The sequence below is a fragment of the Mesorhizobium sp. AR07 genome (genome assembly GCF_024746815.1).
In the GTDB taxonomy this organism is placed as follows: domain Bacteria; phylum Pseudomonadota; class Alphaproteobacteria; order Rhizobiales; family Rhizobiaceae; genus Mesorhizobium.
In genome coordinates, this window is the sequence record NZ_CP080525.1 from 4,179,582 (window position 1) to 4,290,113 (window position 110,532).

At 63.7% G+C, this 110,532-nt stretch carries 111 protein-coding genes, 1 tRNA gene and 1 pseudogene (2 of these 113 running past the window's edge); 52 read left to right on the forward strand and 61 right to left on the reverse strand.

The genetic code is table 11. The annotated features are described in order from the left end of the window. The 14 genes from lpdA to BPNPMPFG_RS21345 all read right to left on the reverse strand — a co-directional run. Positions 1-467, reverse strand: the beginning of a protein-coding gene (gene lpdA, locus BPNPMPFG_RS21280) for a dihydrolipoyl dehydrogenase (protein WP_258590635.1). The gene continues 940 nt to the left of window position 1, outside the view; only the first 467 of its 1,407 coding nucleotides appear in the window; its start codon is at positions 465-467; its stop codon lies beyond the left edge, outside the window. A gap of 24 nt (positions 468-491) precedes the next feature. After that, entirely contained in the window at positions 492-1,247 is a 756-nt protein-coding gene (locus tag BPNPMPFG_RS21285) for an SDR family oxidoreductase (protein ID WP_258590636.1), read from the reverse strand. Beyond that, the gene (locus tag BPNPMPFG_RS21290) at positions 1,244-1,693 is read right to left on the reverse strand and encodes a hypothetical protein (RefSeq protein ID WP_413776794.1); all 450 of its coding nucleotides are present in this window, start codon (positions 1,691-1,693) and stop codon (positions 1,244-1,246) included. The genes BPNPMPFG_RS21285 and BPNPMPFG_RS21290 overlap by 4 nt, the downstream gene beginning before the upstream one ends. Positions 1,694-1,753: 60 nt before the next feature. After that, on the reverse strand, positions 1,754-2,476 hold the full coding sequence (locus BPNPMPFG_RS21295; RefSeq protein ID WP_258596847.1) for a DUF4241 domain-containing protein: 723 nt from the start codon (positions 2,474-2,476) through the stop codon (positions 1,754-1,756). A gap of 38 nt (positions 2,477-2,514) precedes the next feature. After that, entirely contained in the window at positions 2,515-3,795 is a 1,281-nt protein-coding gene (gene odhB / locus BPNPMPFG_RS21300) for a 2-oxoglutarate dehydrogenase complex dihydrolipoyllysine-residue succinyltransferase (RefSeq protein ID WP_258590638.1), read from the reverse strand. 67 nt (positions 3,796-3,862) lie between these two features. Continuing rightward, positions 3,863-6,850 carry a 2-oxoglutarate dehydrogenase E1 component gene (locus BPNPMPFG_RS21305; RefSeq protein WP_258590639.1) on the reverse strand — a complete coding sequence of 996 codons (2,988 nt, stop codon included), beginning with the start codon at positions 6,848-6,850 and terminating at the stop codon, positions 3,863-3,865. Positions 6,851-6,981: 131 nt separating this feature from the next. Continuing rightward, positions 6,982-7,884 carry a succinate--CoA ligase subunit alpha gene (gene sucD / locus BPNPMPFG_RS21310; protein WP_258590640.1) on the reverse strand — a complete coding sequence of 301 codons (903 nt, stop codon included), beginning with the start codon at positions 7,882-7,884 and terminating at the stop codon, positions 6,982-6,984. 17 nt (positions 7,885-7,901) lie between these two features. Next, the gene (locus tag BPNPMPFG_RS21315) at positions 7,902-8,321 is read right to left on the reverse strand and encodes a PIN domain-containing protein (protein WP_258590641.1); all 420 of its coding nucleotides are present in this window, start codon (positions 8,319-8,321) and stop codon (positions 7,902-7,904) included. Continuing rightward, a complete protein-coding gene (locus tag BPNPMPFG_RS21320) occupies positions 8,311-8,541 on the reverse strand; it encodes a hypothetical protein (RefSeq protein ID WP_258590642.1) in 231 nt (76 codons plus the stop codon). Before BPNPMPFG_RS21320 ends, BPNPMPFG_RS21315 begins: the two co-directional genes overlap by 11 nt. Before the next feature lie 60 nt (positions 8,542-8,601). After that, entirely contained in the window at positions 8,602-8,973 is a 372-nt protein-coding gene (locus BPNPMPFG_RS21325; RefSeq protein ID WP_258590643.1) for a cupin domain-containing protein, read from the reverse strand. An 18-nt stretch (positions 8,974-8,991) separates the two neighbouring features. Beyond that, positions 8,992-9,375: a hypothetical protein gene (locus tag BPNPMPFG_RS21330; protein ID WP_258590644.1), complete on the reverse strand. Its 384-nt coding sequence runs from the start codon at positions 9,373-9,375 to the stop codon at positions 8,992-8,994. Between the two features lie 12 nt (positions 9,376-9,387). Continuing rightward, complete coding sequence (gene sucC / locus BPNPMPFG_RS21335) at positions 9,388-10,581, reverse strand: ADP-forming succinate--CoA ligase subunit beta (RefSeq protein ID WP_258590645.1); 1,194 nt, start codon at positions 10,579-10,581, stop codon at positions 9,388-9,390. A 16-nt stretch (positions 10,582-10,597) separates the two neighbouring features. Beyond that, positions 10,598-11,566 (reverse strand): malate dehydrogenase, encoded by a 969-nt coding sequence (mdh, locus tag BPNPMPFG_RS21340; protein WP_258590646.1) that lies wholly within the window; start codon positions 11,564-11,566, stop codon positions 10,598-10,600. Positions 11,567-11,910: 344 nt separating this feature from the next. Further along, a complete protein-coding gene (locus BPNPMPFG_RS21345) occupies positions 11,911-12,552 on the reverse strand; it encodes a TetR/AcrR family transcriptional regulator (RefSeq protein ID WP_258590647.1) in 642 nt (213 codons plus the stop codon). Positions 12,553-12,744: 192 nt separating this feature from the next. On the opposite strand from BPNPMPFG_RS21345, the gene BPNPMPFG_RS21350 reads away from it, so the two are divergent. After that, positions 12,745-13,941, forward strand: a complete 1,197-nt coding sequence (locus BPNPMPFG_RS21350; RefSeq protein WP_258590648.1) for a TCR/Tet family MFS transporter — start codon at positions 12,745-12,747, stop codon at positions 13,939-13,941. Positions 13,942-14,059: 118 nt separating this feature from the next. Next, positions 14,060-14,398, forward strand: a complete 339-nt coding sequence (locus tag BPNPMPFG_RS21355; RefSeq protein WP_258590649.1) for a hypothetical protein — start codon at positions 14,060-14,062, stop codon at positions 14,396-14,398. 3 nt (positions 14,399-14,401) lie between these two features. Here the strand turns inward: BPNPMPFG_RS21355 and zapE are convergent, their stop codons facing one another. After that, positions 14,402-15,625: a cell division protein ZapE gene (gene zapE, locus BPNPMPFG_RS21360; protein WP_258590650.1), complete on the reverse strand. Its 1,224-nt coding sequence runs from the start codon at positions 15,623-15,625 to the stop codon at positions 14,402-14,404. A gap of 89 nt (positions 15,626-15,714) precedes the next feature. Then, a complete protein-coding gene (locus tag BPNPMPFG_RS21365; RefSeq protein ID WP_258590651.1) occupies positions 15,715-16,257 on the reverse strand; it encodes a protease inhibitor Inh/omp19 family protein in 543 nt (180 codons plus the stop codon). A 238-nt stretch (positions 16,258-16,495) separates the two neighbouring features. On the opposite strand from BPNPMPFG_RS21365, the gene BPNPMPFG_RS21370 reads away from it, so the two are divergent. The 8 genes from BPNPMPFG_RS21370 (at position 16,496) to BPNPMPFG_RS21405 (ending at position 24,460) form a co-directional block, all read left to right on the forward strand. Continuing rightward, entirely contained in the window at positions 16,496-17,536 is a 1,041-nt protein-coding gene (locus tag BPNPMPFG_RS21370; protein WP_258590652.1) for an MBL fold metallo-hydrolase, read from the forward strand. A 77-nt stretch (positions 17,537-17,613) separates the two neighbouring features. Then, complete coding sequence (locus BPNPMPFG_RS21375; RefSeq protein ID WP_258590653.1) at positions 17,614-18,180, forward strand: hypothetical protein; 567 nt, start codon at positions 17,614-17,616, stop codon at positions 18,178-18,180. 93 nt (positions 18,181-18,273) lie between these two features. Next, on the forward strand, positions 18,274-19,158 hold the full coding sequence (gene dapF / locus BPNPMPFG_RS21380) for a diaminopimelate epimerase (protein WP_258590654.1): 885 nt from the start codon (positions 18,274-18,276) through the stop codon (positions 19,156-19,158). Beyond that, complete coding sequence (mtaB, locus tag BPNPMPFG_RS21385; protein ID WP_258590655.1) at positions 19,158-20,450, forward strand: tRNA (N(6)-L-threonylcarbamoyladenosine(37)-C(2))-methylthiotransferase MtaB; 1,293 nt, start codon at positions 19,158-19,160, stop codon at positions 20,448-20,450. The genes dapF and mtaB overlap by 1 nt, the downstream gene beginning before the upstream one ends. Before the next feature lie 537 nt (positions 20,451-20,987). Beyond that, positions 20,988-22,523: a signal recognition particle-docking protein FtsY gene (gene ftsY, locus BPNPMPFG_RS21390; RefSeq protein ID WP_413776881.1), complete on the forward strand. Its 1,536-nt coding sequence runs from the start codon at positions 20,988-20,990 to the stop codon at positions 22,521-22,523. Between the two features lie 61 nt (positions 22,524-22,584). Beyond that, positions 22,585-23,259 (forward strand): septation protein A, encoded by a 675-nt coding sequence (locus BPNPMPFG_RS21395; RefSeq protein WP_258590657.1) that lies wholly within the window; start codon positions 22,585-22,587, stop codon positions 23,257-23,259. Between the two features lie 10 nt (positions 23,260-23,269). After that, positions 23,270-23,890 carry a pyridoxamine 5'-phosphate oxidase family protein gene (locus BPNPMPFG_RS21400; RefSeq protein WP_258590658.1) on the forward strand — a complete coding sequence of 207 codons (621 nt, stop codon included), beginning with the start codon at positions 23,270-23,272 and terminating at the stop codon, positions 23,888-23,890. 39 nt (positions 23,891-23,929) lie between these two features. Then, the gene (locus tag BPNPMPFG_RS21405) at positions 23,930-24,460 is read left to right on the forward strand and encodes an NADPH-dependent FMN reductase (RefSeq protein ID WP_258590659.1); all 531 of its coding nucleotides are present in this window, start codon (positions 23,930-23,932) and stop codon (positions 24,458-24,460) included. A 237-nt stretch (positions 24,461-24,697) separates the two neighbouring features. On the opposite strand, the gene BPNPMPFG_RS21410 is transcribed toward BPNPMPFG_RS21405, so the two are convergent. Together BPNPMPFG_RS21410 and BPNPMPFG_RS21415 are read right to left on the reverse strand one after the other, a co-directional pair. Continuing rightward, positions 24,698-24,907 carry a tautomerase family protein gene (locus tag BPNPMPFG_RS21410; RefSeq protein ID WP_258590660.1) on the reverse strand — a complete coding sequence of 70 codons (210 nt, stop codon included), beginning with the start codon at positions 24,905-24,907 and terminating at the stop codon, positions 24,698-24,700. 84 nt (positions 24,908-24,991) lie between these two features. Next, entirely contained in the window at positions 24,992-25,909 is a 918-nt protein-coding gene (locus BPNPMPFG_RS21415) for an SMP-30/gluconolactonase/LRE family protein (RefSeq protein ID WP_258590661.1), read from the reverse strand. Positions 25,910-26,184: 275 nt separating this feature from the next. On the opposite strand from BPNPMPFG_RS21415, the gene BPNPMPFG_RS21420 reads away from it, so the two are divergent. Continuing rightward, positions 26,185-26,352 (forward strand): hypothetical protein, encoded by a 168-nt coding sequence (locus tag BPNPMPFG_RS21420; RefSeq protein ID WP_095083997.1) that lies wholly within the window; start codon positions 26,185-26,187, stop codon positions 26,350-26,352. A 205-nt stretch (positions 26,353-26,557) separates the two neighbouring features. On the opposite strand, the gene BPNPMPFG_RS21425 is transcribed toward BPNPMPFG_RS21420, so the two are convergent. The 4 genes from BPNPMPFG_RS21425 to ccmA all read right to left on the reverse strand — a co-directional run bounded on the left by BPNPMPFG_RS21425 (position 26,558) and on the right by ccmA (position 28,988). After that, positions 26,558-27,157 carry a DsbE family thiol:disulfide interchange protein gene (locus BPNPMPFG_RS21425; RefSeq protein ID WP_258590662.1) on the reverse strand — a complete coding sequence of 200 codons (600 nt, stop codon included), beginning with the start codon at positions 27,155-27,157 and terminating at the stop codon, positions 26,558-26,560. After that, entirely contained in the window at positions 27,154-27,321 is a 168-nt protein-coding gene (ccmD, locus tag BPNPMPFG_RS21430; protein WP_258590663.1) for a heme exporter protein CcmD, read from the reverse strand. The genes BPNPMPFG_RS21425 and ccmD overlap by 4 nt, the downstream gene beginning before the upstream one ends. Before the next feature lie 145 nt (positions 27,322-27,466). Continuing rightward, a complete protein-coding gene (gene ccmB / locus BPNPMPFG_RS21435) occupies positions 27,467-28,132 on the reverse strand; it encodes a heme exporter protein CcmB (protein ID WP_258590664.1) in 666 nt (221 codons plus the stop codon). A 229-nt stretch (positions 28,133-28,361) separates the two neighbouring features. Continuing rightward, complete coding sequence (ccmA, locus tag BPNPMPFG_RS21440; protein ID WP_258590665.1) at positions 28,362-28,988, reverse strand: heme ABC exporter ATP-binding protein CcmA; 627 nt, start codon at positions 28,986-28,988, stop codon at positions 28,362-28,364. Between the two features lie 281 nt (positions 28,989-29,269). Between ccmA and acnA the strand changes: the two genes are divergently transcribed. Continuing rightward, a complete protein-coding gene (acnA, locus tag BPNPMPFG_RS21445) occupies positions 29,270-31,960 on the forward strand; it encodes an aconitate hydratase AcnA (protein ID WP_258590666.1) in 2,691 nt (896 codons plus the stop codon). A 108-nt stretch (positions 31,961-32,068) separates the two neighbouring features. Here the strand turns inward: acnA and BPNPMPFG_RS21450 are convergent, their stop codons facing one another. Further along, entirely contained in the window at positions 32,069-32,749 is a 681-nt protein-coding gene (locus BPNPMPFG_RS21450) for a ceramidase (protein WP_258590667.1), read from the reverse strand. A 300-nt stretch (positions 32,750-33,049) separates the two neighbouring features. On the opposite strand from BPNPMPFG_RS21450, the gene BPNPMPFG_RS21455 reads away from it, so the two are divergent. Together BPNPMPFG_RS21455 and BPNPMPFG_RS21460 are read left to right on the forward strand one after the other, a co-directional pair. Beyond that, positions 33,050-33,820, forward strand: a complete 771-nt coding sequence (locus BPNPMPFG_RS21455; RefSeq protein WP_258590668.1) for a DUF1223 domain-containing protein — start codon at positions 33,050-33,052, stop codon at positions 33,818-33,820. Between the two features lie 693 nt (positions 33,821-34,513). After that, a complete protein-coding gene (locus BPNPMPFG_RS21460) occupies positions 34,514-34,900 on the forward strand; it encodes a DUF2794 domain-containing protein (protein WP_258590669.1) in 387 nt (128 codons plus the stop codon). A 4-nt stretch (positions 34,901-34,904) separates the two neighbouring features. Here BPNPMPFG_RS21460 and BPNPMPFG_RS21465 read toward each other — a convergent pair whose 3' ends face one another. The 4 genes from BPNPMPFG_RS21465 to BPNPMPFG_RS21480 all read right to left on the reverse strand — a co-directional run bounded on the left by BPNPMPFG_RS21465 (position 34,905) and on the right by BPNPMPFG_RS21480 (position 39,824). Then, a complete protein-coding gene (locus tag BPNPMPFG_RS21465) occupies positions 34,905-35,474 on the reverse strand; it encodes a GNAT family N-acetyltransferase (RefSeq protein ID WP_258590670.1) in 570 nt (189 codons plus the stop codon). A gap of 108 nt (positions 35,475-35,582) precedes the next feature. Beyond that, on the reverse strand, positions 35,583-36,362 hold the full coding sequence (locus BPNPMPFG_RS21470; RefSeq protein ID WP_258590671.1) for a Bax inhibitor-1/YccA family protein: 780 nt from the start codon (positions 36,360-36,362) through the stop codon (positions 35,583-35,585). A 217-nt stretch (positions 36,363-36,579) separates the two neighbouring features. Further along, positions 36,580-39,129: an ABC transporter permease gene (locus BPNPMPFG_RS21475; RefSeq protein WP_258590672.1), complete on the reverse strand. Its 2,550-nt coding sequence runs from the start codon at positions 39,127-39,129 to the stop codon at positions 36,580-36,582. Continuing rightward, complete coding sequence (locus BPNPMPFG_RS21480) at positions 39,129-39,824, reverse strand: ABC transporter ATP-binding protein (protein ID WP_258590673.1); 696 nt, start codon at positions 39,822-39,824, stop codon at positions 39,129-39,131. The genes BPNPMPFG_RS21475 and BPNPMPFG_RS21480 overlap by 1 nt, the downstream gene beginning before the upstream one ends. A gap of 80 nt (positions 39,825-39,904) precedes the next feature. Here BPNPMPFG_RS21480 and BPNPMPFG_RS21485 point away from each other — a divergent pair, with 80 nt between their 5' ends. Both BPNPMPFG_RS21485 and thpR read left to right on the forward strand, forming a co-directional pair. Next, the gene (locus tag BPNPMPFG_RS21485; protein ID WP_258590674.1) at positions 39,905-40,549 is read left to right on the forward strand and encodes an arylesterase; all 645 of its coding nucleotides are present in this window, start codon (positions 39,905-39,907) and stop codon (positions 40,547-40,549) included. A 127-nt stretch (positions 40,550-40,676) separates the two neighbouring features. After that, a complete protein-coding gene (gene thpR / locus BPNPMPFG_RS21490) occupies positions 40,677-41,273 on the forward strand; it encodes an RNA 2',3'-cyclic phosphodiesterase (RefSeq protein ID WP_258590675.1) in 597 nt (198 codons plus the stop codon). On the opposite strand, the gene BPNPMPFG_RS21495 is transcribed toward thpR, so the two are convergent. Beyond that, positions 41,177-41,695 carry a low molecular weight protein-tyrosine-phosphatase gene (locus tag BPNPMPFG_RS21495; protein WP_258596848.1) on the reverse strand — a complete coding sequence of 173 codons (519 nt, stop codon included), beginning with the start codon at positions 41,693-41,695 and terminating at the stop codon, positions 41,177-41,179. The genes thpR and BPNPMPFG_RS21495 overlap by 97 nt on opposite strands. A gap of 107 nt (positions 41,696-41,802) precedes the next feature. Here BPNPMPFG_RS21495 and BPNPMPFG_RS21500 point away from each other — a divergent pair, with 107 nt between their 5' ends. Continuing rightward, positions 41,803-42,096: a 4a-hydroxytetrahydrobiopterin dehydratase gene (locus BPNPMPFG_RS21500; RefSeq protein WP_258590676.1), complete on the forward strand. Its 294-nt coding sequence runs from the start codon at positions 41,803-41,805 to the stop codon at positions 42,094-42,096. A gap of 164 nt (positions 42,097-42,260) precedes the next feature. On the opposite strand, the gene BPNPMPFG_RS43200 is transcribed toward BPNPMPFG_RS21500, so the two are convergent. After that, complete coding sequence (locus BPNPMPFG_RS43200; RefSeq protein ID WP_413776795.1) at positions 42,261-42,614, reverse strand: transposase; 354 nt, start codon at positions 42,612-42,614, stop codon at positions 42,261-42,263. A gap of 178 nt (positions 42,615-42,792) precedes the next feature. Then, a pseudogene (locus BPNPMPFG_RS43205) lies at positions 42,793-43,344 on the reverse strand (IS110 family transposase); the annotation flags it as partial. A 229-nt stretch (positions 43,345-43,573) separates the two neighbouring features. Between BPNPMPFG_RS43205 and BPNPMPFG_RS21510 the strand changes: the two are divergent. From BPNPMPFG_RS21510 to BPNPMPFG_RS21520, 3 genes are all read left to right on the forward strand, one after another. Then, on the forward strand, positions 43,574-43,936 hold the full coding sequence (locus tag BPNPMPFG_RS21510; protein WP_258590677.1) for a YkvA family protein: 363 nt from the start codon (positions 43,574-43,576) through the stop codon (positions 43,934-43,936). Between the two features lie 277 nt (positions 43,937-44,213). Further along, positions 44,214-44,717: an invasion associated locus B family protein gene (locus tag BPNPMPFG_RS21515; protein WP_258590678.1), complete on the forward strand. Its 504-nt coding sequence runs from the start codon at positions 44,214-44,216 to the stop codon at positions 44,715-44,717. A gap of 180 nt (positions 44,718-44,897) precedes the next feature. Continuing rightward, entirely contained in the window at positions 44,898-45,197 is a 300-nt protein-coding gene (locus BPNPMPFG_RS21520; protein ID WP_258590679.1) for a hypothetical protein, read from the forward strand. A 46-nt stretch (positions 45,198-45,243) separates the two neighbouring features. Here BPNPMPFG_RS21520 and BPNPMPFG_RS21525 read toward each other — a convergent pair whose 3' ends face one another. Then, entirely contained in the window at positions 45,244-46,584 is a 1,341-nt protein-coding gene (locus BPNPMPFG_RS21525) for a chloride channel protein (protein ID WP_258590680.1), read from the reverse strand. Positions 46,585-47,062: 478 nt separating this feature from the next. Between BPNPMPFG_RS21525 and rlmN the strand changes: the two genes are divergently transcribed. The 3 genes from rlmN to BPNPMPFG_RS21540 are packed head-to-tail and all read left to right on the forward strand — an operon-like array spanning position 47,063 to position 49,184. Then, entirely contained in the window at positions 47,063-48,298 is a 1,236-nt protein-coding gene (gene rlmN, locus BPNPMPFG_RS21530) for a dual-specificity RNA methyltransferase RlmN (protein ID WP_258590681.1), read from the forward strand. Positions 48,299-48,330: 32 nt separating this feature from the next. Beyond that, on the forward strand, positions 48,331-48,738 hold the full coding sequence (locus BPNPMPFG_RS21535) for a hypothetical protein (protein WP_258590682.1): 408 nt from the start codon (positions 48,331-48,333) through the stop codon (positions 48,736-48,738). After that, complete coding sequence (locus BPNPMPFG_RS21540) at positions 48,735-49,184, forward strand: hypothetical protein (RefSeq protein ID WP_258590683.1); 450 nt, start codon at positions 48,735-48,737, stop codon at positions 49,182-49,184. Before BPNPMPFG_RS21535 ends, BPNPMPFG_RS21540 begins: the two co-directional genes overlap by 4 nt. A 122-nt stretch (positions 49,185-49,306) precedes the next feature. On the opposite strand, the gene BPNPMPFG_RS21545 is transcribed toward BPNPMPFG_RS21540, so the two are convergent. From BPNPMPFG_RS21545 to BPNPMPFG_RS21555, 3 genes are all read right to left on the reverse strand, one after another. Then, on the reverse strand, positions 49,307-50,320 hold the full coding sequence (locus BPNPMPFG_RS21545) for an NADP-dependent oxidoreductase (protein WP_258590684.1): 1,014 nt from the start codon (positions 50,318-50,320) through the stop codon (positions 49,307-49,309). Positions 50,321-50,322: 2 nt separating this feature from the next. Continuing rightward, positions 50,323-50,964, reverse strand: coding sequence for a LysE family translocator (locus tag BPNPMPFG_RS21550; protein WP_258590685.1), 642 nt, complete (start codon positions 50,962-50,964; stop codon positions 50,323-50,325). 108 nt (positions 50,965-51,072) lie between these two features. Continuing rightward, positions 51,073-53,154 carry a putative bifunctional diguanylate cyclase/phosphodiesterase gene (locus BPNPMPFG_RS21555; RefSeq protein WP_413776882.1) on the reverse strand — a complete coding sequence of 694 codons (2,082 nt, stop codon included), beginning with the start codon at positions 53,152-53,154 and terminating at the stop codon, positions 51,073-51,075. A gap of 444 nt (positions 53,155-53,598) precedes the next feature. Between BPNPMPFG_RS21555 and BPNPMPFG_RS21560 the strand changes: the two genes are divergently transcribed. From BPNPMPFG_RS21560 to BPNPMPFG_RS21570, 3 genes are all read left to right on the forward strand, one after another. Beyond that, positions 53,599-54,804, forward strand: coding sequence for an integrase core domain-containing protein (locus tag BPNPMPFG_RS21560; protein ID WP_258590687.1), 1,206 nt, complete (start codon positions 53,599-53,601; stop codon positions 54,802-54,804). Between the two features lie 238 nt (positions 54,805-55,042). Further along, entirely contained in the window at positions 55,043-56,266 is a 1,224-nt protein-coding gene (locus BPNPMPFG_RS21565) for an argininosuccinate synthase (RefSeq protein WP_258590688.1), read from the forward strand. A gap of 46 nt (positions 56,267-56,312) precedes the next feature. Continuing rightward, positions 56,313-56,855, forward strand: coding sequence for a hypothetical protein (locus BPNPMPFG_RS21570; protein WP_258590689.1), 543 nt, complete (start codon positions 56,313-56,315; stop codon positions 56,853-56,855). Between the two features lie 48 nt (positions 56,856-56,903). On the opposite strand, the gene BPNPMPFG_RS21575 is transcribed toward BPNPMPFG_RS21570, so the two are convergent. Continuing rightward, positions 56,904-57,701, reverse strand: coding sequence for a lytic murein transglycosylase (locus tag BPNPMPFG_RS21575; protein WP_258590690.1), 798 nt, complete (start codon positions 57,699-57,701; stop codon positions 56,904-56,906). A gap of 424 nt (positions 57,702-58,125) precedes the next feature. On the opposite strand from BPNPMPFG_RS21575, the gene BPNPMPFG_RS21580 reads away from it, so the two are divergent. The 4 genes from BPNPMPFG_RS21580 to rpsP all read left to right on the forward strand — a co-directional run bounded on the left by BPNPMPFG_RS21580 (position 58,126) and on the right by rpsP (position 62,141). Beyond that, positions 58,126-59,184, forward strand: coding sequence for a zinc-binding metallopeptidase family protein (locus tag BPNPMPFG_RS21580; RefSeq protein ID WP_258590691.1), 1,059 nt, complete (start codon positions 58,126-58,128; stop codon positions 59,182-59,184). Positions 59,185-59,750: 566 nt separating this feature from the next. Further along, complete coding sequence (ffh, locus tag BPNPMPFG_RS21585; protein ID WP_258590692.1) at positions 59,751-61,358, forward strand: signal recognition particle protein; 1,608 nt, start codon at positions 59,751-59,753, stop codon at positions 61,356-61,358. Positions 61,359-61,365: 7 nt separating this feature from the next. Further along, positions 61,366-61,692, forward strand: coding sequence for a chorismate mutase (locus BPNPMPFG_RS21590; RefSeq protein WP_111544094.1), 327 nt, complete (start codon positions 61,366-61,368; stop codon positions 61,690-61,692). Between the two features lie 47 nt (positions 61,693-61,739). Further along, positions 61,740-62,141: a 30S ribosomal protein S16 gene (gene rpsP, locus BPNPMPFG_RS21595; RefSeq protein ID WP_258590693.1), complete on the forward strand. Its 402-nt coding sequence runs from the start codon at positions 61,740-61,742 to the stop codon at positions 62,139-62,141. Positions 62,142-62,221: 80 nt separating this feature from the next. On the opposite strand, the gene BPNPMPFG_RS21600 is transcribed toward rpsP, so the two are convergent. After that, positions 62,222-62,485 (reverse strand): YMGG-like glycine zipper-containing protein, encoded by a 264-nt coding sequence (locus tag BPNPMPFG_RS21600; RefSeq protein WP_258590694.1) that lies wholly within the window; start codon positions 62,483-62,485, stop codon positions 62,222-62,224. Between the two features lie 245 nt (positions 62,486-62,730). On the opposite strand from BPNPMPFG_RS21600, the gene BPNPMPFG_RS21605 reads away from it, so the two are divergent. Then, complete coding sequence (locus BPNPMPFG_RS21605) at positions 62,731-63,927, forward strand: NAD(P)/FAD-dependent oxidoreductase (protein WP_258590695.1); 1,197 nt, start codon at positions 62,731-62,733, stop codon at positions 63,925-63,927. A gap of 50 nt (positions 63,928-63,977) precedes the next feature. Here the strand turns inward: BPNPMPFG_RS21605 and BPNPMPFG_RS21610 are convergent, their stop codons facing one another. From BPNPMPFG_RS21610 to BPNPMPFG_RS21630, 5 genes are all read right to left on the reverse strand, one after another. Further along, the gene (locus BPNPMPFG_RS21610; protein ID WP_258590696.1) at positions 63,978-64,505 is read right to left on the reverse strand and encodes an SRPBCC family protein; all 528 of its coding nucleotides are present in this window, start codon (positions 64,503-64,505) and stop codon (positions 63,978-63,980) included. A gap of 17 nt (positions 64,506-64,522) precedes the next feature. Then, positions 64,523-64,933 (reverse strand): DoxX family protein, encoded by a 411-nt coding sequence (locus tag BPNPMPFG_RS21615; RefSeq protein ID WP_258590697.1) that lies wholly within the window; start codon positions 64,931-64,933, stop codon positions 64,523-64,525. Between the two features lie 151 nt (positions 64,934-65,084). Beyond that, positions 65,085-65,576, reverse strand: a complete 492-nt coding sequence (locus BPNPMPFG_RS21620) for an SRPBCC domain-containing protein (RefSeq protein WP_258590698.1) — start codon at positions 65,574-65,576, stop codon at positions 65,085-65,087. A 33-nt stretch (positions 65,577-65,609) separates the two neighbouring features. Further along, the gene (locus BPNPMPFG_RS21625; protein ID WP_258590699.1) at positions 65,610-65,957 is read right to left on the reverse strand and encodes an ArsR/SmtB family transcription factor; all 348 of its coding nucleotides are present in this window, start codon (positions 65,955-65,957) and stop codon (positions 65,610-65,612) included. A 237-nt stretch (positions 65,958-66,194) separates the two neighbouring features. Then, complete coding sequence (locus tag BPNPMPFG_RS21630; protein ID WP_258590700.1) at positions 66,195-67,100, reverse strand: bestrophin family protein; 906 nt, start codon at positions 67,098-67,100, stop codon at positions 66,195-66,197. A gap of 180 nt (positions 67,101-67,280) precedes the next feature. On the opposite strand from BPNPMPFG_RS21630, the gene BPNPMPFG_RS21635 reads away from it, so the two are divergent. Then, on the forward strand, positions 67,281-67,688 hold the full coding sequence (locus BPNPMPFG_RS21635) for an ACT domain-containing protein (RefSeq protein WP_258590701.1): 408 nt from the start codon (positions 67,281-67,283) through the stop codon (positions 67,686-67,688). 1 nt (position 67,689) lies between these two features. Here BPNPMPFG_RS21635 and BPNPMPFG_RS21640 read toward each other — a convergent pair whose 3' ends face one another. Further along, positions 67,690-68,142 (reverse strand): GNAT family N-acetyltransferase, encoded by a 453-nt coding sequence (locus BPNPMPFG_RS21640; RefSeq protein WP_258590702.1) that lies wholly within the window; start codon positions 68,140-68,142, stop codon positions 67,690-67,692. Positions 68,143-68,357: 215 nt separating this feature from the next. Continuing rightward, a complete protein-coding gene (locus BPNPMPFG_RS21645) occupies positions 68,358-69,392 on the reverse strand; it encodes an aspartate-semialdehyde dehydrogenase (RefSeq protein WP_258590703.1) in 1,035 nt (344 codons plus the stop codon). Between the two features lie 700 nt (positions 69,393-70,092). Here BPNPMPFG_RS21645 and BPNPMPFG_RS21650 point away from each other — a divergent pair. From BPNPMPFG_RS21650 to BPNPMPFG_RS21660, 3 genes are all read left to right on the forward strand, one after another. Next, positions 70,093-71,967 carry a DEAD/DEAH box helicase gene (locus tag BPNPMPFG_RS21650; RefSeq protein ID WP_258590704.1) on the forward strand — a complete coding sequence of 625 codons (1,875 nt, stop codon included), beginning with the start codon at positions 70,093-70,095 and terminating at the stop codon, positions 71,965-71,967. A gap of 437 nt (positions 71,968-72,404) precedes the next feature. Then, the gene (locus tag BPNPMPFG_RS21655) at positions 72,405-73,109 is read left to right on the forward strand and encodes a DUF805 domain-containing protein (RefSeq protein WP_258590705.1); all 705 of its coding nucleotides are present in this window, start codon (positions 72,405-72,407) and stop codon (positions 73,107-73,109) included. Between the two features lie 72 nt (positions 73,110-73,181). Next, positions 73,182-73,841 (forward strand): DUF805 domain-containing protein, encoded by a 660-nt coding sequence (locus tag BPNPMPFG_RS21660; protein ID WP_258590706.1) that lies wholly within the window; start codon positions 73,182-73,184, stop codon positions 73,839-73,841. Position 73,842: 1 nt separating this feature from the next. Here BPNPMPFG_RS21660 and leuB read toward each other — a convergent pair whose 3' ends face one another. From leuB to leuD, 5 genes are all read right to left on the reverse strand, one after another. After that, positions 73,843-74,946: a 3-isopropylmalate dehydrogenase gene (gene leuB / locus BPNPMPFG_RS21665; protein WP_258590707.1), complete on the reverse strand. Its 1,104-nt coding sequence runs from the start codon at positions 74,944-74,946 to the stop codon at positions 73,843-73,845. Between the two features lie 350 nt (positions 74,947-75,296). Then, a complete protein-coding gene (locus BPNPMPFG_RS21670) occupies positions 75,297-75,647 on the reverse strand; it encodes a VOC family protein (protein WP_258590708.1) in 351 nt (116 codons plus the stop codon). A gap of 13 nt (positions 75,648-75,660) precedes the next feature. Beyond that, positions 75,661-76,044 carry a RidA family protein gene (locus tag BPNPMPFG_RS21675; RefSeq protein ID WP_258590709.1) on the reverse strand — a complete coding sequence of 128 codons (384 nt, stop codon included), beginning with the start codon at positions 76,042-76,044 and terminating at the stop codon, positions 75,661-75,663. Positions 76,045-76,307: 263 nt separating this feature from the next. Further along, positions 76,308-77,237 (reverse strand): Ivy family c-type lysozyme inhibitor, encoded by a 930-nt coding sequence (locus BPNPMPFG_RS21680; protein ID WP_258590710.1) that lies wholly within the window; start codon positions 77,235-77,237, stop codon positions 76,308-76,310. A 386-nt stretch (positions 77,238-77,623) separates the two neighbouring features. Next, the gene (leuD, locus tag BPNPMPFG_RS21685) at positions 77,624-78,229 is read right to left on the reverse strand and encodes a 3-isopropylmalate dehydratase small subunit (RefSeq protein WP_258590711.1); all 606 of its coding nucleotides are present in this window, start codon (positions 78,227-78,229) and stop codon (positions 77,624-77,626) included. A gap of 151 nt (positions 78,230-78,380) precedes the next feature. Between leuD and BPNPMPFG_RS21690 the strand changes: the two genes are divergently transcribed. From BPNPMPFG_RS21690 to BPNPMPFG_RS21715, 6 genes are all read left to right on the forward strand, one after another. Then, positions 78,381-78,806, forward strand: a complete 426-nt coding sequence (locus BPNPMPFG_RS21690) for a GNAT family N-acetyltransferase (RefSeq protein WP_258590712.1) — start codon at positions 78,381-78,383, stop codon at positions 78,804-78,806. A 93-nt stretch (positions 78,807-78,899) separates the two neighbouring features. Further along, the gene (locus tag BPNPMPFG_RS21695; protein WP_258596851.1) at positions 78,900-79,214 is read left to right on the forward strand and encodes an ArsR/SmtB family transcription factor; all 315 of its coding nucleotides are present in this window, start codon (positions 78,900-78,902) and stop codon (positions 79,212-79,214) included. Next, positions 79,211-79,657: an SRPBCC family protein gene (locus BPNPMPFG_RS21700; protein WP_258590713.1), complete on the forward strand. Its 447-nt coding sequence runs from the start codon at positions 79,211-79,213 to the stop codon at positions 79,655-79,657. Before BPNPMPFG_RS21695 ends, BPNPMPFG_RS21700 begins: the two co-directional genes overlap by 4 nt. Positions 79,658-79,699: 42 nt before the next feature. Then, positions 79,700-80,191, forward strand: coding sequence for an SRPBCC family protein (locus BPNPMPFG_RS21705; protein WP_258590714.1), 492 nt, complete (start codon positions 79,700-79,702; stop codon positions 80,189-80,191). Positions 80,192-80,490: 299 nt separating this feature from the next. Beyond that, on the forward strand, positions 80,491-81,222 hold the full coding sequence (locus tag BPNPMPFG_RS21710; protein WP_258590715.1) for a DUF72 domain-containing protein: 732 nt from the start codon (positions 80,491-80,493) through the stop codon (positions 81,220-81,222). Positions 81,223-81,407: 185 nt separating this feature from the next. Beyond that, complete coding sequence (locus BPNPMPFG_RS21715) at positions 81,408-82,199, forward strand: SapC family protein (RefSeq protein WP_258590716.1); 792 nt, start codon at positions 81,408-81,410, stop codon at positions 82,197-82,199. A 173-nt stretch (positions 82,200-82,372) separates the two neighbouring features. On the opposite strand, the gene BPNPMPFG_RS21720 is transcribed toward BPNPMPFG_RS21715, so the two are convergent. Further along, positions 82,373-82,447 (reverse strand) — tRNA-Gly (locus BPNPMPFG_RS21720). 219 nt (positions 82,448-82,666) lie between these two features. Between BPNPMPFG_RS21720 and BPNPMPFG_RS21725 the strand changes: the two genes are divergently transcribed. From BPNPMPFG_RS21725 to BPNPMPFG_RS21740, 4 genes are all read left to right on the forward strand, one after another. Next, complete coding sequence (locus BPNPMPFG_RS21725) at positions 82,667-83,164, forward strand: prolyl-tRNA synthetase associated domain-containing protein (protein ID WP_258590717.1); 498 nt, start codon at positions 82,667-82,669, stop codon at positions 83,162-83,164. Positions 83,165-83,248: 84 nt separating this feature from the next. Continuing rightward, a complete protein-coding gene (trxA, locus tag BPNPMPFG_RS21730) occupies positions 83,249-84,265 on the forward strand; it encodes a thioredoxin (RefSeq protein ID WP_258590718.1) in 1,017 nt (338 codons plus the stop codon). 214 nt (positions 84,266-84,479) lie between these two features. Further along, complete coding sequence (locus BPNPMPFG_RS21735) at positions 84,480-85,151, forward strand: LON peptidase substrate-binding domain-containing protein (protein ID WP_258590719.1); 672 nt, start codon at positions 84,480-84,482, stop codon at positions 85,149-85,151. A gap of 22 nt (positions 85,152-85,173) precedes the next feature. Next, a complete protein-coding gene (locus tag BPNPMPFG_RS21740; protein ID WP_258590720.1) occupies positions 85,174-85,416 on the forward strand; it encodes a Trm112 family protein in 243 nt (80 codons plus the stop codon). Between the two features lie 267 nt (positions 85,417-85,683). Here the strand turns inward: BPNPMPFG_RS21740 and BPNPMPFG_RS21745 are convergent, their stop codons facing one another. Genes BPNPMPFG_RS21745 through BPNPMPFG_RS21755 form a run of 3 tightly spaced genes read right to left on the reverse strand, consistent with a single transcriptional unit; the run spans position 85,684 to position 91,485 of the window. Next, positions 85,684-89,016: an error-prone DNA polymerase gene (locus tag BPNPMPFG_RS21745; RefSeq protein WP_258590721.1), complete on the reverse strand. Its 3,333-nt coding sequence runs from the start codon at positions 89,014-89,016 to the stop codon at positions 85,684-85,686. Further along, complete coding sequence (locus BPNPMPFG_RS21750; protein WP_258596852.1) at positions 89,013-90,512, reverse strand: DNA polymerase Y family protein; 1,500 nt, start codon at positions 90,510-90,512, stop codon at positions 89,013-89,015. The genes BPNPMPFG_RS21745 and BPNPMPFG_RS21750 overlap by 4 nt, the downstream gene beginning before the upstream one ends. Continuing rightward, positions 90,445-91,485, reverse strand: coding sequence for an ImuA family protein (locus BPNPMPFG_RS21755; protein WP_258590722.1), 1,041 nt, complete (start codon positions 91,483-91,485; stop codon positions 90,445-90,447). The genes BPNPMPFG_RS21750 and BPNPMPFG_RS21755 overlap by 68 nt, the downstream gene beginning before the upstream one ends. 184 nt (positions 91,486-91,669) lie before the next feature. Between BPNPMPFG_RS21755 and BPNPMPFG_RS21760 the strand changes: the two genes are divergently transcribed. Next, positions 91,670-92,092, forward strand: a complete 423-nt coding sequence (locus BPNPMPFG_RS21760) for a metallopeptidase family protein (protein ID WP_227344381.1) — start codon at positions 91,670-91,672, stop codon at positions 92,090-92,092. A 99-nt stretch (positions 92,093-92,191) separates the two neighbouring features. On the opposite strand, the gene BPNPMPFG_RS21765 is transcribed toward BPNPMPFG_RS21760, so the two are convergent. The 3 genes from BPNPMPFG_RS21765 to BPNPMPFG_RS21775 form a co-directional block, all read right to left on the reverse strand. Further along, positions 92,192-92,398, reverse strand: a complete 207-nt coding sequence (locus tag BPNPMPFG_RS21765; RefSeq protein WP_027046018.1) for a DUF1737 domain-containing protein — start codon at positions 92,396-92,398, stop codon at positions 92,192-92,194. A 48-nt stretch (positions 92,399-92,446) separates the two neighbouring features. Next, complete coding sequence (locus tag BPNPMPFG_RS21770) at positions 92,447-93,337, reverse strand: HpcH/HpaI aldolase/citrate lyase family protein (RefSeq protein ID WP_258590723.1); 891 nt, start codon at positions 93,335-93,337, stop codon at positions 92,447-92,449. A gap of 254 nt (positions 93,338-93,591) precedes the next feature. Then, positions 93,592-94,536 carry an IS110 family RNA-guided transposase gene (locus BPNPMPFG_RS21775; protein WP_258590634.1) on the reverse strand — a complete coding sequence of 315 codons (945 nt, stop codon included), beginning with the start codon at positions 94,534-94,536 and terminating at the stop codon, positions 93,592-93,594. A gap of 452 nt (positions 94,537-94,988) precedes the next feature. On the opposite strand from BPNPMPFG_RS21775, the gene BPNPMPFG_RS21780 reads away from it, so the two are divergent. From BPNPMPFG_RS21780 to BPNPMPFG_RS21795, 4 genes are read left to right on the forward strand one after another with little or no spacing between them, the layout of a single operon-like run. After that, positions 94,989-96,467 (forward strand): DUF4153 domain-containing protein, encoded by a 1,479-nt coding sequence (locus BPNPMPFG_RS21780; protein ID WP_319945947.1) that lies wholly within the window; start codon positions 94,989-94,991, stop codon positions 96,465-96,467. Continuing rightward, positions 96,436-97,128 carry a response regulator transcription factor gene (locus BPNPMPFG_RS21785; RefSeq protein ID WP_258590724.1) on the forward strand — a complete coding sequence of 231 codons (693 nt, stop codon included), beginning with the start codon at positions 96,436-96,438 and terminating at the stop codon, positions 97,126-97,128. The genes BPNPMPFG_RS21780 and BPNPMPFG_RS21785 overlap by 32 nt, the downstream gene beginning before the upstream one ends. Then, on the forward strand, positions 97,119-98,714 hold the full coding sequence (locus BPNPMPFG_RS21790) for an ATP-binding protein (protein WP_258590725.1): 1,596 nt from the start codon (positions 97,119-97,121) through the stop codon (positions 98,712-98,714). The genes BPNPMPFG_RS21785 and BPNPMPFG_RS21790 overlap by 10 nt, the downstream gene beginning before the upstream one ends. Positions 98,715-98,751: 37 nt before the next feature. Then, positions 98,752-99,918, forward strand: coding sequence for an NAD(P)/FAD-dependent oxidoreductase (locus tag BPNPMPFG_RS21795; protein WP_258590726.1), 1,167 nt, complete (start codon positions 98,752-98,754; stop codon positions 99,916-99,918). 266 nt (positions 99,919-100,184) lie between these two features. Here the strand turns inward: BPNPMPFG_RS21795 and BPNPMPFG_RS21800 are convergent, their stop codons facing one another. Then, on the reverse strand, positions 100,185-101,291 hold the full coding sequence (locus tag BPNPMPFG_RS21800; protein WP_258590727.1) for an ISAs1 family transposase: 1,107 nt from the start codon (positions 101,289-101,291) through the stop codon (positions 100,185-100,187). A 416-nt stretch (positions 101,292-101,707) separates the two neighbouring features. Here BPNPMPFG_RS21800 and BPNPMPFG_RS21805 point away from each other — a divergent pair, with 416 nt between their 5' ends. Further along, positions 101,708-101,983, forward strand: coding sequence for a DUF6916 family protein (locus BPNPMPFG_RS21805; protein WP_258590728.1), 276 nt, complete (start codon positions 101,708-101,710; stop codon positions 101,981-101,983). A gap of 66 nt (positions 101,984-102,049) precedes the next feature. Continuing rightward, positions 102,050-102,628: a 2OG-Fe(II) oxygenase gene (locus tag BPNPMPFG_RS21810; protein ID WP_258590729.1), complete on the forward strand. Its 579-nt coding sequence runs from the start codon at positions 102,050-102,052 to the stop codon at positions 102,626-102,628. 341 nt (positions 102,629-102,969) lie between these two features. Here BPNPMPFG_RS21810 and BPNPMPFG_RS21815 read toward each other — a convergent pair whose 3' ends face one another. The 5 genes from BPNPMPFG_RS21815 to BPNPMPFG_RS21835 all read right to left on the reverse strand — a co-directional run. Further along, the gene (locus tag BPNPMPFG_RS21815; protein WP_258590730.1) at positions 102,970-103,467 is read right to left on the reverse strand and encodes a GNAT family N-acetyltransferase; all 498 of its coding nucleotides are present in this window, start codon (positions 103,465-103,467) and stop codon (positions 102,970-102,972) included. A 36-nt stretch (positions 103,468-103,503) separates the two neighbouring features. Continuing rightward, positions 103,504-104,028, reverse strand: coding sequence for a phage tail protein (locus tag BPNPMPFG_RS21820; protein WP_258590731.1), 525 nt, complete (start codon positions 104,026-104,028; stop codon positions 103,504-103,506). A 9-nt stretch (positions 104,029-104,037) separates the two neighbouring features. Beyond that, entirely contained in the window at positions 104,038-104,538 is a 501-nt protein-coding gene (locus BPNPMPFG_RS21825) for a phage tail protein (protein WP_258590732.1), read from the reverse strand. 13 nt (positions 104,539-104,551) lie between these two features. Continuing rightward, positions 104,552-105,052, reverse strand: a complete 501-nt coding sequence (locus tag BPNPMPFG_RS21830) for a phage tail protein (protein WP_413776796.1) — start codon at positions 105,050-105,052, stop codon at positions 104,552-104,554. Between the two features lie 107 nt (positions 105,053-105,159). After that, positions 105,160-110,532, reverse strand: the end of a protein-coding gene (locus BPNPMPFG_RS21835; RefSeq protein ID WP_258590734.1) for an inverse autotransporter beta domain-containing protein. The gene runs 9,525 nt beyond the window's last position; the window shows 5,373 of its 14,898 coding nt (coding positions 9,526-14,898); its start codon lies off the right edge, out of view; it ends in the stop codon at positions 105,160-105,162.

Here is a 110,532-nt window from a genome sequence, read left to right on the forward strand (position 1 = left end):
TCCACCTTGACGCCGGGAATGCCGGCAACGTCCGAACCGGTGGCGATGACGATGTTTTTGGTCTCGATCTCCTCGACCTTGCCGTCCTCGCCGGTCACCGACACCTTGCCGGCTGCGACCACCTTGCCGGTGCCACGGAAGCTGTCGATCTTGTTCTTCTTGAACAGGAAGGCGACGCCGTTGACGTTCGACGAAACCGTCGCGTCCTTGTGCGCCATCATCTTCTTCAAATTCAGCTTCGGCGCTGATATCTCGACGCCGAGCGTGTCGAAGGAATGGCCCGCCTCGGCGAACATCTCGGAGGCATGGAGCAGCGCCTTGGACGGGATGCAGCCGATGTTGAGGCAGGTGCCGCCGAAGGTCGCGTTCTTCTCGACCACCGCCGTCTTCAGCCCGAGCTGTGCTGCCTTGATGGCGCAGACATAGCCGCCCGGTCCCGATCCGATGATAACGACGTCATAAGCCATGATACTGTCCTTCTTCACTGGGGCTCAGCGGCCGCCGCTTACATTCAGGATGGCGCCCGTCGTATAGGACGCCGCGTCGGATAGAAGATAGAGAACCGCGCCAGCGACTTCATCAGCTGTGCCGGCTCTTTTCATCGGAAGCGTGTCCTGCAGCAGCGCCACCCGGTCCGGCTGTCCGCCGGACGCATGGATGTCCGTGTCGATAATGCCCGGCCGCACTGCGTTGACGCGGATGCCTTCCGTTGCCACCTCGCGAGCGAGCCCGATGGTGAGCGTGTCGATGGCGCCCTTTGATGCAGCGTAATCGACATAATTGTCCGGCGCGCCCAGCACCGCCGCCGCCGATGAGATGTTGACGATCGATCCGCCCGCCCCGCCGTGACGGGTCGACATGCGCTTCACCGCCTCGCGTGCGCAGAGAATGGAACCGACGACATTGATGCGCATCATGCGCTCCAGCCGCGCGACATCCATCTCGTCGACCCGCGCCTTGGCGTCGACGATGCCGGCATTGTTGACGAAGGCATCGAGCCGGCCATAGGTGCGGTCGACGGCGCCGAACATGGCAACGATATCCGCCTCGCTGCCGACATCGCCCCTGACGGCAAAAGCGTCGCCGCCGGCAGCCTTGATCTCAGTGACCAGGGCGTCGGCGGCGTCCTGATTCGCAGTGTAGTTGACCACGACGCGGTAGCCGGCCTTCGCGCCGAGCCGGCAGATCGCGGCGCCGATGCCGCGGCTGCCGCCGGTGACCAGCAGTACCTTTTGCATCCCGCTCATTCCTGGCATCCCTTCAAGGCAAACACATCCCACGGCACTTTCGAAAACCCGCTGCCGCCATAGGCTGAGGATTGACGCAATGACGGGCCAAGGTCCGGCAGGATCAGCGTCTTCGGCGCATCGACGCCTTCGGCCGGCAACAGCCCGATGCTGCCCTTGTCATCCGACGTGTAGATGACACCGTGCCAGGGCGTACAGGCGGCAAGCTCCTCGCCGGTGACGTCGCCCTCGGGGCACTTGTACATCAGCGCACCGTTCGGCCGCGACACGCCGTCGTTCCACATGACGATGCCGTTCAGCACCACATTGTTGTCGAGGATCATCCGGAGCGTGTTGGTGACGGTCGCCGAGGTGCCGGTCGGGGTAAAGTCGATCTCGCTGCCGCTCTGGGCCTCGCCATAGACGGCAAGCTCGATCGGGCAGGCGGCAAACGCCGCCGAGCCCATGGCCAACAATCCGGCTACAGATGTGATGATGGGCGACAGGGCGCTTAGCATCACCGCGGCCTACTTGCTCTCGCGGCCATCGGCGTTTTCCAGCACGCCAAAATCGGTCATCAGCAGCAGCGGTTCGCCAGCCGCGTCCAATCCCCAGAACGATGGATAAAATCCGTCACCCCAGCCGCTCCAGAACATGGCGATGTTGAGAGGGTTGCCGGCCACCGGGTGATGCAGCACGAACCTGTCCTGGTTGGGCGCGAATTCGGCGGCTAGGACGTCGTCATAGTAATTCTGCTCGGCTTTGAGCTTGTCCTGCTGCTCCGACATCAGCGCCATGGCCGTCTTGTCCATGAACGAGCCAAGGCCGGCATCGACGGGATAGCCGAACATCTCATCGTCCTTCAGGGTCGACACGTCCTGGCCGGGCACGGTTGCCAATTCCCAGCGAACCGGCTTGCCAGGCCGGAAGCGCAGGATCGCGGCAGCTACACGGCCTTGCGCCTCAAGCAGCGAAACCGGGTAGTGCCCGGGTTTGATGGTGCGGCTCAACGCCGGCCAGTCAGTTCCGGTGGTCAGCGGGTCACAAGCGATGATCTGGCCCGTTGGCAACTCGAGCTCGCCGATCGGAGTGACGGTGATCTTCCGCTCAGCCAGTTCGGCATCGCTCAGAGCGAAGACGCCGAGGTTGCTGCTTACCTTGTTTGCATCCCAGTCGGCGGCCAGCGCTACCTGCGGCAAAGCGGAGAGAATGCCAAGCCCGACGAGGCCAGGTCGAAACCATCGCCGCATAGCAGTCAACCAGCCGGCCATGGCGGGATTGGCTTGGCTCACAGATCGAGCACCAGCCGTTCCGGATCCTCCAGGCTTTCCTTGACGCGCACGAGGAAGGTCACCGCTTCCTTGCCGTCGACGATGCGGTGATCGTAGCTGAGTGCCAGATACATCATCGGCCGGATCACGATCTGGCCGCCGACCACGACAGGCCGGTCCTGGATCTTGTGCATGCCCAGGATGCCCGACTGCGGCGCGTTGAGGATCGGCGTCGACATCAGCGACCCGTAAACGCCACCGTTGGAAATCGTAAACGTGCCGCCTTGCATATCCGCGACCGACAGCTTGCCGTCGCGCGCGGCGATACCCAGGCGACCGATATCCTTTTCGATCTCGGCGATCGACATCTGGTCGGCATTGCGCACCACCGGCACGACGAGGCCCTTCTCGGTGCCGACGGCGACGCCGATATGGGCGTAGTTCTTGAAGATGATGTCGGTGCCGTCGATCTCGGCATTGACCGAGGGGATTTCCTTCAAGGCATGGGTGACGGCTTTGGTGAAGAAGCCCATGAAGCCGAGCTTCACGCCGTGCTTCTTCTCGAACACGTCCTTGTATTTGGTCCTCAGCGCCATCACAGCGCTCATGTCGACCTCGTTGAAGGTGGTCAGCATGGCGGCGGTCGACTGCGCTTCCTTGAGCCGGCGCGCGATGGTCTGGCGCAGCTTGGTCATGCGCACGCGCTCCTCGCGCGACGCGTCGTCGCCCGAGGACGGCGCACGCACCGCAACAGGTGCTGGTGCTGGTGCTGCCTTCGGCGTCTCGGCCGGCTGCGACGGCGCACCCTTGGAGATCGCGTCGAGCACGTCGCCCTTCAGCACCTGGCCGCGCTTGCCGGAACCCGAGAGCTGGTCGACCGCCAGATTGTTCTCGGCGATCAGCTTTGCGGCTGCAGGGGCCGGCGGCATGCTGCGCGGCTCGACCGCGCCGGCGTCGCCAGCGATCTTGGCGGTCTCGGCCGCGGCCTGCTTGCCCGTCGATGCCGCATCTGGCGACGAGGCCTGCGACACCGCCTGCGGCTTGGTCGCCGGGGCCGCGCCGCCCGCCGAAATCGAGCCCAGCAAGGCGCCGACGCCGACCGTTTCACCTTCCTTGACCGCGATCTCCGAAAGGATGCCGGCCGCCGCTGCTGGCACCTCCACTGTCACCTTGTCGGTTTCGAGTTCGACCAGCGGCTCGTCGGCGGCAATGGCGTCGCCGACCTTCTTGAACCATTTGCCTATGGTCGCTTCGGTGACGGATTCGCCAAGAGTGGGAACGCGGATTTCGGTAGCCATTGTGCCTGTCCGTTTCTTTCGGTTCTGTTTTGTCAGCCCAGATCTGTACTATTCGCCCAAATCTTTTCTATTCACCGAGCGCGTCTTCGAGCAGGGCGGCGAGCTGGGCAAGGTGCTTCGACATCAGTCCGGTCGCCGGCGAGGCGGCCGCCGGGCGGCCGGTGTAGCGCACCCGCTGATGCTTGGCGTCGATATGCGCCAGCACCCATTCCAGATACGGGTCGATGAACGACCAGGCGCCCATGTTCTTGGGCTCCTCCTGGCACCACACCATCTCCGCATTGCGGAAGCGCGACAGTTCGGTGATCAGCGCCTTGGCGGGGAACGGGTAGAGCTGCTCGACGCGCAGCAAATAGATGTCGTTGATGCCACGCTTCTCGCGCTCCTCGTAGAGGTCGTAATAGACCTTGCCCGAGCACAGCACGACGCGGCGGATCTTCGAATCCTTGGTGAGCTTGATCGCCTGGTTGGGCAGCAGCTGGGCATCGTCCCACAAAAGCCGGTGGAACGAGCTTTCGCCGGAGATTTCCGGCAGCGTCGACACCGCCCGCTTGTGGCGCAGCAGCGACTTCGGCGTCATCAGGATCAGCGGCTTGCGGAAGTCGCGCTTCAGCTGCCGGCGCAATATGTGGAAGTAGTTGGCCGGTGTCGTGCAGTTGGCCACTTGCATGTTGTCTTCGGCGCAAAGCTGCAGGAAGCGTTCGAGCCGGGCCGAGGAATGTTCCGGACCCTGGCCTTCATAGCCATGCGGCAAGAGACACACGAGGCCCGACATTCTGAGCCATTTGCGCTCGCCCGACGAGATGAACTGGTCGAACACCACCTGGGCGCCGTTGGCGAAGTCGCCGAACTGCGCTTCCCACAGCGTCAGCGCCTTCGGTTCGGCAAGGCTGTAGCCATATTCGAAGCCCAGCACCGCCTCTTCCGACAGCATCGAGTTGATGACTTCGTAGCCGGCCTGTGCCGCCGACAGATTGTTGAGCGGGATGTAGCGGGTCTCGTCGCGCTGGTCGTAGAGCACGGAATGGCGCTGCGAGAAGGTGCCGCGTTCGGAATCCTGCCCCGACAGGCGGATCGGATTGCCGTCGAGCAGGATGGCGCCGAAGGCCAGCGCCTCGGCGGTCGACCAGTCGATGCCTTCGCCGGACTCGATCGCCTGACGGCGGTTCTCGAGGAAACGGATGATCGTCTTGTGCGCCTCGAAATCCTTCGGCACCTCGGTCAGCTTCTTGCCGATTTCCTTCAGCGTCTTGACCGGCACGGCGGTCTTGCCGCGCCGCTGTTCGTCCTGGTTGTCGGCGGTACGCAGGCCCGACCAGGCGCCGTCCAGCCAGTCGGCCTTGTTGGGCTTGTAGTGCTGGCCGACTTCCCACTCGGATTCCAGATGCGCCCGCCAGTCGGCCTTCAGCTTGTCGAGCTCGGCCTGGGTGATGTGGCCCTCGGCGATCAGCCGCTCGCCGTAGATCTGCACCGTCGTCTTGTGGGTGCGGATGTTGCGGTACATGATCGGCTGGGTGAAGGCCGGTTCGTCGCCTTCATTGTGGCCGAAGCGGCGGTAGCAGAACATGTCGACCACAACAGGCTTGTGGAACTTCATGCGGAATTCGATCGCCACCTTGGTGGCATGGACCACGGCTTCCGGGTCGTCGCCATTGACGTGGAAGATCGGCGCCTCGATCATCTTGGCGACGTCGGACGGATAGGGCGACGAGCGCGAGAAGCGCGGATTGGTGGTGAAGCCGATCTGGTTGTTGATGATGAAATGCAGCGTGCCGGCGACGCGGTGGCCGCGCAGTCCCGACAGGCCGAGGATTTCGGCGATCACGCCCTGGCCGGCGAAGGCGGCGTCGCCGTGCAGCAGCAGCGGCAGCACCTTGGCGCGCTCTTCCAGCGGCACGATCTCCTCGCGGCTGCGGCCGAACAGATAGTCCTGCTTGGCGCGCGCCTTGCCCATCACCACCGGATCGACGATTTCCAGATGCGAGGGATTGGCGGTCAGCGACAGATGCACCTTGTTGCCGTCGAACTCGCGGTCCGACGAGGCGCCGAGATGGTACTTGACGTCGCCCGAGCCCTCGACCTCGTCGGGTGCGGCCGAACCGCCCTTGAACTCGTGGAAGATGGCGCGGTGCGGCTTGGCCATCACCTGGGAGAGCACGTTCAGCCGGCCGCGATGCGCCATGCCGAGCACGATCTCCTTCATGCCGAGCTGGCCGCCGCGCTTGACGATCTGCTCCAGCGCCGGGATCAGCGCTTCGCTGCCATCGAGGCCGAAGCGCTTGGTGCCCTTGTACTTGACGTCGATGAACTGCTCGAAGCCTTCCGCCTCGACCAGCTTCTGCAGGATCGCCTTCTTGCCGGTGGCGGTGAAGGTGATCTCCTTGTCGGCGCCCTCGATGCGCGCCTGGATCCAGGCCTTTTCCTCAGGATCGGAAATATGCATGAACTCGACGCCGAGCGTCGAGCAATAGGTGCGCGTCAGGATCTCCAGCATCTGCCGGATGCTGCCGAATTCGAGCCCCAGCACATTGTCGAGGAAGATCGGCCGGTCGTAATCGGCTGATGTGAAGCCGTAATTCTCCGGCGACAACTCGTTGTAGTCCTCGAGCGGCTTGGCGATGCCGAGCGGGTCGAGATTGGCGTGCAGATGGCCGCGCATGCGGTAGGCGCGGATCATCATGATGGCGCGCACGGAATCGCGCGTCGCCTGGTGCACATCGGCATCGGAAAGAACGATGCCGTTGGTGACCGCTCTGTCCTTGACCTTCTTCTCGATGGTCTTCTCGACGATGCCCCAGTTGCCGTCGAGCGCCGACACCAGTTCGCCATTGGCTTGCAGCGGCCAGGAGGGCTTCGCCCATGAGGCGCCCTTGGCGTTCTTGCGCACATCGCCGGCGTCGTCCTTCAGCCCGGCGAAGAACTCCTGCCATTCGGGATTGACCGAGGCTGGATCGTCCTCATAGGCGGCATAGAGCGCGTCGATATAATCTGCGTTGCCGCCATAGAGGAAAGAGGTGAGCGAAAATTGGTCGTTGGCCTGATCTTGTCTTGCCATTTTTGTCCGCGGAGCCTGGCTCCGTCTCCTTGTCAGAGCGAATAGTGAGTAGCGAATAGCGAGTAGGGATTTGCCCAAGTCGCACCGTTACTCTGTTCATCCCTATTCGCTATTCACTACTCGCTACTCACTTAACCCTTGATCGCCTCGACCAGCGTCGTGCCGAGTCGGGCCGGCGACGGCGAAACTTTTATCCCGGCCGATTCCATCGCCGCGATCTTGTCCTCGGCGCCGCCCTTGCCGCCGGAGATGACCGCGCCCGCGTGGCCCATGGTGCGGCCGGCCGGCGCCGTGCGCCCGGCGATGAAGCCGGCCATCGGCTTGCTTCGGCCACGCTTGGCTTCGTCCTTGAGGAACTGCGCGGCGTCTTCCTCGGCCGAACCGCCGATCTCGCCGATCATGATGATCGACTTGGTCTCGTCATCGGCGAGGAACATCTCGAGCACGTCGATGAATTCGGTGCCCTTGACGGGGTCGCCGCCAATCCCGACGGCGGTGGTCTGGCCGAGGCCGACATTGGTGGTCTGGAACACCGCCTCATAGGTAAGCGTTCCCGAGCGCGAAACAACGCCGACCGAGCCCTTGCGGAAGATGTTTCCGGGCATGATGCCGATCTTGCATTCGTTGGGGGTGAGCACGCCCGGGCAGTTCGGCCCGATCAGCCGAGAGGTCGAGCGATCGAGCCTGGCCTTGACCTTGATCATGTCCATCACCGGTATGCCTTCGGTGATACAGATGATCAGCGGGATCTCGGCCTCGATCGCTTCGAGGATCGCTTCGGCGGCGCCCGCCGGCGGCACATAAACGACGGAGGCGTTGGCGCCGGTCTTTTCCTTGCCCTCGGCGACGGTGGCGAAGATCGGCAGGCTCTCGCCCTTCGAGCCGGTCCAGGTCTCGCCGCCCTTCTTGGGGTGGATGCCGCCCACCATCTTGGTGCCGTGATAGGCCAGCGCCTGTTCGGTGTGGAACGTGCCGGTCTTGCCGGTCAGGCCCTGCACCAGCACCTTGGTGTTCTTGTCGACGAGAATGGACATTTTTTTTACCGACCTGATCAATGAGTGCGGAAAGGGTTGATGGCGACCACGGAGCCATAAGCCTGCCCGTGATTGAGGTCTTCGGTGTAAAGGGTCTTGACGCCAAGTCTCTCGGCGGCGGCGATGATTGCGCCATCCCAGTAGGAAATCTGGTAGCGCTGCGCGTTCTCGATGCCGCGCATGACAACCGCGCTGTCCAAATCCTGGCAGGGCTTCATGGAGATCGTGGCGACCCATTCAGCCGCCTTCACCGGTGCCAGTGTGACATCGGCTCGTTTGGTTACGTTCACATAGAACTCCTGCAGCACCTGTGCGGAGGTCGAATAGTCTTCCTTGGCGATCAACTCCACGGCACGCTCGTACTTCGCGCGCTCGGATTTGTGTCCGATCGCGGCATAGACGAGAATGTTCGTGTCGAGGAAGCATTCAGCGATCATAGAGAGCTTCCCGGTTCCACTTCTTGCTGCCCATGTCTCCAGCCGCCTCGCGGGCAAGCCGCAGAAGCGCTTCTCGTGCTTCGTCCTTGGCATGCCGCTTCGCTGCGACTGCTGCGAAAAACTCCCGCACCATCCCGTTGACGGTGGTTCGCTGTTCAGCGGCTGTCAGCTTGACCTGCTCAAGGATCTCATCCTCGACCGCCAGCGTGATGTTCTTCATGTCTCTTTCTCCTGCAAATTCCACACAGTATATGTGTAACTGTGTGGAATTTACAAAGTCCTACAGCCGCTTCAGGTCAGCGACCGTGAGGTCGCTCTTGGCGTTGCCGGTGTTGAGCGTCGTTGCCGGCTCGAACATCAGCACCACCGGTTCTTTGCTGAGCGAGCGCGGCCGGTGCTCGACGCCGTGCGGCACGACGATGAAGTCGCCCTCGCCAAGCTCGACCGGACCGTCGCGAAAATCGATGGCAATGCGGCCGCGCAGCACAAGGAAGGCTTCATCCTCATTGTCATGCGCGTGCCAGTCGAAGACCTCGCCGAATTTGGCGACCTTCGCCTGGCTGTCGTTCACGTCTCCGGCGATATGCGGATCGAAGACTTTCTTGATCTTCTGATCCGCCGCTTCGACCAGGTTTATCTTGTGCGGAGGCACAGCTTCATTCCTTCTCCGTCAACGGGCATCTGCAGCATGCTGTTCATCGATCTCGTCACGCAAGAAACGATCGGGGGTATGTCCGAGAACATTCTCTTTGCCATACATCCAACGCCTCATTTTCATCGCAGGTTCGAGCGGGCTCTTTCCTGCTCCGACGACAACGTACCATTCACGTCCAGTCTCATCTGACACCTGATAGAGCCAGAAACGCCGCTCATTCTCGGTTCGCTCCGCGACTACGCCCTGCACTTTGTAATGCATCGGCTTTTCGTCCAGCATCCAATGATAGTGGCACCGCCAAAGGTACTGTTCGATTTCTTCGACCGAAAAGGGGCAGTGGTCAGGCAACTGATCAAGACTCTGAACCTCTTCTTCCCAGTGGAGGGGGAAGCTAGACAACCTCCTGATCCCTCAGCCCTTCACCGCCGCCACGATCTTCTTGGCCGCATCGTCGAGATCGTCTGCCGACACCACGTTCAGGCCGCTGTCGTTGATGATCTTCTTGCCAAGCTCGGCATTGGTGCCTTCCAGGCGCACCACCAGCGGCACCTTCAGTCCGACTTCCTTGACCGCGGCGATCACGCCCTCGGCGATGATGTCGCACTTCATGATGCCGCCGAAGATGTTGATCAGGATGCCCTTGACCGCCGGATCCTTGGTGATGATCTTGAACGCCGCCGTCACTTTCTCCTTCGACGCGCCACCGCCGACATCGAGAAAGTTGGCGGGTTCGGCGCCATAGAGCTTGATGATGTCCATCGTCGCCATGGCGAGGCCGGCGCCGTTGACCATGCAGCCGATATTGCCATCGAGCGCGACATAGGCGAGGTCGTATTTCGACGCCTCGATCTCCTTCTCGTCTTCTTCGGTGGTGTCGCGCAATTCCAGCACGTCGGGATGACGAAACAGCGCGTTGTTGTCGAACGACACCTTTGCGTCGAGCACGCGCAGCCGGCCGTTCTTCATGACGATCAGCGGATTGACCTCAAGCAGGCTCATGTCCTTCTCGACGAAGGCCTTGTAGAGGATCGGGAACAGCGTATCGCCGTCCTTGGCGGCGTCGCCGTCGAGCTTCAGCGCGCCGTTGAGCGCCTTCAGATCGGCTGGTGTGACGCCCTTTTCCGGGTCGATGGCAACGGTGATAATCTTTTCCGGCGTGTCATGCGCGACCGCTTCGATGTCCATGCCGCCTTCGGTCGAGACGACGAAGGCAACGCGGCCGACCGAGCGGTCGACCAGGATCGACAGATAGAGCTCGCGCTCGATGTCGGCGCCGTCCTCGATATAGAGGCGGTTGACCTGCTTGCCGGCCGGGCCGGTCTGCTTGGTGACCAGCGTGTGGCCGAGCATCTCGTTGGCGTTGGCGACGACCTCGGCAACCGACTTCGACAGCCTGACGCCACCCTTGGCGTCGGGGCCTAACTCCTTGAACTTGCCCTTGCCGCGGCCGCCGGCATGGATCTGGCTCTTCACCACATAGAGCGGGCCGGGCAGCGCCTTGGCGGCGGCTTCCGCCTCGCTCGCCTTGAACACCGGCACGCCTTCGGCCACCGGCGCGCCGAACGTCTTCAGCAGCGCCTTGCCTTGATATTCATGGATGTTCATCTGGATCGTCTCCGGTTCACTTGCTCGCGAGCGGCGGCGCGATCTTGACGCAGGCCTCGGTCAGGCCCTGCACCGTCGCCACCGAAGCGTCGAACATCTTCTGCTCGCTCTTGTTGAGGTCGATCTCGATGATGCGCTCGACGCCGCCGGCGCCGATCACCACGGGAACGCCGACATAGGTGTTCTTGACGCCGTACTGGCCGGAAAGGTGCGCCGCACATGGCAGCACACGCTTCTTGTCCTTGAGATAGGCTTCCGCCATCGAGATCGCCGAGGCGGCCGGCGCATAATAGGCCGAGCCGGTCTTGAGCAGGCCGACGATCTCGGCACCGCCGTCGCGGGTGCGCTGCACGATCTGGTCAAGCTTTTCCTTCGAGGTCCAGCCCATCTTAATCAGGTCGGGCAGCGGGATGCCGGCGACCGTCGAATAGCGGATCATCGGCACCATGGAATCGCCGTGGCCGCCGAGCACGAAGGCGGTGACGTCCTCGACCGAGACCTTGAACTCCTCGGCCAGGAAATAGCGGAAGCGCGAACTGTCGAGCACGCCGGCCATGCCGACGACATGGCTCTTGGGCAGGCCGGAAAACTTCTGCAGCGCCCAGACCATGGCGTCGAGCGGGTTGGTGATGCAGATGACGAATGCCTTCGGCGCGTATTTCTTCAGGCCGGCACCGACCTGTTCCATGACCTTCAGATTGATGCCGAGCAGGTCGTCGCGGCTCATGCCCGGCTTGCGCGGCACGCCGGCGGTGACGATGCAGACGTCGGCGCCCTCGATGCCGGCATAGTCGTTGACGCCGGTGAGACGGCTGTCGAACCCATCGACCGGCGACGACTGCGCGATATCGAGCCCCTTGCCTTGCGGAATGCCCTCGGCGATATCGAACAGCACGACGTCGCCGAGATCCTTGAGGCCGATCATGTGGGCGAGCGTGCCGCCGATCATGCCAGAGCCGATAAGCGCTATCTTGTTGCGTGCCATGTCAGGATGTTTTCCCTTTGTCAGTGACGGCGCCCAAATCTTTGGTGACTTGGTTGACGGCGTCGAGGAAGAGGCCGGAATGCTGCGGGGAACCGCGAATTTTCGCCGCACCCAATAGCCCCGGCGCAAGATAAATTCAAACGATTATTTTGAGCCTAGCATTTTCAATCGGTTAGAGTGATTGGGACTTACGTAAACGTCAAAGTTTATAAGCCGACTTGGGTGAATTTACACAATGAACGTGGAAATCAGAAGGCTGTTCCCGGGTGATGACGCCCTTGTGATGCGGGCCGCCGAGGATGTGTTCGAGGCCGTAGTAACCTTGTCGGGCCGGCGTTGATTGCTCAGGCGTAAGGCGTGCCTGCCATTGCAGCTTTCAGGCCGATGCTTCCCTTGTCGACAACAGCGAGGAAGGCGGCTTTCGCCTGTTCTGTATCCCGGCTCTGTCGGAAGGTCCGGTGCGCCTGAAGGAAGGCCACGGTCCACATCGCCAACAGCAGGCCGGCCGCCAGCTCGGCGTCGCGATCGGTCGGTTCGCGCCCGGCGCTTTCGCAAAGGGCCACCGTCAGCACTTGCGCGAGCTCGTCACGTATCGCCCTCGCCCGAGCCTTCAGGGTCTCGCTGCCCTCGATCGTCCTTATCAGGCCTTGCTGGCTCCGAGCCGAGAATTCGACGACGGGGCTCCGTTCCGCAACCAGCCGATGAGCGAGCCGGCGTAGCGCCTCGATCGGAGCAACGCCGGGGTCGCGTCGCCGAAGGGCTTCGCGCAGCAGCTCGCGGCCCTCTTCGTCGCGATCGAAGAACATGTCCTCCTTGCGGGGAAAGTGGTTGAACACCGTCATCCGTCCGACGTCGGCGGCTTCGGCGATCTCGTCCACCGTCACATGATCGAAGCCCCGCTCGGAGAAAAGGCGCGTGGCGGCATCGGAAATGCCCTGCCGCGTGGCGAGGCGCTTACGGGATCTGCGGTCGGATGGCATCGGCATGTGCTCCCGATACCACGCTTTGTGTACTGAGTACATATTTGTATTGACACATCGCGGCTGATCGCTCACATAGTGTACTAAGTACATATTGGAATGCAGTACATTAAACACTGAAGCGTGAAGGCTCGGTCGGACCGGACCTTCATCCAGCTGACATCTGGTGGCGTGCGCGTTCCCCTGGAGCCGACAATCATGAACAGACCCCTTATCGTTATCTTCGCCGCGATCTGCCTCGATGCCGTCGGCATAGGCCTCATCTTTCCTATCCTCCCGCGACTCCTCGAGGAGGTGACGCACAGCCAGAACATCACGCCCTACATCGGCATAATGACCGCGCTCTATGCGGTCACGCAGTTCGTCTTCGCACCCGCGCTCGGCGCTTTGAGCGACACTCTCGGCAGGCGTCCCGTGCTGCTCATTTCGCTCGGCGGAGCGGCGATCAACTATGTCGTCATGGCGTTCGCGCCGCAGCTTTGGATGCTGTTTCTCGGCCGCGCCATCGCTGGGCTGACCAGCGCCAATGTTTCCGTGGCAATGGCCTACATCACCGACATTTCGCCGCCGGACAAGCGAGCCCGTCGCTTCGGCCTGTTCAACGCCATGTTTGGCGCCGGCTTCATTATCGGGCCTGTTCTCGGTGGGCTGCTGGGCGACCACTGGCTGCGGCTGCCTTTCATCGCCGCCGCCGTGCTGAACGCCTGCAATCTCCTGCTGGCTTTGTTCATCCTGCCGGAGTCTCGTACACCGACCCGCCGGAAGATCGATCTGGCCGCGCTCAACCCGCTTCGACCCCTGCGTTGGGCGTTCTCGATGCAGGGGCTCGCGCCCATCATCCTCGTGTTTTTCATCCTCGGCGCCACCGGAGAGGCCTATGGCACCTGCTGGGCGTTGTGGGGCATCGACACGTTCCGGTGGAATGGCCTCTGGATCGGCCTGTCGCTGGGCGCTTTCGGTGTCTGCCAGACGCTGGTGCAGGCCCTCTTGCCCGGCCCCGCCACCAAGCTGCTCGGTGAACGCTGGGCCGTTGTCGCAGGCATCGCCTGTGCCTGCATCGCTCTTGTCGCCATGGCGTTCGCCAACCAGGGCTGGATGGTGTTCGCCATCATGCCGATCTTCGCCCTCGCCGGCATCGGCGCACCTGCATTCCAGGCCTTCGTCACCCGGCAGGTCGATCCGGCCAGCCAGGGCCAGCTCCAAGGCGTGCTGGCATCGGCTGTCAGCCTGGCCTCCATCGTCGCGCCGCTGGCTTTCTCGACAGTCTATTTTGTCGTCCAGAAACGGTGGCCCGGAGCCATCTGGCTCTCGGTGATCGTCATCTATGCAATCGCGGTTCCGCTGGTTTTTCTCAGCACCCGGACCGCCCGCTCCACGCAGCCCGCGAGCCCATAGTGCAAAGCCTCGAGGGATACGAGATTCGGTGGCCAAGCCGTTCGTGGTGTATGTTTACAAGCTCTCGACCACGGCCGGTGGGTACCCGCTTTGCGGCCAGGAGAACAAGGAGTTAGCCATGACCGAAACAGAACCGCTCATCCTGCGTCGCTGGTCGTCCGTCATCCGCACACAGGATCGCGCTGCCTATGCCGCCTATGTCGCGAGGACAGGGGGCCTTGACTACGCGGCCACTGCCGGCAACCGCGGCTTCCAGATGCTTATGCGCGATCGTGGCGACGGATCGACGGAGATCGTCACGCTGAGCTGGTGGACATCGATGGACGCCGTGCGAGGCTTTGCCGGCGATGCACCGGAACTGGCCCGCTACTATCCGGAAGACGATCGCTACCTGCTGGAGAAATCCGAATTCGTCGATCACTACACGGTTGTTGCCGGAACTTTGCCATCCGCTTGAGACTCAGGCCGTAGCGACAGGAGGCTCGCCGTGCCGGCCTTCCGGCTTCTTTGTCTGATCCTTGACCTTCTGCCGTTCCGCCCAGTCCTCCAGCCAGTCGCGGCTTTGCATCTCGATCAGCCGTGATGCCGTGCGCTCGAATTCGAAGACCTCGACGCCGCGCTTGGCCACATAAAGCTGCGGCGGCGCGGCTTCGGCGCTGACCACCAGCCGCACATGATGATCGTAGAGCGTGTCGATCAGCAGAATGAAGCGCTTGGCCTCGTTGCGCTTGCCTTCGCCGAGCACCGGGATGTGATCGATGAAGACGGTCGAGAAGTGGCGGGCTATCGCCAGGAAATCGCGGGCCCCGAGCGGCTTTTCGCAGAGATCGGCAAAGGAAAACCGCGCCGCGTCGCCGGCAGCGGCCGGCACGAGCACTTGCCGGCCCTTCAGCGTCAGCGAGGTCTCCACCGTCGGCGCACCGCGCGTCATGGCCTGCCACGCCCCGTCGAGCATCTGGTCGGCCGCCGCATCGGCCGGCGTAACATAGACGGGCGTGCGGGCGAGCTTTTCCAGCCGGTAGTCCTTGTCGGCGTCGAGCGCCAGCACCCGCGTCTGCCGCTCGAGGATGCCGATGAACGGCAGGAAAAGCTGGCGGTTCAGGCCCTCGCCATAGAGATTTTCCGGCGCCACGTTCGAGGTGGCGACCAGCGCCACACCGCTGGCGAACAGCGCCGAAAACAGCCGCGACAGGATCATCGCATCGGCGATATCGGTGACCGAGAATTCGTCGAAGCACAGCACCCAGGCCTGTTCGGCCAAGGCCTTGGCCACCGGCGGGATCGGGTCGTCCTCCTTGACCGTACCGTCCTTGCGCGCCTGCCGGTGCTTCTGGATACGGTCCTGCACGTCGGCCATGAAATCGTTGAAATGGACGCGACGCTTGCGCCGCACCGGCAGCAATTCGAAGAACATGTCCATCAGCATGGTCTTGCCGCGGCCGACTCCGCCATGGATGTAAAGGCCCTTGACCGCCTCATGCGTCTCGCGCTTGCGGGCAAACAGCCAGCCCAGCGCGCTGGACTTGTGTGCCAGCCGCTTGGCCGAGATCTCGTCGGTCAGCCGGTCGAGCGCGGCGGCGGTCCGTTCCTGCGCCGGATCGCGTTCGATCGCGCCGGTTTCCACCAGATGGTCGTAGCGCTGCCTGACGGTCGCATGGGTCTGGAGGCCGTCACGCAGATGCATCGGTCACGTCGTTCTGGAGCAATTCCAGGAAAAGTGTGTAGCGGTTTTCCCTAGGAATTGCGTAAAAAACAAATAAGGGGCGGGTCAGCCTATCTTGTAAGCGAAATCGGCTGGCCGTTGGAAGTCTGGCCGTCGAATTTCGAGCCGCTCGATGAATAGAGCCGCGCCAGCGTGCCGCCATTCTCGTCATAGAGCGTCAGTTGCTTGCCGGCGACGTTCCACGACTTGATGCCGTCGATCGGCGCCGGGCAGTGCAGCGGTCCGGCACGGAAGCCGGCGCCGAATTTGGTTTGCGGCGTCGCCACCTTGCAGCTCTGGCCCGAAACACTGGCGTTCCAGACACCGGCGACGCTGGCCGCGGTCAGATCGGCAGCACCTGCCGGCGCCGAGCCGTCTGACGGTGGTGCCGAAGCGACCTGCGTATTCGCGGGCGCGGTCGGGAATTGCGACGGGTCGGCGGCGCCCGGTGCTGCCGGCGGCGGCAGCTGGTTGGCGGTCACCTTGCCGGCCGGGGCCGGCTGCAGCGGCGCCGGCTGCTGGTCATCCATCGACGAGAACCGTGAGGTCGAACAGCCGCTCGCAACGAGCACCGCCAGCGATACGGCCACCAGGCCGCTTTTCGAAAAAGTCATTCCAACCTCCGTCGGATTCGGCTGGGGGGAAGCCGTCCGCGCAATCTCACCTCCACCAAGATGGAGAAGGTGGCGAAATTTCAACCCGATATGGTTAAAATACGGTTTGCGGCAACATTTGTTGCAAATTTATCGCAATCACGACGCACGGCCACCTGCCGTTTGATCCTCGGCAATCCGATCGGCCGCTTCCTTGACATTTGGCCGGCAAACGCTTGCGCCGGCCGGCACAGAGCCTATGTCTGGGAAACGTGACCTGCTGGAGCGCAAGAATTTGGCCGCGAGAAGGAAAGCCGCCAATCGATACTACAGTGGCCCGCCCAGCGATCATTTCGACGGCACATTGTTCTTCAACCCCGACGGCCAGCCACCTGGCCGCTTCGCCGACCTGCTGAAATGGCGGTTGAGCGGCAAGCGCTCGAAATGGCCGGCAACCAATCCGAGCCCTTTCCCGCCGGCAAAACCGGCGACAGGGGTCGAAGGCGCCGCGCTGACGGTGACCATGGTCGGCCATTCCACCTTGCTGATCCAGACGGCCGGCCTCAACATCCTCACCGATCCGGTCTGGTCGCAGCGCGCCTCGCCGCTCCCCTTTGTCGGGCCAAAACGCGTCAACCCGCCGGGCATTGCCTTCGCCGACCTGCCACCGATCGACCTCGTGCTGGTCAGCCACAATCATTACGACCATCTCGACCTCGCCACGCTGAAGCGGCTGAAGGCCAGCCACGACCCGCTGGTGATCACCCCGCTGGGCAATGATGTGCTCATTGGCGATGCCGTTCCCGGCCTGCTTCTGTCGGCGCATGACTGGGGCGACAGGGTCGACATCGGCAACGGCGTCGCCGTCCATGTCGAGCCGGTGCATCATTGGTCGGCGCGCGGCGCCGGCGACCGGCGCATGGCGCTGTGGGCCGGCTTCGTCATCGAGACGCCGGGCGGCAAACTCTACTTCGCCGGTGACACCGGCTTCCACGGCGGCACCAACTACCGGCTGATGGCTGAAAAGCATGGCGGCTTCCGCTTCGCCATCCTGCCGATCGGCGCCTACGAGCCGCGCTGGTTCATGGCGCCGCAGCACCAGAACCCGGAGGAAGCCGTGCAAGGCATGAAACTGTGCAACGCCGCCTATGCGGCCGGCTGCCACTGGGGCACCTTTCAGCTCACCGACGAGCCGATTGACGAGCCGGTCCGCAAATTGTCCGAGGCGCTTGACGATCAAGGCATCCCAAGAGAGCGCTTTCGCGCCTTGCGGCCCGGCGAGGTCTGGGACATACGCTGAGGCGAGCCGTGGACCGTCGATTGCCCCGCAGCGGTTTTCGCCCAATATGGCGTTTCAAGGAAACGGAGTCGCGTCTTATGAAATCAATCCTGGCAGTCCTGCTCGCTATGGGTATCTCCACGTCGGCCGCCTTTGCCGGAGACGTCGCCGATCGCGCGGCGGAGGCGGAAAAGCTGCTGCAGTCGGGCGACGGCGCCGGCGCGCTGGACAAGTTCCGCAGCGCCGAGGAAGCCTTTTGGCAAGCGATGCCGCTTGCCGTCCAGAACGTCAAGCAGGTCGACACGGCCACCGGCTTCGGCATTTACAAAGAGCGTGCCAATCACATCTACAAGCCCGGCGAGAAGGTCGCGCTCTACATGGAGCCGGTCGGCTATGGCTATGGCTCGGACGGCCTCGGCAATAGCCAGATCGCGCTTTCCGTCGACCTCACCGTGCTTTCCGACTCGGGCGACGCCCTGGGCACATTCGAGAAGATTGGCAGCGTTCAAGTCGCCTCCCGCTCGCACAACCGCGAACTGTTCTTCAAGCTCGACTTGTCGCTCGATGGCCTGCCGCCCGGCAAATACCGCTGCAACTTCCTCATGCATGACCAGAATTCGACCAAGACGGCACCCTTCACCACCGATATCGAGATCGCCGGCTAGATCCAGTTATCAGCCTCGTAAGGGGGCTGCGCACTGGTAATTCCTGCCCGTTTCCGCCATATAGCGGCAAACGGACACGGAATTTCCGGAGCAATGGCCAGCACTGCCCCTTTCGCCAAGATGAACGGCATCGGCAACGAGATCATCGTTGCCGACATGCGCAGCCGTGCCGATCGGGTGACGCCGGCGGCGGCAATCGCCCTCAACGCCGATGCCGCGACCAGCTTCGACCAGATCATGGCGATCCACGACGCCAGGACGCCGGGCACCGCCTTTTTCATCGACATCTTGAATTCCGACGGCTCCAAGGCGCAGGCCTGCGGCAACGGCATGCGCTGCGTCGTTCAGGCGCTGGCCGCCGAGACCGGCCAGAAGACCTTCACCTTCGAGACCGTCGCCGGCATTCTCAACGCGCGCGAACATGCCGACGGGTCGATTTCCGTCGACATGGGCATGCCGCGTTTCGGCTGGCAGGACATTCCGCTGGCCGAGGAATTCCACGATACCCGGATGATTGAATTGCAGATCGGACCGATCGACGCGCCGGTGCTGCACTCGCCCTCGGTCGTCTCGATGGGCAACCCGCACGCCATCTTCTGGGTCGACCGCGACGTCTGGTCCTACGAGCTCGACCGCTTCGGCCCGCTGCTCGAAAACCACCCGATGTTTCCCGAACGTGCCAACATCACCCTTGCCCAGGTCACTTCGCCGCAGACCATGGTCATCCGCACCTGGGAGCGCGGCGCCGGCCTGACCAAGGCCTGCGGCTCGGCCGCATGCGCATCGGTGGTGGCAGCGGCCCGCACCAACCGGACCGGCCGCAGCGTCAGCCTGATGACACCCGGCGGCGGCACGCTGCATGTCGAATGGCTGGATAACGACCACGTCATCCTCACCGGTGCCGCCGAATGGGAATTTTCCGGCAGCTTCGATCCGTCGACCGGCATTTGGGCCCGCGACACCGAAAGCGCGGCCTGATGGCGTCCCAGGGTATCGATGTCGTCACCTTCGGCTGCCGGCTGAACACCTATGAGTCCGAAGTGATGCGGCGCGAGGCGGAAAACGCCGGCCTCGGCGCGCTGGAAGGCGGCGCCGTGATCTTCAACACCTGCGCCGTCACCGGCGAGGCGGTGCGTCAGGCGAAGCAGGCGATCCGCAAGGCGCGCCGCGACAACCCACTGGCCCGCATCATCGTCACCGGCTGCGCCGCGCAGACCGAGCCACAGAACTTCGCCGCGATGGACGAGGTCGATCTCGTGCTCGGCAATGAGGAGAAGCTGAAGGCGAACTCCTATCGCGCGCTGCCGGATTTCGGCGTCAACGACACCGAAAAGGCGCGCGTCAACGACATTTTTTCGGTGCGCGAGACCGCCGGCCACATGGTCGATACCATCGAGGGCCGGGCGCGCGCTTTCGTCCAGGTGCAGAACGGCTGCGACCACCGCTGCACCTTCTGCATCATCCCTTACGGTCGCGGCAATTCGCGCTCGGTGCCGATGGGCGCCGTCGTCGAGCAGGTCAGGCGGCTTGCCGGAAACGGCTATGCCGAGATCGTGCTGACCGGCGTCGACATGACCAGTTTCGGCGCCGACCTGCCGGCCGCCCCGAAGCTCGGCAAGCTTGTAAAGACCATCCTCAGGCAGGTGCCCGATGTGAAGCGCCTGCGGCTGTCGTCGATCGATTCGATCGAGGCCGATGACGATCTGCTCGACGCCATCGCCACCGAGCCGCGGCTGATGCCGCATCTGCATCTGTCGCTGCAATCGGGCGACGACATGATCCTGAAGCGGATGAAGCGCCGGCATCTGCGCGATCAGTCGATCCGCTTCTGCGAGGACGTGCGCAAATTGCGCCCCGGCATCGTCTTCGGCGCCGACATCATCGCCGGCTTCCCGACCGAGACCGACGAAATGTTCGAGAATTCCGAAAAGATCGTCGAGGAGTGCGGGCTGACCCATCTTCATGTCTTTCCGTTCAGCCCACGTGAAGGCACGCCCGCCGCGCGCATGCCGCAGGTCCGGCACGAGCTGGTCAAGCAGCGCGCCGCCAGGCTGCGCGCCGCCGGCGAGGCTGCGTACCGGCGCCATCTGTCGTCGCTCTCGGGCACACGTCAGTCGATCCTGATCGAGCGCGACGGTTTTGGCCGCACCGAAGGTTTCACGCTTGCCGCACTCGGCGCGGGCGTGCCGGGTGAGATCGTCGAAGCTGATATCACCGGCCACGATGGTATCAGGCTGATCGCGGCGCCCTTTGCCGCCTGCGCGGCCTGAGAAACCCAAAGCATGGCTGGTTTTTTCAAGAAGATATTTTCGTTCGGCAAGAAAGAGGTGGTCGAGGAGCGCATCGACGAGACCGCCCCGCTGCCGCCGATCAAATGGGAAGCGCTCGATGCGCTGAAACCGGCGGCCGAACAGGTCGTTCCGGAATTTCTGAAGCGCGATGAGCCGCGGCCCGAGGCGGAAATTGTACCTGCGCCGGCAGTAGCGCCGGAACTGGCGCCGACGCCCCACCCTCCCCTTGATGGGGAGGGTCGACGCGAAGCGGCGGGGTGGGGTGACAGCGCCAGCGCCAGTCACCCCCACCCCCGAGCTGCGCTCGGGACCTCCCCCATCGAGGGGGAGGTAAAGTCTGCGCCAGAGGCGCCGAGGCCACAGCCAACGCCTTCGATTCCGCCCGCACCGGAGCCGACCGTCCCTGCCGAGCCGGAAATTCAGCCTGAACCCGCCCCTGTCGAAGAGCCGCGGCCGGTTGAACCGGCAGCGCCTGTTGAGGAGCCGACGCCCGAGGAAGTCCCGGCTGCGCCTGTAGTGCCAGAGCCTGCGCCGCAGGAAATTCCTGAGCCGGGGCGGCCGGAGGTCGTCCCGGCTCAGCCGGAGAAGCAGCCTGAACCGGCCCCCGTTGAAGTTCCGGCGCCGCCGGTAGAGGCTCCGTCGACAATTCCGACTGCTACCAAGCTTCCCTCCTCGGAGGTTGGTGCCGCCCCTCATCCGCCTGCCGGCACCTTCTCCCCGTATAGGGACGGGGAGAAGGGAGCCGATCACGACGCCGCGCCTCCTCTTGCAGACATCGAAGAAGAAGCCGCAACGCTGACGCCCCCCTCTCCCCGTCCCCTACGGGGGTCCGAAGGACGGGCGAGACCCGTGGCTCGCCCCGGAACGGGTAAGGGTGAGGGGCAGCGCGAGCCTGCGCAAGATTCAGCACCATCGGCCGAAGTCACGCCAGCGCCCCACCCTCCTATCGAGGGGGAGGGTGGCCACGGAGTGGCGGGGCGGGGTGGCAGCGCCGGCGCTGGTCACCCCCACCCCCGAGCTGCGCTCGGGACCTCCCCCATCGAGGGGGAGGTAAGGCCAGCCCCCGGCAAGGTGACCGTCACCAAGAAAGTCGAGCAGAAGGCCGAACCGGTGAAAGCGCCGGAGCCGGCGCCTCGACGCTCCTGGTTCCAGCGCATGAGGGACGGGCTTGCCCGTTCGTCGCGCGAACTCACCGGCAACATTGCCGGCGTCTTCACCAAGCGTAAGCTCGACGAGGAGACCCTCCAGGATCTGGAAGACGTGCTGATCCGCGCCGATCTCGGCATGGAAACCGCCCTGCGCGTCACCGATGCGCTGGCTTCCAGCCGTTACGGCAAGGATGTCTCCGACGCGGAAGTGCGCGCCATCATGGCGGCCGAGGTGGAGAAGGTGCTCAGCCACGTCGCCATGCCGCTGGAGCTCGATCTCTCTCACAAGCCGCATGTCATCCTGGTGGTCGGCGTCAACGGCACCGGCAAGACCACCACCATCGGCAAGCTGGCGGCCAAGCTGACCGATGGCGGCCTGTCGGTGATGTTAGCTGCCGGCGACACGTTCCGCGCCGCGGCCATCGAGCAATTGAAGATCTGGGGCGAGCGGACGAAATCGCCCGTCATCGCCTCCAAGATCGGCGCCGATGCCGCAGGCCTCGCCTATGACGCCTTCGAGAAGGCCAAGGAAGCCGGCTCCGACGTGCTGATCATCGACACCGCCGGGCGCCTGCAGAACAAGACCGAACTGATGGCCGAGCTCGAGAAGATCGTCCGCGTGCTCGGCAAGCTCGACCCGGAGGCGCCGCACACCGTGCTGCAGACGGTCGACGCCACCACCGGCCAGAACGCGCTCAACCAGGTAGAGATCTTCCGCAATGTCGCCGGCGTCAACGGCCTGGTGATGACCAAGCTGGACGGCACGGCGCGCGGCGGTATTCTGGTGGCGATCGCGGCAAAGCACAAATTGCCGGTCTATTTCATCGGCGTCGGCGAACAGGTCGACGACCTCGAACCTTTTTCAGCAAGCGAATTCGCCAGGGCGATCGCTGGAGTTGCCTAGCAAGCATATCCCAAAAAGCTGCAGACTTTTTGGATCAGCCTATGCGTAAGAAAGAAAGTCCATGAACCCACCCATTCTCGAACGCGATCCGTCCGACCCGCAAAAAGAGAAGAAAGAAAGCGTCAATCCGCTGCTCAAACTGGTGCTGGAGCTGGGGCCGTTGATGGTGTTCTTCTTCGCCAATGCGCGCGGCGAGTGGCTGGTGCGGAAATTCCCCGTTCTGGCCGAATTCGGCGGCCCGATCTTCGTCGCCACCGGCCTGTTCATGGCCGCCACCGCCATCGCGCTGATCGCCTCATGGCTGCTGATGCGCACCTTGCCGATCATGCCGATGGTATCGGGCGTCGTCGTCTTCATCTTCGGCGCGCTGACGCTCTATCTGCAGGACGACATCTTCATCAAGATGAAGCCGACCATCGTCAACACGCTGTTCGGCGGCGTGCTGCTCGGCGGCCTCTATTTCGGCAGGTCGCTGCTCGGCTATGTCTTCGATTCCGCCTTCAGCCTCGACGCCGAAGGCTGGCGCAAGCTGACCTTCCGCTGGGGCCTGTTCTTCCTGTTCCTGGCCCTTGCCAACGAAGTTGTGTGGCGGAATTTTTCCACCGACGCCTGGGTTACCTTCAAGGTCTGGGGCATCATGCCGATCACGCTTCTGTTCACCTTCAGCCAGATGCCGCTGATCCTGCGCCATTCGCTCGACGACAAGACCGGGAAAGAAGAGAAGGCCGGGAAATAGGGAGAGGGCCATGCAATTCGTCACCACGCGCGACGAACTGAGGACGATCTACAAGACGCCGCGCCCGACCGACGGCTCGATCCGCAAGGAATTGAAGGCGCTCGACGGCCACTGCCGCTCCTTCATCGGCAAGAGCCCATTCGTGCTGATCGGCTCGTCCGATGGCGCCGGCAATGCCGACGTGACGCCAAAGGGCGACAAGCCCGGCTTCGCCGCCGTGCTCGACGACAGCACCATCGCCATCCCCGACCGGCCCGGCAACAACCGGCTCGATACGCTGGAGAACATCCTCGTAAATCCCTCGGTCGGCCTGCTGTTCCTCATTCCCGGCATGAACGAGACGCTGCGCGTCAATGGCGACGCCCGCATCACCGTCGACGCGACCTTGCGCGAACGGCTCGCCGTCGACGGCAAGGAACCGCAAAGCGTCGTCGTGGTCACCGTCAAGGCCGCCTACATGCATTGCGCCAAAGCCTTCATGCGCTCGGATCTGTGGAAGCCGGACACCTGGTACGACCGCGCGACGCTGCCGACGCTCGGCCAGATCCTGCGCGACCAGCTGGCGCTCGCCGATTCGGTCGAGGCAACCGACCGCTGGCTGGACGACGGCTACAAGCAGACCATGTGGTAGGCTTTCGGGACCACGATTCGTCCCGACTGGTTCCATGCCTTGCTGAACATCCTTGCCATCTCCGGCAGCCTGCGCGCCGCCTCCACCAATTCCGCGCTGATCGCTGCATTGGCGCGCAACGCCCCACCCGGCTGTCGCGTCGCTGTCCATGACCGGCTTGGCCGCCTGCCGATCTTCAATCCTGACGACGAGGGCGAGCGGACGCCGCAGGAAGCCTCCACGCTGATCGACGCCGTCACTCAAGCCGACGGCGTCATCATCTCCTGTCCGGAATATGCCCATGGCGTGCCGGGCGGGCTGAAGAACGCGCTCGACTGGCTTGTCTCGCGCGACGCCGCCGTCGCGAAGCCCGCCATGCTGGTGCACGCCTCGCCGCGCTCGCTGTTTGCCCGCGCCGCATTGGTCGAGATCATGCGCACCATGTCGTTCGCGCTTTGCGAAGATGTGCTGGAGATCGCGCTGCTCGGCAAGAAACCGCCGGAGGTGGAGACCATCCTGGCTGAGCCGGAGAGCCAGTTGGCGATGTGCGGCGCGCTGTCCGCCTTCGCGGACTTCATTCGCTTGCGTTGAGCGGCGGCCACTATGCCTTCGTCGGCCAAGGGCAGGGCGCCGGCGGTCCTTCGCGCCCCCCCTGTCCTGCCGGACATCTCCCCCACAAGGAGGGAGATTGGCTGTCACCCCCGCCTTCGCCAATCTGCAACGTTGAAAGAAAAAGGCCGGACGGCGAAGCTGCCGATCTCCCCCCAAGTGGGGGAGATGCCCGGCAGGGCAGAGGGGGGCGCTGTCCCGCCAACCTGGGTCGAGGAACTACCTCTTGCTTCTCAGCGTCTCGACATCGGTCTTGCCGACATACCAGTCGCGGGCGTTGACCTCCTCGAAAACCACCCAGACGTCGTCATTGCCCAGTCCGGTGGCGTCCATGATGGCCGCCGTGACTTTCTTGGCGATGTCCGCCTTCTTGCCCGCCGGATCGGCGGCGATCACTTCCTTGACGATGCGAATGTTGACGAACGGCATTTTATCCTCCCAGGTTTTTCACGCTCGCGACCGCTTTGACGAAACTGTCTGACAGCCGCCAGCGCTCAAGTCGCAGCCAGTCTCTCAATAAGTCTTGGCGCCATTCACCATCAGCCGCACCATGTAGAGCGACGTGGTGCCGGCGATGTAGAGGCAATTCAGCTTGTTGCCGCCGAACACGCAATTGGCGGTCACTTCCGGCACCTTGACCTTGCCGATCAGCGTCCCGTCCGGATCGTAGCAGTGGATGCCGTCGGCCGCACTGGTCCAGATGCGGCCGTCCTCGTCGAGCCTGAAGCCGTCGAACAGGCCGGCCGTGCAGTCGGCGAAGACTTTTTCGCCCGAAACCTTCTTGCCGCCCTTGCCGACATTGAACACCCGCATATGGGCAGGATCTTGCGCGCCATGCGTGCGGCCGGTGTCGACGACATAGAGCTTGCTCTCGTCGAGCGAGAAGGCAAGGCCGTTGGGCCTGACCATGTCAGTGATGACGGCTTCGACCTCGCCGGTGCCGGGATCGACCCGGTAGACATGACAGGCGCCGATCTCGCTTTCGGCCTTGTCGCCCTCATAGTCGTTGTCGATGCCATAGGAGGGATCGGTGAACCAGATCGAGCCATCCGACTTGACCACCGCATCGTTGGGCGAATTCAGCCGCTTGCCACGCCATTTCGCGGCGATGGTGGTGATCGAGCCGTCATGCTCGGTGCGGCTGACGCGGCGGCCCGAATGCTCGCAGGTGACCAGCCGGCCTTGCCTGTCGACGGTGTTGCCGTTGGAATTGCCCGATGGCTGACGGAAGACGCTGACACGGCCGTCGGTCTCGTCGAAGCGCAGCATGCGGTTGTTGGGGATGTCCGACCAGACGAGATAGCGGCCGGCGGCAAACCAGGCCGGGCCTTCCGCCCATTGGCAGCCGGTGAAGAGCTTGTTCACATGCGCATTCGTGCCGACCAGGCGCGCGAAGCGCGGATCGAGAATTTCGTAGTCTGCGGCGGCCATGGCTTCCCTCCCGGATCAATCAACGCGGCACCGGATCAAGCCAGCCAGCGATCAAGAAGGCAAGATCGATCATGAAATAGCCTGCGGCCTCCAGCAGACGTGATGCCGGTTAAGCCTTCTTAACCCGGGTTAAGCGGGCTTAACCGGCTATGCGCTGCACGCAATGGTGCATTGCAACATCTTCTTTTTGCAATGCACCATTCCTATGTCATGCTTCGTATTGATCAAGGGAGGAATAACCGCCGCGGAAATGCGGCGCCAAAAGGAACCTTGCTATGATCTTCAACGATCTCATGACCCGCGCTCGCACCAGCATAGCCAAGCGCAAGCACTACAACCGTCTCGTCGCCGAAATCGACAGCTTCTCCAGCCGTGACCTGGCCGACATGCGCGCCGACCGCTCGGAAATGCTCTACCAGGTCCACAAGCAGATCTACGGCTGAGCCGAACAGCGTTCGTCATCCTCGGGCCTGACCCGAGGATCCATGCCGCGACATCGAAGCGTCACGGCGGTGGGGAATTCTGATCTGTTCGCCATCCAGCGGTCAGCTATCCTGATCCGCCGCATTCTTTGGCTGATGCCACGGCATGGATCCTAGGGTCTGCGCTCCGCTTCGCGTCGCTACGCCCTAGGATGACGAAGCGCGCTTATTGGCGCGTCTTCGAGTCAGTCGGCGCCGCCAGTGCTTTCTCGATCTGTGGCAACAACAGGCTCTCAACCGACTCGGCCGTCAACGGGCCGACATGCTTGTAGGCGATCTTGCCGTCCTTGCCGATGACGAAGGTTTCCGGCACGCCATAGACACCCCAGTCGATCGCCGTGCGGCCGGCCTCGTCGACACCGATGGCCTGGAACGGATTGCCGAGATCGCCGAGGAAACGCCGGGCGTTTTCGGGCCGGTCCTTGTAGTTCAGCGCCGCCATGGTGAAGCGCTTGTCCTGCGCCAGCGCCAGCAGCACCGGGTGCTCTTCGCGACACGGGGCACACCACGACGCAAAGACGTTGACCAGCGTGACCTTGCCGGCGAAAGCTTTCGAATCGAGCCCCGGCAAATTGCTGCCCTCCAGCGCCGGCAGGTTGGTCTGCGGCGCCGGCAGGCCGATCAAGGCCGACGGCACCTCCGAAACATCGCGCCCCGACAGCAGCTGCGACAGGAACAGTCCAGCCAGGCCGAGGAAGATCAGCAGCGGCAAAAGCACGAACAGGCGGCGAGAGGGTGGTGTCGGCGTTTCCGTCTCTGTGTTCATGGCTTGGCGCCCTTGTCGGAACGACGCCGTACGCCGGCCGCCTCCAGTTCGGCGAGTTCGCGCTTGCGGGCCCGCTGGTCGAGCAGGATCCAGCCGACCAGCCCGGCCAGCACGACGGCGGTGATGCCATAGGCAGCCGCGACGTAAAGGGCGTGCGCGCTCATGCGGCAGGCCCCGCCAAAGTGCCGCTCGCCAAACCGATCATGTCGCCCAATTCGAACATGCCTTCCCTTAGCCTCGCGCCACCGGCTTCGCAATCGGTCGCCGCGCCGCAGCCTTTGACGTCATGCAACAGGGCACCGGCGTCGCTCAATCCGTGCCGTGACGCAGCGCCAGCGCCGCCGCCACCGGCCCCAGCACCGCAAGAAACAAGGTCAGCGCGGCGAGAATGAGGAAGGGTTGCAGGAACGGATCGGGATTGGCCGTCGCGCCATAGCTCGCCGAAACGCCGAAGATCAGCACTGGAATGGTCAGGGGCAGCACCAGCACCGAGATCAGCAGCCCGCCACGCGGCAGCGCCACCGCCACCGCCGCGCCCGCAGCCCCGATGAAGGTGATTGCCGGCGTGCCGACCAGCAGCGTCAGCGCCGTGGCGCCGATGCTGAGCGGCTCCATGTTCATGAACAGGCCGAGCAAGGGGGCCGCGACCACCAGCGGCAGCACGCTTCCCGCCCAGTGCGCCAGGCATTTCGTCAGCACCGTCAGGGCCAGCATATGGCGGTCATTGCCAAGCACCAGCAGGTCGAGCGAGCCGTCCTCGCGATCCGCCTGGAACAGCCGGTCGAGCCCGAGCAGGCAAGACAGCAGCGCACCGATCCACAGGATCGCCGGCCCGATGCGGGCAAGCAGCTTCAGGTCCGGCCCGACGCCGAACGGGATAGTGGCGATGACGGCGAGGAAGAAGATGACGCCAGTCAACGCCCCGCCGCCGGCCCGGATGTTGAGGCGGATGTCGCGCGCGAAGAGGGCTAGCATGGGCGAGGCGCCACAGTAGGTCGAACACCTTCTTTCCGAGGATAGCGTTCCGTCCCACCCCCCTCTGTCCTGCCGGACATCTCCCCCGCAAGGGGGGAGATCCGATGTCACCCCGGGTTTCGCCAATCTTCAAAGTCGCAAGAAAGGCGAATGCAGCGAAACTGCCGATCTCCCCCCTTGCGGGGGAGATGTCCGGCAGGACAGAGGGGGGTGGGCGGGAACGCCGACATTAGCCGATCTCCCCCATCCTCAACTCTTCCGCCCCATCCAACCCCAGCGGCAGATGCGTCGCCGCGACAATGATCCCGCCCTCCCCACAATGCTTCCCCATCAGCCCGGCGAACCTACCCTCCGAAGCCTTGTCCAGCCCCGCCGTCGGCTCATCCAGCAGCCACAATGGCCGATAGCTGACCAAAAGTTTCGCGATCGCCGCCCGGCGGCGTTGCCCGGTCGAGAGATAGCCGAACGGCAAATGGCCGATGCCGCCGAGCCCGACGGTCTCCAGCGCCTCTTCGACGCCGACATGTCCATCGCCGTTGAAGTCGCGCCAGAAGCGCAAATTTTCCGCCACGCTGAGCGCCGGCTTCATCGCGTTCTGATGGCCGAGATAATGACAGGCCGACGCGATCGACGGAAACGCCTCGCCCCCGTCTTCAATCTTCATAACGCCTTCGATCCGCACGCTGCCTTCCGCCACCGGCAGCAGCCCGGCGATGATCCTGAGCAAGGTCGACTTGCCGGCGCCATTCGGCCCGGTGACGACCAGCGCCTGGCCGTCCTGCAGCACAAAGCCGATGCCGGAAAACACCCTGTCACCGCCGCGTTCGCCGCCCAGATTCTCGGCGATCAGCCGCATCCCTCGCCTGCCCTGAAAACCATGTGTCGCGACAGCTGCCGCATCGCACAAATTTGCTTTGCAACTGTCTAGAACTATTCCAGAAAATTCTCTATATGCGGTGCATCCGTGCCAGCGGTCGGCGCGGGATCAGAATTAGCGCCGAACCAGCGCACGCGCCGCCTTGAACGGCTCGGGTTGCTTGGGAACGGACAGCGGAAATGGCCGTACCCGCACCTTTGCGCGTGATTGCATGCCATCGGCGTCCGTTCCCTTTCAGGCTGAACAGACAAGGATCGCACGTGTCAAAATCCCTCGATAGTTTCAATTGCCGCCGCACACTGACCGCGGGTGGCGCCGAGTATGCCTATTTCGATCTCATCGAGGCCGAGAAGAACGGCCTTACCGGCATCGCCCAGCTGCCCTATTCGATGAAAGTGCTGCTGGAGAACCTGCTGCGCAACGAGGACGGCCGCTCCGTCACCAAGGAATCGATCCAGGCGGTTGCCGGCTGGCTGACCGACAAGGGCACCGCCGGCGTCGAGATCGCCTATCGCCCGGCCCGCGTCCTGATGCAGGATTTCACCGGCGTTCCGGCGGTGGTCGACCTCGCAGCGATGCGCGACGCCATGGCCTCGCTCGGCGGCGACCCGCAGAAGATCAATCCCCTGGTGCCGGTTGACCTCGTCATCGACCATTCGGTCATCGTCGACGAGTTCGGCACGCCGATGGCCTTCGCCCGCAATGTCGAGCTCGAATATGAGCGCAACGAGGAACGCTACAAATTCCTCAAATGGGGCCAGCAGGCGTTCCGCAACTTCCGCGTCGTGCCGCCCGGCACCGGCATCTGCCACCAGGTCAATCTCGAATATCTCGGCCAGGTGGTGTGGACCAACACCGAGGACGGCGAAACCACCGCCTATCCCGACACCTGTGTCGGCACCGATTCGCATACCACCATGATCAACGGCCTTGGCGTTCTCGGCTGGGGCGTCGGCGGCATCGAGGCCGAGGCGGCCATGCTCGGCCAGCCCGTCTCCATGCTGTTGCCCGAGGTCATCGGCTTCCGTCTCACCGGCAGGCTGAAGGAAGGCGTCACCGCCACCGACCTGGTGCTCACCGTCACCCAGATGCTGCGCAAGAAGGGCGTCGTCGGCAAGTTCGTCGAATTCTTCGGCCCGGGTCTCTCCAACATGACGCTGGCAGACCGCGCCACCATCGGCAACATGGCGCCCGAATATGGCGCCACCTGCGGCTTCTTCCCGGTCGACAGCGAGACCATCCGCTACCTCACAATGTCCGGCCGCAGCGAGGATCGCATCGCTCTGGTCGAGGCCTATTCCAAGGCGCAAGGCCTGTGGCGCGACACCGGCTCGGCCGACCCGGTGTTCACCGACCTGCTCGAACTCGAGCTCGGCAGCGTCGTGCCGTCGATGGCCGGCCCCAAGCGGCCTGAAGGCCGCGTCGCGCTCGAAGGCATTCCGGAAGGCTTCGCCAAGGCGATGGAGACCGAATACAAGAAGGCCGCCGAGATCCACAAGCGCTATCCCGTAGAAGGCACCAGCCACGATCTCGGCCATGGCGATGTCGTCATCGCCGCCATCACCTCCTGCACCAACACCTCGAACCCGAGCGTGCTGATCGGCGCCGGCCTCTTGGCCCGCAACGCCAACCGCCTCGGTTTGAAGCAGAAGCCGTGGGTCAAGACCTCGCTGGCGCCCGGCAGTCAGGTGGTAGCCGAGTATCTGGAGAAATCCGGCCTGCAGAAGGAGCTCGACCAGATCGGCTTCAACCTGGTCGGCTTCGGCTGCACCACCTGCATCGGCAATTCCGGCCCGCTGCCGGCGCCGATCTCGAAGACCATCAACGACAAGGGTTTGATCGCCGCCGCGGTCCTGTCGGGCAACCGCAACTTCGAAGGCCGCGTCTCGCCCGACGTGCAGGCGAATTATCTGGCGTCACCGCCGCTGGTCGTCGCCCACGCCCTGGCCGGCACCGTCACCAAGGACCTCACGTCGGAGCCACTTGGCGAGGACAAGAACGGCAACCCGGTCTACCTCAGGGATATCTGGCCGAGCTCGGCCGAGATCCAGGAGTTCATCGAGAAGAACGTCACGCGCGAGCTGTTCGCCCGCAAATATGCCGACGTCTTCAAGGGTGACGAACACTGGCAGAAGGTCCAGGCGCCGGAAGGCCAGACCTATGCCTGGGACGACAACTCGACCTATGTGCAGAACCCGCCCTATTTCGCCGGCATGACCACTGGTTTCGGCAAGATCGGCGACATCAAGGGCGCCCGCGTGCTCGGCCTGTTCGGCGACAAGATCACCACCGACCACATCTCGCCGGCGGGTTCGATCAAGGCGGCCTCACCGGCCGGCAAATACCTCACCGATCACGGCGTCGGCGTCGCCGACTTCAACCAGTATGGCACGCGTCGCGGCAACCATGAGGTGATGATGCGCGGCACCTTCGCCAACATCCGCATCCGCAACCACATGCTGGGCGAGAATGGTCGCGAGGGCGGCTACACCATCCACTACCCGTCGAAGGAAGAGGAATCGATCTACGACGCGGCCATGCAATACAAGAAGGAAGGCGTGCCGCTGGTCATCTTCGCCGGCGTCGAATACGGCAACGGCTCGTCGCGCGACTGGGCGGCCAAGGGCACCAATCTGCTCGGCGTCCGCGCCGTCATCGCCCAGTCCTTCGAGCGCATCCATCGCTCGAACCTGGTCGGTATGGGCGTCATCCCCTTCGTCTTCGAGGACGGCACCTCATGGGCCACGCTCAATCTCAGAGGTGACGAGCTGGTCGAGATCGACGGTTTGAGCACCATCAAGCCGCGCCAGACGATGACCGCCAAGGTCACCTATGGCGATGGCACGGTGAAGAACGTGCCGATCATCTGTCGCATCGATACGCTGGACGAGCTCGATTACTTCAAGAACGGCGGCATTTTGCAGTACGTGCTGCGCGATTTGGCGGCATAGGGGGAAGGGAATAGGGGAGTAAGGCAGTAAGGGAGTAGGGGAAGTAAGCATCCTACTGCCCTACTGCCCTACTGCCCTACTGCCCTACTGCCCTACTGCCCTACTGCCCTACTGCCCTACTGCCCTACGCTGCGGCGCGCCGTAGCGCGCTGCGGCGGCCAGAAGCACGGCAAGCATCAGCCCGTTGAAGATGTGCCAGAGGAAGTGCGTGCCAAGCGGAAAGCTGCCGCAGACCATCGGATCGATCATCCGGCAGATGACGGACACGACGAAGATCGCCGAGCCCGCCAGATTGTACCAGCCGGCACGGTTGCCGCTGGCCGTCACCAGAGCGCCGAAGAAAGCCAGCGCCAGGAAAGGCGGCAGGTAGCCCGTCGTGCCGTTCGATGCCTGGCGCAGCCAGTCCGGCACGGCCAAGGTTATCGCCCCGGCAACCGCGTAGAAGACAACGAAGATGGCGATGGCCTTGCCCCACTCCATACCGAGGAAGCGGCGCAGGTTGAACAGCGTATAGGCCAGCGTGAAGCCGGCAATCGGCAGCACATCGGCCCAGATCGTGCCCTTGGTGGCAAAGGTGTGGAAGATCGTCGAGCCGATGCCGATCGCCACCACCCACCAGGCCAGCACCTCGGCAAAGGTGCCGGTGCCCAGCCTTCGCACCTCGCGCACACCCCACAGGCCGGCAGCGATGAAGGCGAGGTTCGTCAGCGCATTGACTGGCTCGGACCAGAATCCCGGCCCGATCCGCTCGCAATAGAGGTCGACCGGCGCCAGAAAAGTTTGCCACATCGCGATTGCCGCCCGAATCGGTTTCTACCCTGAAGCGCAAGCCTTCTCGTAGAGCAATTCCAGGAAAAGTGTGAAACGGTTTTCCCGGGAAAAGCGTGTAGCGCTTTCCCTTGGGGGAATTGCGTCAAAGCAGAGACATAGGGGTTTCGGCGTTTCCGTGAAACGATGAACCGCTCTATTGCGCAGGTGCGGCCGGTTGCAATGGCAAAAATTTCACCGCAACGTGACTTCCCGTTGACTTAGGGTTCTGCCACATATTTCGGCAATCACAATAAAGCCGGCGTCACCGGCGGGAATCGGATGACCATGGCCTCGCGAAAATTATTGTGGCTGGCAGCCCTTGCGCTGGCCTTTTTGGGGTTTGCCGGCGCCGGGCAAACCGCCGAGCCCGACAAGCCGCAGTCCGACAAACCCTTGGGCGTGGTGGAGCTGTTCACCAGCCAGGGCTGCAATTCCTGCCCGCCGGCCGATGCTTTGTTTGCCGAGCTTGCCGCAAAGCAAGACCTCGTCGCGCTCGCCTACCACGTCGACTACTGGGATTATCTCGGCTGGCAGGACACGCTGAGCCGCAAGGAGAACACCGAGCGGCAATATGACTATATGCGCGCCTTCGGCAGCCGCTCGGTCTACACACCGCAGGCCGTCATCAACGGCCGCGTCCATGTCAACGGCGCAAGCCGCGGCGAGGTCAATGGCGCGCTCGCCCGCATGGCGAGGAGCGGCGAAGGCATGCGTGTCTCCGTCAAGGTCAGCCGCACCAGCGATCGCGTCATGATCGATGCCGGCGATGCCGGCGGCGGCCCCAGCGATGCCCATGTCATCATCGTCTATTTCGACCCGCCGCAGACCATCAAGATCGGCCAGGGCGAGAACACCGGCCGCAAGATGACTTACTGGAATGCCGTCACCAGCATCCAGACTGCCGGCATGTGGCACGGCAAGGCGCAACGCTACGAATTGCCGATGAGCGAGATTTCCAAGAAGGGCGGCTGCGCCGTGCTGTTGCAGTCGGTCGGCAAGGACGGTCTGCCCGGCCCCATCCTCGGCGCCGCCTTTATTCACAAGCCTTAGAGGCCGTCAGATCTCGATTGAAGCGCCGATGGCGAGGCGAGGTTGCCCAGACGCCGCAGCGGTGCACAATTTTGATGTCGGCGGGACAGCACCCCCCTCTGGCCTGCCGGCCATCTCCCCCGCAAGGAGGGAGATTGGCAGCTTCGTCTTATTCGCCATCCTGTTCGACGTTTGAGATTGGCGAAAGCAGAAGTGAGATCCGATCTCCCCCCTTGCGGGGGAGATGTCCGGCAGGACAGAGGGGGGTGGGAAGGATCGCCACAGAACGAGATCTGTGTTCTGCCTCGCAGCATTCACCATCACCTCCACCCAGCCAATAAAAAACCGACGTCAGCTTGCTTCTGACGTCGGTCATTTAGGTTTTGGGATCGTCGCACCCGGTTTCTCCAAGGAAAAACCGAGGTTGGTTCGATCCGACGCAGACCCGTGGGCGGGGGGCTTGGGGTTTACGAGCCGGTGCCGGACCGAACCGTCTCAGGCAACGCCGGTAAATTCGTCGGACATTGGGGCATGAGCGCGGATAAAAAAAGGCGAGAATGTGGCGAAGCATCACCAATTCCAACAGGGCGTTTCATAAAAGTGACTGGACGTTGCAGAAACAGCGCGGCGCTGCGCTCGCTTTGCCGGGTCTTGCAATTCAGCCGCGAACGCGCCAACTTTGGTTGGCAAAGATTCATTTTGAAGGATCGGGGCATGACCGATGACGGCAGTGGGATGGGGGATGCGGACGCATCCGCAACATTGATCCCGCTGCACGAGGCGCGACGCGAGCGCCTCGATCAGCCGGTACGCTTCGACCGGCGTGAACTGGACCAGATCCTCAGGCTCTACGGACGCATGGTCGCCGCCAATGAATGGCGCGACTATGCCATCGATCATCTTACTGACCGGGCTGTGTTTTCCGTGTTCCGCCGGGCTAGCGAAGTGCCGCTGTTCCAGATCGTCAAGGATCCGAAACTGGCCCGCAAGCAGGGTGCCTTTGCCGTCATCGCCGCCGGTGGCCGCATCTTGAAGCGTGGCCAGGAGCTCGGCCGCGTGCTTGGGGTGTTCGACGGCAAGCTGAAGCTGGTACAGGCTTAAGCCCTTATTTCTGCTTACGAAACTTCTGCTCCGGCAGCGACTCCGGGTCGGGCGGCACCGACGCCCCGCCATTCAGCGATAGCTGCATGAACACCGTGTCCAGCCAGCGCCCGTGCTTGTAGCCGGAGCCCTCGAGGCGGCCCGAATGGCGGAAGCCGAGCTTCTCGTGCAGCCGCACCGAAGCGCTGTCGGGACGGCCATCGCCGATCACCGCGACGATCTGGCGGAAGCCCGTCGCCTCGACGGCTTCGATCAGGCGTTGCATCAGCAACAGGCCAACCCCCTGGCCCTTGGCCTCGGGCGCGACATAGACCGAATCCTCGACGATGAAGCGGTAGGCCGGGCGCGGCCGGAAGGCGCCGGCATAGGCGTAGCCGAGCACGGCGCCGTCCTTTGCCGCCACCAGATAGGGAAAGCCTCCCGCCGTCAAACTGTCGAAGCGCGCGCCCATCTCGGCGCGGTCGGGCGGCTCCAGCTCATAGCTCGCCGTGCCCTGAGTGACCGCATCGGCATAGATTTCTGTGATTCGGTCGAGGTCGGCCACAATTGCGGGCCGTATCGCGATATTGCTCATTTTTTATGCATGCCATTGCCTTGCCCGCAATAACAGCAAAACCCGGCACAAAAGAAAAGGGCGGCCGTTGGGCCGCCCCTTCCAAACTCGATGGTCCAGCGCTGCTGATTAGCGGCGGTCGCCCATGAACTGCAGCAGGAACATGAACAGGTTGATGAAGTCGAGGTAGAGTGTCAGGGCGCCCATGATCGCCTTGCGGCCGGCGACGTCCGAAGTGTCGCCCTCGAAATACATCTCCTTGATCTTCTGCGTGTCATAGGCGGTGAGGCCCGAGAAGATCAGCACGCCAAGCGCCGAGACGGCGAAGGAAAGCGCCGACGACTGCAGGAAGATGTTGATCACCGACGCGATGATGATGCCGAACACGCCCATGATCAGGAACGAGCCGAGGGCGGTCAGGTCGCGCTTGGTGGTGTAGCCGTAGAGCGACAGCGCGCCAAAGGCGGCGGCGGTGGCGAAGAAGGTCTGCGATATGCTGGCCGTGGTGTAGACCAGGAAGATCGACGACAGCGACAGGCCAACGAGGCCGGCATAGACCCAGAACGTCGTCTGCGCCGCCGAAACGCTCATCGACTGGACGCGGAACGACAGGAACAGCACGGCGGCCAGCGGTGCCAGCATCACCACCCAGCGCAGCGGCGAGCCGAAGATCGCGTAACCGAACGAGGTCAGCATCTCGCCGCTTGGCAGCGTCGCGACGGCCGAGGCCGGATCGGTGGTGGTGGCCAGCATGATCGTGCCGACCGCGGCAAGACCGGTGATGAGGAGGCCAAGCCCCATCAGATTGTAGACCTTGATCATATAGGCGCGCAGGCCCTGATCGATGCCCGCATCAACGCCGGCGCCGGGCACGGCGCGCGTCTGATAGTTGCGAATGGGTTCAGCCATGGGAGTCCTCTATTGCTTCTGCCCCGTCCGGTGTCAGGTCCATCACGACCCAGGCGCCGCTGGCGGGGCTCCAGCATGCCTATGGCGAAATATGATGGTTATTCGCGTCAAGAACAAGACCGTAACCGGGTGTAATGCTTCGTGAGACACACACCGTGCGGTTTTTCCGGCGTTTGGCGGCGCAACATTACTCCGATTTAACCAAATACCGGCCGATTCAGAGGTTGCGCAGCACCGGCGCGGCCTTGTGGCCGAGCACCCGCCAGGTGCCGGCGAGACCAATGCCGACCGTGACCACCAGCGAAAACAGAATGGTCGCCACCGCCACCTCCGGCATGAAATGCGATGGCAATGTCATGATGCGGGCAACGACGAACCACGCGGCGGCACCGCCCGCCGCCAGCGCAAAGATCGCGGTGGCGAGCCCGATCAGCATGTATTCGAGCGAGAAAGCGGCAATCAGGGTCGCGCGTGTCGCGCCCAGCGTCTTCAGCACCACCGCATCATGGATGCGCGCCCGGTTGCCGGCGGCAAGCGCGCCGGCCAGCACCAACACCGAAGCGATCAGCGCCACGCCGGCCGCGGCCCGGATCGCCGTGCCGAGCTGCCCGACCAGCCGGTTGACGACATCGAGCGCGTCCTTGACCCGGACCGTCGTCACCGCCGGGAAGGCGCGGGTGACGGCATTGAGGACGCGCGCGTCGTCGGCCGCCGTGGCGTTCTTTTCGGTCAGCGTCGCCATCCAGCCATGCGGCGCGCCGGCAAATGTGTTGGGCGAGAACACCATGACGAAATTGATGCCCATGGTCTCCCACTCGACCTGGCGGAAATTGGCGATCCTGGCCGTCACGTTGCGGCCGAGCACGTTGACCGTGATGGTGTCGCCGAGCTTCAGCCCGATCTCCCTGCCCTCCACGGCCGAGAACGAGACCAGCGGCTCGCCGGCATAATTGTCCGGCCACCAGCGGCCCTCGGTCAGCGTCGTATTGTCCGGCTGCCTGGCGTCATAGGTCAGGCCGCGATCGCCTTTCAGCACCCAGGCGCCTTCCGCCGGCACCTTGACCTTGTCGACATCGACGCCGTTGAGCGCCATCACCCGGCCGCGCAGCATCGGCACCTTGGCCAGCGTTCCCTGTGGCGCTTGCTTGCCGACCAGTGCGGAAAACGCATCGACATCGCTGCTCTGGATATCGACGAAGAAGAAGTTCGGCGCCCGCTCCGGCAGGCTGCCGGAGACCTGCCGCCGCAGATTGCCGTCGATCAGCGCCAGCGTCACCAGCAGCGTCAGGCCGAGGCCGAGCGACAGCACCACCGACGGCGTCAAGGCGCCGGGCCGGTGGATATTGCCGACGGCGAGCCGCAGCGCCACGAAGCGCACACGCGGGCTCTTCTTCGCCGCCCATTGCACCAGCGCGCCGACCAGGCGCAGCACCAGGAAGGCAAAGATGGTGGCGCCGACGAAGATCGAGGCGATGCGCCGGTCGCCGGAAGATAGGATTGCCAGCGCCGCCAGCAGCAGCGCGATGCCGACAGCCGCCGCGACATAAACAGGGCGCGGCAAGCCGCGGCCTTCGAGCCCCATCTCGCGAAACAGCGCGGTTGCCGGCACGTCGCGGGCGCGGCCAAGCGGCAAAAGCGCGAAGGCCAGCGTCACCAGCAGGCCGAACAGCGCCGCCATGCCGAGCGCGCCGGGGTAGAAACCGCCCTCCGCCGGCACCGGAATGACGGACTGAAGCGCGGCACTGGCCACGAACGGCATCAGCGCCCCGAGCACGAGGCCGAGCAGAATGCCAAGCGCGGCGATGATCAGAATCTGCACCAGATAGACGGCAAAGACGAAGCCGCCCGAAGCGCCCAGGCTCTTGAAGGTGGCGATGACGCCGCGCTTGCCGTCGAGATAGGCGCGCACCGCATTGGCGACGCCGACGCCGCCGACCACCAGCGCCGTCAGCCCGACCAGCGTCAGGAACTGCGAGAAGCGTTCGATGTTGGACGACAACGCCGGTGCGGCATTGTCGCGCGTGCGGATCGACCAGCCGGCCTGCGGAAAGTCTTTGGCCGCCTGGTCCTGGATGGCCTTGAGCCGCGCCTCGTCGGCGTCGGCGGGGAGCCGGACCTTGTAGGCATTTTCAACCAGGCTTCCCGGCTGGACCAGTCCTGTGGCCGCCAGCCCGTCGGTCGAGATCATCAGCCGCGGCGCGAAGCCGAAACCGTCGGACACCGCATCGGGTTCGGTGACCAGCCTGGCGCGCAGCTCGAATGTGGCGGTGCCGAGCTTCAGCCGGTCGCCGATTCTGAGATGCAGCCGTTCGAACAGCAGATCGGGGGCCGCGGCGCCGAAAACGCCGAACTCTTCGCCGAACAGTTCCTGCTTCGACAGGGTCGGTTCGGTCTCCAGTGCGCCATAGAGCGGATAGGCGTGATCGACCGCCTTGGCCTCGACCAGCGCCTGGTCGGTTCCGTCGGCGAGACGCGCCATCGAGCGCATGCTGGCGGTGCGCGAAACGACGCCCAGCCCGTCAAGGAAGCCATTTTCGGCCTGGCTGGCGTCGCGCTGGTTGATCTGGAAGCGGAGATCGCCGCCGAGCAGCGTCTGGCCCTGATTGGCGACGCCGGCAGTGATGGCGCGCGCCACCGAATTGACGCCGCCGATGGCCGCGACGCCGAGCGCGATGCAGGCAAGGAAGATCAGGAAGCCGGACAGGCCGCCGCGCATCTCGCGCAGTGAGAAGCGGACGGCAAGCCTTAGCGTCTGCGACAACGGCATCAGGCCGTCACTTTGAAAGGCGCCGGCGCCTCGATCCGGCCCGACCGCATCGAAACCTGGCGCGAACAGCGCGCCGCCAGTGCCGGATCATGGGTGACCAGCACCAGCGTCATGCCGCGCTCGGCCGCCTTGGCGAACAGCAGATCGGCGACCTGCCGCCCCGTCGCCTGGTCGAGATTGCCGGTCGGCTCGTCGGCGATGAGGATGCGCGGTGACGGCGCCAGCGCCCGGGCGATCGCGACACGCTGCTGCTCGCCGCCCGACAATTCGCCGGGATAATGGGTGACGCGGTCGCTCAGGCCCACGGCCGCCAGTTCCCGCGCCGCCACCGAAAACGGGTCGGCATGACCGGCCAGTTCCAGCGGCACCGCGACATTTTCGAGCGCCGTCATATTGGGGATGAGGTGGAAGGATTGGAACACGATGCCAATGTTTCGGCCACGAAACGAAGCAATCTGGTCCTCGCTTCTGCCGTTGAGCAGCTCGCCGGCGATTCGGACCGTACCCGAATCGACCCTTTCCAGGCCTGCCAGCACCATCAGCAATGTCGACTTGCCCGAGCCCGAAGGACCAACGATGCCGGTCGCCTCGCCGGCCGCCACTTCGAGGCTGACGCCTTTCAGCACATGAACCGACGACGCCCCTTCGCCAAGTGTCAGCGATACGTCCTTCAGCGCGATGACGGCTTCTGTCAAAATGAAAGTGTCCTATATCAGGGGATGAAGGCTCCGCTTGCAGAGCCGGACGAATTCCTTTGTCATATGGGGCCTGCCGCATGTCTTTCAAACGCCTGATAGAAGCAGGCTTCATCGTTTTCCTCGCCATTTGCGGCGCCATTTCGTCGGCGCGGGCCGAGCCATTCAAGATCGTCGGCTTCGGTGACAGCCTGATGGCGGGCTTTGGCCTCGGGCCGGGCGAGGGCTTTACCGACAAGCTCCAGGCGGCGCTGCGCGCCAAGGGGCACGATGTGACCGTCGCCAATGCCGGCGTTTCGGGCGACACGACGAGCGGCGGCCTGGCGCGGCTCGACTGGTCGGTGCCTGACGGCACGCAGCTGGTCATTCTCGAACTCGGCGCCAACGACATGTTGCGCGGCGTCTCGCCAGAGATTCCCAGGAAGAACCTGGATGACATGCTGGGCAAGCTGAAAGAGCGCAAGATTGCCGTGCTGCTGGCCGGCATGCGCGCCGCGCCCAATCTCGGCGCCGACTACCAGGCCGCCTTCGACGCGATCTACCCGGCGCTGTCGGAGAAATACGGCGTGCCGCTCTATCCGTTCTTTCTCGACGGCGTCGCTGGCCAACCGGGGATGCAGCTCGAGGACGGCCTGCATCCCAGCGCCCGGGGCGTCGACCAGATGGTCGAACGCATCTTGCCGGCGGTCGAGAAGGCCATCGCGGCGGTGCCGGGAGGTTCGTGAGATCAGACTGGTCGCCTGCCGTTGGGGAAGCTTTTAGCAAAGCCTGTGACCAACAAACCTCTTGCTCTGTTTGATTATCGATGATTCGCTAGGGCTAATGTTTCGATTCGAGGAAGGGAGGCTCTTCATGCCGCGTCTTTTCACCGCCCTCGAAATACCGCGTGACGCCGCCCTTTCGCTGTCCCTGCTGCGGGGCGGCCTGCCCGGGGCCCGTTGGATCGACGTCGAGAACTACCATCTGACGCTGCGCTTCATCGGCGATGTCCCAGGCCATGTCGCCGATGAAATCGCCAACGCGCTCGACCGTGTCCACCGGCCCTCCTTCCCGCTGACCCTGTCCGGCGTCGGCGCCTTCGGCCAGAAAAAGCCGCATGCGGTGTGGGCAGGCGCCTCCGCCTCATCAGATCTTGCCGCCCTTCAGGGCGAGATCGACCGCATCTGCCAGCGACTCGGCATTCCCGCCGACCCGCGCAAATTCATGCCGCATGTGACGCTGGCGCGCTTGCGCAATTCAGCTCCGCTCGACGTCGCCCAGTATCTGTCGGCACGTGGCAATTTCGCGACGCTGCCGTTCCGCATCGGTCGTTTCGTGCTGATGTCGTCGCGCGATTCGGTCGGCGGCGGCCCCTACATCGTCGAGGAAGCCTGGCCGCTGTCGGGCACGGATGCCCGCGCCGCCAGCCTTGCCGCCAGCGCCTCCGACGCCTCGCGGACCATGCGGTAGACAAACGCGAAGGCATCCGCCCCGTCATAATAGGGATCCGGCACGTCGCGCGGCTTTCCCTCGGCGAATTCCAAGAACAGATGGATGCGGTCGCGCATCGCCGCCGGCGCCAATGCCTTGAGGTCGGCTACATTCGAGCGGTCCATGCCGAGGATCAGGTCGAAACGGGAAAAATCCTGCGGCAGCACCTTGCGCGCCCTTTGCCCGGAAATGTCGACACCATGGCTGGCGGCCACTGTGATCGAGCGCCGGTCCGGCGCCTCGCCGGCATGCCAGCCGCCCGTCCCGGCCGAATCGAGCAGAAAATCCTGATCCCGCCCGCGCTCTGCCAGCACGGCGCGAAAGATACCTTCCGCCAGTGGCGACCGGCAAATGTTGCCGAGGCAGACGAAAAGAATGGAATTTATGGGCTTCGCGCTCATCGATCCGGAATTGTTTTTGTGCATGTCGTTATCCCAAAACCGCAACGCACTTTTGGGCGACATGCATTATGGTGAGGGTCATTCTTCGAATAGCATGGGAACCCGATATGACGAGAGAGAAACTGGGCAAGGACGCAATCGCCGCGGCGTTGACCGGGCTTGATGGCTGGGCACCGGCCGCGGACGGCGCCTCCATCAAGCGCACATTCACCTTCGCGAATTTCTCCGAGGCCTTCGCCTTCATGACCCGCGTCGCGCTTGCCGCCGAGAAGATGGACCATCACCCCGACTGGTCGAACGTCTACAAGACCGTTGACGTGACGCTGAACACCCACGATGCCGGCGGCGTCACCGCGCTCGACATCGATCTGGCGAAGAAGATGAACCGCTTTTTTGGTTAGGGTTATCTAGGGTGCGGCAACCCCAGCTTCGTCATCAACGGGCGGAGCGGGAGCGAAGCGACGCGCAGACCCGAGGATCCATGCCGCGACGTTGGTGGAGGGGTGCAGCGGAGCAGAATTCAGCACCGCTGCGGCGCTCTTAAGTCGCGGCATGGCAACTGTGTTCATGCGAAAGCTTTTTTATCTCGAATGATGGCGTTGAGGACGACGAGGAGCTTCCTTGCGACGGCGATGATAGTCAGCTTCTTTGACCCTGAGCGGGCTGCGATGGCGCTGTAGAAAGTTCTGAAGCGCTCACAAGCTCGGATGGCGCCCAGCGCTGCCATGTAGAGGGCACGGCGCACGCGCGATCGGCCCCCCTGGATCTGGCTCCTGCGATTGAGCTTGCCGCTCTTGTTGTCGAAAGGGGCAAGGCCGGCGAGTGCTGCGATCGACTTGGGTGAACGCAGGCCGAGCTCGGGCAGGTGCGCCAGCAGAGAGAACGCGGTGATCTTGGAGACGCCGGGCACGGAGACCATCAGCGCGTTGTCGCGGGCAGTATCCTCGGCTTGGCGAATGGCTTCGGCGATCCGCCCCCTCGAGCACCTTGATGCGTGTGTTGAAGTTGGCGATCAGCTCTTCGAGCTCGGCGATGACGATCTCGTCGAAGGCTTCGCCAAGATGCTTCTTCAACCTTGCCCTGATCTCGACGAGATGGTCGCGGTGGCGGGCAAGCGATTGAAGCCGTTCGCCTTCCTCGCGCGGCGCCGGCTCGGCTTCAGGGTGATAGCGGCGGCCATAGCCGCTCAACATCCTGGCGTCGAGACGATCGGTCTTGGCGCGCCGCGCCGTCGACTTCGCATAATGGTGGGTATGCGCCGGATTGTGCCGCGAAAACGCAACGCCTGCCTTGGCCAGCGCATGGCGCAGCAGCCGGTCATGGACCCCTGTCGCCTCCATGACCACAAAATCGCGGCCGGGGCAAAGGCCGGCCACATAGGTTGTTATGGCATCGGCTTGGTTGTCGATGCGCTGGTAACGGCTGCTTGCCTCATCAAAAAAATCGAGCCACTGCTTGGAGATGTCGCAGCCGACATAATTCTGCATTATCATGTCCACGCCTCTTCCTGTGGTGCGGGGTCTGCTTGTGACAGCCCCGTGCAACTGTTCAGGTTGATGGTTCACCGGTGGGAAGGGACCGAGCCATGCCACGGCCTGTCCTCGAAAGGACGACCAGGATCCTCTCGGTCTCCTTCCCACTTCAACCATAGCACCGGAACAACACACAGGATCCTAGGGTCTGCGCCGCGTCGCTTCGCTCCTTGCTTCGCCCTAGGATGACGACGGGAGGGACGTTACCGCAAACCTCCAAGGGGGCAATTGCCAGTCGAGCCATCCGCCATTTGTGGGCCGAGCTCTTGTAGCGGACTGGCGCTTTCACCACATCTTCGCTCGCGGGCATGCGCTGGGATGCGCACGGTCCTGCCAGGAGATACTGATGGTGCAACAATCCGGTTTTGATTTCTTCGGTTTTGGCGACAGGCTGGGCGACGAGAGCGAAGTGCGCGAGAAATTCTGGCGCACTGCGAAGAAGGCCGCGCGGCAGATCCCCTTCATGGAAGAGGTCGTGGCCGCCTATTACTGCGCCATGGACAAGAACACGCCGCTGCGCGCCAAGGGCATTCTGCTGGCCGCGCTCGGCTATTTCGTCTTGCCGGTGGACGTCATCCCCGACTTCATCTTCGGGCTTGGCTTCACCGACGACATCGCCGTGCTTACCGCCGCGATCACCGCCGTCGGCGCCCACATCACGCCGGCGCACCGGCAGGCCGCCAAGGACGCCATCGCCGACAAGGGCTGAGCAGGCGGTCGCGCGCGCAAAATGCCTTTGAAGCAGGCATTTGGCGGCAAAGCAAAAAGTCAAACTCTTGCCGCTTTCATGGCTTCCAAGTCGCCAAAGGGACGTCGCGCCACCCGCTCGCAAGGCGGCGGCGCGGGAATGGCGGCGGTTTCCTGGGGTGAGGGTCCTTTTCTCAAAGGAAATTCACCGTTTGGTAACCCAGATTAAATCAAAATGAAGCGACGGGCAGGACGCCAAGCCGGCCTGCCTCCGCACCATTTGGAATACGGGAAAAACGATGCGCGGATTGATTGCTATAGTTTCGAGCCTGGTCCTGGTGGCCGTGGCGGCGCCGGCACTGGCGCAGTCGGCGACCAAGATCGGCCAGCACAATGCCTGGGGCACCTACAGCTACCAGGCATCGGGCGGCAAGGTCTGCTACGTCCTGACCGTGCCGACCGACAAGCAGCCGCCGACGCTCGACCATGGCGACATGTTCTTCTTCGTCAGCCAGCGCCCGGGACAGCAGGTGTCCTATGAGCCGCAATTCATCGCCGGCTACACCTTCCAGGAAGGCTCCAAGGCGACCGTCACCATCGACAAGAAGTCGTTCTCGATGTTCACGCGCGGCAAATCGGCCTGGGTCGAGAACGCCGCCGAGGAGCCGGTGCTGATCGCTGCGATGAAGACCGGCACCGACATGAAGGTGACGGCGAAGTCCGGCCGCGGCAATCCCACATCCTATGTCTTCTCGCTGAAGGGCATTTCGGCGGCGCTGTCGTCGATCGCCAAGTGCAAATAGGCTTCGTTTGGCCGAAACTTCCTTTTGCATGACAGGCCGGGCCTAAAGCCCGGCCTTATTGCTGCAAGCATTGAGGCCCGGCGCCGGCCGTATCACTTGTTCGTGTTGAGGTAACTTAACTCCGGGGATTCGCGAACTCGAAGAGGGGCAGCTTTGCTCCGCTCAACCAGGAGTACGCGGATGAACACGATCAAGCTCATAGCCATTGCCGGCCTCATGGGTCTTTCCGCCTCGCAGGCTTTTGCCGAGGATGCGATGGGCACAATGACGATGATGAAGGGCGGCGAAGTCACGGCGATCATGCCCGACGGGCATATGGGGACCATGATGCCGGATGCGAAGATGAGCGCCGAGATGATGAAAAAGGCAAAACCAATCAAGCATTGCATGATGATGATGACCGACGCCCAGGGCAAGGCATACATGATCGACACGTCGTCCAAGAAGGCCCAGGCCGAATGTGAAAAAATGGCGATGTAGGCAGCAGAAATCGCCGCGACTTGATCCGCCGGACGCAGCCGGCAGATCAGGAATCGGCGGTTGCCCGCCGCCGCCGGATCGCTTCGGCGATGAAGACGCGCGACAGCGCGTGATAGAGCGGTTCGTGCGAGATCATGCGCGCCGTGCCGTAGCCCAGCATCGAGGCCAGCATCAGCGCGATGACATTGTCGTGATTGCCGGTCATCTCCAGGATGATGACGAAGGCCGTCATCGGCGCCTGCACCACGCCGGCGAAATAGCCGGCCATGCCAAGCAGCGCCGCCGCCCCCGTGCTGGCGCCGAAGATGAGGCCGAGCGAACTGCCGATGCCGGCGCCGACCGCCAGCGAGGGCGCGAAAATGCCGCCCGGAATGCCCGAGATCATCGACAGCAGTCCGGCCAGGAATTTTTCTGCAAAGAAGATTGGGGGCAGCGGCGTGCCTTCGACGGCACCACGCGCCTGCACATAGCCGGTGCCGAAGGTCAGGCCGCCCGACGCGATGCCGATCATCGCCACCAGCAACCCGCAGACTGCTGCAACCAGCAAAGCGCGCCGCAGCGGCGCTTGTGTATGCCAGCGCCGGATCCGCCGCGTCGCCTTCAAGGCCAGCAGCGAGAACAGCGCGCCAAAGCCGCCGCCAACGACGCCGCAGGCCAGCACCAGCGGCCACTCGGCGGCAAACGAGATGGTGTCCTTGGCGACGCCGAAATAGGTGTAATTGCCGAGCAGGCCGAGCGAGGCGAGACCGGCCAGGATCACCGCCGTCAGCACCAGTCCGTTGGTGCGTGCCTCGTAGGTGCGGCCCATCTCCTCGATGGCAAAGACGATGCCGGCCAGCGGCGTGTTGAAGGCGGCGGCGATACCGGCCGCCGAACCGGCCAGGATCAGGCCGCGCGCCTGCGCCATGCCGCCCCAGCGCGCCGCCTGCAGCATCAGCGACGCGCCGACCTGCACGGTGGGACCCTCGCGGCCGATCGAGGCGCCGCAAAACAGGCCGACAATGGTCAGCGCGATCTTGCCCACGACGAGCCGCAGCGACAGGATATGGCTGCGGTCCTCGTCGTCGCGCAAATGCCGGGCGGCGATGGCTTGCGGAATGCCGCTGCCTTGCGAACCGGGAAAGACGCTATGCGCCAGCCAGGCGCACAGCACGAAACCGAGCGGCGTGACGATGAGCGGCAGATAGAAACGCCAGTTGCCCTCGGTGCCGATCATCGCATGGAACAGGCCTTGAGCCCTGTCGGCCAGTACCGCGAACAGCACGCTGATCACACCGATGCCGACCGCGCCGGCCCAGAACACCAGGCGCGGCTGCCAGACGCGCCGCGAGCCCAACATCGCGCGCGAACGCCGCAGCATAGGGTATTTTCGCGACGTGCCGGCCATGTCTGTCCTCCGGAAGGGAGGTTCCGGCCTAGCACAGTGGCAGCGGTTGGGACCAGCCTGCGAAACGTTGGCGCCGGCCTCTTTCTCCCCGTTTACGGCCGGGCAATCGCATATGGATTTTTGCGAGATGGACCCCCACCCTAACCCTCCCCACAAGGGGGAGGGAACGCTGCCGCGCGCCTTTATCCATCATACCCGGCGTGAATTTGTCCAGTTTGCCGAGATCAGCGCCAATGGAAGTCTCCCTCCCCCTTGTGGGGAGGGACTAAGGGTGGGGGTATTCGTAGAGCGAAACCTTCTCGTATGCGATTGCTCTGCCGTTTGTTTTACGGGAGAAATGCCCGGCAGGGCAATGAGGGGCGGCGCCGACCTTCCAAGTCAGGTGGCATGACTCCGCGCTCAACCTGTGCTATGCGCCGCGCTTCATGTCCGGCACGATGGATGACATCGGCCGCAAACCGCTTATATCAGTGCAACCATGACCCTTTCATTCGATCTCACCACCGAGGGTGCCCGTGACGCGTTGCGCGCCCGCGCGGCGCTGCCGGAAAAACCGTCGCTGATCGGCCTGACGCGGGCCGAGCTCGGCGAGGCACTGGTGGCCTCGGGCACCGTGCCGGAGCGCCAGGCCAAGATGCGCGCCCAGCAGCTCTGGCACTGGATGTATGTGCGCGGCGTTTCCGACTTTGCCGGCATGTTCAACATCTCCAAGGATCTGCGCGCCGAACTCGACAAGCATTTCACCATCGCCAGGCCGGAGATCGTCGAGGAGCAGATCTCCTCCGACGGCACCCGCAAATGGCTGTTCCGCTTTCCGCCGCGCGGCGCCGGCCGGCCGGTCGAGATCGAGACCGTCTATATCCCCGAGGAAGGCCGTGGCACGCTCTGCATCTCCTCGCAGGTCGGCTGCACGCTGACCTGCTCGTTCTGCCACACTGGCACGCAGAAGCTGGTGCGCAACCTGACGGCAGAGGAAATCCTCGCCCAGCTTTTGACTGCCCGCGACCGGCTCGGCGACTTCCCTGACCGCGACACACCGGACGGCGCCATCGTGCCGGCCGAGGGCCGCAAAGTGTCCAACGTCGTCATGATGGGAATGGGCGAGCCGCTCTACAATTTCGAAGCGGTGAAGAAGGCGCTGCTGATCGCCTCCGATGGCGATGGTCTGTCGCTGTCCAAGCGCCGCATTACGCTCTCGACCTCCGGCGTGGTTCCCGAAATCTTCCGCACCGGCGAGGAGATCGGCGTCATGCTGGCGATCTCGTTGCACGCCACCAATGACGATCTGCGCGACCTGCTTGTGCCGATCAACAAGAAGTATCCGCTCAACGAGCTGATGGCCGCCTGCCGCGCCTATCCCGGCCTGTCCAACGCCAAGCGCATCACCTTCGAATATGTGATGCTGAAGGACGTCAACGATTCCATCGAGGACGCCAAGGGTTTGATCAAATTGCTCAAGGGCATTCCGGCCAAGATCAATCTGATCCCGTTCAACCCGTGGCCGGGCACCAACTACCAGTGCTCGGACTGGGAGACGATCGAGAAATTCGCCGACTACATCAACAATGCCGGCTATGCCTCGCCGATCCGCACGCCGCGCGGCCGCGACATCCTCGCCGCCTGCGGCCAGCTGAAGTCGGACTCCGAGCGCATGCGCAAGGTCGACCGGCTGGCGCTGGAGGCCATGATGATCGCGGGGCACGGCGAGGCGTGAGCCGCCTCTTCGCCTGGCTCAGGCGCCTCGCCATGATCGCAGTCGGTTATATCGCCGCTGTGCTGACCTCGATCCTGGTCCCCGTGCTGCTGATCGCTCTCCTGGAAGGCATAGAAGGCGGCAACTGGTCGATCATCTTCGCATTCGATTGGCTGGGCTCCTTCCCGCTCGCCGTGCTGACCGTGATGGTCGGTGCGCTGTTGATCGCCGGCCCGGTAATCCTTGTCGCCGAACGCCTGTCGCTTCGAGGATGGTTCTACTTTGCACTCACCGGTGCGATCACGTCCATCGCCTTTGGCGTTTCCATCCCGCGCTCGGCCGGCGGGTTTATTTTCAATCCGGGCTATCTCGGATTCCTGGCCACGGCCGGCACGGCCGCCGGTTCGGTCTACTGGCTTCTGGCTGGGCGCAAGTCCGGCATACGCCGAGATCTGGGATGAGCCGCCTCATCGGTTACCTCATCCGTTTCGCCGTCATCCTGTTCGGCTACGCGGTCGCCTCGCTGGCGGCAAGCGCCTTCCTCAACATCCTGTTCCTGGCCTCGCTCGGCTACACGCCGGAGCATGCGCACCCGGCAACCGCTTCCTTGTATTTTTCAATTCCCTTCGTCGCCCTGTTCGTCGCCAATTTCGCCTTCATGCCGGCTTGCGTCGTCATCCTGATTGCCGAAATCCTCGGCCGGCGCGACTGGCTGTTTTATGCCCTGGCCGGCGCGGTGGTCGCGGCCGTTTTCCTAGGCTTGGTCGACCATGCCGGTGACGCCACCTTCGCGGCCAGGAACACCAGCGCCATCCTGGCGGTGATTGGCGGCGGCATGGTTGGCGGCATCTTCTACTGGCTCAGCGCCGGGCGCTGGGCCGGAAGCTGGTGGCAAAGCGGATCATGATCCCGCACCGAAGGTCCGCGCCAGCCAAAAAGGGACCCGGTTTTCGGAAAAGATCATGGTCAAACAGGAAGATAGAGCCCTGGCTCGAAAGCAGATGGCCGAGATGGGTGGAAGGCCGACACTCACAGTCGAGGCGGGAAAGTAACGACCACCTTCCCTTTGGCGCGACCGCTTTCAACGTAATCGAGGGCCTCGACGATTTCGGCGAAGGGGTAAGTCTTGTCGATGATGACCCGAAGTCTTTCCTGCTCGATCAGGCCCGCGAGTAGAGCCAGGTCTTTCCCGCTCGGATGCATGAACAGATATCTGTAGCCAACGCCCGCGCGCCGCGCGCGCTGTCTGACGCCGTAGCTGATCACCCAGAAGACCGCGGCCAGGATTTTGCGGCCGCCGAGATCCAGCAGCGCCGTCTGCGGCTCCGGAACGGCGGCGACCGAAACGATCTTGGCCCCAGGCTTCATGATCTTGAACATCTTGTCCAAGGTCTCGCCGCCGATCAGATCAAGGCCTGCGTCAAAATCCTTCTCGATTCTGGAGAAATCATCCGTCGTGTAGTCGATGATCTCGTCGGCGCCGAGCGCGCGTACCAACGCCTCTCCCCTGTTCGAAGCTGTCGTCGTCACATGGGCGCCCAGCCATTTGGCGATCTGGATGGCGAATGTGCCGACGCCGCCAGCGCCGCCCGAAATGAAGATTTTCTGCTCCGGCTTCAGACCAAGTTCGTCCCTCAACGCCTGGAGGGCGGTCAGCGCCGCAAGAGGCACGGCCGCCGCGGACTCGAAATCCAGCTTCGGCGGCATATGGGCGGCGCAGTCTTCATCGACGGCCACCTGTTCCGCGAAGGCGCCAAGCCGATCCTTCTCGACCCGGGCGAACACCCGGTCGCCTGCGGAGAACCGTTTTACCGCACCGCCAACGGCAACCACTTCGCCAGCGAACTCGTTGCCGAGCACGAGCGGAAGCCTCGGCCGATGAATGGCGCGTAACTTCCCTTGCCGGAATTTGAAGTCCACCGGGTTCAGCCCCGCCGCACGCACATCGACCAGAATGTCGCGCGGCCGCGGCCGCGGCGCCGGGACCTCCGTCAACAACGCGCCTTCGCGGCGGCCGTAGCGCCTGAGAACATATGCAAGCATGCCTACTTCGCCTGCGCCGTCAGGATCTTGAGCGCAAAAGCCGAAAATACCCCGGCAAAGAGATAGTCGACCACCCGCGTGACGCGCGGGCTGGCCTTCATCGCCGCCGAGAATTTTTCCGCCGCCAGCACCATCGGCACGGTCACCGGGATCGACAGCACGATGAACATCGAGCCGAGGAAGAACAGCTTTCCCGGCGCGTTCGGGTCATGCGCGGAGACGAACTGCGGCAGGAAGGTCATGAAGAACAGGATGATCTTCGGGTTGAGCAGATTGACGCCGAGCCCTGCCGCCCAGCTGCGCAGCAGCGAAATCTCGGGCCCCGTCTTCTTCTCCGGCGAAAAGGCTGATCCCTTCGCGATCGCTTGCCAGGCCAGGAAGACGAGATAGCCGGCGCCAAAAATCTTCAGCACGAAGAAGGCCATCGGCGAGGCGACGATCAGCGCCGAGACGCCGACCACCACCAGCGTGGTGTGGATCAGCGTGCCGCACAGCGCGCCGGCCATCGAGGCAAAACCGGTGGCGCGGCCCTGGCTCAGCGTGCGCGAGACGAACAAGGTCATGTCCGGCCCGGGCGTGATCGCCAGGATCACGGTGGCGATGGCGAACTGGATCAGCGTGGTGGTGTCGGGAATGAAGGACATGGACGGCCCCAGGGGAATGGAAGGGCCTATACAGGATACGCAGCGCTGGTGCCAGAAGCAGCGACGATGCGTGGTGACGGCACCGGCGTGCCGGCGCCCGCCGTAACGCTATGCCTGCCTGGCCAGACGCATCCTGGCGGGTTTCACCGCAGCGGGCTGGTCGTTCGGGACACCTGTCGAACCGGGAAGCAGGATCTGATCGATCGGCTTCGGCCGGCCAAGGAAATAGCCTTGCGCCTCGTTGCAGCCTTCGACCTGCAGGATGGTGAGCTGGACATGCGTCTCGACGCCCTCGGCGAGCACCGGAATGTCGAGGCTGCGCCCCAGCGTCAGCACTGCCCGGATGATCGCCTTGGCCTGCGGGCTTCGCTCGACATCGGCCATGAACGAGCGGTCGAGCTTGATCTTGTCGAAGGGAAACGAGCGCAGCGTGTCGAGCGACGAATAGCCGGTGCCGAAATCGTCGATCGCGATGGTCACGCCCAGCGCCTTGATCTGGCGCAGGACATGCAGCGTCCGCACCTTGTCGGCGACGATCGTCGATTCGGTCAGCTCGAGCTCCAGCCGTTTCGGCGACAGCCCGGTCTCGATCAGGATCTGGTGAACGAGCTTGGCCAGATCGGCATGGGCGAACTGCACCGGCGACAGGTTGACGGCGATCTTGTGGCCATTGTCCCACGAGGCCGCCTGGCGGCATGCGGTGCGCAGCACCCATTCGCCGATCGCCATGATGGAGCCGTTCTCCTCGGCGATCGGAATGAATTCGACTGGCGGGATCATGCCATGCACCGGATGCGCCCAGCGCAGCAGCGCCTCGTAGCCGCAGGTGGCGCCGGTCGGCACCGAGGTCTGCACCTGATAATGGAGCGAAAGCTCGCCCCGATCGATCGCCTGCCGAAGATCGGTGGCCAGCGCACGCCGCGCCCGCGCCGTCTCGTCCATGGCGGATTCGTAGAAACAGACCGCCCGCGTCACGTCGTTCTTTGCCCGGTACATTGCGAGGTCGGCATTGCTGACCAGCCGCTCGCGGTCGGCCCCGTCGCGTGGATAGACGGCGACGCCGATGCTGGCGCCGGCGGCGATTTCGAAATCGTCGAGCAGCAAGGGCAGGAACAGCGACTTCTCCAGCCGTGAAACCAGGCCGAGCAGGTCGTTCTGATCCTTGAAGCGCTTGATCGCGGCGAACTCGTCACCGCCGAGCCGTGCGACGAATTCGCCGTCGCCGATGAGTTTCGCCAGCCTGCGGGCGACGATCCTGAGGGCCTGGTCGCCAGCGGCGTGTCCCCTGAGATCGTTGATCTCCTTGAAGCGGTCGAGATCGATGACGATGACCGCCGTCATCGTTTCCTCGTCCTCCCGCGCCCGATCGATCTCATGGTCGAGACGGTCGGTGAAGGAGACCCGGTTGGGAAGACCGGTCAGGGCGTCGTTGAGGGCGAGATGCTGAAGCCGCTCGAAGCTTTCCAGGCGGCCGCGTTCGTCGATCAGATAGCTGGCGAAGCCGGTGGCCGCGACGATCAGGCCGACGACGGCAACGGCAACCGCCATCGCCACGAGAATGTCGGGATTGGTGCCGGTGGTGATGAAGGACAGAGGCGTCACCGCGACCGCCGCCATCGCCGTGAAATGCAGGCCGACGATCGCCAGCACCAGCAGCCCGATGCTGAGATATCGCGACCAGCGATATGGCCGGCGCACGGCATGGCCGACGGCCACCGCGGAGAACGCTGACGAAATGACCAGCGAGGCGACGACGTAGGGTCCGTCCCACTCGACGATGCCGGCAACGTGATAGGCCATCATGCCAGTGTAGTGCATGGCCGAGATCGCCAGCCCGACGACGCCTCCGCCCCACTCAGGGGCGAAACGCCGGCTTTTGTCGGATGCAAGGATGAAGCCCACCCCGGTGCCGACGATGGCGATGACCAGCGATACCATGGTCAGGACCGGATCGAAGGTGATCGGCGCGCCGGGCTGATAGGCCAGCATGGCGATGAAATGCGTGCACCAGATCGAGGAGCCGGCGGCGACCGCGGTCAGGAACAGCCAGCCCCGCATCTGCAGGCCGGCGGTTTTCCTGGCGCGGTCGAGGAGGCCGATCGTCACCCAGCAGCCGGTGACGCACATCAGCGCCGCCAGCAGGACGAGCCACAGATTATGCTCCGTGACGATACATGATATAACGCGCATCAAGAACGGCCCGAGCCCGAGGGTTCCCGCGACGAAGCGGGCAAGGCCGTCTCGGCAGGTCGCCAACACAGCTTTGTCGTCATTGGTAGCGGCGGGGCGTGAAAACTTGATTAAATGCCGCGTGTAAATGCAGCCCATGATTGCAGCAGGTTGTTTTCCCGGAGGCATCAACGTCCCCTAGGCCCACAAGAGGTTCGCTGAGCTGGCGCCGCCCCTCACCTGCCTGCCGGCATCCTCTCCCCGTATAGTAACGGGGAGAGGGGCGCTCTCATCGCCGGTTTCGCCAATCATCAGCGTCGCAAGAAGGGCGCCGAGGTTGCGGTCAGTCCCCTTCTCCCCGTCACTATACGGGGAGAAGTGCCCGGTGTCCGAACCGGATAGATAGGTAACAGAATGGACCGATAGCATGGGTGACAGTTTTCTTGTCCGCCGGGAGGACCGGCGATGGTTTGGCGAGAGACTGGCATCATGGACGAACGACTTCGGTTTGTTGTGGATTGTCTGGCAGGCGAGGAGACGATGAGCGCGCTTTGTGCGGCGTACGGCATCTCGCGTAAGAGCGGCTACAAGTGGTTTGGTCGCTATCGCGCGTTTGGCCCGGAAGGTTTGCACGATCTGCCGCGAGCACCGCTCAATCATGGCCGGGCGACGGCGCTTGACTTGGTGGAGCGGATCGTCGCGGCGAAGGAGACGCACCCGCTGTGGGGGCCTAAGAAGATCGTTGCGCGGCTCAAGCGCACGGCGCCCGAGCTGGTCTGGCCTTCAGCCTCGACGGTGGGCGCGATCCTTGCGCGGCATGGACTTGTCGGCGCCCGCAAGCGGCCGCACCTGCGGGCCTGCGGCAATGGTCCGTGGCCGGAGCCAGAGGGGCCGAACGCAGTCTGGACGGGTGATCACAAGGGTTGGTTCCGGACTGTTGACGGGTGGCGTTGCGAGCCCTTGACGGTGATGGATGCGTCGAGCCGCTACTTGCTGGCGCTGGAAGCGACGGGGTCAACAGCAGAGAGCGAGGCCTGGCCGGTGTTCGAGCGGTTGTTTGAGGAGCATGGCCTGCCGGATCGGTTCAGAAGCGACAACGGTTCACCGTTTGCATCGGCCGGCGTCACCGGTCTGACGCCGCTTGCGGTGCGCTTCATCAAGCTCGGGATCATCCTGGAGCGGATCGCGCCTGGCAAGCCGCAGCAGAATGGACGCCACGAGCGCTTTCATCTGACCATGCTGCCATTGGCTGAGACGCCGGAGGCCGACAGAACGGCTCAGGGCCAGGCCTTCGAGGCCTTCCGGCGTAGCTACAATGAGGAGCGTCCGCATGAGGCGCTCGCCATGGACACTCCAGCCCAGCATTACCGCCCGTCACAGCGCGCCATGCCAAAAACAGCACCCGAGCCCGATTATCCGGACGAGGCGGCGGTGCGCCATGTGCGCCACAATGGCGAAATCAGGTGGAATGGCGGCTTCATCTACATCTCAAAGGCGCTGGTCGGCGAAGCGGTCGCCGCCACCGAAACCGAGGGCGGCGAATGGGCACTCTCCTTCCATGCCCATCCGCTCGGCATCATCGACACCAGGCGCATGAAGCTTGTCCGCCGCAGCGCCGCGCCAACCAAACCGCTTGGCGCTGCAACGGACAATACAGGGGGAGAACTGTAACCCATGTATCCGGTTCAAAGTGTTACCCATCTATCGGCTGGACACCGGCAGGGCGATGAGGGGCGGCGCTGGCTTCGACAATTGGCGGTCTCCGCCACAAATTGGAAACTGTCGTTGGCCTGAAGCGATTGCCCTGCTGGCTGGACGCACCTGCTTGCTCGCTCTGCCGTTCCTGCTAAAAGGCCATCCGACAATCCGTGACGCCTCGGCTGTGGCGTCCGCCATCGACGGAGTGAAAATGTCCAAGGCCAAAGACGTCAAGAAAGTCGTGCTCGCCTATTCCGGCGGCCTCGACACATCCATCATCCTGAAATGGCTGCAGACCGAACTCGGCGCCGAAGTCGTCACCTTCACCGCCGATCTCGGCCAGGGCGGCGAACTCGAGCCGGCCCGCCGCAAGGCCGAGATGATGGGCATCAAGGACATCCGCGTCGTCGACGTGCGCGAGGAGTTCGTCTCCGACTTCGTCTTCCCGATGTTCCGCGCCAACACCGTCTATGAAGGCACCTATCTGCTCGGCACCTCGATCGCGCGGCCGCTGATCTCCAAGCATCTGGTCGAGATCGCCAGGGAGACCGGCGCCGACGCGATCGCCCACGGCGCCACCGGCAAGGGCAACGACCAGGTTCGCTTCGAGCTTTCCGCCTATGCGCTGAACCCCGACATCAAGGTCATCGCGCCATGGCGCGACTGGTCGTTCAAGTCGCGCACCGACCTGATGAACTTCGCCGAACAGCATCAGATTCCGGTGCCGAAGGACAAGAAGGGCGACGCGCCGTTCTCGGTCGACGCCAACCTGCTGCACTCGTCCTCCGAGGGCAAGGTGCTGGAGGATCCGTGGGTGGAGCCGCCGGAATTTGTCCATCAGCGCACCGTTTCGCCGATGGATGCACCGGACAAGGTCACCGAGATCGAGATCGAATTCCTCAAGGGCGATCCGATCGCGCTCAACGGCAAGAAGCTGTCGCCGGCGACGATGCTGGCGGCACTCAACGATCTTGGCCGCGACAACGGCATCGGCCGGCTCGACCTGGTCGAGAACCGCTTCGTCGGCATGAAATCGCGCGGCGTCTACGAGACGCCCGGCGGCACCATCCTCATCGCAGCCCACCGCGCCATCGAATCGATCACGCTCGACCGCGGTGCCGCCCACCTCAAGGACGAGTTCATGCCGCGCTATGCCGAGCTTATCTACAACGGCTTCTGGTTCGCGCCGGAGCGGCTGATGCTGCAGGCGATGATCGACAAGAGCCAGGAAGATGTCGAAGGCACGGTGCGGCTGAAGCTCTACAAGGGCAACGTCATGGTCACCGGCCGCAAGTCGAAGAAGACGCTTTATTCCGATGCGCTCGTCACCTTCGAGGACGACCGTGGCGCCTACGACCAGAAGGACGCCGCCGGCTTCATCCGCCTCAACGCATTGCGGCTGCGCACACTCGCCGCGCGCAACCGCAACAAGTAAGCCCGATGCATGTCGCCCAAAAGTGCAGCGGCTTTGGGACAACGACATGCATAAAAACAAGAACTTAAAGTGCGGCCTCGGTCGATATCTGGTGCCGCTGGCCCTCCTGGCGACGCCGGCGGACAGCCAGGAGTTCGACCCGACCTCTGTCGACGTGACCAAGCTGATCGAGTGCAAGGCAAGCGTCTCTACTTACAACAATTTCGCCTTCTGGATCAGCGACGGCCCAGTTGCGCTGGAAACGCTCGGCTGGAAGGAAGCCGCGTCCAACAACCTGTTTCTCAAGCAGTACGACTTGCCGGAGCCGGTTCGCGCCTTCGGGCGCCAGACAAGGTCGATCGTCTTCACCGCCACCGGGCCGATGGCGGTCCTTGACGGGATTTCGGCGCCGGATCTGGCGCATGAATTGGGAATGGTTCCAACGGTGTCGACACCCGAAAAATTCCTGGGCGAGAAAATCATCGTCGAAAGCACCGAGGATGCCAAAGGCATGAAGATCGAAACGCGCATAGCGCTCAACGTCTCGACTGTCGACTCGCATCCGGGCAAGACACTTGCCGGCTGCTCCTACGTTCTCAATGTGAAATAGAAAGCCCGGCACATGGCCGGGCTTTCCGTCGAATAGAGATTCCAGCTCTCAGTCGCCATCGATCGCCGTGGCGATGCGGGCGATGGCCTGTTGGTAGACGCTGGCGGAATTCCAGCCGGCAATGGCGCCGATATTCGACTGCGCGCTGGCACCAGCCCGCCAACCATGACCCTTGAGGAAGTTGGCGGTGGAAGCCAACGCAGTGGCCTTGTCGCGCAGGTTCCCGCTGCCGACGCCATACTTCAAGACATTTCCGGGCAGGAACTGCGTGTGGCCGATCTCGCCATGCGCGGCGCCGACCGACGAGGAACTCAACGCTCCGCGATCGACCAGCTTCAGGGCTGCAATGGCATGCGGATGAAAGAACTCCGGTCGGCGGCAATCATAGGCAAGCGTCAAGATGGCGGAGACCGTATTCTGGTTGCCCATGGCCGAACCGAAGCCAGTTTCCATGCCCCAGATGGCGAGCAACACACCCGGCGACACGCCGTAGGTCCCTTCGATATTGTCGAACAGCGCCGCGTTCGACTTCTTCAGCGAACGGCCCTTGGAAATGATCGCCGACGCGCCACGGCGTTTCATGAAATCTTCCACCGAGCCGCTGAAGGCCTTGTGAATGCCGCGGTCGACGGAAATCGTCTTGGTTGCGTAGGTGGCGCCAGCCAGAGCGGCCAGACCTTTCGGGCCGACACCTTCGGATTTGGCCTCCGCGGCGAACTCCGGCTTCCAGGCTTCGAAGCCGGCGCCGGTCTTGCCACAGCTGGCTGCGGCCTGCGCGCCCGTCGCCAGCGCAAGCACCGACACCACCGCGGCCACAAAAATCTTTCCCTTGGCAAGCAATGCCATGCTTTTCTCTCCTGATTGCCTGAATCACGTCCCGGTTGCGAATTTGCCAGCGAAACCCGCACTTGTCACTGTCTCTGCTGCAACGCAGGCGCATGCCGGGGAATTTGCCTACGATCAAGTGATTAGTGTGGCGAGGTCGAAATAGCCATGAAGACGTTGAAGTCGGCGGCCCGCTTTGGCCGTTCGGACGCGCGCGCCGCGCTGATGCGGCCGGTGGCCAGACAGATCGCCGGCCAGTTTGCGGCGAAATAGGACATGAACCCGAGCCGCAGGACCGCGCCAGCGAAAAATGGGCAACCGGTTATTCGGAAAAGATCATGTTCAAACAAACAGTCTCGATCGAATGCGGAACGCAGACCGGCGATTGGCGTTGGGCACCTGCCGCCGCGCACCTATATGCTGGCTCTGAGGGTTCGAGACCGACATGAAACTCTTCGACTGCCCGCATTGCGGCCACCGTCTCTATTTCGAGAACGCCCAGTGCCTGAACTGCTCGAGCCTCGTGCTCTACGATCCCGAGCATGCCCGCTTTGCCTTGTCGGGTGTCGACGGCATCTTCCAATGCACCAATGCCGACGAATGCGCCTGCAACTGGATGGCCGAGCCGGGACACGCTTTTTGCCGCGCCTGCGTGCTGAACCAGCTGATCCCCGATCTCTCCGTCGACGGCAATCGCCGCCGCTGGATCCGCGTCGAGGCGGCGAAGAAACGCGCCATCTATTCGCTGCTCGCCTTCGGCCTGCCGGTGGCGCCCAAGCAGAACCCTGCCGACGAGGTCGGGCTGGCCTTCGACTTCCTCGCCGACCCGATCGGCGGCGGTCCCGGTGGCGAGCGCATCCTGACCGGCCACGACAATGGCCTGATCACGCTCAACGTCGCCGAGGCCGACTCGGCCGAGCGCGAAAAGCGGCGCGTCGAGATGGGCGAGAACTATCGCACGCTGCTTGGCCATTTCCGCCACGAACTCGGCCACTACTATTGGGACCGCCTGATCCGCGACGACCGGCAAAGGCTGGAGGCTTTCCGCGCGCTGTTCGGCGACGACCGCGCCGACTACGAACAGGCGCTGAAGACCTATTATGCCAACGGCGCGCCGCCCGACTGGCAGCAAAGCCACATCTCAGCCTATGCCACCTCGCATCCATTGGAGGACTGGGCCGAAACCTGGGCCCACCACCTGCACATCACCGACACGCTGGAAATGGTCCACGCGCTGAACTTCCCGCTCGGCCGGCTGGAGACGGTGCAGGCCAACGACCTGCCGCAAGGCGACACCGGCGGCGGACTGCAGGCGGCACCATCGGAACCGGCCGCCGCACCGGAGCCTTTCGAAAAGATCCTCGCCCGCTGGCTGGTGCTGTCGGAAGCCTCCAATTCGATCAACCGCTGCATGGGCCTGCCCGACCTCTACCCCTTCGTCATTTCGGACGTCACCGCCGGCAAGCTCGCCTTCGTGCACGATCTGTTGACCGGACCGGCGTAATCATGCCGGCAGGTTGCGCCGCCCCTCACCTGCCTGCCGGCATCCTATCCCCGTATAGTGACGGGGAGAGGGGCGCTGTCATCGGCGGTTTCGCCAATCATCTGCGTCGCAAGATGGGTGTCGAGGCTGCGGCCAGCCCCTTCTCCTCGTCACTATACGGGGAGTTGAGGAGTGGTCCGCGTAGCGGACGAAAAGCCAATTGCTTGGCTTTTCGAATGACGAACGCCCGGCAGGGCGATGAGGGGCAGCGCCAACTTTGGCGATTGGTGATCTTCGTCAAAAGCCGTAGACTGGCGGGGGTCTGAGGCGATTGCCCGGCCCCGGACCTTGACTCCGCGGCCAATTTCCTGTCTACACGCCCCGAAATCCGCGACGAGTATCCCTCCGAGCAAGCCGACTAGGACGCCGAAACCTCTTTGAGGTGAAGTGCTGTAAACCGATCCTGGAGGCCAACACCCGGCAGCGCTGAGCGCCCCCGGGTGCTTTTTGGTTTTGGCTTTTGCTTGGACACTTGGCGCGAACACATTACCTCTCGGGTCGAATGAACCGAGATCGAAGGACGCAGAATGTTTGAATCGCTTCAGGAGCGTCTTGGCTCCATCCTGAACGGCCTGACTGGCCGCGGCGCGCTGTCGGAGGCGGATGTCTCGGCGGCGTTGCGCGAGGTGCGCCGTGCGCTGCTCGAGGCCGACGTGGCGCTGGAAGTGGTGCGCTCGTTCACCGACAAGGTGCGCGAGAAGGCCGTCGGCGCCGCCGTGGTCAAGTCGATCAAGCCCGGCCAGATGGTCGTCAAGATCGTCCATGACGAGCTGGTCGACATGCTCGGCGCCGAGGGCGTCGCCATCGATCTCAATGCGCCGGCGCCTGTCGTCATCATGATGGTCGGCCTGCAGGGCTCCGGCAAGACGACGACTTCGGCCAAGATCGCCAAGCGCCTTTCCGAGCGGCAGAACAAAAAGGTTCTGATGGCCTCGCTCGACACGCGGCGTCCCGCCGCGCAGGAGCAGCTCCGCCAGCTCGGCGAGCAGGTCAAGGTCGCCACGCTGCCGATCATCGACGGCCAGTCGCCGGTCGATATCGCCCGTCGCGCCGTGCAGGCGGCCAAGCTCGGCGGCCATGACGTCGTCATCCTCGACACCGCCGGCCGCACCCATATCGACGAGCCGCTGATGGTCGAGATGGCCGACATCAAGAAGGTGTCGAGCCCGCACGAAATCCTGCTGGTCGCCGACTCGCTGACCGGCCAGGACGCCGTCAACCTGGCCAAAAGCTTCGACGAGCGCGTCGGCATCACCGGCCTGGTGCTGACCCGCATGGACGGCGACGGCCGCGGCGGTGCGGCCCTTTCCATGCGTGCCGTCACCGGCAAGCCGATCAAGCTGATCGGCACCGGCGAAAAGATGGACGGGCTGGAGGAATTCCACCCCAAGCGCATCGCCGACCGCATCCTCGGCATGGGCGACATCGTCAGCCTGGTCGAAAAGGCCGCCGAGAACATCGACGCCGAGCAGGCGGCTGCGATGGCCAAGAAGATGCAGTCGGGCAAGTTCGATTTGAACGACCTTGCCGGCCAGCTTCAGCAGATGTCGAAGATGGGCGGCATGGGCGGCATCATGGGCATGATGCCCGGCATGGGCAAGATGAAGGACCAGATGGCGGCCGCCGGTCTCGACGACAAGATGTTCGGCCGCCAGCTCGCCATCATCTCGTCGATGACCAAGGCTGAGCGCGCCAATCCGGACTTGCTGAAGCACTCGCGCAAGAAGCGCATCGCCGCCGGTTCCGGCACCGACGCCGCCGAGATCAACAAGCTGTTGAAGATGCATCGCGGCATGGCCGACATGATGAAGGCGATGGGCGGCAAGGGCAAAGGCGGCGGCCTGATGCGCGGCATGATGGGCGGCCTCGCCTCCAAGATGGGCCTCGGCGGCATGATGCCGGGCATGGGCGGCATGGGCGGCGGCATGCCCGACCTGTCGAAGATGGACCCCAAGCAGCTCGAAGCCCTACAGAAGCAGGCGCAGGCATCGGGCCTCGGCGGCATGAAGGGCCTACCCGGCGGCGGTGGCCTGCCCGGGCTGCCCAATGGCATGCCCGGTTTGCCTGGCGGCATGAAACTCCCTGGCCTGCCCGGAATGGGCGGCGGGCTGCCTGGCCTTGGCAAGAAGAAGTGAGGGCGCGATGAACGAAGAAAAAGACATGGCCGATGCCCGCACCATCCTGGCCGACTATCGCGCCTCGATCGACAACATCGACGCAGCACTCATCCACATGCTGGCCGAGCGCTTCCGTTGCACCAAGGCGGTTGGCGTGCTGAAGGCGACGCATGGGCTGCCGCCGGCCGACCCGGCGCGCGAGCAGCAGCAGATCGCCCGCCTTCGCCAGCTGGCGAAGGATGCGCATCTCGACCCGGATTTCGCGGAGAAATTCCTCAACTTCGTCGTCCGCGAAGTGATCCGCCACCACGAACAGATCGCCGCCTCCAACGGCGTGATGAAAGCCGGCTGAGAAACCAGCCACCAACCAACGAAATCAGAGTTTTTAGGAGAAAAGAAATGCCCTTGAAGATCCGACTGGCCCGTGCGGGCTCGAAGAAGCGTCCTTACTACCACGTCGTCGTCGCCGACGCCCGCTCGCCGCGCGATGGCCGTTTCATCGAGTCGCTCGGCTCGTGGAACCCGCTGCTGCCCAAGGACGGCGAGCGCGTCAAGGTCGACGCCGACCGCGTCAAGCACTGGCTGTCGCACGGCGCCCAGCCGACCGACCGCGTGCTGCGCTTCCTCGACGAAGCCGGCCTTGCCAAGCGCGACGCCCGCTCCAACCCGAAGAAGGCCGAGCCGGGCAAGAAGGCGCAGGAACGCGCTTCCCTGTTGAAGAAGGCGCAGGAAGATGCCGCCGCCGCTGTCGCGGCCGCAGCAGCCGCACCGGCCGAGGCGGAAGCCGCCACCGCCGAATAAGCTTTGCCTTATCGCATCCGAGAAAACGGCGGGCCTGTGCCCGCCGTTTTGCTATTTCGACATGACTTGAAGCTGCGCGATCAATAGCCGCGCGGGCAGCGGTCGGTGTAGACGCGGCCATGACGATCCCGGTAGCGGCATTGGCCACGCTCGCTCGCCCGGCCGATCAGCGCACCGGCTATCGCGCCGGCAGCGCCGCCGACGACAGCACCTTGAACAGGATTTCCGGCCACGGCCGCGCCAATCGCAGCACCGCCAAGGCCGCCGACGGCCGCGCCTTTTTCCGTTTGCGAGCAGGCGGCGAGCGGTACCAGCAGGGCCATCAAAAGCATCATTTTCTTCATTGTTGTTCCACTCCAGTAGGAAACGCCTCCGCCGCCAAGCGAGTCTCTAACTCGCAACTCGGCGATTTGATCCGACGACACGCAAGAGGATTGTCGGCCTAAGCGTCATGCCGCGTGTCGCAGGGCCAGGGGTGCTTCTCCCTAAAGGGTGTGGACGTTAGGATGGATATCTGTATACTCGTATACGAGATTCGCTGGAGCGTTCGAATTCCATGGCAAGATTGTCTCGCCCCACTCAAGCAGGATTGCCGACCGAAGCGATCGTCATCGGCGGCGGAATCGCCGGATGCACCCTCGCCTACGAACTGGCGTCCAACGGTATCAAGACAATCGTCGTCGAGCAAAACGTCATTGCGGCGGAGTCTTCGGGGCGCAACACCGGAACGCTGCTCAGCGGCCCCCAAGCCGAGGTCGTCCAGATGCTGGATGCCTGCGTCTCGATCTACGAAGAGCTGGCCGAGGGTCCTGTTCCCTTTGAATTCGAAAGGATCGGGCATCTGCTGATCGCCGAGGATGACGAGACGTTGGAGAAAGCCGAGGCCACCGCGCTCCGCTATCGGCAGGCCGGCGTCGGCATGGAGCGGGTCACCGGGGCCGATCTGGCCAACGACAACAGGGCATTGGGGTTCAACGTTGCGGGTGGCTATTTCGTCGAGCGGGCATGGACCCTGGAGCCGATGGGAGCCACTCACGCCTTCGCCCACGCCGCGCGCCAGGCCGGCGCGGTGTTTCAGACCGGCACGCGCGTCGCCCAGATCCACGCACGCAACGGAAAAGTCCAGGGCGTGTTGACGGACCAAGGCATTCTGGCCTCGGACATGGTGTTCATCGCCAACGGACTGTGGGCCAATGACGTACTGCGCAGGACCGTTGGCGACGATCCTCCGCCAGGCCTTCCCCTCTCCGCGGGCCGCGGATGGCTCATTCAACTCGGCGCCCTTGGCTTCAGGATTCCATGGATCGTCGAGGAATTCACCTGGCCCGATCAGGAAGAGCTTGGGAAACGCATGTCACTGCGGGGCCTGGAAGATCTAGCCCGCCAACGCGACGACCAGATTGCGGTCGAAGCCATCTGCCTCAATCCGATGAAGGGAGGCGACGCCCGCCTTGGCGCCACTGTCCAGCCGGCGTTCCGGGACCTGGTGCGCAACACCGACATAGCGAGCCGGATGGCGGCGCGAACGCTTCGCATGATCGCGGGCCTCGCGGCTCCCACCATCAAGAACGTGTATCCGGGCAATCGGCCGATGTTGCCGGACGGATTGCCGGTGGCCGGGCCAACACGCATCGAAGGGCTTTTCGTGCATGGCGGGATGGGATCGATAGGCATGCATGCGGCTCCGGCCACGGCGCGTTGGCTGGTCGATGCCGTGCTGAACAAGGACGGTCAAATCACCAGGCCGTGGCTGAGCCCAAATCGCTTTGCTGGATGGGACAGCTGATGTCACGCTGCTTCCACTGGCGCTGCAAAATCTGACAGGGCTCATGCACGTCACTTTTCGCTGAGGCTTTTCAGATTGGCGAGACCGGCCTCGAAATCCTTGCCGATCAAGGTATCGAAATTCATGAACAGGCCCATCAGCTTGGCGATGAAGGGCCGGCTGCCGCGCATCGCCCAGGTGACCACCGTGTTGTCGCCAGCCGGCGTCAAGGTAAAGTCGACGCTGTTGTTGGCCCTGAACGGCTTCTCGAAATCGAGCTTGAGCGACACCAGCGAGGCCGGCACCGAATTGACGATCTCCATGCGTCCCTTGCCGGCCTTGCCATTGCTGTCCCAGGCATAGGCGGCGCCCTTGCCGCCTTCGGCGCCGGAGAGCGTGCGCTTCATCTGCGGGTCGAGCTTTTCGTAAGGCGACCATGTCTGCCAGCGGTTGAAATCGTTGATCAGCGGAAAGATCGCTTCGGGTGGCGCCTTGATGCTGGCCGAGCGGGTGGTGACGAAATCATCAGGCCGTGTCGCGGCATAGATGAGCACGGCGGCGATGATGACGACCAGGACAATGAGGATGGTGCTGAACATTTTTCTCTCCGTCGTGCTTATCGGTTGAAAGGGATCAGCGCGCGCAGCCGGGGGTCGCGCAGGTACAGGCCGCCCCACAGGATGACACCGAGATAGACGCCGAACAGCGTGTGCGAGAACAGCGGGCTGTCGAGGCGCACTTTCGTCGCGATGGCGCCGCCCATATAGGCCGTGAGCAGGATAGCGCCGAGCACCGAGGTGCGTGGCAAGACGTAGAGCGCGGTCGAGATCAGACCGATGACGCCGAGCATGCGCGCGACATTGGGATCAGCCGGCCAGCCGAGTTGCACCATCGTTTGCGTGACGATATCGAGCGGCGGCAGCTTGATGACACCGTCGAAAATCATGAACAGCACAATGACGCCGCTGAGCACACGGCCGGTCCACAGGGCGCCCCGCGAAACAGGCGCGGTTTGAGAAATGGTCATTGGTCTTCCCTCTGTGTTTCGGTTTTGACGCCGGCCTTCTTGATGAAGGTCGATCCAAGGACGCGCCGCGGGTCGATGATCCGACACGCCACGGATTCTTTTTGATGCCCGGCACCGCAGCCCATGCCGCTGTGCCGGGACCGATATCAGTTCAAAGCGTACGCAGATAAATCTCGAGGCGTGCGTAGCTCGCCATGACCATCTGGCCGAAGCCCATCTTCACCGCCATGTCGCGCGCGCCGATTGAGCTGGCGCGGATGGTCGCCACGATCCGCGTCTTGCCGCCGACATCCTCGAACAGGATGGTCGTCACCATATTGGGCGGAGGCAGGCTGTCCTGCCATTGGCTGCGATCGAGCGGCGCATCGCGATAGACGATCCGTTCCGGCGGAGCGATTTCGAGATAGACGCTGTTGGTCGGATATTCGCTGCCGTCGGCAAAACGCATGGTCAGGCGCCATTCGCCGCCCGGCCGCACATCCATCTCGCAGACCGGATAACTCGATCCTTCCGGCCCCCAGAATCGCACCAGATGGTATGGATCGGTGAACAGCTTGAACATCAGCGCGCGCGGCGCATCGAACGCCCTGGTGATGATGATCGCCGGGTCGTCGGATGGAAGTTCTATCGACTGATCTGTCATTGTCTTGCCCCTCTTTGAATCACCCTGCCTGCTTCAGTTATGGCTGCCGTCGGGATCTCCCTTCTGCAGAGCCTGCAGATAGGTTTCGAGCCGGTCGAACCGGGCGTCCCACAACGCGCGATAGGATTCCAACCACTCGTCGATCTCACGCAATGGCTCTGGCTGCAGGCGGCGCGGCCGAAACTGCGCGTCGCGGCCGCGCGCCACCAGACCCGCGCGCTCCAGCACCTTGAGATGCTTCGACACCGCCGGAAAGCTCATGGCGAAAGGCTCAGCCAGTTCGGTCACCGAAGCCTCGCCGAGCGACAGCCGCGCCAGAATGGCGCGCCGCGTCGGATCGGCAAGCGCGGCCAGGGTCAGGCTGAGGCTGTCGGTTGTCATTACTTATCAAACCAAATGGTTACGTAACCTTATGGTTTAATACTGAACATGAAACAGCGCGTCAAGCCCCCTATGGGATTGGGAATGTCCTGCGCGACACGCCGGTCCGAACGCCAACCGGACCAATGCATGTCGCGCAAAAGTGGCCCCCGGTTTTGTGAGAACGACATGCATGGAAACAAAGATCCAAAGCGCGTCGCCTGAATCCGTTCAAACGCGACGCGCTTTGGGACCTGCCTATGAGAAATAAAACTTTTCGGCTGGCAGCATTTTCGGTGGCGTCTCGCCCAGCGCTTCGAACACCGAGATTTCGCAGACACGGCAGAGACCATCGAGGGCGAGGTCGTTGGCTTCGGTGCCGAACGGGTCCTCGAGCTCTTCCGAAAGCGCGTCGAGGCCGAAGAAGGTGTAGGCGATCAGCGCCGTGAACAGAGGCGTCGCCCAACCGGTGCTCGAGATCAGGCCGATGGGCAGGAGCAGGCAGACGATGTAGGCCGTACGATGCACCAAAAGCGTATAGGCGAAGGGCAAGGGCGTGCCGGCGATGCGCTCGCAGCCGGCCTGGATGGCGGTGATCGACGCCAGCCTTTCATCGAGAATGCGAAAGCCGATCGGATCGACCTCGCCGGCCCGGCGCTGCGCGTTGGCGCGCCGGCCCATGCGCCTGACCATCTCGTCCGCCGGGTTGGCGAAGGTGGCGGCCGTATCCGCCTCGGCCTCGATGAAGGCGCGGGCGTCTTTCACGCTGTCGATCTTGCGCAACTGGCCGCGCAGGAAATGACAGAAGGCCAGCGCCTCCATCAGCAAGGCACGCTGTTCGGCCGGATCGGCAATCAGGCTGGTGGTGGCACGCGCCAGATTGCGGATTTCGAAGACCAGCGTGCCCCACAGCTTGCGCGCCTCCCACCAGCGGTCGTAGGCGGCGTTGTTGCGGAAGGAGAGATAGATCGACAATGTCACGCCGACCAGACCGAAAGGCGTGATGTTGAAGACGCTGAAATCGAGATGGAACCGGCGCGCCACGGCAAGGATGACCGCCGAATAAAGCGCAAAACCCAGGATCTGCGGCAGGATGCGTGGCACCACCGAACCGCGCATGACGAAGAACAGCTGCAGGAAGGTGGGGCGCGGGCGAACGATCATCGAAAAGCCTCTCACGGACCGCACTGGTCCTCAGCCTCTCTAATGTGCGATGCGACAGGCCGGCAAGCCCAGCCGTCAGCGACATCGCCATGTCGTGCGTGCAGCGCGTGCTGGCTATCTCGCCGGTCGCGGATATCCTGGAGCTTGCGGGCAATGGCCCATTCTGGACGAGAGAAATAAATGACGGGCGAGACCGATCTGAAGACTCTGCTGGCGACGATGACGCCGGAATTGCTGGCCGGCACCTATGTCTTCGTCACACTGGCGCCTGGCGTGCCTGTTGCCGAGAATCTCGAACCGGTGATGATCTTTCGCGAGCGCGAAGGCGTGACACTGATCGTGACCGAGGATGCGGCAAGGGAAGCGGGGCTGACCGCTTCATTTCGTTGCCGGATGGTGACGCTGAACATCCATTCGTCGCTGGAAGCCGTCGGCTTCCTCGCCGCGATCACCACGCGCCTGGCCACCGCCGGCATGGGCGTCAACCCGGTCTCGGCTTTTTATCACGACCATCTGTTCGTCCCCGCCGAGCGGGCAGAGGAAGCGCTGGAGCTGCTGCGCCGGCTGGCGACGGACAGCGCCGGCTGAATCAGCGCCTGCGGACATAGAGGATGTCAGGCAGGCCTTCCTCGTTGCTGGTGCCGTCGCCAAAACCCTCGGCAATGAATCCATGGCGCTCGTAGAAGCGCCGTGCGCCGGTGTTGGCCTGGAAGCAATGCAGCTTGACCACCGGCAAGATCGCGGTCGCGTCAATCAGCAATCGACTGCCGATGCCTTGTCCCGTCCAGGCCGGATCGAGATAGAGCTGCTCCACCCATTCGCCGCTGACGGCAATGAAGCCGATAATCTTCTGGCCAGCCTCGGTGACCGTCACCTGCTGCCGTGGCAGTACGATGTCGCGGATGAAGGCAAGGTCCTCGTCCGGCGTATGGATGACTGGCATCCAGTCGAACGAGCCAAGCGCCGCCCGCATCATCCTTGCGATGGCACCTGCATCCGAACCGATGGCCGGACGCAACGCAACCTCGGCGCTATCGCTCATAAACGTTCCTTAACAGAGACCGGCGCCGCCCCTCATCCCCCTGCCGGGACCTTCTCCCCTTGAACGGGGAGAAGAGAGCTAGCGGCCAAGGGCCGAGCCCGCGACCGCGGGCCGCCGGTCGTCCGGCGCCCCCCGCGGAGGGCCCGCCGCGGCAGCGGCGATACGGCCCGTGAGCGAAACTCAAATCGGCCGAAGGCCGAGCCCGTGAGCGAAAACTATGCCGCCTTCTTCTTCGGCTGGATCAGGCCGCGCTCGACCAGCAGCTCTGCGATCTGCACCGCGTTGAGCGCCGCGCCCTTGCGCAGATTGTCGGAGACGATCCACATCGACAGGCCGTTGTCGATGGTCGAATCCTCGCGGATGCGCGAGATGAAGGTGGCGTCCTCGCCGGCCGATTCCAGTGGCGTGATGTAGCCGCCGTCCTCGCGCTTGTCCAAGACCTGGCAGCCCGGCGCCTCGCGCAGGATGTCGCGCGCCTCGTCGGCGGTGATCGGCTTTTCGAACTCGATGTTGACCGCTTCCGAATGGCCGATGAACACCGGTACGCGCACGCAGGTCGCCGTCAGCTTGATCTTGGGGTCGAGCATCTTCTTGGTCTCGGCGACCATCTTCCACTCTTCCTTGGTCGAGCCGTCGTCGAGGAAGACGTCGATATGCGGAATGACGTTGAAGGCGATGCGCTTGGTGAACTTCTTGACCTCGACGCCATCGGCGACGAACACGGCCCGCGTCTGCGTGAACAGCTCGTCCATGCCTTCCTTGCCGGCGCCCGACACCGACTGGTAGGTGGCGACGACCACGCGCTTGATGGTGGCGAAATCGTGCAGCGGCTTCAGCGCCACCACCAGCTGCGCCGTCGAGCAGTTCGGGTTGGCGATGATGTTCTTGCGCGTGAACAGCGAGATCGCATCCGGGTTCACTTCCGGCACGATCAGCGGCACATCCTGATCGTAGCGGAAGGCCGACGAATTATCGATGACGACGCAGCCCTGCTTGCCGATCTTCGGCGACCATTCCTTGGAGACATTGCCGCCGGCCGACATGATGCAGATGTCGGTGTCGGAAAAATCATACTGGTCGAGCGTCCTGACCTTCAGCGTGCGGTCGCCGAACGACACTTCGGTGCCCTGGCTGCGCCGCGAGGCCAGTGCCACCACTTCGCTCACCGGAAAGCCGCGCTCTTCGAGTATGTTAAGCATTTCCCGGCCCACATTGCCCGTGGCGCCGACGATCGCAATCTTGAAACTCATCAGAAATCTCCTGTCCCTCTCCGCTCGGTTTTTGGAGAAAACCCGCCGGCCGATGCGGGTTTCAACCCCCGGGCCGGACCCGGGAGAGGGTGGTTAGGCCAAGGGAATCAGACCGTTTTGGTGGTCGTTTTGCCAGTTTTGGCCAAGAACATGGTTTTGCTGGAACGAGGAGACGCGACGACGCGCCCGGCCCAATGATTTGCATCGTGGCCAGGGAAATCGAATGCAAGAACCGCCATCAAAAGGCCGCGCATCGAAACTGTCCTGTTCGGTGCCGGCTTTTACGCGGTTTGCGTCAAGAGTCAATTGCCGCGCCGTGGGCCGATCGCTTGAAGTTGAGTTTGCTGGCTGCCAGTTCTGGAGCGCCGCACTGCCCCTCACCTGCCTGCCGGCATCCTCTCCCCGTATAGTGACGGGGAGAGGGACGCGGTCGTCAGCGGTTTCGCCAATTGTCTGCGTTGCGGAAAAGATGCCGGCGTTGCAACTGCCCCCTTCTCCCCGTCACTATACGGGGAGAAGTGCCCGGCAGGGCGATGAGGGGCGGCGCCCAGTTCAACGATTGGCTGGCCTCGGCGAGCCGCTTGCCCTGTACAATAGCGGCCGCAAGAAGTACGAACGGCCAAGATTGTTTGGCTGGCGCGGAGTCAGCCCCGGCACGTGCTTCATGACGAGCGCAGACCCCGAATTCCGAAAGAGTAAGATGTCCAACTTCGAAGCTATTGTTCCAGCGCTTGCCAGGGCGCTGGAAAAACGCGGCTATTCCGAACTGACGCCGGTGCAGAAGGCGGTTCTGGCCCCCGAACTCGGGCAGGCCGATGCGCTGGTGTCGGCGCAGACCGGCTCCGGCAAGACGGTGGCCTTCGGTCTCGCCTTGGCGCCGACCCTGCTGGGCGAGGCGGAGCGCTTCGGCCACGCCGCGGCGCCGCTGGCGCTGGCGGTGGCGCCGACGCGCGAACTGGCGCTGCAGGTGACGCGCGAGCTGGAATGGCTCTACGAGCTGACCGGCGCCACGGTGGCGTCCTGCGTCGGCGGCATGGACATGCGCAGCGAGCGGCGTGTGCTGGAGCGCGGCGCCCACATCGTTGTCGGCACGCCCGGCCGGCTGCGCGACCACATCACGCGGCATTCGCTCGACATGTCGGCGCTCAAGGCCGTGGTGCTGGACGAGGCCGACGAGATGCTCGATCTCGGTTTTCGCGAGGACCTCGAATTCATCCTCGACGCCGCACCGGCCGAGCGCCGCACGCTGATGTTCTCGGCCACCGTGCCGCGCTCCATCGCCACGCTCGCCCAGGGCTATCAGCACAATGCCGTGCGCATCTCGGCCGCCGGCGAGGAAAAGCAGCATCTCGACATCGAATACCGGGCGCTGAGCGTGACCCAGGCCGATCGCGAAAACGCCATCATCAACGTGCTGCGTTTCTATGAGGCCAAGAACGCGCTGGTGTTCTGCAACACCCGCGCCGCCGTCAACCATCTGACCGCGCGCTTCAACAACCGCAATTTCTCGGTCGTCGCACTGTCGGGCGAACTCAGCCAGAACGAACGCAGCCATGCTTTGCAGGCGATGCGCGATGGCCGCGCCAAGGTGTGTATCGCCACCGACGTGGCGGCGCGCGGCATCGACCTGCCCAATCTCGAGCTGGTGATCCATGCCGACCTGCCGACCAATCCGGAGACGCTGCTGCACCGCAGCGGCCGCACCGGCCGCGCCGGCCGCAAGGGCGTCAGCGCGCTGATCGTGCCCAACAGCGCCCGCAAGCGCACCGAGCGGCTGTTGCAGAACGCCGGGCTCAAGGCGACATGGGCAAGCCCGCCTTCGGCTGACGACGTGCTGCGCCGCGACGACGAGCGCGTCCTGGCCGACCCCGCCTTCAGCGAGCCGGTGAAGGACGAGGAGCGCGGCTTCATCGGAGAGCTTCTCGACAAGCATGGCGCCGAACAGGTGGCCGCCGCCTTCGTGCGCCTGTGCCGGTCCAGCCGCTCGGCGCCCGAGGATCTCATGGAAATCGCGCCGTTCACGCCATCGCGTGAAAAACCGGCGGGCGAAAATTTTACGCGCCGGGATGAAGCGCCCAGCCGCCGCGACGATTTCGGCGCCAGCGTCTGGTTCTCGCTGTCGGTCGGACGCCGGCAGAATGCCGAGCCGCGCTGGCTGATCCCGATGCTGTGCCGCGCCGGCAGCATCAGCAAGCGCGAGATCGGCGCCATCAAGATGCAGCCGGAAGAGACCTTCGTGCAGATCGCGGCGGACTGGGCCGACCGCTTCGTGGCGGCGATCGGTCCCGACCGCAAAGTGCAAAACAACATCGTCGTGAAGCGGCTCGACGGCACGCCCGATTTGTCGCGGGCCGGCTATCAGCCGCCAAGCCCGGACAAGAAGCCGCATCGCGGCAAGGCGCCGTTCGACCCCAACACGCCAAAGCCGAAATTCGAGAAGCGTGCACCGGCGGCATCCGACCAGCGCCCGCCGGCCGCGCATGAGGCAAAACCGTGGGCCAAAAAGCCGGGCAAGCCGAAATTCGACAACACCGGCGCGCCGAAGCACAAGAAGGCGAAGAAGCGGCCAGCCTAGTTCCGCAGTGAGCGTCGGCAGGCCTTTCGGCGGCAGATCGCAAACCTAAAGGATTTGTTCTGTAGCGATCCTTCCCACCCCCCTCTGTCCTGCCGGACATCTCCCCCGCAAGGGGGGAGATTGGATGTCACGACTGCTTTCGCCTATCCTCAACGTCGAAGAAAAAGCGCCATCAGAGCAAACTGCTAATCTCCCCACTTGCGGGGGAGATGTCCGGCAGGACAGAGGGGGGTGCTGTCCCGCCGACATCACATAAACTTCTGCACCGCCGCAGCGTTCCAAATATCTCGGATTCCAGGATCTCCGCGCGCCGCTTCGCGTTCGCTCCGCCCGGGATGACGAAGGATATGGCCACCGCATTTTCGCGGGTGCCCCTTGCGATCTGCCGGAACTTTGAACAGTCTGGGTCGGGCGCGAATGACAGGCGGGGGCAGGATATGCGCGGCGAAGTGCTTCACTATGACGAGGACCAAGGCTTCGGCTTCATCACCGGAGCCGACGGCAATCGCTACACCTTCACCCGCGAGAACCTGCGCCGGGTGACCGCCATGCCCAAGGGCACGGCCGTCGAGTTCCAGGCGGGCGGCGGCCAGGCGCGCGATGTCTTTTCGATCGCCGCCCAGACGGCCACCCCGGCCGCCGACGCCAGCGCGAACGCCGCACCGGCTCAGGCCAGCAATGCCGTGGGCGCAACCCAGGCGCAGCATTTCGGCCGTTCTCCCGAGCCGGCCGAACCCACCGATTTGTGGGGTTATTTCTGGCGCGCCCTGACGCGGAACTACTTCAATTTCGCCGGCCGCGCCCGGCGCAAGGAATATTGGGGCTATTTCCTGTTCTGGGTGGTCTCGCTGCTGATCATCGGCGGCATCGGCCTGTTCGCCGACAGCGAAATGGGCAATTTCGACAGCAGCGTGTCGGCGGCGGTGACCGTTGGCCTGTGCGGCGCCTTCCTGCTGGCGACCCTCCTGCCCAGCCTCGGCATGACCGTCCGCCGCATCCACGACATCGGCTTGTCGGGCTGGCTTTACTTGCTGGTCTTCATCCCGACCATCGGCAGCCTGATCATCCTGGTGTTCGCGCTGATCCCGACGCAGGCCAGGGAAAACCAGTGGGGACCGGTGCCGGCAGGCGTCAAGGTGTAACTAAGACGTGCGTATTGCAATCGTGAGCAACCCTGAGTAGTATTTGCGCGACGCAATGTGAAAGGGCAGGGCATGCGCGGCACGGTGTTCCACTACGACCAGGATCAGGACTACGGTTACATCAACGGAATCGACGGCAAGCGCTATATCTTTGCCGGTAGCGATCTGACCCAGGAAGTGACCCTCGTCAGGGGCACTCTTGTCGAGTTCCAACCAGGCGACGGCACAGCGCATGGCATAGTCGCCGCCCCAGCCGCGCCATCGTCAAGCGCCGGTCGGCCACGGCAGCCTGGCGGTATTGCCGAAAACCGGCCTGCCCGTTCCACAGGACTGTGGGCCTACTTCTGCCGCGCGGTGATCGCGGACTATTGCAATTTCAACGGACGCGCCCGCCGCAAGGAATTTTGGGCGTTCTGGCTATTCTCCACCCTCGGGATAGTCGCGCTTTTCGGCTTCGGAGTACTCGTTGACCTGGCTATCAACGGCTTCGGCGTCAACGCGGACAGGACACAGATAGGGTTCCTACCCGTCTTGATTTTCGTTTTGGGATTAATCCTGCCATGGATTGCGCTTATCGTGCGGCGTATTCACGACGCCGGCCGGAGCGGCTGGTTTGCGCTACTCTGCTTCACCCCAGCCACCGGTGCCGTGGCCTTTCTGATCTTCGGGCTCATCCCGTCTCAGGTGGGCGAAAACCGCTGGGGACCTATGCCGGCAGGAGTCAGGATTTAGACTAGCCCAGGAACTTGGCGATGATCGCATCGCCCATCTCGACGGTGCCGACCTCGGTCATGCCCTCGGACAGGATGTCCTTTGTCCGCAGGCCTTCGTCGAGCACGGCGGCGATCGCGGCTTCCACACGGTCGGCTTCATCAACCATGCCGAAGGAATAGCGCAGGCACATGGCGAAGGAGGCGATCATGGCGATCGGGTTGGCGATGCCCTTGCCGGCGATATCAGGCGCCGAGCCGTGCACGGGTTCATAGAGCGCCTTGCGCTTCTTGGTCTTCGCGTCCGGTGCGCCGAGCGAGGCCGAGGGCAGCATGCCGATCGAGCCGGTCAGCATGGCGGCGATGTCGGACAGCATGTCGCCGAACAGATTGTCGGTGACGATGACGTCGAACTGTTTTGGCCAGCGCACCAGCTGCATGCCGCCGGCATCGGCCAGCATGTGGTCGAGCTTGACGTCGGAATAGCGCGCCTTGTGGGTCTGGGTGACGACCTCGTTCCACAGCACGCCCGACTTCATGACGTTGCGCTTTTCCATCGAGGTGACGTGGTTCTTGCGTGTGCGCGCCAGCTCGAACGCGACGCCCGAGATGCGCTCGATCTCGAACGTGTCGTAGACCTGGGTGTCGATGCCGCGCTTCTGGCCGTTGCCGAGATCGATGATCTGCTTGGGCTCGCCGAAATAGACGCCGCCGGTCAGCTCGCGCACGATCAGGATGTCGAGGCCTTCGACCACTTCCTGCTTGAGCGAGGACGATGCCGCGAGCGCCGGATAGCAGATGGCGGGGCGCAGATTGGCGAACAGCTCCATGTCTTTGCGCAGCCGCAGCAGGCCGGCCTCCGGGCGCACCTCGTAAGGCACGGCATCCCATTTCGGCCCGCCGACGGCGCCGAACAGCACCGCGTCGGCGGCCATCGCCTTTTCCATGTCGGCATCGGAAATCGCCGCGCCATGCGCATCGTAGGCGCAGCCGCCGACCAGGCCGTCCTCGGTGGCAAAGCCGCTGCCGAGCTTGTCGTTCATGGCTGATATCAGCTTCTTGACCTCGGCCATCGCCTCCGGACCGATGCCGTCGCCGGCGAGCAGGAAAAGATGCTTCGTTGCCATGGAAAACCGTCCCGGAAAGATTTGAACCGCGGCCTTGCTAAACGCCAAGCGCCCGGCGCGCAAGGGGAGAGCGCTGCGACGCCGAACAAGCGCAGCTTCTCGGCGCTTTGCAACGCCCTCCTCCGGCTTGCCGGCCTCTCAAGACTTGGCTTCCTCGCCCCCACGAAGTGGGGGAGAGGTGTCCGCGAAGCGGGCGGAGAGGGGGCTTTCGTAGGGCGCAGTCCCCTCTCCGTCTCGGCTTCACCGAGCCACCTCTCCCCACTTTCGTGGGGCGAGGAACCCAAGCCTGGGATAGCGCTGCGATCCTTCGCACCAGCGTCGCCGCCCCTGCGGCGCCTCGCCAGAAACCGTCACCGATGCGAGAGAATGTTGACCAGCCTGCCGAACGGATCGCGCACATAGAAGCGCCGCACGCCCCAGGGCTCGTCAGCTGGGCCATACTCGATGGCGAAGCCGGCCGCCTTCATGCCTTCGAGCGCCGCGTCAACGTCGTCGACCTCGATCGACAGATCAGGCACCGGCGTGCCCGAGCCGCCCTCGGCGGCAAAGCTGATCTGGACGGTCATTTCTTCTTGCGAGCCGTAGGTCGCGATCCAGCCATGATCCATCAGCACGTCGAGGCCAAGCACGTCCTGGTAGAAGCGCTTCGCCGCCGCGATGTCCGATGTCTCGATGTTGGCAACGATACGCCGGACTTTCATCGCCTACCCGCCTTCATGCCGTGCGCCGCAGCGCCGTCACTTCGATCTCGATCTTCATTTCAGGCTTGTTGAGCTGGCAGACGATCATCGTCGCCGCCGGCCTGATGTCGCCGAACGTCTCGCCCAGGATCGGGAACACCACGTCCACGAAGGCCTGGTCGGTGATGTAGTAATGCGCCCGCACCACGTCGGCCATCGCGAAGCCGCCGTCGTGCAATGCCTTGCCGATCGTCGCCAGGCAGTTGCGCGTCTGCGCCTCGACCGTCTCCGGCATCGTCATTGTCGCATAGTCGTAGCCGGTCGTTCCGGATACGAAACACCAGTCGCCCTGCACCACCGCGCGCGAATAGCCAGCGGTCTTTTCGAACGGCGAGTCGGTGGAGATCAGTTTTCGCATGGGTGTCCTCACTGATATGGCGACCATTTTGCCGGGAAGACGCTGATCCGGCCATGGGCCAACACGGATGGATTGGCGGTGCAAATCTTTTTGAGGTCAGCGGGACAGCACCCCCCTCTGGCCTGCCGGACAGAGGGGGGTGGGAAGGATCGCAACGGAACAGCTTTATTCCCCGCCGCCGCATTGCTTGGCCAAGGTTGCGGCATGGATCCTCGGGTCAAGCCCGAGGATGACGAAAGCGTGGTGGTTGCCGCGCAGAATCCCTAATTCGCCGACCCCAGCGCCTTGTCCAGAGCCTCCTTCACATCGGCCGGCCACGTCGCCACCGCCGGCCAGGCGTCCGGCTCGGGCTTGTCGCCGCGACGGGCGAAATAGAGTTTGTGCTTGGCCGGATCGACCGCCATGAAACCGTCATTGCCGCCGCAGGCGTGCGGAACGCAGCCGCTGGCGTAGAAGGCGCCTGACGCCGTCTTTTCCGTGCCGCCGCCGACCAGCAGGCTGGTCGCCATGTCGGGCATGTCCTTGCCAAGCAGCCTTTGCGCTTCCTTGTAGACGGCCTCGTTGTGGAAGGCGTCGATGATGTTCTGGTATTTTGCCGGATCGATGTCTTTCCAGTCGGTGCCGGGTTCGGGCATGTAGGTCAAATTGCCTGAAATCGTCAGCCCGTCGGTCGGCGACCATTGCAAGGCCGGCTTCTCATCCCCCGGCAACAGATAGGGCACGAAATAGATGGCGTTGTCCGACACCGCCGAGGGCGGCGCGCCGCAGTCGTCCTGTTCTACCTTCGTGCTCTGGATGGTGCCGCCTTCCGGCTTCCACACGATCACCGTTGCCGGGCCGCATTGATTGCCGCCATCGCCGACATCGAACAGCGCCACTTTGACGCCGCCGACCTCGACAATTTTGTCGAAGAAGACGTCGTAGTTGCTGGCCAGTTGCTGGCCGTCATAGGCAAGCACCTTCTCGCCATACTGTTCCTTCTGGGTGATGGTCAGCTGGCCACCCTCGAACGGCACAGGTGCCTGCTTGTCGTCGTCGGCAGCATCGGCGGCACCCGTCCCCTGGTCCGTGGCCGGTTTCTCGGCCGCCGGCGCCAGCTGCGCGGCGGGCGTCTGCGTCTGCGCATAAGCGCTCGTCACCGGCAGTAGGAAAACGGCCAGCCCGTAAGCGCCGGCAAGAAGCGAACGTATCATGGTGGTCCTCCGTTTCGTCGGATCAAAGCCGGCGGGAAACGAAATGCCAGTCCGCGCCACCGCGCTGGAGCGCCGGCGGAACAGGAATCACAGCTCGGAGATTGGCCGAAGCCTTCGCGTTTTCGTCATCCTGGGGCGAAGCAAGGAGCAAAGCGACGCGGCGCAGACCCCAGGATCCATGCCATGACATATGAGCGCTGCCGCAGTGCAGATTTCCGGTCCGCCGCATGCCCTCGGCTGAGGTCGCGGCATGGATCCTCGGGTCAAGCCCGAGGATGACGAAGCCGCCGTGGGCGCAGCGAAGCCCATCGGCGACCCAACCGCTTTGTCCAGCGCCGCCTTGACGTTGGCGGACCAGGTCTCCGGTGCCGTTCAGGCCGCGACTTTCAGGCCCACGGGCGCTGTTCGGCGTTCTTCTTTTCGAACGAAGCGATGGCGCCGGCCTTCTCCATCGTCAGGCCGATATCGTCGAGCCCGTTGAGCATGCAATGCCGCTTGAAATCGTCGAGGTCGAACGCGACCACGCCGCCGTCAGGACCACGGATCTCCTTGGCCTCGAGGTCGATCGACAGGGTGGCGTTGGAGCCGCGCGAGGCGTCGTCCATCAGCTTCTCGAGATCCTCGGGGCTGACGGTGATCGGCAGCACGCCGTTCTTGAAGCAGTTGTTGTAAAAGATGTCGGCGAACGAGGTCGAGATGACGCAGCGAATGCCGAAGTCGAGCAGCGCCCATGGCGCGTGTTCGCGCGATGAGCCGCAGCCGAAATTGTCGCCTGCGACCAGGATCTGCGCCTTGCGGTAGGCCGGCTTGTTGAGCACGAAATCCGGATTCTCCGAACCGTCCTCATTGTAGCGCATTTCGGCGAACAGGCCGGTGCCAAGCCCGGTGCGCTTGATCGTCTTGAGATAATCCTTCGGGATGATCATGTCGGTGTCGACATTGACGATCGGCATCGGAGCGGCGACGCCGGTGAGCTTGGTGAATTTTTCCATGGCTTTTGCCCGTGTCTTCGTTGCGGGGGGATTTGCTGACGCCGGTTTACACAAAGCCGCGGGCAAATAAAAGGCGGCTGTGTGCGGTGGCACAAGCCATAGGCGCAAAAGCGGCTTCGAATTCGCCGTCCGATGGTGCAGTCTGGCCGCCATGGCGCAAAACTCCCACGTCCTCTATGCCCGCGAACCCGCGCTCGACAGTGCCGAATTCCGCCGTGTGCTGGTGGAATCCGGCCTCGGCGAGACACGGCCCGTCGATGACGACGCCCGCCTGCAGGCGATGCTGTCAGGCGCCAATCTGGTTCTGACGGCGCGTCTCGATGTCGAGGGCAAGCCGCTGATCGGCGTTATCAGGGCCGTTACCGACTTCTCCTGGGTCTGCTACATCTCGGAACTCGCCGTTTCCCAATCGGCGCAGGGCCTCGGCATCGGCAAGGGCCTGATGGACGAGGCGCGCCGGCAACTCGGGCCATCCGTCGCCATCAGCCTGATCTCCATGCCCGACGCCGTCGGCTTCTACGAGCGCATCGGCATGAAGCGCTTGCCCGACGCCTTCTGGTTCTCCCGCAAGGGCTGACGTTTTTTCCCCTGTGACCGCATCCAGCCGCCAAAGGCATGAGATGTTGCCACTTGACATGCAACCAAATGGTTGCATATTAAAGCCATGAGCATGGATGCCGTCTTTCGCGCCCTGGCCGACCCGACCCGCCGGCAATTGCTGGACAGTCTCCATGTCAGGAACGGGCAGACGCTGAACGCGCTGTGCGCGGAGATGGACATGACGCGCCAGGCGGTGACCAAGCACCTGGCGATCCTGGAGGAAGCCAACCTCGTCACCACCATCCGCAAGGGGCGCGAGAAGGAACATTACCTCAACCCCGTTCCCATCAACGAGATCGCCGACCGCTGGATCGGCAAATTCGAGCGCGGGCGGCTGAACGCGCTCGGCGATCTGAAGAAACGCCTCGAAAGGGAAGACCGATGAGCAACGCTTTCGTTTACGTGACCTACATCCGCACCACGCCCGAAAAACTCTGGGAAGCGCTGACCGAGCCGGAATTCCACCAGCGTTATTTCCTCGGCGCCCAGATGCAGAGCGACTGGAAGCAAGGGTCGGCATGGAAGATGGTCTATGCCGACGGCCGCGTCACCGACAGCGGCGAAATCCTGGAGATCGATCCGCCAAGGCGCGTCGTGATCAAATGGCGCAATGAATTCATGCCGGAGGTGAAGGCCGACGGCTACACCATTTGCACCTTCGTCATCGAGCAGGAGGGCGACATGATGAAGCTTGCCGTCACCCACGCGGCGGACGGTCCGCACAAACTGCTCGAGCATGTCGGCAAGGGCTGGCCGCTGGTCCTGTCGAGCCTCAAGAGCCTGCTCGAAACCGGCAAGGGCCTGTCGCGTCCGGCGTCAAAAGGTTGAGGTCATCGTTTCGATAGCGAAACAATCCTGTTGGAGGCCGCTATGATACATGTCCCTGTCGTGCACAGCATGACCAATGGCGAGACCATTCTGGCAAGCGCCGACATCGGCGCGGCTGCGGAGCGCATCTTCCGCGCCCTGGTCACGAACGAGGTCGAGCACTGGTGGGGGTCAGCCGAGACCTACCGGATGGTCGATTGGTCGGCCGATCTTCGTGTCGGCGGCCGCTGGACGGTCACCGTCAGAACGGCAGACGGCAAGGACCTGCCTGCCAGCGGCGAGTTCCTCGACATCGAGGCGCCGCGCCGGATCGTGCAGACGCGAGCCTATGCGTGGGACCATCCCACGCTTGGCCGGCGACAGACGACGGTCGCCTGGCTGCTCGAGCCGATCGCCGACGGTACGCGCGTCACCATCTGCCATGGCGGCTTTGCCGGGTTGAGCGACGCGGCGACTGAACATGCCGAGGGTTGGGGACGGGTGCTGAGCTGGCTGCAGTCCTATTTGGGTACGGGAAGCCGAACGGTGGCTTAGCCGATTGGCGGCGGTGCAAAAATGGGAAGTCGTTCCGTAGCGATCCTTCGCGCCCCCCTCTGGCCTGCCGGCCATCTCCCCCACTTGGGGGGAGATTGGCAGCTTTGCCGGTGGCGCGCTTCTTGCGGCGTTGGGAATTGGCTAAAGCCGAAATGACAGCTGATCTCCCCCATGGGGACCCCATGAGGGGAGATGTCCGGCAGGACAGAGGGGGGCGCTGTCCTGCCGACGTCAAAGATAACCGCTGCCCAAGCACCGTCATGCCTTGACCTGCGCCTCATCTTGTCCACATCCCCAGCATGGAGAAGCAGGGATGTTTCATAGGCACGGCCGGCTGGAGCATCTCGGCGCGGCACAAGGATGATTTTCCGCAATCCGGTTCGCATCTCGAACGCTACGCCAGACGCCTTCCGATCGTCGAGATCGACACCTCCTTCTACAGGCCGCATCGCCGCGAGACCTACGAACGCTGGGCACGCTCCGTGCCGGAGCACTTCCGCTTCGCCGTCAAGACGCCCAGGACCATGACCCATGAGCATCGTCTCGTCGGTTGCGAAACGCTTGCTGAGCTCTTTCTCCGGCAGGCTGAAGGTCTCGGCGAAAAGCTGAGCGTGCTTTTGGTACAGCTGCCGAGCTTGCCGTTCGATCCGGACGTCGCAAGCGGTTTCTTCGACATGTTGGGAAGGCGGACCCAAGCCAGGCTGGCATGCGAGCCGCGCCACCCGAGCTGGTTCGATGCGGAGGCGGAGACGCTTCTGGCCGGTCGCCAGGTTGCGCGTGTTGGCGCCGATCCGGCTCCGGTCCCCGCCGCGTCGGTGCCGGGCGGCTGGCACGGCCTTGCCTATTTCCGCTGGCACGGCGCGCCGCGCATCTATTACTCGGACTATGATGCCGAAAGCCTCGACCGGATCAGGCAGCAAGTGGAAACAGCAGCCGCTTCGGGCGCGGACGTCTGGTGCGTTTTCGACAACACGGCCGAGGGTCACGCGCTTGGCAATGCCCTCACCGTCGATGCCATGATTGACTCTTAAGTCAATTGGCCGGCGCAACCCCCAAAATACAGCACCGCCTGTCCTTTTATGCGCGCAAGAGACGCTGTAGTACTTTGTTCCCGCGCGGGATTGTTTCCAGACCAAGATCAGCGCGGCAAGAACAGCCCCGGCTTTCGGGGTCTGACAGGGGCGGCCCGAGCGGCTCGCGGGAGAAGGGACGGACGATGGCAGGTGCAAGGACGGAATTGGCAAGCGATGCGATGCCGTTGTTCTATTCGAGGCCCGAGGCGCTCAACCCAGCGCGGCACGGCTCGCTTGGCCTGACCGCGCGCAGCGACTTCGCCTTTGCCCGCTCGGCCCATGCGATTCCGGTGGTGGCGTCAGAAATGCCGGCGGCGATGCGCTCCTACCCGATCGTCTTCATCGGCGAGGCCAAGGCGCCGGTGATCATCACCGGCGTGCGCAAGGACGAGAACCTGTTCGTCGACGCCGACGGCAAATGGACCGGGCCGCACTACATCCCCGCCTATGTCCGCCGCTATCCCTTCATCCTGGCCGAAGATCCGAAGTCGCCCGGCCGGCTGACGCTGTGCGTCGACCGCGCAAGCGAGCGCATCGTCGACCAGTTGCTGGCGCCCTTCCGTGACGAAAAGATTCTGCCGTTCTTCATTGGCAACGAGCCGACCGAAGCGACCAAGCAGGCGCTCGCCTTCTGCAATCAGTTCCAGATCGATTTCAACGCCACCCGCGCGATGGTCGAAAGGATCGACGCGCACGGCCTGTTCGCGCCGCGCCAGAGCCAGGTGACGCTCGAGGGCGGCGAGGTGCTCAACCTCACCGACTTCCAGGTGATCGACGAGCCGGCCTTCAACAAACTGAGCGACGAGGCGTTTCTCGATCTCAGGAAATCAGGCGCACTCGGCCTGCTCTACTGCCACCTCGCCTCGACCAACAGCTGGACCTCGCTGGTGCATCAGGCGTCGCTGCGGAAGGCGGACGGGGCGAAGAACGGCTGAGGGCGCAAGGCCAACGAGGCCAAGCGTGAACCGTTCTCGCTGTGACTTTATGTGATTTCTGGAAGATGATGCGCAAGATTTCCGCCAAAGCGCCCCGTCCAGCGCACACCCCTGAAAACGAAAAAGCCGCGGCGGACCGCGGCTTTTCGATGCTTGATTCCCTTTGAGGAAACTGGAGCGGGTGAAGCGATTCGAACGCTCGACCCCAACCTTGGCAAGGTTGTGCTCTACCCCTGAGCTACACCCGCTCGCACGGCGTCTTGGCCGCAAGCCGGGCCTATATGGCTGAAGAGCGCGGCGATTGCAACAGGGAAATAGTACGCTTTTTGCAACGCGGCAGGCGATACCGGCAAGGCACCGGCACTGTGCGGCGGGCGCGGTCGCCGCGATGTCGCATGACGGTCTTGTGTCGGCCGCCCGATTGGCCGTAAACGGCTTGGCAGAAAACGGGACGAAGACGAAAACCGATGCCGAAGACCGAAGCCGAGCTGATGACCTTTCTTGCCGAACTCGACATTGCCGCCTCGACGCGGCGCCATCCGCCGCTGTTCACGGTTGCCGATTCGCAGGCGCTGCGTGGCGAAATCGCCGGCGGGCACACGAAAAACCTGTTCCTGAAGGACAAGAAGGACAATTTCTTCCTGGTCACCGTCGGCGAGGACGCGGTCGTCGACCTGAAGCAGATCCACCAGCTGATCGGCGCCGCCAGCCGCGTCTCCTTCGGCAGGCCGGAGATGCTGATGGAGCTGCTCGGCGTGACGCCGGGCGCGGTCACGGTCCTTGGGCTGATCAACGACACCGCGGGCCGGGTCAAGGTCGTTCTCGATCAAGCACTGATGCAGCATGCGGTGATCAACGCCCATCCACTGACCAATGAGGCGACGACGTCGATCGCGGCGGGCGACCTGATCAAATTCGTCGAGGCAACAGGGCACGATGCTGCTATCTTGAAAGTCTCCGCGTGATCGCCACATGGATGGCTTGAATCCGATTGTCTGAAGGATATGGCGCCTGGCCGCCGGCCGGCCGCGTCACGGAAGGGTAAAGAGATGAGCGACAACAATCCGTTTGGCGGCCCCTTTGGCGGCAATGGCGGCCAATATGCCACCACAGTGCAGTATGGCGGAACCGAAGCCCCGCGCGCCAAGGTCGCGCCTGGCGATGCGGCGTTAGCCCCCACTGGCGCCCCCGCCGGCGATGTCATCAAGGACACGACGACCGCCGCCTTTGCCGCCGACGTCATCCAGGAATCGCGCCGCCAGCCGGTGCTGGTCGATTTCTGGGCGCCGTGGTGCGGGCCCTGCAAGCAGCTGACGCCGCAGCTGGAAAAGGCCGTCAAGGCCGCCGGCGGCAGGGTCAAGCTGGTCAAGATGAACATCGACGATCATCCCTCGATCGCCGGCCAGCTCGGCATCCAGTCGATCCCGGCGGTCATCGCCTTCAAGGACGGCCAGCCGGTCGACGGCTTCATGGGTGCCATCCCCGAGAGCCAGATCGCCGAATTCATCACCAAGGTCGGCGGCAAGGGCAATGGCGCGCCGCCGGTGGCCGAGGCATTGGCCGCGGCCACCGAGGCGCGCGACGCCGGCGACATGCAGACGGCGGCGGATATCTACGACGCCGTCCTGGCACAGGCGCCGGAGACGATCGAGGCGATTGCCGGGCTGGGCGAACTGTTGTTCGAGGCCGGCGACACAGCGGGCGCCGAGGCTCTGCTGGCAACCGCGCCGGAGGCCAAGAAGGATGCGCCACCGCTGGCCGCATTGCGCGCCAAGATGGCGCTTGCAGCGCAAGCCGCCGCGCTTGGCAATCCGGCCGAGTTCGAGCGCCGCCTGGCAGAAGATCCCAAAGACCATCAAGCGCGTTTCGATCTGGCCATGATCCAGAACGCCAGCGGCGATCGCACGGCGGCGGCCGACAATCTGCTGGCCATCATCAAGGCCGACCGGACGTGGAACGAGGACGGCGCCAGGACGCAATTGCTGCAGCTGTTCGAGGCCTGGGGCATGACCGACGCGGCGACGCTTGCCGCGCGCCGCAAATTGTCGGCGTTGCTGTTTTCCTGAGCCGGGTTGCGTTTGTTTTGCCGCACGGGCTTGCGGCCGGCGGCCGAAGCGCCAGATAGGACTAGAGCAATTCCAGGAAAAGTGTGAAACGGTTTTCCGTCCGGAATTGCGTCAAAACAAAGAGATAGAGTGGTTCGCCGTTTCACGGAAACGGCGAACAGCTCCAGGCCCGGGCGGGATTGACGCTTTTCGACGAAGCGATCGGAGGAATGAGGTGCAAGCGGGAAACGCGCATTACCGGCTCGCCAAGGATTTGCCGTCGACGATCCCGATCTTTCCGCTCGAGGGTGCGCTCTTGCTGCCGGGGGGGCGCATGCCGCTCAACGTCTTCGAGCCGCGCTACCTGCAGATGGTGGACGAGGCCATCACCGGCTCGCGGCTCATCGGCATCATCCAACCCCGCCTTGATGGCGCCTTGCGCGACGACGGCGAGCCGGAGCTCTGCAATGTCGGCTGCGCCGGCCGCATCATCGCCCTTTCCGAGACCGGTGACGGCCGCTACCTGATTTCGCTGCAGGGCGTGTGCCGGTTCCGCATCACCCACGAGCTCACGGTCAAGACGCCGTTTCGCCAGTGCAAGCTGGCGCCGTTCCTCACCGATCTGGACGAGGGTCAGGCCGCGAACGAGATCGACCGGCCATCGCTGCTCAGGGCATTCCGCGCCTATTTGCAGGCCAACGACCTCGAAGCCGACTGGGAGAGCGTCAGCCGGGCCGAAAACGCCATGCTGGTCAACGCGCTGTCGATGATGGCGCCCTACGGGCCAGCCGAGAAGCAGGCGCTGCTCGAAGCGGCGGATTTGAAGACGCGGGCCGAGACGCTGATCGCCATCACCGAAATGGCGCTGGCGCGCGAGAATGAGGATTTTGGTTCAAGCCTGCAGTAGGGGCGGGGAGAAGGGTGACCACATGGCGGCGGATGGGCGTGACGGAAAGAAAATCAATGTCGACCCCAAGCTGCTGGAGCTGCTGGCCTGCCCGCTGACCAAAGGCCCGCTGACCTGGGATCCGGAGCGCGGCGAACTGATCTCGAGGGTCGCCAAGCTCGCTTATCCGGTGCGCGACGGCATCCCGATCATGCTGCCTTCGGAAGCGCGGACGCTCTCCGTGGAGGACGTGCTGTCTCCGCCGCGCTTGAGCGGGCCTTCGTGAGGAGCTCGTTCTTGTATCCGCCAATTTGCCGGAGGCTGGCGGGACAGCGCCCCCCTCTGCCCTACCGGGCATCTCCCCCTCAAGGGGGGAGATCGGCCCTCACCTCGGCTTTCGCCAATTTTCAGCATTGTAAGAATCAGCATTGTAAGAAAAGGCGGCGAGACCGAAGCTGCCAATCTCCCCCCACGAGGGGGACATGTCCGGCAGGACAGAGGGGGGCGCGAAGGATCGCGGCGCTTCCTCGGATGGCGAAAGTATGCACCGCGCCTACTGAAAATTGCGTCCCTTGGGCATGACACTTTCCGCCTCTTCCGACAGCGTTGCGAGATCCTGTCCGCTCGACGCATTGCGGAGCGCGGGGCGGCTGTCGCGATCTGGAGCCCTGGCGACCGGCAGGCTGGCCGCGCCAACCTTCTCAAGAAGCACGGTCAGCCACGGCGTCAGATCCTCGATCCTGTCGGCAACGATATGGACGACATCCGATTCCGACTGCAATTTTCCGGTGACGCGAATGAACCTGGCGCCCATGATGACAGGGCGAAAGCGGTCGAAAATCCTTGGCCAGATGATGACGTTGGCGACGGCCTTGTCGTCCTCCAGCGTCAGGAAGATCGCGTTGCCCTTGCCGGGGCGCTGCCGCACCAGCACGAGGCCGGCGACCGAGACACGCCTGCCATCGCGCACGGAGGACAATCTGGCATTGGGCGTGACGCCGGCCCGGTCGAGCCGCTCGCGCAGGAAGGCGACCGGATGCGCCTTCAGCGACAGGCCGAGCGAGCGGTAGTCATGGATGACATGCTCGCCGAGCGGCATTTTGGGCAGCTTCGTCTCGGGCTCCAGTTCGCGCAGGCGAAGCGCCGGCTGATCGAACAGCGGCAGCTTCTCGGTAGCCCTCTTGCCGTCGAGCGCGCGCACCGCCCACAAGGCTTCACGACGATCAAGGCCGAGCGAACGGAAAGCGTCGGCCTGCGCCAGCCTTTCGATCTCGTCGACATCGAGGCCGGAGCGCAGCCAGACATCCCTGACCGACTCGTAGCCGTCGCCGCGCCGTTCGACGAACAGGTCCATGCGCTCCTTGGAAAGTCCCTTGATCTGGCGGAAGCCGAGCCGCAGCGCATGATTTGTCTGGATGACAGCGCGCATTTCGGCGTGGCGCGGCAGGATGCGGGCCGGATCGAAAGGCGCTTCTTCCAAAGTGCAGTCCCAGACGGAGAAACTGACGTCGACGTCGCGGATCTCGACGCCATGGTCGCGCGCGTCGCGCACGAGCTGCGCCGGCTGGTAAAAACCCATCGGCTGCGAATTCAGGATCGCGGCGCAGAACACGTCGGGATAGAAGGTCTTGAACCAGCAGGAGGCATAGACAAGCAGCGCGAAGGAGGCGGCATGGCTTTCGGGAAAGCCGTATTCGCCAAAACCCTCGATCTGCTTGAAGCAGCGCTCGGCGAAGTCCTTCTCGTAACCCCTACCGACCATGCCGTCGACCATGCGCTGGCGGTAATTGCCGATCGTGCCGGTACGCTTGAAGGTGGCCATGGCGCGGCGCAATTCGTCGGCCTCACCCGGCCTGAAGCCGCCGGCGACGATGGCGATCTTCATCGCCTGTTCCTGGAACAGCGGAACGCCCAGCGTCTTGCCGAGAATCTCCTCCAGCTCCGGCTTGGGATATACGGCTTTTTCCTTGCCTTGCCGGCGGCGCAGATAGGGGTGGACCATGTCACCCTGGATCGGGCCCGGCCGCACGATCGCCACCTCGATGACGAGGTCATAAAAGGTTTCCGGCCTCAGGCGCGGCAGCATCGACATCTGGGCGCGCGATTCAATCTGGAAGACGCCGAGCGTGTCGGCGCGGCAGATCATTTTGTAGACCTGCTTTTTTTCCGGCGGCAAGGTGGCCAGCACATAGGGTCGGCCATAGTCATCCCGCGCATCAGGATAGTGCTTTTCAAGCAGGGTGAAGGCGCGCTTCAGGCAGGTCAGCATGCCGAGCGCCAGCACATCCACTTTCAGGATCTTCACCGCGTCGAGATCGTCCTTGTCCCATTCGACCATCTTGCGCTGGTCCATCGCCGTCTTGACGATGGGCACGATCTCGTCGAGCCGGTCCCTGGTGATGACGAAGCCGCCGACATGCTGCGACAGATGGCGGGGAAAGCCCATGATCTCATTGGCGCGCTCGATCACGTGCCGCGACACCGGGTCGGTGCGGTCGAGGCCGCCGGCGCGGGCTTCCTTCTCGCCGAGCTCCGAGGTCGACCAGCCCCAGATCGAACCGGACAGCGATCCCCTGACGTCTTCCGACAGGCCCATGGCCTTCGACACTTCGCGCAGCGCCGAGCGGCCGCGATAGCTGATGACGGCGGCGGCCAGCGCGGTGCGCTTGGCGCTGTATTTCGTGTAGATGTACTGCATGACGATTTCGCGCTTTTCGTGCTCGAAGTCGACGTCGATGTCGGGCGGCTCGTTCCTCTCCTCGGAAATGAAGCGCTCGAACAGCGTATCGATCCTGTCCGGCCCCACTTCGGTGATGCCGATGCAGAAGCAGACGATCGAATTGGCGGCCGAGCCACGTCCCTGACAGAGAATGTCCTGGCTGCGGGCGTATTGGACGATGTCGTAGACGGTCAGGAAATAACGGGCGTAATTCAGGCGTTCGATGAGGGCGAGTTCCTCCGCGATGCGCTTGGTCACGGATTCAGGCACACCGGCCGGATAGCGGTCGGCCGCTCCCTCCCGCGCCAGTCTTTCCAGCTCGGCCTGCGGTCCCAGGCCCGATTGCGTCGGCTCGTCGGGGTAGTTGTACTGGAGATCGCTCAGCGAAAAAGTCAGCTCCTGGGCAAAGCGCAAGGTCTCGGCCAGCGCCTGCGGATGTCGGCGGAACAGGCGCGCCATCTCCATTGGCGGCTTCAAATGGCGTTCGGCATTGGCGGCGAGTTGCAGCCCGACCTCGGCGACGGGCGTGTTGAGGCGGATCGCGGTCAGCACGTCCTGCAACGGGCGTCGCTCAGCCGTGTGGTAGAGAACGTCGTTGGTCGCCATCAGCGGAATGCCGGCACTCTGCGCCACCGCCGCTGCCTGCTCGATCCGGAAACGGTCATTGCCCGCATAGTCGGGCGAAACGGCCAGACGGAGATTTCTTCCGAAACGATCCTTGAGCTGGCGCAGCATAGCGAGACTGTCGTCTGCCCCCGCCGTCAGATCGGGCAGGACCGCCAGCGACATCAGATCACCCCATTCGAAGAGGTCGCTGCGTTGGAGAAGGGTAGCGCCCTTTTCGTTCTCGTCACGCAGATTGGCTTGCGTCAGCATCCGGCACAGATGCCCCCAGCCCTTGCGGTCCTGCGGATAGGCGAGAATGTCCGGCGTGCCGTCGCCAAAAACCAGCCGGCATCCGGGGTGATAGGCGAATGTCTCCGCCTTGGCCTGCTGCCAGGCGCGCACCACGCCGGCCACCGTGTTGCGGTCGGCAAGCCCGATTGCCGAAAAGCCCATGAGCTTGGCGGCGACCACCAGCTCCTCCGGCTTGGAGGCGCCGCGCAGGAAAGAGAAATTCGACTGGATGCCAAATTCGGCATAGTGAATGATGGTCAGCGCGTTCATGCGAAAACCCCATGCAGGAACCAGCGCGGCGGAATTTTAGCGCCGCCATTTTGGGCGCTGCCATAAAGGCCTTGCCGGTAGAGCCAGTAGCGGCGGCCGGCGGCATCCTCGATGCGGTAATAGTCGCGCGTCGACGCCGCCTCGTCGCTTGGCGACTCGCGCCACCATTCGGCCGCGATGCGCTCCGGCCCCTCGGCACGCGTCACCCGATAGAGCGCGCGCCGCCAGCGGAAGTTCAGGGGCGGGCCCTCCGGCATTTCGGTGGCCGGCACCTCGATGGGTTCAGGCGCGCGGAACAGGCGAATCGGCCGTTCCGGCGGGAAGATGGTCGTCGGCGCCTGCATCCTGCCCCGCTTCTTCGGCGGCGTGGTCCGGCGCGGGGCTTCGGTGAAGGGGATGGTGGCGACGGCGCGCTCCGGCAAATGGCTTTCGACGACAACCGGTTGCAGGACCGCGCCCTCGCCGAGCCGGGCGCGGATGCGGTCGGCGAACAGCGCGATATCGGCGCCGTCGTCGGTCACCTCGCCGGCAAGATCGGCCTGCTGCATGTCGAAAGCAGCGGCCGACAGCACCGAAAGGCGCACGAGATCGAAGCCATAGCCGGCATCGATATCCTGTTCGAGGGCGGCCAGCCTTTCATGGAACAATTTCTGGATCAGCGGCGGTTCGCGCATCGGCCGCGAGGTGCCGATGGCGATGCGGCTGACGGCGCCGTCGACGCGAAACAAAAGCAGCGCCAGCATTCTGGCGCCCTCGCCGCGACGCTCGAGATCGGTCTTCAAGGCCGCCGCCAGCATGCCCACCAGCCGTTCGATGTCCTCGGTCAGGGTGACGGGCTCGCTGAGATGACGTTCGACCGAAAGCGGCGCGACCGGAAGGCGCGGCGAGACGGCCTCGTCGAGGCGGCCAAGCGCCTGGTCGAGGCGCAAAAGCAGCGAGCCGCCGAAGCGGCGGGCGAGCGGCGCGCGCGGTGCCGCCATGACGGCGCCCGCCGTGCGCAGGCCGACACTTTCCAGGCTGGTGCGGATCGCGGGTTCGATGCGCAATGCCGCCAGCGGCAGGGGCGCGAGCAGCGCCTCCTCCTCGCCGCCAGCGACGATGCGGTCGCCACAAAAGCGCGCCGCCGCCCAGGCCGCACCTGGCGTCGCGGCAAGCCCGGCACGGACATCCAAACCCTGATGGAAGAAGCGCGACAGGATGTCGTCCAGCATGGCGCGCTCGCCGCCGAAAAGATGGGTGCAGCCGGTGACGTCGAGAAACAGGCCGTCTGTTGCATCCAGTGCGACCAGCGGGGTGTAGCGGTCGCACCAGTCGGCAAGGCCTTCGAGCAGGCGGCGGTCGGCCTGCGGATTGGCCTCGACGATGTCGATCGAGGGATGCATGGCGCGCGCATCGGCAATGCCCATGTCGCGCTTCAGGTGCAGCGCCTCAGCCCGCTCGTCGAGGGCCGAGATGCGTTGCGCGTTGCCTTTGCGATGGCTGATTACCAACGGCAGGTGATCCGACGGCCGGGAACGCCAGGATCGCCCCAGACGCTGCCGCAGGATCCTTTCCACTGCCAGATAGGGAAACCACAGCGACAGGATTCTTTGCTCTTTCCTCGCCCCATCTTTCGTCGCCCCTTCTTTCATCGAATACGCGTTCATCGGGGTTCCACTCCAGTGTGAATTGTCCAGGCAGGGCCGTGCGGCTCTTGCCGATGGTGATTGTGAAGGCCGGGCGGCCGATCGAGCCGGCAAGCGGCCCGGCGATCGTTTCGCGCGGCACCGCCGGCGCCGACGCGACGATGAGACGAACAGGGGCCGCCGTCGGCTCGGGCTCGGCCGCCTGCCGCAGCAGGAACACCGGCCGGCCGGCACCCTGCGCCCTTGCATGCAGCCGGCGCGTCGCGGTCAGGTCGAGCCGCTGCGGGTTGCCGCGTATTTCGAGGATGACGGCCGCGAGCGCCGTCATCTTTGCGGCCTCCTCGGCGACCCACAGCGCATCGACAAGCCTTGGCGCCTCGGAAAACAGCAAGTGCTCCGGCTCGATGCCGAACGAGGCATGCAGCCCCCTGGCATAGGGAAAGCCTGCCTCGCGAAAAATCTCCGTTGTGCCGATCCACAGCACCGGCAGCCCTTGCGTCTGCTTGAGGATCAGGCTTGTCAGCGACAGAGCAAAGCCGGCGACGGCTCCGGCATCGCGGGTTTCAATGCCATGGATTTCGCTCAAGGCGGCTTTCGGCAGACCGCCGCTCAGGGCGGCATCGAGCCGCTCGACGCCGGTGGGCAGGAATGCATCCGGCAACGTCGCGGCAACGCCGCGCCGGACGATTGTGACATTGGTGTTTGGCGTGAGACCGGTGTTGACGTCAGCATCAGAGGTCGCGCCGGCCGACGCCTGCAGGCGCTCGGGCAGCGTTCCCTCGATTTTCGCGATCTGGCGGCGCAGGGCAAAAACAGTTTCCCGCGCCACGGCGGTCATCGCCATGACGGTCAGTGTCCACTCACAATTGTTCCTGTTATGTTCCTATAGATTCCAGAGGGCGTCCCAAGAGTCAAGCAGAGTCATGAGGAATTTATTCCTGTCGTGTTGACTTGTCCGAGGCGCGTGGTCGTCCTGCATTTGCCGATTCCGGTGCGAAAGCCTATATGCCGGGATCAAAGGACAAAGCATGGCCCGCATCTACAAGACCCGCACCTGGCACGACGAACTTTCGCCCTCGATGGAGGAAATGGAGTTCCTGGCGCTGGAGGCCTACGCCCATCTGCCGGAGGATTTTCGCAAGCTGACCGGCGAGATCGTCATCCAGATCACCGAATTCCCGACCGACGAGATCATGGACGATTTGTCGCTGGAAACACCGTTCGATCTGCTCGGCCTGTTCGAGGGACGCGGCATCGCCGAGCGCTGGAACCCGCAGACCGGCGAAGGCCCGAACCGCATCACGCTCTACCGCCGCGCCATCCTCGATTACTGGTCCGAGAATGAAGAGACGCTGGGCGACATCGTCACCCACGTGCTGATCCACGAGATCGGCCATCATTTCGGCCTGTCGGACGACGATATGGAAAAGATCGAAGAGGCGGCGGAATGATCGGCTGCTGAGCCTGCGCACGTGCGCAACCGGCGCCTCGTTCCTTCGCGCCCCCCTCTGTCCTGCCGGCGTCTATGCTTCGCTTGGCGCTCGACTATCTTACCAATCGCTCAGCTTCGTATCCGGCCCATACTCCTGACCGTCGATATCCTTGACCACGGCCTGGCCGCAGCGCATCGTCTTGGCCTTCTTGTCATAGGCATAGGTCGGCGAGCCGAACAGGTGCCAGCCCTTGTTTAGCGCCGCCGTCACCTTGTGGCAGAAGCTGGCGTCGTCCGGGGCGGTCAGAAAGCGATAGAGTTTCATCGGGTTGTTCCTGTCGTGAGTGCCCATGCCCGTGAGCACAGGCTGATATCATGCGCCGATGGCGGCCGCCTTCGCCAGCAGTTTTTCAGCCTGCGCCAGGTGCAGCCGCTCGACCATCCTGCCGTTCAGCGCGATCACGCCCTTGCCGGCGTTCTCGGCAAGCGCAAAGGCATCTTTCACCAGGCGCGCCCCGGCTATGGTTTCAGTGGACGGTACAAAGGCGCGGTTCGCCGCTTCGATCTGGGCAGGATGGATGAGGGTCTTGCCATCGAACCCCATGGCGGCCGCTTCCGTGCATTCACGGGCCAAGGCTTCGAGATCGCGAAAATCGTTGAAGACGCCGTCGAGCATGTCGAGGCCACCCGCCCGCGCCGCCAGCACCATCTGCATCAGCCACGGCACGAGATAGCGCCGGTCCGGCGTCGCCAGCACGCCGGTGTCGTTGGCCAGGTCGTTCGTTCCGGCAACGAAACAAGTCAAACGCGAGGCGGGATCGCGGCCAAGTTCGGCAATGGCGCCGATGTTGAGCAGTGCCTTGGGCGTCTCGATCATCGCCCATAGTTTCACGCTGTCGGGGGCAAAATTGTCGTCGAGCACATCGCCGGCCTCGAGCAGGTCGCGCGGCGTGTCGACCTTGGGCAAAAGGATGCCGTCCGGCTCGCAATTCGCCGCTGCCAGCAGGTCGTCGGCGCCCCATTCGCTGGCCAGCGCATTGATGCGCACCACCATCTCGCAATGGTGGCCAAAGTGGTTGGCAACTGGGCGGTTGGCGACAATGCCGGCCAGTTTTTGGCGTGCCGCAACCTTGTCGGCCGGAGCGACGGCGTCCTCCAGGTCGACGATGATTGCGTCGCAGGAAAGCTGCGCGATCTTGGCCAGCGCCTTGTCGCTGGAGGCCGGGACGTAGAGCACCGAGCGGCGCGGGCGATAGGGTTCCATGGCTGATCTATGCCGCCTGTGGGTGGTCGAGGCAAGCGTGCAGGCGGCTGCTTTTGAGTCCACCAATTGCCATGTTGGCGCCGCCCCTCATTGCCCTGCCGGGCATTTCTCCCCGTAAACGGGGGAGAAAGAAGCTGTCGGCAACGCCGACGCCTTTCTTGCAACGCTCACAATTGGCGAAGCCATCGATGACAGCGTCCCTCGCCCCGTTTACGGGGAGAGGATGCCGGCAGGCAGGTGAGCAACTGTGTTTGTCAGGGTCGGGCTGGGTTCCACGGTTCGTTGTTTCGGATCATGGCACTGAGGATGGTCAGTATCTTTCGCGCGACGGCGATGAGAGCGACTTTCGGCGCCTTGCCGTTTGCAATGAGGCGCTGATGGAAAGCCTTGAGCACAGGATTGGAGCGACTGGCGGTGAGTGCTGCCATGTAGACCACCCTGCGCACGTCATGACGGCCACCCCAGATGCTGCGCTTGCCTCGGAAAGTGCCGGTGTCGAAGTCGTAGGGCGCGAGGCCGGCAAGGGCTGCGATCTCTCGTCGCGAGGCCTCACCAATCTCGGGAGCCAGAGCAAGCACGGTGTGGCTGAACACTGGGCCGGCACCGCAGAAGGACTGGATCAGGCGATCCCTGGCCGCGAGCGCTGGCTGGCTGGCGACGAGTTCGGCCATCCGTTTGGCAAGCAGAGCGATATCGAGCTCGATGCGCCGCAGCCGCCGGGTGAACATGCGCTTGACCGTCGGCTCGCGTATCTGCTCGAGCTGGTTGGCGAGGCTGACCTTGTCGTCGCTGAGCTGCCTGCGGGCAACGACCAGATCGGCGAGTTGCTCGGCGATTGGGTCACAGCGCACCGGCCGGGTCGGCAGTTCGGCGGTGTAGCGCGCAATCAGCAGCGCATCGATGCGATCGTTCTTGGCCAGCCGGCCAAGGGCGCGGGCATAGTGGCGCAGCTTGTGCGGATTGACGTTCCTGGCCGGCAGGTTCGCCTTGCGCAGCGCCTTGGCCACACCGCGCTCATAGCCGCCGCTCGGCTCCATGCCGATGGCGCGCACATTGCGACCCGTCAGCCACTTGATCAGCTCGGCCCAGCCGTCCTTGTCGTTGTCGAAACGGGCTCGTTCTAGCGTCTGAAACACCGACACATCGAGCCACCACTTGGCGACGTCAATACCGACGTCCTGAACCGTCTCTTCAGCCATCTCCTCAATCCCTTCCTTGTGTGCGGGGGCTTGCCCCTTGCAACTGTTCGGGTTCACAAAGAAGGCGGTCGGGCCCCAGCTCACCTACGGTTTAGGCCACCTGAGGGGCGACGGGCTCTCGACCGCCGCCACGAACCGGAACATCCACCGGTTCGTGGCACCCTCCATTATGCATATTCCAAACACACAAGGGGCAGCGCCGACCTACAGCGATTGCCCTGCACGAAAACTGCACGCACTTGCCGAAAACCTCCTCGGATCCGCCCCGCCGTCTCCCTGCCGGCCTGCGAGACAGGCGGCATGCGAAAACGAGCAAAACCCCGTCTGCCTTACCGGCTGCGCAGCGAAGGCTGGTGGCTGGTCGATCCGCCGCGCGCGAATCCCGTGGTCATCCCCTTTGCCCGCAGAAATCCGGCGACGGTTCGGCTGAAAGCCATCAGGAAAGCCCGGTCATGACAGTGTTGTTCTCTGCCGCACCGGGCTATTGCGCCCGCTTCGGTGTTGCCGTGTTGCTGGTCGTGCTGGCGGATTTTTTCTTCTACGGCCAGCCCGCCGGCATCACGGTGTTCCTGTTCGCCATCCTGATTGCCGCCGCGGTCGTCGCCGTGCATCCGACCGCCTTCAGCGATAGCAGGCTCTGGCTCAAGCCCCTCGCTCTGCTTGTGGCGCTGCTGCCACTTGCCGAGAATGTCAGCGCCCTGTCCGTCTCGATCGCGCTTGTGGCCTTGGCCGTCTTCGCGCTTTCGCGGAGCGGGCGCCTGCGCCATCGCATCGCTCGCATTGCCGGCCAGATCGCGCTGTTCGGGCTGGCGGCGCCGTTCCGGTTCGCAAGCGATTTCATCCGCTGGCGCAGGACGGCGCACCGGTTCGGCGGTCGCCGCGTCCGGCTGGCGGCGATCGCCGTCTGGGTGATGCCGATGACGCTCGGCGCGGTCTTCCTGGCCCTGTTCGGCGCCGCCAACCCGGTCATCGATTACTGGTTGTCGCTGATCGACCTGCTGAAGCTGCTCGATCTCATCCAGCTCACACGCATTGCCTTCTGGCTGTTCGTGCTCGCCGGTGTCTGGGCCTTTCTGCGGCCACGCCTGCCGCGCGTGTCGCGCCGCATTCCGTGCGCAATGCCGCCGCCGGCGGTCAGCGCCCAATCCGGGAAAACCGTCACCACCGTCGAGGATATTCTGTTCGGCAAACCGGCCATCCTGCGCGCGCTTGTTATCTTCAACATCCTGTTTGCGCTGCAGACCGGGCTCGACGCCACCTATCTGTGGGGCGGGGCAGCACTTCCAGACGGGCTCAGCTACGCCGCCTATGCGCATCGCGGCGCCTATCCCTTGATCGTCACCGCGCTGCTTGCCGCCGGCTTCGTGCTGGCAGCGCTGCGGCCCGGCGGCGCGACATCGGCCGAGACCTACTGGCGTGTCGCCGCTTTCGTCTGGATGGGACTGGTGGCGGCCGGCCTTGCCCTGATCGTCGCCCACATCGCGCTTGGAAAATCCAATGAATGGCTGTTGTCCGCCAATCTTCTGACGTTATCGGCGACGCTTTATGCCGGCTGTTTCATCAACTTCGCCGCACTGATCGCCAATTACAATGTCGACCACTCCCTCGAAATGACCGGCCAGGGCATTTCCCTCGACGCCTGGTATCTGCGCTCGCTCGGTCCGGGCGCGTTTCCGGCGCTGGATCGCTTCCTCGATCATCAGAGCCGCACGGCCGCCGCCAACGATCCCGTCTTTCGCCAACTGGCGGGCGTGCGCGGCAGCGACGAAGGCTGGTATCGCACCCTCCAGCAGAACTGGCGCGCGTGGAGCTTTCGCGACTGGCGGTTGCTTGCCTATCTCGACACGAGGGGCCTGTCGTGGTTCCTCAGGGTACTGAACCTATGCCGGGCCGCTGATCATGCCGCATCACATCCTCGTCGCCGACGATGATCCGCATATCCGCGAGGTGATCTGCTTCGCGCTGGAAAAGGCCGGCATGAAGACGGCTGCCGTTTCCGATGGCGCTGCCGCGCTGCGCGCGATCGAACGGCGCACACCCGATCTGGTCGTGCTCGACATCGGCATGCCGGAGATGGACGGGCTGGAGGTCTGCCGGCGGCTGCGGCACACATCCGATGTGCCGGTGCTGTTCCTGTCCGCGCGAGATGAAGAAATTGATCGGGTGCTGGGTCTCGAAATGGGCGGCGACGACTATGTGACCAAACCGTTCAGCCCGCGTGAGCTGGTCGCCCGCGTCAACGTCATCCTGCGGCGCGCCCGCCCGGTGCCGCCCGAACCGGTGGACGAGCGGCAGTTCGCGCATGGCAAGCTCGCTCTGGCGCCGGCCAGCCATGCCGCCAGTTTCGACGGCAAGCCGCTTGCCCTGACGGGTATCGAGTTCTCGATCCTGAAGGGGTTTCTGGCGCGGCCGACGCATGTGCTCGACCGCGACGCGGTGATGGCCAATGCCTATGCCGCCAACATCCATGTCGCCGGCCGCACCGTCGACAGCCATATCCGCAACATCCGCGCCAAGCTGGCAGCAGTGGGTTGCCAGGATGCCATCGCGACCGTGCATGGCGTCGGCTTCCGGCTCGGCCGATGCGGCTGACCCGCAAATGGATTGGCCGCAAATGGCGGCCGCGCCTTGCCACGGTCGTCGTCGCCATCCTGATCCTGGTGATGGCCTTGCCGCTGGTCGGCCTGTTCTTCTTCCGGCTCTACGAAAACCAGCTGATCCGCCAGACCGAAGCGGAGCTGATCGCGCAAGGGGCGGTCATCGCCGCCATCTATGCGCAGGATGTGCGCGACGCCGGCATTCCGCTGGACAAACTCGGCGCGCCGATGCCGTCGGCGAACGGGAATGCGAGCCGAAGCGCCGATCCGGATCCTTTGTACAGGCCGATCGAGCCGCGTCTCGATCTCGCCTCCGATTATGTGCTGCCGACGCGGCCAGCGGCGATATCAGCCACCCTCGATCCGGCCTTCGCGGCGATCGGCGCGCGCCTGTCTGATATTCTCGATGCCACGCAGAAAACCACGCTGGCCGGCTTCCGGCTGCTCGACCCCAAAGGCGTCGTCATTGCCGGGCGCGGCGAGGTCGGGCAGTCGCTTGGCGAGGTCGAAGAGGTGCGAGAAGCCCTTGCCGGCCGCTATGCCAGTGCGCTCAGGCTGCGCATCCTCGACCAGCCGACGCCACCACTCTATTCGGTCAGCCGCGGCACCAAGGTGCGTGTCTTCGTCGCCATGCCGGTGGCCGTCGCGGGCCAGGTCGCCGGCGTGGTCTATGTGTCGCGGACACCCAACAACATCGTCAAGCATCTCTATGGCGAGCGCGGCAAGGTCACCCTGGCGGCGATCGCCATCCTCGGCGGCACGCTGCTCATCGGCCTGGTCTTCCTTCGCACGGTCAGCCGGCCGATCTATGCGCTGATCGACCGCACAGAGCGTATCGCCGCCGGCGATCGCGCCGCGATCCGGCCACTCGAGCATCACGGCACCTACGAGATGGCCGAGCTGTCCGCCGCCTTCCTCGACATGGCCGAAAAACTGCAGGCGCGCTCGGACAGCATCCAGACCTTTGCCACCCATGTTTCGCACGAGCTCAAATCGCCGCTGACGGCGATCCAGGGCGCGGCCGAGCTGCTGCGCGATTCCGGGTCGGCGATGGACGATGCCGAGCGGCGGCGATTCTCCAACAATATCGTCACCGATGCGGGACGGCTTAACCTGCTGGTCCGCCGGTTGCTCGACCTGGCGCGGGCCGAAAACCTTGCCCCGAGCGGCGAAAGCGCCTCGATTGGTGCCGCACTGGCGCTGCTGCCCGTCGACGACAGGCTGGCGGTTCGCGTCGAGGCCGGCGGCGATGTCGGCCTGCGCATATCGGCCGAGAACGCGGCAATCGTGCTTGCCAATCTCATCGACAATTCGGCCAGGCACGGCGCGACGCTGGTTTCGATCGCCGCGACAAGCGCTGGCGGCAAGGCGACGGTGCTGGTCAGCGACGACGGCGCCGGCATTTCGCCGAGCAACCGGGCGCGCATCTTCGAGCCATTCTTCACCACGCGGCGCGATTCCGGCGGCACCGGCATGGGGCTCGGCATCGTGCTGGCCCTCCTGAAAGCGCATGATGGTATGATCCGGCTGGTTGACTCCGAACGCGGCACGCGCTTCGAGATCATTCTGCCAACCGCGTGACTCCAATCAGCGGCTCGAATCGGAAAGGGCATAAAGCGTGCGCTACGACATCGTCATCATCGGCGGGGCCATCGTCGGGTCCTCGATCGCCTATTATCTGCGCGAGGAGGGGTTTTCGGGCTCGATCGCGCTCATCGAGCGCGATCCGCAATTCGCCCATGCGGCAACGACCCTGTCCTGCGCCTCCATCCGCCAGCAGTTCTCCATTCCGGAAAACATCCGCCTGTCGCAGTTCACGCTAAAGCTGTTCCGGCGGCTGAAGGAAGAGTTCGGCGCTGATGCCGATATCGGTTTTCGCGAGGGTGGTTATCTCATCCTGGCCGGCGAGAACGGGCTGCCGATCCTGAAAGCCAATCACGAGGCGCAGATGGCCGAGGGCGCCGACATCGTGCTCGAGGACGCGGAGGCGCTCGTCCGTCGGTTTGCCTGGCTGTCGGCCGAAGGCATCACCGCCGGCGCCTATGGCCGGACAGGCGAGGGCTGGTTCGATGCGCATGCGATGCTGATGCTGTTCCGCAAGGCGTTGCGGGGCAAGAAGATCGATTTCATCACCGCCGATGTCACCGGCATCGAGCGGCAGGGCGACCGCGTCACCGGCGTCAGCCTCGACAATGGCGAGACGCTTCAAGCCGGCACCGTGATCAACGCCGCCGGGCCGAATGCCGGCAATGTGGCTGGCATGGCCGGGCTGGCACTGCCGGTCGAGCCGCGCAAGCGCAACGTCTTCGTCTTCGAGGCGCGCGAAAAATATGCCGACATGCCGCTGCTGGTCGACCCCTCGGGCATCTATGTCAGGCCGGAAGGTTCGGTCTACATCACCGGCGGCGCCGAGCCGGAGGAGGGCGACGGGCCCGCCGATCCCCAGGATTTCGAGCCGGACTGGCCGCTGTTCGAAGAGGTCATCTGGCCGGTGCTGGCCACCCGCATTCCCGCCTTCGAGGCGATCAAGCCGACACGCGCCTGGGCCGGCCACTACGATTACAACACGCTCGACCAGAACGCGGTGATCGGCCCGCATCCGCGGGTGACGAATTTCCTGTTCGCCAATGGCTTTTCCGGCCACGGCCTGCAGCAGGCGCCGGCGGTGGGCAAGGCGCTGGCCGAACTCATCGTGCATGGCGGCTACCGCACGCTGGACTGCTCGGCCTTCGGCTACAGCCGGGTCGCCGAGGGGCGTGCATTCCGCGAATTGAACGTGATTTGAAGGGCAGAGACGACCTTCAGGGATTTGCCAAGGCGCCTGCTCCTTCGTCATTCCAGGGCGAAGCAGGAGCGAAGCGACGTCGCAGGGACCCTGGAATCCATGCCGCGACTGCGGCCGGAGGGCGTCAGCGGTGCAGAAGTTTGTTTGATGTCAGCGGGAAAGCACCCCTCTGTCCTGCCGGACATCTCCCCCTCAAGGGCAGAGCTATCGCATATGGATTCTTGCGAAGAAGGACCCCCACCCTAACCCTCCCCACAAGGGCAGGGCTATCGCATATGAGTGATAAGGCTGATGAGGTCTTGATCGGCCCATCGTGCTTTGAGTCGTTTGTGGCTGAGCGGGATGTTTTCCGGGTCGGCTCTAAGGATGTTGAGAGTAAGGCGCCGAAGTATGGCGTGGTTTGCCGGCGCGTTGTTCTTGCGACCCCTGATGCGATCTTCGCAGAGCAGGACGTCGAGTTGCCAGTGCAGCTCATTCTCTATGCTCCAGTGGCGGCGAACGGAGGCGATCAGTTCTTTGGCCGGCATTGTGCGCGACAACGCATAGCAGCGGACCTTGTGGGTGGTCTTGCCATCGACGGTGCGCCAGCTTTCGACACGGCCGACGGCGCAAAGGTCGACGAGCGCGTTCTGGCCCGGCGTCTGGGCGAAGGGGACGACGAAAGCACGGCGCACCTCGTGGCGGCCATGGGCATCCTCGTCGACCTGATGGAACCTGGTTCTTTTGCTCGCAGCTGCCGCGTCGAGGGCGGCATTGGCCTGTACTGCCAGTTTCGACTGGTTGCCCTTGATGGCCAGCACATAGTTGCCGCCACCTTCGCGGATGGTCTTGGTCATGCGGCGATGGCAGTGCAAGGCATCGCCGGTGACGGTCAACCCCTTGAGCGACAACAGCTTGAGCGCCTCGATCGCAGCCTCGACCTCGCCACCCTTGTGTGCCACGACCTGAGCCAGGCTCATGAAGGTGTCGCAGGCAAAGACTGTAACCACCAGCGGCGGCATGTGGGCGCAGCCCTTGGCGTAGGCGCGCCTGAGGCTCTTGCCGTCGACGGCGACTTGGCCTTTCGGCACATCGATGTGCGCCTGTGTGCCGAAGGCGGCCATGAAGCGCATGAAGGCGGCGTTGAAGGCCACCGGATCGAGTGCGGCCAGCACCCGGCTGAAGGTGTCGTGGCTGGGCACGCCGTGCTTGAGGGGGATGAACTGCCGCAACAGATCGAGCCGCGACTTGGCAAACAGCACCATCTCCGTGCAGTGCGTCGCTCCGCAAAGCACCGCCGCCAGCGCCACGAACAAAATCTCTGGCAATTCGTGCTGGGCCGTGAAGTCTCGAGGGTCCGGAACCTCGTCGAATATATCCACAAACACCATCATGACCTCCTGTCTTCAAGAGGTCCGTCAGAATCAATTTCTCTCCACCACGCAAGTGACCCGATCTACTCATGTGCGATTCCCCTGCCCACAAGGGGGAGGGAATGCCGCCGCGCTCTTGATCTTTGGCGTCAAAACGTCGGCAATTTGCCGAGACGGAATCTCCCTCCCCCTTGTGGGGTGGGGACAGGGGTGGGGGTAAATCGTAGAGCGATGGTATCAACGATGATTTGCCGGCTAACGCCGATGAGGTCTCTCAATAGCGCCGTGCCGTAGCCCTTGCGGCGGTGATCGGGCAAGAAGGTAAGGGACAGGTGCTGCTGTATCTTAGGGTTTGCGCCGAATTGTCTTGCCTCTGGACAGCTTGCCATGAAGCGGCGAAAGTGCCACCCGGCAGCGGACATATTGAGGCGAATGGGATGGCGTCGGCATCGGATTTCGAACAGGCGGTCGGGTCGGTTTTCACTGCCGCGATTGGCGGCAGGCCGGTTTCCCTCGAACTGACCGCGGTCCGCCAGATCGCCGCCAGCCCGCGCCCCGACGGCGGCTTCACGCTTTTGTTCAGGGGGCCGCGCGACATAGCGCTGCCGCAGGCCATCTACCACCTCACCGGCGATGCTATTACCGACGACATCTTCATCGTGCCGATTTCAGCCGACGCGACCGGCTATCTCTACGAGGCCGTGTTCAACTGATTTTGGCGGTCCGGCCAGTCGGGCGGCGGCCAGACCACAGGGCGGTTCGGAGGGGCGGCTCGACATATGATCGACCATATCCAGATCGCTGATGTGCTTGACGAAGCTGCGTGCAGCGCGCTGTGCGCGGAAATTCGGGCGGCGAGCGGCCGCCCGGCCGGCCTGATGGGGCGTGCCGACCAAAAGCCGGCTTGGCCTGAGGTGCGCAGGACCACGCGCGCCGAGGTCTCGCCGGCCACCGAGACGCTGGTGAATACGCTTCTGACCGCGCAGAAGGCGGCTCTGGAGCGGCATTTCGGCCTTGCGCTCGGCCGTGCCGAAAAACCTCAGTTTCTTCACTATCGCGAGGGCGATTTCTTCGTGCCGCACCAGGATGGCAACACGCCGCTCATTCACGACGAGTCGCGGTTCAGAAAAATCTCGGCGGTGATCTTTCTCAACCGCCAATCGGACGATCCTTCGCCCGAAACCTATTCAGGCGGCTCACTGGTCCTGCATGGGCCTTACAGCGGTCCGGACCTGCGCGTCGCCATGCCGGCAGTGCCGGGCTCTCTCGTCGCATTTCGTTCGGAGACAACGCACGAGGTCACCCCGGTCACGCGCAACGAGCGTTTCACCATCGTCTCGTGGTATCGCGGCGCGTGACGACGGGTGAGGCTGTCACGGCCGCTTGGCAATCCAGGAACACCGTTTCACACTTGCCCGAATGCATGTCGCGTTGAACCGGATCAGGACACGCCTTAAGCGTAAGCGCTGCCCCTCACCTGCCTGCCGGCATCCTCTCCCCGTATAGTGACGGGGAGAGGGGTGCTGTCATCGATGGTTTCGCCAATTGTCAGCGTTGCAAGAAAGGCGCCGCGTCGCGGCCAGCCCCTTTCTCCCCGTCACTATACGGGAGAAATGTCCGGCAGGACAATGAGGGGCGGCGCGGACCAACGATCCTTAATCAGCGCGTTTGCGCGAGGTTTTCACGCAACGCGCTTTAGCTAGCGCGGCCGGCACACCATCAGATCATAGACGCCCTTGTCCTCGGCGACGGTGAAGCCCAACCGCACATAGAGTTGCATGGCCGGATTGTTCTTCTCGACGTGAATCGACACCGATTTGCCGGCTAACCATGCCTCGTCGATGAGGTCGCGCAGCAGTGTCGCGCCGAACCCTTTGCGGCGATGCGCCGGCAGGAAGGCGATGTCGATGATGCGGTGCTGGCTCGGCCAGCGCTCGATATAGAGACGGCCGATGTCGTCTCCGGCGTGCGTGATCACCAGCCAGTCGGCCTCGGGATAGTGCTTGATATAATGCGCGTGCTGGGCCTGGAACTGCATGGCCAGGAATGCCGCTTTCTGCTCGTCGGTCCACGACGTGACCGCAAGCTCCTCGGCTCGGGTCGAGGCGTAGAGCCGCGACAGGAACGGCATATCGGCATCCGTGGCTGGGCGAAACATCAGCCCGGCGCCAGCCGCCCGCACCCAGCCGGTCGACATCGCTTCAAACACCTGCAAACCGGTTCATCGACAAGATCAGGGGCGTGCCGGGAAGATTCCTTGCAACGCGATGCAGAAGTTGAGTGTCAGATACGGCATCAAGTTGTTGTGCGGCAGGTCGCCGCCCGTTGGTTGCACCGCATTGTCGCTCAGCGGTGTCAAATTCGCGTTGCTTGTTTGATAAACCGCGCCGCCCGCCGACCGCGCCAGCGCCGTCGCTGGCGATGGTGCGAACAGCAGCGCGGGAGGAACGGCAGCCCTAAGCGAATGCGTATGTTGCGGCATCTCGGTCTGGAGCAGGAGTACCGTCGTCGACCCGCCGGTTTCCCCCAGGAAGTGTTCCTGTCCGCCAGCAGCCTGGCCGGGCTGCATCGGCGCATTGCCTTGCATGTCCGGCAAGGCGAAGGTCGACTTGCCATCGCCGCCATAGGTTGTGCCCAGCAGCGAGAACAAAGCCGTGTTTTGCGAGATCGGCAAGAGCTGGCCGTCACAGGTGGCCCAACCCCTCGGCGCGAAGTTGAACGGGAAAATTCGGATTTCTGCGACGAATTGGTCCGACATGGTCCTGTCCTATGTTTGGCTCGGAAAAATGCCGAACAGCGAGATGATGAAATTGACGCAAAGGTAAGGCTGCAGGTTGCTGTGCGGTTGGCTGCCGCCGGCAGCGGTCATCGAGGACGGCCCGAGCGACACGCTGGGATTGACGGCGGAATAGACTTTCAGCGTCGACGACTGGGCGAGCACGTTGTTGCCCGGGGCGCTGGCGCCGCCGATGTTGGTTGTCGCCATGAACGGGTGCGAGTGCGAGGCAATCTGTTGCGTCGTGAGCAGAACCTCCTCCGCACCCGCCATCTGTCCGATCAGGTACCCGCTGCCTTGATGCAGCGGCAGCCGGCCCGACAGGTTCGGCAGATTGAAAGTCTCTTGCCCATCACCGCCATAGGTGGTGCCGATGAGCTGAAACAGGGTTTCATACTCGGAGATGGCTAATGTCTGGCCTTGGCAGAACATCCAGCCATTCGGATTGAAATTGCCGGCGAACATGCGAATCTCGCCCACATAGCCTGTCATCGTTGGATCTCCTTCAATTTCGCGAGGGAAAGATGCCGACAAGGGCGATGCAGAAGTTCAAGGTCAGATATGGCTGCATGTTTTCGTGCGGCAGGCTGCCGCCGACGCTGCTGACTTCCGTCGGGATCATCGTCGTCAGGTTCGCCGGCGCGCCGTAGAGCTGATTGCCCGGCCCGAGATAATTGTTGGTGGCGATCACCTGGTCACCGTCCACCGTCGAGGCGCTGGCCCCATGCACATGGGACGGCAATTCCTGGGTGCTGAGCGTATGCGACGGCTCACCGCCGGCCTGACCGAGGAAAAATCCTTCGCCGCCCATATGCGTCGGCACCCGGCCCTGCAGATTTGGCAGCGCAAAATTAGTTTGCCCATCGCCACCGTAAGTCGTTCCCAAAAGAGAAAACAACGCCTGGTTCTGATTTATAGGCAGCAACTGCCCATTGCAGAACGCCCAACCCTTGGGAGGGAAGTTGAACGACATCAGTCTTATCTCCGATAGATACGGCTCTGACATATATGCCCCCTCCAGTTTCTATTCGGCACCGTCAACATGACAGATCGGATCGAAAAGTCGATATGAATCTTGTGTATGCGCGACAGCATTACTGTCGCGCAACAGAATTACGGCAGCGGCGGTACCGTGTTGACGAGGTTGATCGTTCCGGACGTCACCACGGTTGTCGTGGCCGGATTGAGGTTGTCGTCCGTGACGACCTGCTCGGCCGTTGGGGCCCCGGACCCACCCCGCGACAGGTTGAACGTCGAGGTGCCGGGCGAGCTCTGCTGCAGGAAGACATCGCTGCCATCCGCCGGATCGCCGTTGGAAAAATCGTTCCGCTGGGCCCCGGAACCGCCGACCAGCAGGTTGATGACGCCATTGTCGCCGGCAAGGCCCACGCCGGCGACAACATAGAGGCCGGTGAAGGCGTTCGCATCGCCGTTGCTCGTAATATTGCCCTGCACCGTGGCATTGATCGTGCTGGTGCCAGGACCCTGCGTAATTTGTATGCCCGCAGTGTCGTAATGCGTGAGCGTGTTGTTCAGGATGGCGATGGTGAACGTGCCGGCGTCCTGACTGTTGATGTCGATATCGTTGGAGCCGAGGCCGCTGCCCGAATGGGCGACACCGGCGACACCGATCGTGTTGCCCGAAATCGTGCCGTCGAACGTCGAATTGCCGCTGCCGCTGCCTTTGTTGACTTCGATGACGCTGGTCTTGATGCCGGTGCCGCCTTGTGCGGCATGCATGTCGAAGGTGTTGTTGGAGATGTCGAAGGTCACATTGCCGAGGCTGGCGATATCGACACCGAGACCGCCGCCGGCGACAATCAACGGGTGATTGTTCGTTACCGTATTGTTGTCGAACTTGATGTCCTGGTGGGTCCCTGCCGCGCCGGTCGCCGCGAGAATAGCAGCCCGTGCCGTCGTCAACGTGCTGTTGCTGACAGTCAGGTTCATCGCCGTGCTGCCGGCGTCGGCCTGGAAGTTGATGGCGTCGTTCATACCGGTGCCGTTGTTGGTCCGGCCGCCGATGGTGGAGTGGTCGATCGTCAGCCGGTTCAGCGTGCCGGTGTTGTTCTCGACCATGATCGTGTTGGTGTAGCCACCGCTGATGTTCGAATTGGTGATCGCACCGCTGCCCAGCAGGTTGGTCAGCCGGATGGCATCCTCGCCGACATTGGCGAAGGCCGCCAGCGCGTCGGCAAAGCTGTTGCTGGTGCCGTTGTTGCCGTTGATCACACTGTGGTCGAGCGTGAAGCCGGTGACGTTGTTGCCGCGGATCGCAAAGTTGCCGAAATCGTTCAGCTGCAGGCCGTTGAGCTGCACGTCCTTCGTGCCGTTGAGGAAGATACCGGTGCCTTGCGTGGTGCTGCCGTCGGCGCCGGTCTTGTTGGCGATGACACCGCCTCCGGTCGCGCCAACATTGGCGCCATTCCCCGTCACATGCAGGCCGCCATTGCCTGCTGCCGTGCCGGTATTGACCAGGATGATGCCGTTGGCCGACCCACCATTCGACGAAATGCTCTGGAACACCAGATTGCCGCCGCCGATCGACGTGTTCTCGACATCGAGCGCCGTGCCTGTGGTTGATGTGATCGTGTTGCCGGTGCCCTGCACCGTCACCGTGCCGCCACCGGTGGCGTTGAAGCCGGTGCCGCTGGTGGTGTTGATCGCCAGGCCGCCGCCCGTGAAGTTGACCGTCGCAGTACCATTGTTGGTCAGGTTGACGGCGGTGAAGGTTCCGGTGCTCAACGTGCTGTTGGCGCCGGAGAAGGTGATCGTGCCGCTGGTGTTGTTGCTGACATCGATGCCGTTGTTGAGACTGGTACCGGCACTCAGGGTTCCGCTGAAAGTAACGGTTCCACCGGTGCGGCCGCTGACCTGGACGACATTGTTGACGGGGGAGGTGGCGGTGGTCTTCGTCACGGTCGCGGCGATGGTGACGTTGCCCGAACCGCCATTGATGTCGACGCCGACGCCGGTCGGGTCATTCGTCGCGCCGATCGAGCCACCGTTCACGTTGACCGCATTGGTGTTGTTGTCGATCCTCATGCCGGCCTGACCCGTGTCGTTGATCGTCACCGTCGAGAAGGTCACCGCGCCGTTGGCGCCACTGAGGAAAATGCCGTTGTCGGCGGTCGCCGCGATCGTCGCCGAGGTGAAGTTGAATGCCGCGCTGGAGCCGTTGATCTCGATTCCGTCGCCGCTGGTCGTGGTGCCGGCAACGCTCAACGCGCCGCCGTTGAAGGTACCGCCGCTGACCCCGGTCAGATTGATCGCGTCAAGGCCCGTAATCGAGGCGGTCGACTGCAGCGTGGCGAAAGTGACGCCACTGCCGCCGATGGCCACGCCGTTCCAGTTCAGGATCTGGCCGCCCGCTGTCGTTTGCACGGTATTGCCGCTGCCCGTCACGTTGACCGTGCCACCACCAGTTGCATTGAAGCCGATGCCTGAGGTGGTGTTGATCGCCAGGCCACCATTGGTGAAGTTGATCGTGGCGCCGGTGTTGGTCACCAGATTGACCGCCGTAAAGGCACCCGTGGTCAGCGTCTTGGTGCCGCCGTTGAAATTGAAGGTGCCGCCCGTGTTGGCATGGACGAAGATGCCGTTGTCGAAACCGCCAGTGGCAGTGAGATTGCCGGCCAACGTGATCGTGCCGCCGGTGACCCCGGATATATCGACGATCTTGCCTGCCGCCAGGGTTTTGCTGATCGTGCCGTTGTAAGTGACGTTTGAAGTACCGCCGGCGACAAGGAAGCCGACGCCGGTCGGGTTTGTGATCGAGGCATTGCTGCCGAAGGTGAAGGTGCCGCCCGAGCCGTTGAGGATGTCGACGCCGGCATCGCCGCCATTGAGCGTCGTCGTGCCGTTGAAATTGTAGGTGCCGTCGGCATTGTCGAACTGCAGGCCGGTGCCGTTGGTCGCCGACAGCGTGCCGGTCTGGAAAGTGATCGTGCCAGTGGCGTGGCCGCCCGAAACGCTGACCAGGGCCGCGTTGTTCGCCTGGGCGATGTTGCCACTGTAGGTGACACTTGCCGTGCCGCCAACCACATTGAACGCGGTGCCGGTCGGGCTGGTGATCGAGGTGCCGGTGCCGAAGCTGAACGTGCCGCCCGACCCGTTGAGGATATCGATGCCGGCATCGCCGCCATTCAGCATCGTCGTACCATTGAAATTGTAGATGCCATCGGCATTGTCGAACTGCAGGCCGGTGCCGCTGCCCGCGAAAAGTATGCCGGCTTGGAAGGTGATCGTGCCGGTGGCGTGGCCGCCCGAAATGCTGACCATGGCCTGACCGGGCGTGCCTTGCGTGATGTTGCCGCTGTAGGTGACGGCGGCGGTGCCGCCGACCACGTTGAAAGCCGTGCCGCTGGGGCTGGTGATCGAGACGCCGGGGCCGAAGCTGAAGGTGCCGCCCGATCCGTTGAGGATGTCGATGCCGGCATCGCCGCCAGTCAGCGTCGTCGCGCCGTTGACCGTATTGAAATTGTAGCTGCCATCGGCATTGTCGAATTGCAGGCCGGTGCCATTGGTCGCCAACAAATTGCCGGTGTTGAAGGTCAGCGAGCCGGTGTTGCCGCTGGAAACGCTGACCAAGGCGGCGTTGTTCGCCTGGGTGATGTTGCCGGCATAGGTGACGGTGGCCGTGCCGCCGACGACATTGAACGACGCGCCCGTGGCACCGCTCAGTGCGCCGGAGCCGAGGCCGACCGTGCCGGTGACATTGGTCAGGCTGACATTGTTGGTGCCGCCGCCCGACGAGGTCGTATCGAGCGCGATGGTGGCGGCAACGCCCGAGAGATTGATCGCCTGGCCGCCGGTCGAATTGACCGTCTCGGCGGCAGCGGAGGCAGTGATGCCCATCGTGCCACCGGTTCCGACAATTCCGGTGCCGCTGGTGGTGTCGATGGTCAGGCCGTTGACGAAGCTGGTCGTGCCGCCGCTCTGCGAGAGACCGATGCCGGCAGCCGTATCGATGTTGGCGAGGCCGGTGACGTTGAGCGTACCGGTTGCGACACGGATGCCGCCGCCGGTCGTCAGGTGGTTGTCGATCGTCATCGTGTTGAAATTGAAGGTGCCGGTGTTGGTGTTGATGGCATCGATGCCGAAGGCCGACGTACCGGTAATCGTCGTCGCGCCCGTGACGGTGAAGGTGCCGGCAACGCCGTCGAAGATGATGCCGCTGGCGCCGCCGCTGGCGGTGACGCTCGCAAATGTCATGTTGACGGCAAGCGGATCGAGATTGAATGCCGTGCCCGCCGTGGTGTCGACCACACCGCCGGTGTTGTTCAGCGCGAAGGTCGTGCCCGCGCCCTTGGTGTTGACCACCAGGCCGGTGCCGTTGTTGTTGGCGATGTCGAGCGTGGTGAAGTTCAAGGTGCCGGTCGGGTTGATGAAGCTCAGGCCGTCGCCCTGGACGCGTGTGCTGGGTGTGCTGGGCGTTCCGACCGTCAGCGTGCCGCCCGCCGCGTTGCCGAAATTGACATTGCTGAACAGGATACCGCCGCCGGTGCCATTGCCGGTCACCGTGTTGCCGGCAAACGAATTGACCAGGATGGAATTCGTGGTCGAGGACAGGTTCTGGCCGCTGAGCGAGACGGCCACCCCGGCGCTGGTGCGCTGGAAGATGTTGCCGTCGATGCCAAGCTGCAGCATGTCGACCGTGCCGCCCGTCGTGCCGAGGCTGAGCGCCGCGCCGCCTGCGGTGATGTCGTTGTTCCTCAGCACGAAACTGGAGGCCAGCCCGGCATTGACGAAAATGCCGGCGCCGCTGCCGCTGTTGATGGCCGTGACGTTCTGGACGCCGGCGGTGATGGTGCCGGTTCCGGTCGTCGGCAGGTTGATCGTCGCGCCGGCGCCGTTGCTGGCCAGGATCGGCCGTGAATTGTCGAGGCCGCCGGGGTTCGAAACGACCGTCGATGCCTGGATGGTGGTGAAGTGGAAGGAGGCCGGCGCGCCGAGGCCGCCACCGACGCCGAGCTGCGCGACGTCGATCCCCGAATCGCCGCTCTTGAACGAGATCACCGCTTGCCCGTCCTTGAGGTCGAGCGAGCTGTTGCCGATGTTGATGGTCGCCTGGTTCGTGTCGACGTTCTTGTCGATCAGCACGAAGACATTGGCGGTGGACAGTTCCGCATTCGCGACGCTGCCCGGATTGGCGAAGCTGCCGTCGCCAGTTCCGACGGCGTCGATGTAGTAGACCCTGATCGCCTGCAGGTTCGACGTGTCGCCGGTGAAATTGACGTCGTTGAAATTGTAGCTGCCGTTGGTCGGCAAACTGTCGGTAGCATGGATGACCTGGCCGCCGCCGAAGGTCGCGATCGACGATTCGGCCGGAGCCTGGCCGTCGCCGAACACCAGCTGGGCATTGGTGGTGCTGGAGAACTGGACGCCCTGCGCGACATTGCTGATGGTCGAGGTCTGGCCTCCCGGACCGGGATTGTTGTTGACGAGGTCGCCGAGCTGGATCGTGCCCACGCCCGTCGTGCCGGC

Excerpts from the sequence above, each read along its gene's own strand:
- BPNPMPFG_RS21285 (WP_258590636.1), bottom strand. The coding sequence starts at position 1,247 with ATGAGCGGGATGCAAAAGGTACTGCTGGTCACCGGCGGCAGCCGCGGC.
- BPNPMPFG_RS21290 (WP_413776794.1), bottom strand. The coding sequence starts at position 1,693 with ATGGGCTCGGCGGCGTTTGCCGCCTGCCCGATCGAGCTTGCCGTCTAT.
- BPNPMPFG_RS21295 (WP_258596847.1), bottom strand. The coding sequence starts at position 2,476 with ATGCGGCGATGGTTTCGACCTGGCCTCGTCGGGCTTGGCATTCTCTCC.
- odhB (WP_258590638.1), bottom strand. The coding sequence starts at position 3,795 with ATGGCTACCGAAATCCGCGTTCCCACTCTTGGCGAATCCGTCACCGAA.
- BPNPMPFG_RS21305 (WP_258590639.1), bottom strand. The coding sequence starts at position 6,850 with ATGGCAAGACAAGATCAGGCCAACGACCAATTTTCGCTCACCTCTTTC.
- sucD (WP_258590640.1), bottom strand. The coding sequence starts at position 7,884 with ATGTCCATTCTCGTCGACAAGAACACCAAGGTGCTGGTGCAGGGCCTG.
- BPNPMPFG_RS21315 (WP_258590641.1), bottom strand. The coding sequence starts at position 8,321 with ATGATCGCTGAATGCTTCCTCGACACGAACATTCTCGTCTATGCCGCG.
- BPNPMPFG_RS21320 (WP_258590642.1), bottom strand. The coding sequence starts at position 8,541 with ATGAAGAACATCACGCTGGCGGTCGAGGATGAGATCCTTGAGCAGGTC.
- sucC (WP_258590645.1), bottom strand. The coding sequence starts at position 10,581 with ATGAACATCCATGAATATCAAGGCAAGGCGCTGCTGAAGACGTTCGGC.
- mdh (WP_258590646.1), bottom strand. The coding sequence starts at position 11,566 with ATGGCACGCAACAAGATAGCGCTTATCGGCTCTGGCATGATCGGCGGC.
- BPNPMPFG_RS21345 (WP_258590647.1), bottom strand. The coding sequence starts at position 12,552 with ATGCCGATGCCATCCGACCGCAGATCCCGTAAGCGCCTCGCCACGCGG.
- BPNPMPFG_RS21350 (WP_258590648.1), top strand. The coding sequence starts at position 12,745 with ATGAACAGACCCCTTATCGTTATCTTCGCCGCGATCTGCCTCGATGCC.
- BPNPMPFG_RS21355 (WP_258590649.1), top strand. The coding sequence starts at position 14,060 with ATGACCGAAACAGAACCGCTCATCCTGCGTCGCTGGTCGTCCGTCATC.
- zapE (WP_258590650.1), bottom strand. The coding sequence starts at position 15,625 with ATGCATCTGCGTGACGGCCTCCAGACCCATGCGACCGTCAGGCAGCGC.
- BPNPMPFG_RS21365 (WP_258590651.1), bottom strand. The coding sequence starts at position 16,257 with ATGACTTTTTCGAAAAGCGGCCTGGTGGCCGTATCGCTGGCGGTGCTC.
- BPNPMPFG_RS21370 (WP_258590652.1), top strand. The coding sequence starts at position 16,496 with ATGTCTGGGAAACGTGACCTGCTGGAGCGCAAGAATTTGGCCGCGAGA.
- BPNPMPFG_RS21375 (WP_258590653.1), top strand. The coding sequence starts at position 17,614 with ATGAAATCAATCCTGGCAGTCCTGCTCGCTATGGGTATCTCCACGTCG.
- dapF (WP_258590654.1), top strand. The coding sequence starts at position 18,274 with ATGGCCAGCACTGCCCCTTTCGCCAAGATGAACGGCATCGGCAACGAG.
- mtaB (WP_258590655.1), top strand. The coding sequence starts at position 19,158 with ATGGCGTCCCAGGGTATCGATGTCGTCACCTTCGGCTGCCGGCTGAAC.
- BPNPMPFG_RS21395 (WP_258590657.1), top strand. The coding sequence starts at position 22,585 with ATGAACCCACCCATTCTCGAACGCGATCCGTCCGACCCGCAAAAAGAG.
- BPNPMPFG_RS21400 (WP_258590658.1), top strand. The coding sequence starts at position 23,270 with ATGCAATTCGTCACCACGCGCGACGAACTGAGGACGATCTACAAGACG.
- BPNPMPFG_RS21410 (WP_258590660.1), bottom strand. The coding sequence starts at position 24,907 with ATGCCGTTCGTCAACATTCGCATCGTCAAGGAAGTGATCGCCGCCGAT.
- BPNPMPFG_RS21415 (WP_258590661.1), bottom strand. The coding sequence starts at position 25,909 with ATGGCCGCCGCAGACTACGAAATTCTCGATCCGCGCTTCGCGCGCCTG.
- BPNPMPFG_RS21420 (WP_095083997.1), top strand. The coding sequence starts at position 26,185 with ATGATCTTCAACGATCTCATGACCCGCGCTCGCACCAGCATAGCCAAG.
- BPNPMPFG_RS21425 (WP_258590662.1), bottom strand. The coding sequence starts at position 27,157 with ATGAACACAGAGACGGAAACGCCGACACCACCCTCTCGCCGCCTGTTC.
- ccmD (WP_258590663.1), bottom strand. The coding sequence starts at position 27,321 with ATGAGCGCGCACGCCCTTTACGTCGCGGCTGCCTATGGCATCACCGCC.
- ccmB (WP_258590664.1), bottom strand. The coding sequence starts at position 28,132 with ATGCTAGCCCTCTTCGCGCGCGACATCCGCCTCAACATCCGGGCCGGC.
- ccmA (WP_258590665.1), bottom strand. The coding sequence starts at position 28,988 with ATGCGGCTGATCGCCGAGAATCTGGGCGGCGAACGCGGCGGTGACAGG.
- BPNPMPFG_RS21450 (WP_258590667.1), bottom strand. The coding sequence starts at position 32,749 with ATGTGGCAAACTTTTCTGGCGCCGGTCGACCTCTATTGCGAGCGGATC.
- BPNPMPFG_RS21455 (WP_258590668.1), top strand. The coding sequence starts at position 33,050 with ATGACCATGGCCTCGCGAAAATTATTGTGGCTGGCAGCCCTTGCGCTG.
- BPNPMPFG_RS21460 (WP_258590669.1), top strand. The coding sequence starts at position 34,514 with ATGACCGATGACGGCAGTGGGATGGGGGATGCGGACGCATCCGCAACA.
- BPNPMPFG_RS21465 (WP_258590670.1), bottom strand. The coding sequence starts at position 35,474 with ATGAGCAATATCGCGATACGGCCCGCAATTGTGGCCGACCTCGACCGA.
- BPNPMPFG_RS21470 (WP_258590671.1), bottom strand. The coding sequence starts at position 36,362 with ATGGCTGAACCCATTCGCAACTATCAGACGCGCGCCGTGCCCGGCGCC.
- BPNPMPFG_RS21475 (WP_258590672.1), bottom strand. The coding sequence starts at position 39,129 with ATGCCGTTGTCGCAGACGCTAAGGCTTGCCGTCCGCTTCTCACTGCGC.
- BPNPMPFG_RS21485 (WP_258590674.1), top strand. The coding sequence starts at position 39,905 with ATGTCTTTCAAACGCCTGATAGAAGCAGGCTTCATCGTTTTCCTCGCC.
- thpR (WP_258590675.1), top strand. The coding sequence starts at position 40,677 with ATGCCGCGTCTTTTCACCGCCCTCGAAATACCGCGTGACGCCGCCCTT.
- BPNPMPFG_RS21495 (WP_258596848.1), bottom strand. The coding sequence starts at position 41,695 with ATGAGCGCGAAGCCCATAAATTCCATTCTTTTCGTCTGCCTCGGCAAC.
- BPNPMPFG_RS21500 (WP_258590676.1), top strand. The coding sequence starts at position 41,803 with ATGACGAGAGAGAAACTGGGCAAGGACGCAATCGCCGCGGCGTTGACC.
- BPNPMPFG_RS43200 (WP_413776795.1), bottom strand. The coding sequence starts at position 42,614 with ATGGTCTCCGTGCCCGGCGTCTCCAAGATCACCGCGTTCTCTCTGCTG.
- BPNPMPFG_RS21510 (WP_258590677.1), top strand. The coding sequence starts at position 43,574 with ATGGTGCAACAATCCGGTTTTGATTTCTTCGGTTTTGGCGACAGGCTG.
- BPNPMPFG_RS21515 (WP_258590678.1), top strand. The coding sequence starts at position 44,214 with ATGCGCGGATTGATTGCTATAGTTTCGAGCCTGGTCCTGGTGGCCGTG.
- BPNPMPFG_RS21520 (WP_258590679.1), top strand. The coding sequence starts at position 44,898 with ATGAACACGATCAAGCTCATAGCCATTGCCGGCCTCATGGGTCTTTCC.
- BPNPMPFG_RS21525 (WP_258590680.1), bottom strand. The coding sequence starts at position 46,584 with ATGGCCGGCACGTCGCGAAAATACCCTATGCTGCGGCGTTCGCGCGCG.
- rlmN (WP_258590681.1), top strand. The coding sequence starts at position 47,063 with ATGACCCTTTCATTCGATCTCACCACCGAGGGTGCCCGTGACGCGTTG.
- BPNPMPFG_RS21535 (WP_258590682.1), top strand. The coding sequence starts at position 48,331 with ATGATCGCAGTCGGTTATATCGCCGCTGTGCTGACCTCGATCCTGGTC.
- BPNPMPFG_RS21540 (WP_258590683.1), top strand. The coding sequence starts at position 48,735 with ATGAGCCGCCTCATCGGTTACCTCATCCGTTTCGCCGTCATCCTGTTC.
- BPNPMPFG_RS21545 (WP_258590684.1), bottom strand. The coding sequence starts at position 50,320 with ATGCTTGCATATGTTCTCAGGCGCTACGGCCGCCGCGAAGGCGCGTTG.
- BPNPMPFG_RS21550 (WP_258590685.1), bottom strand. The coding sequence starts at position 50,964 with ATGTCCTTCATTCCCGACACCACCACGCTGATCCAGTTCGCCATCGCC.
- BPNPMPFG_RS21555 (WP_413776882.1), bottom strand. The coding sequence starts at position 53,154 with ATGCGCGTTATATCATGTATCGTCACGGAGCATAATCTGTGGCTCGTC.
- BPNPMPFG_RS21560 (WP_258590687.1), top strand. The coding sequence starts at position 53,599 with ATGGTTTGGCGAGAGACTGGCATCATGGACGAACGACTTCGGTTTGTT.
- BPNPMPFG_RS21565 (WP_258590688.1), top strand. The coding sequence starts at position 55,043 with ATGTCCAAGGCCAAAGACGTCAAGAAAGTCGTGCTCGCCTATTCCGGC.
- BPNPMPFG_RS21570 (WP_258590689.1), top strand. The coding sequence starts at position 56,313 with ATGCATAAAAACAAGAACTTAAAGTGCGGCCTCGGTCGATATCTGGTG.
- BPNPMPFG_RS21575 (WP_258590690.1), bottom strand. The coding sequence starts at position 57,701 with ATGGCATTGCTTGCCAAGGGAAAGATTTTTGTGGCCGCGGTGGTGTCG.
- BPNPMPFG_RS21580 (WP_258590691.1), top strand. The coding sequence starts at position 58,126 with ATGAAACTCTTCGACTGCCCGCATTGCGGCCACCGTCTCTATTTCGAG.
- ffh (WP_258590692.1), top strand. The coding sequence starts at position 59,751 with ATGTTTGAATCGCTTCAGGAGCGTCTTGGCTCCATCCTGAACGGCCTG.
- BPNPMPFG_RS21590 (WP_111544094.1), top strand. The coding sequence starts at position 61,366 with ATGAACGAAGAAAAAGACATGGCCGATGCCCGCACCATCCTGGCCGAC.
- rpsP (WP_258590693.1), top strand. The coding sequence starts at position 61,740 with ATGCCCTTGAAGATCCGACTGGCCCGTGCGGGCTCGAAGAAGCGTCCT.
- BPNPMPFG_RS21600 (WP_258590694.1), bottom strand. The coding sequence starts at position 62,485 with ATGAAGAAAATGATGCTTTTGATGGCCCTGCTGGTACCGCTCGCCGCC.
- BPNPMPFG_RS21610 (WP_258590696.1), bottom strand. The coding sequence starts at position 64,505 with ATGTTCAGCACCATCCTCATTGTCCTGGTCGTCATCATCGCCGCCGTG.
- BPNPMPFG_RS21615 (WP_258590697.1), bottom strand. The coding sequence starts at position 64,933 with ATGACCATTTCTCAAACCGCGCCTGTTTCGCGGGGCGCCCTGTGGACC.
- BPNPMPFG_RS21620 (WP_258590698.1), bottom strand. The coding sequence starts at position 65,576 with ATGACAGATCAGTCGATAGAACTTCCATCCGACGACCCGGCGATCATC.
- BPNPMPFG_RS21625 (WP_258590699.1), bottom strand. The coding sequence starts at position 65,957 with ATGACAACCGACAGCCTCAGCCTGACCCTGGCCGCGCTTGCCGATCCG.
- BPNPMPFG_RS21630 (WP_258590700.1), bottom strand. The coding sequence starts at position 67,100 with ATGATCGTTCGCCCGCGCCCCACCTTCCTGCAGCTGTTCTTCGTCATG.
- BPNPMPFG_RS21635 (WP_258590701.1), top strand. The coding sequence starts at position 67,281 with ATGACGGGCGAGACCGATCTGAAGACTCTGCTGGCGACGATGACGCCG.
- BPNPMPFG_RS21640 (WP_258590702.1), bottom strand. The coding sequence starts at position 68,142 with ATGAGCGATAGCGCCGAGGTTGCGTTGCGTCCGGCCATCGGTTCGGAT.
- BPNPMPFG_RS21645 (WP_258590703.1), bottom strand. The coding sequence starts at position 69,392 with ATGAGTTTCAAGATTGCGATCGTCGGCGCCACGGGCAATGTGGGCCGG.
- BPNPMPFG_RS21650 (WP_258590704.1), top strand. The coding sequence starts at position 70,093 with ATGTCCAACTTCGAAGCTATTGTTCCAGCGCTTGCCAGGGCGCTGGAA.
- BPNPMPFG_RS21655 (WP_258590705.1), top strand. The coding sequence starts at position 72,405 with ATGCGCGGCGAAGTGCTTCACTATGACGAGGACCAAGGCTTCGGCTTC.
- BPNPMPFG_RS21660 (WP_258590706.1), top strand. The coding sequence starts at position 73,182 with ATGCGCGGCACGGTGTTCCACTACGACCAGGATCAGGACTACGGTTAC.
- leuB (WP_258590707.1), bottom strand. The coding sequence starts at position 74,946 with ATGGCAACGAAGCATCTTTTCCTGCTCGCCGGCGACGGCATCGGTCCG.
- BPNPMPFG_RS21670 (WP_258590708.1), bottom strand. The coding sequence starts at position 75,647 with ATGAAAGTCCGGCGTATCGTTGCCAACATCGAGACATCGGACATCGCG.
- BPNPMPFG_RS21675 (WP_258590709.1), bottom strand. The coding sequence starts at position 76,044 with ATGCGAAAACTGATCTCCACCGACTCGCCGTTCGAAAAGACCGCTGGC.
- BPNPMPFG_RS21680 (WP_258590710.1), bottom strand. The coding sequence starts at position 77,237 with ATGATACGTTCGCTTCTTGCCGGCGCTTACGGGCTGGCCGTTTTCCTA.
- leuD (WP_258590711.1), bottom strand. The coding sequence starts at position 78,229 with ATGGAAAAATTCACCAAGCTCACCGGCGTCGCCGCTCCGATGCCGATC.
- BPNPMPFG_RS21690 (WP_258590712.1), top strand. The coding sequence starts at position 78,381 with ATGGCGCAAAACTCCCACGTCCTCTATGCCCGCGAACCCGCGCTCGAC.
- BPNPMPFG_RS21695 (WP_258596851.1), top strand. The coding sequence starts at position 78,900 with ATGGATGCCGTCTTTCGCGCCCTGGCCGACCCGACCCGCCGGCAATTG.
- BPNPMPFG_RS21700 (WP_258590713.1), top strand. The coding sequence starts at position 79,211 with ATGAGCAACGCTTTCGTTTACGTGACCTACATCCGCACCACGCCCGAA.
- BPNPMPFG_RS21705 (WP_258590714.1), top strand. The coding sequence starts at position 79,700 with ATGATACATGTCCCTGTCGTGCACAGCATGACCAATGGCGAGACCATT.
- BPNPMPFG_RS21710 (WP_258590715.1), top strand. The coding sequence starts at position 80,491 with ATGGAGAAGCAGGGATGTTTCATAGGCACGGCCGGCTGGAGCATCTCG.
- BPNPMPFG_RS21715 (WP_258590716.1), top strand. The coding sequence starts at position 81,408 with ATGGCAGGTGCAAGGACGGAATTGGCAAGCGATGCGATGCCGTTGTTC.
- BPNPMPFG_RS21725 (WP_258590717.1), top strand. The coding sequence starts at position 82,667 with ATGCCGAAGACCGAAGCCGAGCTGATGACCTTTCTTGCCGAACTCGAC.
- trxA (WP_258590718.1), top strand. The coding sequence starts at position 83,249 with ATGAGCGACAACAATCCGTTTGGCGGCCCCTTTGGCGGCAATGGCGGC.
- BPNPMPFG_RS21740 (WP_258590720.1), top strand. The coding sequence starts at position 85,174 with ATGGCGGCGGATGGGCGTGACGGAAAGAAAATCAATGTCGACCCCAAG.
- BPNPMPFG_RS21745 (WP_258590721.1), bottom strand. The coding sequence starts at position 89,016 with ATGAACGCGCTGACCATCATTCACTATGCCGAATTTGGCATCCAGTCG.
- BPNPMPFG_RS21755 (WP_258590722.1), bottom strand. The coding sequence starts at position 91,485 with ATGGCGATGACCGCCGTGGCGCGGGAAACTGTTTTTGCCCTGCGCCGC.
- BPNPMPFG_RS21760 (WP_227344381.1), top strand. The coding sequence starts at position 91,670 with ATGGCCCGCATCTACAAGACCCGCACCTGGCACGACGAACTTTCGCCC.
- BPNPMPFG_RS21765 (WP_027046018.1), bottom strand. The coding sequence starts at position 92,398 with ATGAAACTCTATCGCTTTCTGACCGCCCCGGACGACGCCAGCTTCTGC.
- BPNPMPFG_RS21770 (WP_258590723.1), bottom strand. The coding sequence starts at position 93,337 with ATGGAACCCTATCGCCCGCGCCGCTCGGTGCTCTACGTCCCGGCCTCC.
- BPNPMPFG_RS21775 (WP_258590634.1), bottom strand. The coding sequence starts at position 94,536 with ATGGCTGAAGAGACGGTTCAGGACGTCGGTATTGACGTCGCCAAGTGG.
- BPNPMPFG_RS21780 (WP_319945947.1), top strand. The coding sequence starts at position 94,989 with ATGACAGTGTTGTTCTCTGCCGCACCGGGCTATTGCGCCCGCTTCGGT.
- BPNPMPFG_RS21785 (WP_258590724.1), top strand. The coding sequence starts at position 96,436 with ATGCCGCATCACATCCTCGTCGCCGACGATGATCCGCATATCCGCGAG.
- BPNPMPFG_RS21790 (WP_258590725.1), top strand. The coding sequence starts at position 97,119 with ATGCGGCTGACCCGCAAATGGATTGGCCGCAAATGGCGGCCGCGCCTT.
- BPNPMPFG_RS21800 (WP_258590727.1), bottom strand. The coding sequence starts at position 101,291 with ATGATGGTGTTTGTGGATATATTCGACGAGGTTCCGGACCCTCGAGAC.
- BPNPMPFG_RS21805 (WP_258590728.1), top strand. The coding sequence starts at position 101,708 with ATGGCGTCGGCATCGGATTTCGAACAGGCGGTCGGGTCGGTTTTCACT.
- BPNPMPFG_RS21810 (WP_258590729.1), top strand. The coding sequence starts at position 102,050 with ATGATCGACCATATCCAGATCGCTGATGTGCTTGACGAAGCTGCGTGC.
- BPNPMPFG_RS21815 (WP_258590730.1), bottom strand. The coding sequence starts at position 103,467 with ATGTCGACCGGCTGGGTGCGGGCGGCTGGCGCCGGGCTGATGTTTCGC.
- BPNPMPFG_RS21820 (WP_258590731.1), bottom strand. The coding sequence starts at position 104,028 with ATGTCGGACCAATTCGTCGCAGAAATCCGAATTTTCCCGTTCAACTTC.
- BPNPMPFG_RS21825 (WP_258590732.1), bottom strand. The coding sequence starts at position 104,538 with ATGACAGGCTATGTGGGCGAGATTCGCATGTTCGCCGGCAATTTCAAT.
- BPNPMPFG_RS21830 (WP_413776796.1), bottom strand. The coding sequence starts at position 105,052 with ATGTCAGAGCCGTATCTATCGGAGATAAGACTGATGTCGTTCAACTTC.